At 54.9% G+C, this 115,343-nt stretch carries 105 protein-coding genes and 1 tRNA gene (2 of these 106 running past the window's edge); 45 read left to right on the top strand and 61 right to left on the bottom strand.

The window, feature by feature from the left end; genetic code table 11:
* Window positions 1-587: the final stretch of a CCA tRNA nucleotidyltransferase gene (locus TH3_RS02085; RefSeq protein ID WP_007089054.1), read on the top strand. Its footprint begins 724 nt before the window's first position; the window shows 587 of its 1,311 coding nt (coding positions 725-1,311); its start codon lies beyond the left edge, outside the window; its stop codon occupies window positions 585-587.
* A gap of 2 nt (window positions 588-589) precedes the next feature.
* The gene (locus TH3_RS02090) at window positions 590-1,234 is read left to right on the top strand and encodes a DUF459 domain-containing protein (protein ID WP_007089053.1); all 645 of its coding nucleotides are present in this window, start codon (window positions 590-592) and stop codon (window positions 1,232-1,234) included.
* A gap of 24 nt (window positions 1,235-1,258) precedes the next feature.
* Here the strand turns inward: TH3_RS02090 and TH3_RS02095 are convergent, their stop codons facing one another.
* The 4 genes from TH3_RS02095 to TH3_RS02110 form a co-directional block, all read right to left on the bottom strand.
* On the bottom strand, window positions 1,259-1,600 hold the full coding sequence (locus TH3_RS02095) for a hypothetical protein (protein WP_007089052.1): 342 nt from the start codon (window positions 1,598-1,600) through the stop codon (window positions 1,259-1,261).
* A gap of 125 nt (window positions 1,601-1,725) precedes the next feature.
* The gene (locus TH3_RS02100; protein ID WP_007089051.1) at window positions 1,726-3,570 is read right to left on the bottom strand and encodes a GGDEF domain-containing protein; all 1,845 of its coding nucleotides are present in this window, start codon (window positions 3,568-3,570) and stop codon (window positions 1,726-1,728) included.
* Window positions 3,571-3,783: 213 nt separating this feature from the next.
* Complete coding sequence (gene xerD, locus TH3_RS02105) at window positions 3,784-4,722, bottom strand: site-specific tyrosine recombinase XerD (protein ID WP_007089050.1); 939 nt, start codon at window positions 4,720-4,722, stop codon at window positions 3,784-3,786.
* A gap of 12 nt (window positions 4,723-4,734) precedes the next feature.
* Window positions 4,735-6,669 (bottom strand): hypothetical protein, encoded by a 1,935-nt coding sequence (locus TH3_RS02110; RefSeq protein ID WP_007089049.1) that lies wholly within the window; start codon window positions 6,667-6,669, stop codon window positions 4,735-4,737.
* Window positions 6,670-7,280: 611 nt separating this feature from the next.
* Between TH3_RS02110 and TH3_RS02120 the strand changes: the two genes are divergently transcribed.
* The 6 genes from TH3_RS02120 (at window position 7,281) to TH3_RS02145 (ending at window position 13,240) form a co-directional block, all read left to right on the top strand.
* Complete coding sequence (locus tag TH3_RS02120) at window positions 7,281-7,883, top strand: shikimate kinase (RefSeq protein ID WP_007089047.1); 603 nt, start codon at window positions 7,281-7,283, stop codon at window positions 7,881-7,883.
* Window positions 7,880-9,019, top strand: coding sequence for a 3-dehydroquinate synthase (aroB, locus tag TH3_RS02125; RefSeq protein ID WP_007089046.1), 1,140 nt, complete (start codon window positions 7,880-7,882; stop codon window positions 9,017-9,019). Before TH3_RS02120 ends, aroB begins: the two co-directional genes overlap by 4 nt.
* A 123-nt stretch (window positions 9,020-9,142) precedes the next feature.
* A complete protein-coding gene (locus TH3_RS02130) occupies window positions 9,143-10,417 on the top strand; it encodes an HlyC/CorC family transporter (protein ID WP_007089045.1) in 1,275 nt (424 codons plus the stop codon).
* Window positions 10,418-10,653: 236 nt separating this feature from the next.
* On the top strand, window positions 10,654-11,103 hold the full coding sequence (locus TH3_RS02135) for a CBS domain-containing protein (RefSeq protein ID WP_007089044.1): 450 nt from the start codon (window positions 10,654-10,656) through the stop codon (window positions 11,101-11,103).
* A 129-nt stretch (window positions 11,104-11,232) separates the two neighbouring features.
* Window positions 11,233-11,820, top strand: a complete 588-nt coding sequence (locus tag TH3_RS02140) for a DUF2889 domain-containing protein (RefSeq protein ID WP_007089043.1) — start codon at window positions 11,233-11,235, stop codon at window positions 11,818-11,820.
* Window positions 11,821-11,893: 73 nt separating this feature from the next.
* Window positions 11,894-13,240, top strand: coding sequence for a type 2 periplasmic-binding domain-containing protein (locus TH3_RS02145; protein WP_007089042.1), 1,347 nt, complete (start codon window positions 11,894-11,896; stop codon window positions 13,238-13,240).
* An 8-nt stretch (window positions 13,241-13,248) separates the two neighbouring features.
* Here the strand turns inward: TH3_RS02145 and TH3_RS02150 are convergent, their stop codons facing one another.
* The 3 genes from TH3_RS02150 to TH3_RS02160 all read right to left on the bottom strand — a co-directional run bounded on the left by TH3_RS02150 (window position 13,249) and on the right by TH3_RS02160 (window position 15,524).
* Complete coding sequence (locus tag TH3_RS02150) at window positions 13,249-13,830, bottom strand: c-type cytochrome (RefSeq protein WP_007089041.1); 582 nt, start codon at window positions 13,828-13,830, stop codon at window positions 13,249-13,251.
* Window positions 13,830-15,083 (bottom strand): PQQ-dependent sugar dehydrogenase, encoded by a 1,254-nt coding sequence (locus TH3_RS02155; RefSeq protein ID WP_007089040.1) that lies wholly within the window; start codon window positions 15,081-15,083, stop codon window positions 13,830-13,832. Before TH3_RS02155 ends, TH3_RS02150 begins: the two co-directional genes overlap by 1 nt.
* A gap of 150 nt (window positions 15,084-15,233) precedes the next feature.
* The gene (locus TH3_RS02160) at window positions 15,234-15,524 is read right to left on the bottom strand and encodes a BolA family protein (protein ID WP_040060428.1); all 291 of its coding nucleotides are present in this window, start codon (window positions 15,522-15,524) and stop codon (window positions 15,234-15,236) included.
* Between the two features lie 160 nt (window positions 15,525-15,684).
* Between TH3_RS02160 and TH3_RS02165 the strand changes: the two genes are divergently transcribed.
* From TH3_RS02165 to gluQRS, 4 genes are all read left to right on the top strand, one after another.
* Window positions 15,685-16,329, top strand: a complete 645-nt coding sequence (locus tag TH3_RS02165) for a J domain-containing protein (RefSeq protein ID WP_007089038.1) — start codon at window positions 15,685-15,687, stop codon at window positions 16,327-16,329.
* Between the two features lie 197 nt (window positions 16,330-16,526).
* Window positions 16,527-17,534 carry a cobaltochelatase subunit CobS gene (gene cobS, locus TH3_RS02170; protein WP_007089037.1) on the top strand — a complete coding sequence of 336 codons (1,008 nt, stop codon included), beginning with the start codon at window positions 16,527-16,529 and terminating at the stop codon, window positions 17,532-17,534.
* A 54-nt stretch (window positions 17,535-17,588) separates the two neighbouring features.
* Window positions 17,589-19,505: a cobaltochelatase subunit CobT gene (cobT, locus tag TH3_RS02175; protein WP_007089036.1), complete on the top strand. Its 1,917-nt coding sequence runs from the start codon at window positions 17,589-17,591 to the stop codon at window positions 19,503-19,505.
* Between the two features lie 20 nt (window positions 19,506-19,525).
* Window positions 19,526-20,365: a tRNA glutamyl-Q(34) synthetase GluQRS gene (gluQRS, locus tag TH3_RS02180; protein ID WP_007089035.1), complete on the top strand. Its 840-nt coding sequence runs from the start codon at window positions 19,526-19,528 to the stop codon at window positions 20,363-20,365.
* Here the strand turns inward: gluQRS and TH3_RS02185 are convergent.
* The gene (locus TH3_RS02185; protein WP_167710545.1) at window positions 20,340-21,263 is read right to left on the bottom strand and encodes a LysR family transcriptional regulator; all 924 of its coding nucleotides are present in this window, start codon (window positions 21,261-21,263) and stop codon (window positions 20,340-20,342) included. The genes gluQRS and TH3_RS02185 overlap by 26 nt on opposite strands.
* Window positions 21,264-21,388: 125 nt before the next feature.
* Between TH3_RS02185 and TH3_RS02190 the strand changes: the two genes are divergently transcribed.
* Both TH3_RS02190 and TH3_RS02195 read left to right on the top strand, forming a co-directional pair.
* Complete coding sequence (locus TH3_RS02190; protein WP_007089033.1) at window positions 21,389-21,988, top strand: short chain dehydrogenase; 600 nt, start codon at window positions 21,389-21,391, stop codon at window positions 21,986-21,988.
* A 233-nt stretch (window positions 21,989-22,221) separates the two neighbouring features.
* A complete protein-coding gene (locus tag TH3_RS02195) occupies window positions 22,222-24,255 on the top strand; it encodes a putative bifunctional diguanylate cyclase/phosphodiesterase (RefSeq protein WP_233421829.1) in 2,034 nt (677 codons plus the stop codon).
* Window positions 24,256-24,345: 90 nt separating this feature from the next.
* On the opposite strand, the gene TH3_RS02200 is transcribed toward TH3_RS02195, so the two are convergent.
* Window positions 24,346-24,537: a hypothetical protein gene (locus TH3_RS02200; protein ID WP_007089031.1), complete on the bottom strand. Its 192-nt coding sequence runs from the start codon at window positions 24,535-24,537 to the stop codon at window positions 24,346-24,348.
* A gap of 495 nt (window positions 24,538-25,032) precedes the next feature.
* On the opposite strand from TH3_RS02200, the gene rpmB reads away from it, so the two are divergent.
* Window positions 25,033-25,326 (top strand): 50S ribosomal protein L28, encoded by a 294-nt coding sequence (gene rpmB / locus TH3_RS02205; RefSeq protein ID WP_037990572.1) that lies wholly within the window; start codon window positions 25,033-25,035, stop codon window positions 25,324-25,326.
* Between the two features lie 371 nt (window positions 25,327-25,697).
* Complete coding sequence (locus TH3_RS02210) at window positions 25,698-26,264, top strand: HNH endonuclease (RefSeq protein WP_007089028.1); 567 nt, start codon at window positions 25,698-25,700, stop codon at window positions 26,262-26,264.
* Between the two features lie 91 nt (window positions 26,265-26,355).
* Here the strand turns inward: TH3_RS02210 and TH3_RS02215 are convergent, their stop codons facing one another.
* The 4 genes from TH3_RS02215 to TH3_RS02230 form a co-directional block, all read right to left on the bottom strand.
* Complete coding sequence (locus TH3_RS02215; protein ID WP_007089027.1) at window positions 26,356-28,524, bottom strand: TonB-dependent siderophore receptor; 2,169 nt, start codon at window positions 28,522-28,524, stop codon at window positions 26,356-26,358.
* Between the two features lie 109 nt (window positions 28,525-28,633).
* Window positions 28,634-29,521: a helix-turn-helix domain-containing protein gene (locus tag TH3_RS02220; RefSeq protein ID WP_007089026.1), complete on the bottom strand. Its 888-nt coding sequence runs from the start codon at window positions 29,519-29,521 to the stop codon at window positions 28,634-28,636.
* Window positions 29,522-29,785: 264 nt separating this feature from the next.
* Entirely contained in the window at window positions 29,786-30,292 is a 507-nt protein-coding gene (locus TH3_RS02225; protein ID WP_007089025.1) for a disulfide bond formation protein B, read from the bottom strand.
* A 28-nt stretch (window positions 30,293-30,320) separates the two neighbouring features.
* Window positions 30,321-30,908: a YqaA family protein gene (locus TH3_RS02230; RefSeq protein ID WP_007089024.1), complete on the bottom strand. Its 588-nt coding sequence runs from the start codon at window positions 30,906-30,908 to the stop codon at window positions 30,321-30,323.
* Between the two features lie 222 nt (window positions 30,909-31,130).
* Here TH3_RS02230 and TH3_RS02235 point away from each other — a divergent pair.
* Together TH3_RS02235 and TH3_RS02240 are read left to right on the top strand one after the other, a co-directional pair.
* A tRNA-Leu gene (locus tag TH3_RS02235) sits at window positions 31,131-31,216 on the top strand.
* Between the two features lie 203 nt (window positions 31,217-31,419).
* Window positions 31,420-32,367, top strand: coding sequence for a cyclase family protein (locus TH3_RS02240; protein WP_007089023.1), 948 nt, complete (start codon window positions 31,420-31,422; stop codon window positions 32,365-32,367).
* Between the two features lie 101 nt (window positions 32,368-32,468).
* Here TH3_RS02240 and TH3_RS02245 read toward each other — a convergent pair whose 3' ends face one another.
* The 16 genes from TH3_RS02245 to TH3_RS02320 all read right to left on the bottom strand — a co-directional run bounded on the left by TH3_RS02245 (window position 32,469) and on the right by TH3_RS02320 (window position 50,571).
* A complete protein-coding gene (locus TH3_RS02245) occupies window positions 32,469-33,623 on the bottom strand; it encodes an iron-containing alcohol dehydrogenase (protein ID WP_007089022.1) in 1,155 nt (384 codons plus the stop codon).
* Window positions 33,624-33,643: 20 nt separating this feature from the next.
* Complete coding sequence (locus TH3_RS02250) at window positions 33,644-35,119, bottom strand: NAD-dependent succinate-semialdehyde dehydrogenase (RefSeq protein WP_007089021.1); 1,476 nt, start codon at window positions 35,117-35,119, stop codon at window positions 33,644-33,646.
* A 15-nt stretch (window positions 35,120-35,134) separates the two neighbouring features.
* Window positions 35,135-36,289: an iron-containing alcohol dehydrogenase gene (locus TH3_RS02255; RefSeq protein ID WP_007089020.1), complete on the bottom strand. Its 1,155-nt coding sequence runs from the start codon at window positions 36,287-36,289 to the stop codon at window positions 35,135-35,137.
* Between the two features lie 22 nt (window positions 36,290-36,311).
* Entirely contained in the window at window positions 36,312-36,974 is a 663-nt protein-coding gene (locus TH3_RS02260; protein WP_007089019.1) for an ATP-binding cassette domain-containing protein, read from the bottom strand.
* A complete protein-coding gene (locus TH3_RS02265; RefSeq protein WP_007089018.1) occupies window positions 36,971-37,747 on the bottom strand; it encodes an ABC transporter ATP-binding protein in 777 nt (258 codons plus the stop codon). The genes TH3_RS02260 and TH3_RS02265 overlap by 4 nt, the downstream gene beginning before the upstream one ends.
* On the bottom strand, window positions 37,744-38,691 hold the full coding sequence (locus TH3_RS02270; protein ID WP_007089017.1) for a branched-chain amino acid ABC transporter permease: 948 nt from the start codon (window positions 38,689-38,691) through the stop codon (window positions 37,744-37,746). Before TH3_RS02270 ends, TH3_RS02265 begins: the two co-directional genes overlap by 4 nt.
* Window position 38,692: 1 nt before the next feature.
* Window positions 38,693-39,592 carry a branched-chain amino acid ABC transporter permease gene (locus TH3_RS02275; protein ID WP_007089016.1) on the bottom strand — a complete coding sequence of 300 codons (900 nt, stop codon included), beginning with the start codon at window positions 39,590-39,592 and terminating at the stop codon, window positions 38,693-38,695.
* 74 nt (window positions 39,593-39,666) lie between these two features.
* Complete coding sequence (locus TH3_RS02280) at window positions 39,667-40,980, bottom strand: ABC transporter substrate-binding protein (protein ID WP_007089015.1); 1,314 nt, start codon at window positions 40,978-40,980, stop codon at window positions 39,667-39,669.
* Window positions 40,981-41,003: 23 nt separating this feature from the next.
* Window positions 41,004-42,341: an ABC transporter substrate-binding protein gene (locus tag TH3_RS02285; protein ID WP_007089014.1), complete on the bottom strand. Its 1,338-nt coding sequence runs from the start codon at window positions 42,339-42,341 to the stop codon at window positions 41,004-41,006.
* A 250-nt stretch (window positions 42,342-42,591) separates the two neighbouring features.
* Window positions 42,592-43,965, bottom strand: coding sequence for a sigma-54-dependent transcriptional regulator (locus TH3_RS02290; RefSeq protein WP_040059463.1), 1,374 nt, complete (start codon window positions 43,963-43,965; stop codon window positions 42,592-42,594).
* Window positions 43,928-45,688, bottom strand: a complete 1,761-nt coding sequence (locus TH3_RS02295) for a sensor histidine kinase (protein WP_007089011.1) — start codon at window positions 45,686-45,688, stop codon at window positions 43,928-43,930. The genes TH3_RS02290 and TH3_RS02295 overlap by 38 nt, the downstream gene beginning before the upstream one ends.
* Before the next feature lie 288 nt (window positions 45,689-45,976).
* Window positions 45,977-47,020 carry an L-idonate 5-dehydrogenase gene (locus tag TH3_RS02300; protein ID WP_007089010.1) on the bottom strand — a complete coding sequence of 348 codons (1,044 nt, stop codon included), beginning with the start codon at window positions 47,018-47,020 and terminating at the stop codon, window positions 45,977-45,979.
* A 3-nt stretch (window positions 47,021-47,023) separates the two neighbouring features.
* A complete protein-coding gene (locus tag TH3_RS02305; RefSeq protein WP_007089009.1) occupies window positions 47,024-48,298 on the bottom strand; it encodes a TRAP transporter large permease in 1,275 nt (424 codons plus the stop codon).
* Window positions 48,295-48,804 carry a TRAP transporter small permease gene (locus TH3_RS02310; RefSeq protein ID WP_007089008.1) on the bottom strand — a complete coding sequence of 170 codons (510 nt, stop codon included), beginning with the start codon at window positions 48,802-48,804 and terminating at the stop codon, window positions 48,295-48,297. The genes TH3_RS02305 and TH3_RS02310 overlap by 4 nt, the downstream gene beginning before the upstream one ends.
* Window positions 48,805-48,859: 55 nt before the next feature.
* A complete protein-coding gene (locus tag TH3_RS02315) occupies window positions 48,860-49,834 on the bottom strand; it encodes a TRAP transporter substrate-binding protein (protein ID WP_007089007.1) in 975 nt (324 codons plus the stop codon).
* Between the two features lie 26 nt (window positions 49,835-49,860).
* Entirely contained in the window at window positions 49,861-50,571 is a 711-nt protein-coding gene (locus TH3_RS02320; protein ID WP_007089006.1) for a GntR family transcriptional regulator, read from the bottom strand.
* Between the two features lie 127 nt (window positions 50,572-50,698).
* On the opposite strand from TH3_RS02320, the gene uxuA reads away from it, so the two are divergent.
* The 7 genes from uxuA to TH3_RS02355 all read left to right on the top strand — a co-directional run bounded on the left by uxuA (window position 50,699) and on the right by TH3_RS02355 (window position 60,132).
* Window positions 50,699-51,922 (top strand): mannonate dehydratase, encoded by a 1,224-nt coding sequence (uxuA, locus tag TH3_RS02325; protein WP_007089005.1) that lies wholly within the window; start codon window positions 50,699-50,701, stop codon window positions 51,920-51,922.
* Window positions 51,919-53,385 (top strand): mannitol dehydrogenase family protein, encoded by a 1,467-nt coding sequence (locus TH3_RS02330; RefSeq protein WP_007089004.1) that lies wholly within the window; start codon window positions 51,919-51,921, stop codon window positions 53,383-53,385. Before uxuA ends, TH3_RS02330 begins: the two co-directional genes overlap by 4 nt.
* A gap of 227 nt (window positions 53,386-53,612) precedes the next feature.
* The gene (locus tag TH3_RS02335) at window positions 53,613-54,131 is read left to right on the top strand and encodes an RNA polymerase sigma factor (RefSeq protein WP_007089003.1); all 519 of its coding nucleotides are present in this window, start codon (window positions 53,613-53,615) and stop codon (window positions 54,129-54,131) included.
* Between the two features lie 124 nt (window positions 54,132-54,255).
* On the top strand, window positions 54,256-55,215 hold the full coding sequence (locus TH3_RS02340) for a FecR family protein (protein WP_007089002.1): 960 nt from the start codon (window positions 54,256-54,258) through the stop codon (window positions 55,213-55,215).
* A 120-nt stretch (window positions 55,216-55,335) separates the two neighbouring features.
* The gene (locus tag TH3_RS02345; protein ID WP_007089001.1) at window positions 55,336-57,771 is read left to right on the top strand and encodes a TonB-dependent receptor; all 2,436 of its coding nucleotides are present in this window, start codon (window positions 55,336-55,338) and stop codon (window positions 57,769-57,771) included.
* Window positions 57,772-57,775: 4 nt separating this feature from the next.
* Window positions 57,776-58,993 carry an MFS transporter gene (locus TH3_RS02350; protein WP_007089000.1) on the top strand — a complete coding sequence of 406 codons (1,218 nt, stop codon included), beginning with the start codon at window positions 57,776-57,778 and terminating at the stop codon, window positions 58,991-58,993.
* A 2-nt stretch (window positions 58,994-58,995) separates the two neighbouring features.
* The gene (locus TH3_RS02355; protein ID WP_007088999.1) at window positions 58,996-60,132 is read left to right on the top strand and encodes an ABC transporter substrate-binding protein; all 1,137 of its coding nucleotides are present in this window, start codon (window positions 58,996-58,998) and stop codon (window positions 60,130-60,132) included.
* Between the two features lie 50 nt (window positions 60,133-60,182).
* Here TH3_RS02355 and TH3_RS02360 read toward each other — a convergent pair whose 3' ends face one another.
* The 14 genes from TH3_RS02360 to TH3_RS02425 form a co-directional block, all read right to left on the bottom strand.
* Window positions 60,183-61,967, bottom strand: coding sequence for an adenine deaminase (locus TH3_RS02360; protein WP_007088998.1), 1,785 nt, complete (start codon window positions 61,965-61,967; stop codon window positions 60,183-60,185).
* Window positions 61,964-62,893: a nucleoside hydrolase gene (locus tag TH3_RS02365; protein ID WP_007088997.1), complete on the bottom strand. Its 930-nt coding sequence runs from the start codon at window positions 62,891-62,893 to the stop codon at window positions 61,964-61,966. Before TH3_RS02365 ends, TH3_RS02360 begins: the two co-directional genes overlap by 4 nt.
* Window positions 62,893-63,927: an ABC transporter ATP-binding protein gene (locus TH3_RS02370; RefSeq protein WP_007088996.1), complete on the bottom strand. Its 1,035-nt coding sequence runs from the start codon at window positions 63,925-63,927 to the stop codon at window positions 62,893-62,895. Before TH3_RS02370 ends, TH3_RS02365 begins: the two co-directional genes overlap by 1 nt.
* On the bottom strand, window positions 63,920-64,699 hold the full coding sequence (locus tag TH3_RS02375) for an ABC transporter permease (protein WP_007088995.1): 780 nt from the start codon (window positions 64,697-64,699) through the stop codon (window positions 63,920-63,922). The genes TH3_RS02370 and TH3_RS02375 overlap by 8 nt, the downstream gene beginning before the upstream one ends.
* On the bottom strand, window positions 64,696-65,523 hold the full coding sequence (locus TH3_RS02380; RefSeq protein ID WP_007088994.1) for an ABC transporter permease: 828 nt from the start codon (window positions 65,521-65,523) through the stop codon (window positions 64,696-64,698). The genes TH3_RS02375 and TH3_RS02380 overlap by 4 nt, the downstream gene beginning before the upstream one ends.
* A 109-nt stretch (window positions 65,524-65,632) precedes the next feature.
* Window positions 65,633-66,658 carry an ABC transporter substrate-binding protein gene (locus tag TH3_RS02385; protein ID WP_202965955.1) on the bottom strand — a complete coding sequence of 342 codons (1,026 nt, stop codon included), beginning with the start codon at window positions 66,656-66,658 and terminating at the stop codon, window positions 65,633-65,635.
* On the bottom strand, window positions 66,658-67,695 hold the full coding sequence (locus TH3_RS02390; protein WP_007088992.1) for a LacI family DNA-binding transcriptional regulator: 1,038 nt from the start codon (window positions 67,693-67,695) through the stop codon (window positions 66,658-66,660). The genes TH3_RS02385 and TH3_RS02390 overlap by 1 nt, the downstream gene beginning before the upstream one ends.
* 263 nt (window positions 67,696-67,958) lie before the next feature.
* On the bottom strand, window positions 67,959-69,203 hold the full coding sequence (locus TH3_RS02395) for a sensor histidine kinase (RefSeq protein ID WP_007088991.1): 1,245 nt from the start codon (window positions 69,201-69,203) through the stop codon (window positions 67,959-67,961).
* Between the two features lie 62 nt (window positions 69,204-69,265).
* Window positions 69,266-69,946, bottom strand: coding sequence for a response regulator transcription factor (locus tag TH3_RS02400; protein ID WP_007088990.1), 681 nt, complete (start codon window positions 69,944-69,946; stop codon window positions 69,266-69,268).
* A gap of 75 nt (window positions 69,947-70,021) precedes the next feature.
* Window positions 70,022-70,615, bottom strand: coding sequence for a nucleotidyltransferase family protein (locus tag TH3_RS02405; RefSeq protein ID WP_007088989.1), 594 nt, complete (start codon window positions 70,613-70,615; stop codon window positions 70,022-70,024).
* Window positions 70,612-71,607 (bottom strand): XdhC family protein, encoded by a 996-nt coding sequence (locus TH3_RS02410; RefSeq protein WP_007088988.1) that lies wholly within the window; start codon window positions 71,605-71,607, stop codon window positions 70,612-70,614. Before TH3_RS02410 ends, TH3_RS02405 begins: the two co-directional genes overlap by 4 nt.
* Before the next feature lie 73 nt (window positions 71,608-71,680).
* Window positions 71,681-73,852 (bottom strand): xanthine dehydrogenase family protein molybdopterin-binding subunit, encoded by a 2,172-nt coding sequence (locus TH3_RS02415; protein WP_007088987.1) that lies wholly within the window; start codon window positions 73,850-73,852, stop codon window positions 71,681-71,683.
* Window positions 73,853-73,855: 3 nt separating this feature from the next.
* Window positions 73,856-74,317: a (2Fe-2S)-binding protein gene (locus TH3_RS02420; protein ID WP_007088986.1), complete on the bottom strand. Its 462-nt coding sequence runs from the start codon at window positions 74,315-74,317 to the stop codon at window positions 73,856-73,858.
* A 96-nt stretch (window positions 74,318-74,413) separates the two neighbouring features.
* Window positions 74,414-74,884, bottom strand: coding sequence for an Lrp/AsnC family transcriptional regulator (locus TH3_RS02425; RefSeq protein ID WP_007088985.1), 471 nt, complete (start codon window positions 74,882-74,884; stop codon window positions 74,414-74,416).
* 142 nt (window positions 74,885-75,026) lie between these two features.
* Between TH3_RS02425 and hppD the strand changes: the two genes are divergently transcribed.
* A complete protein-coding gene (gene hppD, locus TH3_RS02430; RefSeq protein ID WP_007088984.1) occupies window positions 75,027-76,139 on the top strand; it encodes a 4-hydroxyphenylpyruvate dioxygenase in 1,113 nt (370 codons plus the stop codon).
* Window positions 76,140-77,608: 1,469 nt separating this feature from the next.
* Here hppD and TH3_RS02445 read toward each other — a convergent pair.
* Genes TH3_RS02445 through TH3_RS02455 form a run of 3 tightly spaced genes read right to left on the bottom strand, consistent with a single transcriptional unit; the run spans window position 77,609 to window position 80,513 of the window.
* Window positions 77,609-78,922, bottom strand: coding sequence for a TRAP transporter large permease (locus TH3_RS02445; RefSeq protein WP_007088981.1), 1,314 nt, complete (start codon window positions 78,920-78,922; stop codon window positions 77,609-77,611).
* Window positions 78,922-79,458, bottom strand: a complete 537-nt coding sequence (locus TH3_RS02450) for a TRAP transporter small permease (protein ID WP_007088980.1) — start codon at window positions 79,456-79,458, stop codon at window positions 78,922-78,924. The genes TH3_RS02445 and TH3_RS02450 overlap by 1 nt, the downstream gene beginning before the upstream one ends.
* Window positions 79,455-80,513 (bottom strand): TRAP transporter substrate-binding protein, encoded by a 1,059-nt coding sequence (locus TH3_RS02455; RefSeq protein ID WP_007088979.1) that lies wholly within the window; start codon window positions 80,511-80,513, stop codon window positions 79,455-79,457. Before TH3_RS02455 ends, TH3_RS02450 begins: the two co-directional genes overlap by 4 nt.
* A gap of 207 nt (window positions 80,514-80,720) precedes the next feature.
* Here TH3_RS02455 and TH3_RS02460 point away from each other — a divergent pair, with 207 nt between their 5' ends.
* A complete protein-coding gene (locus tag TH3_RS02460) occupies window positions 80,721-81,629 on the top strand; it encodes an IclR family transcriptional regulator (RefSeq protein ID WP_007088978.1) in 909 nt (302 codons plus the stop codon).
* Here TH3_RS02460 and TH3_RS02465 read toward each other — a convergent pair.
* A complete protein-coding gene (locus tag TH3_RS02465) occupies window positions 81,586-82,023 on the bottom strand; it encodes a MarR family winged helix-turn-helix transcriptional regulator (protein WP_007088977.1) in 438 nt (145 codons plus the stop codon). The two genes, TH3_RS02460 and TH3_RS02465, sit on opposite strands and share 44 nt — an antisense overlap.
* Before the next feature lie 79 nt (window positions 82,024-82,102).
* Here TH3_RS02465 and hmgA point away from each other — a divergent pair, with 79 nt between their 5' ends.
* From hmgA to maiA, 3 genes are read left to right on the top strand one after another with little or no spacing between them, the layout of a single operon-like run.
* Entirely contained in the window at window positions 82,103-83,482 is a 1,380-nt protein-coding gene (gene hmgA / locus TH3_RS02470; protein ID WP_007088976.1) for a homogentisate 1,2-dioxygenase, read from the top strand.
* A 56-nt stretch (window positions 83,483-83,538) separates the two neighbouring features.
* Window positions 83,539-84,558, top strand: a complete 1,020-nt coding sequence (locus tag TH3_RS02475; protein WP_007088975.1) for a fumarylacetoacetate hydrolase family protein — start codon at window positions 83,539-83,541, stop codon at window positions 84,556-84,558.
* Entirely contained in the window at window positions 84,555-85,205 is a 651-nt protein-coding gene (maiA, locus tag TH3_RS02480; protein WP_007088974.1) for a maleylacetoacetate isomerase, read from the top strand. The genes TH3_RS02475 and maiA overlap by 4 nt, the downstream gene beginning before the upstream one ends.
* Here the strand turns inward: maiA and TH3_RS02485 are convergent.
* On the bottom strand, window positions 85,202-85,456 hold the full coding sequence (locus TH3_RS02485; RefSeq protein WP_007088973.1) for a DUF1127 domain-containing protein: 255 nt from the start codon (window positions 85,454-85,456) through the stop codon (window positions 85,202-85,204). The genes maiA and TH3_RS02485 overlap by 4 nt on opposite strands.
* A gap of 212 nt (window positions 85,457-85,668) precedes the next feature.
* Between TH3_RS02485 and TH3_RS02490 the strand changes: the two genes are divergently transcribed.
* Window positions 85,669-86,106, top strand: coding sequence for an Lrp/AsnC family transcriptional regulator (locus TH3_RS02490; protein WP_007088972.1), 438 nt, complete (start codon window positions 85,669-85,671; stop codon window positions 86,104-86,106).
* Window positions 86,107-86,160: 54 nt separating this feature from the next.
* On the opposite strand, the gene TH3_RS02495 is transcribed toward TH3_RS02490, so the two are convergent.
* Both TH3_RS02495 and TH3_RS02500 read right to left on the bottom strand, forming a co-directional pair.
* Window positions 86,161-87,402 carry a saccharopine dehydrogenase family protein gene (locus TH3_RS02495; RefSeq protein ID WP_007088971.1) on the bottom strand — a complete coding sequence of 414 codons (1,242 nt, stop codon included), beginning with the start codon at window positions 87,400-87,402 and terminating at the stop codon, window positions 86,161-86,163.
* 50 nt (window positions 87,403-87,452) lie between these two features.
* Window positions 87,453-88,550: a carboxynorspermidine decarboxylase gene (locus TH3_RS02500; RefSeq protein WP_007088970.1), complete on the bottom strand. Its 1,098-nt coding sequence runs from the start codon at window positions 88,548-88,550 to the stop codon at window positions 87,453-87,455.
* A gap of 516 nt (window positions 88,551-89,066) precedes the next feature.
* Between TH3_RS02500 and TH3_RS02505 the strand changes: the two genes are divergently transcribed.
* From TH3_RS02505 to TH3_RS02515, 3 genes are all read left to right on the top strand, one after another.
* Window positions 89,067-89,540 carry a nuclear transport factor 2 family protein gene (locus TH3_RS02505; RefSeq protein ID WP_007088969.1) on the top strand — a complete coding sequence of 158 codons (474 nt, stop codon included), beginning with the start codon at window positions 89,067-89,069 and terminating at the stop codon, window positions 89,538-89,540.
* 7 nt (window positions 89,541-89,547) lie between these two features.
* On the top strand, window positions 89,548-90,123 hold the full coding sequence (locus TH3_RS02510; RefSeq protein WP_007088968.1) for a TetR/AcrR family transcriptional regulator: 576 nt from the start codon (window positions 89,548-89,550) through the stop codon (window positions 90,121-90,123).
* Between the two features lie 156 nt (window positions 90,124-90,279).
* Entirely contained in the window at window positions 90,280-90,765 is a 486-nt protein-coding gene (locus TH3_RS02515) for a VOC family protein (protein ID WP_007088967.1), read from the top strand.
* A gap of 7 nt (window positions 90,766-90,772) precedes the next feature.
* Here TH3_RS02515 and TH3_RS02520 read toward each other — a convergent pair whose 3' ends face one another.
* Window positions 90,773-91,804: a LacI family DNA-binding transcriptional regulator gene (locus tag TH3_RS02520; protein ID WP_007088966.1), complete on the bottom strand. Its 1,032-nt coding sequence runs from the start codon at window positions 91,802-91,804 to the stop codon at window positions 90,773-90,775.
* A 185-nt stretch (window positions 91,805-91,989) separates the two neighbouring features.
* Here TH3_RS02520 and TH3_RS02525 point away from each other — a divergent pair, with 185 nt between their 5' ends.
* The 5 genes from TH3_RS02525 to TH3_RS02545 all read left to right on the top strand — a co-directional run bounded on the left by TH3_RS02525 (window position 91,990) and on the right by TH3_RS02545 (window position 97,995).
* Window positions 91,990-93,543 (top strand): sugar ABC transporter ATP-binding protein, encoded by a 1,554-nt coding sequence (locus TH3_RS02525; RefSeq protein ID WP_007088965.1) that lies wholly within the window; start codon window positions 91,990-91,992, stop codon window positions 93,541-93,543.
* Complete coding sequence (locus tag TH3_RS02530; protein ID WP_007088964.1) at window positions 93,536-94,549, top strand: ABC transporter permease; 1,014 nt, start codon at window positions 93,536-93,538, stop codon at window positions 94,547-94,549. The genes TH3_RS02525 and TH3_RS02530 overlap by 8 nt, the downstream gene beginning before the upstream one ends.
* A gap of 64 nt (window positions 94,550-94,613) precedes the next feature.
* Entirely contained in the window at window positions 94,614-95,582 is a 969-nt protein-coding gene (locus TH3_RS02535) for an ABC transporter substrate-binding protein (protein WP_007088963.1), read from the top strand.
* Window positions 95,583-95,739: 157 nt separating this feature from the next.
* Window positions 95,740-96,795: a sugar phosphate isomerase/epimerase family protein gene (locus TH3_RS02540; RefSeq protein WP_007088962.1), complete on the top strand. Its 1,056-nt coding sequence runs from the start codon at window positions 95,740-95,742 to the stop codon at window positions 96,793-96,795.
* A gap of 36 nt (window positions 96,796-96,831) precedes the next feature.
* Complete coding sequence (locus TH3_RS02545) at window positions 96,832-97,995, top strand: Gfo/Idh/MocA family protein (protein WP_007088961.1); 1,164 nt, start codon at window positions 96,832-96,834, stop codon at window positions 97,993-97,995.
* Window positions 97,996-98,121: 126 nt separating this feature from the next.
* Here the strand turns inward: TH3_RS02545 and TH3_RS02550 are convergent, their stop codons facing one another.
* On the bottom strand, window positions 98,122-99,717 hold the full coding sequence (locus TH3_RS02550) for an MORN repeat-containing protein (protein WP_007088960.1): 1,596 nt from the start codon (window positions 99,715-99,717) through the stop codon (window positions 98,122-98,124).
* A gap of 423 nt (window positions 99,718-100,140) precedes the next feature.
* Between TH3_RS02550 and TH3_RS02555 the strand changes: the two genes are divergently transcribed.
* From TH3_RS02555 to TH3_RS02580, 6 genes are all read left to right on the top strand, one after another.
* Window positions 100,141-101,106 carry a 2-hydroxyacid dehydrogenase gene (locus TH3_RS02555; protein WP_007088959.1) on the top strand — a complete coding sequence of 322 codons (966 nt, stop codon included), beginning with the start codon at window positions 100,141-100,143 and terminating at the stop codon, window positions 101,104-101,106.
* Window positions 101,107-101,309: 203 nt separating this feature from the next.
* On the top strand, window positions 101,310-102,473 hold the full coding sequence (locus TH3_RS02560; protein WP_007088958.1) for a TRAP transporter substrate-binding protein: 1,164 nt from the start codon (window positions 101,310-101,312) through the stop codon (window positions 102,471-102,473).
* A 96-nt stretch (window positions 102,474-102,569) separates the two neighbouring features.
* Window positions 102,570-103,142 carry a TRAP transporter small permease subunit gene (locus TH3_RS02565; protein WP_007088957.1) on the top strand — a complete coding sequence of 191 codons (573 nt, stop codon included), beginning with the start codon at window positions 102,570-102,572 and terminating at the stop codon, window positions 103,140-103,142.
* A 44-nt stretch (window positions 103,143-103,186) separates the two neighbouring features.
* On the top strand, window positions 103,187-104,608 hold the full coding sequence (locus TH3_RS02570; protein WP_007088956.1) for a TRAP transporter large permease: 1,422 nt from the start codon (window positions 103,187-103,189) through the stop codon (window positions 104,606-104,608).
* A gap of 12 nt (window positions 104,609-104,620) precedes the next feature.
* Entirely contained in the window at window positions 104,621-105,982 is a 1,362-nt protein-coding gene (locus tag TH3_RS02575) for an amidase (RefSeq protein WP_007088955.1), read from the top strand.
* On the top strand, window positions 105,979-106,164 hold the full coding sequence (locus TH3_RS02580) for a hypothetical protein (protein WP_007088954.1): 186 nt from the start codon (window positions 105,979-105,981) through the stop codon (window positions 106,162-106,164). The genes TH3_RS02575 and TH3_RS02580 overlap by 4 nt, the downstream gene beginning before the upstream one ends.
* A gap of 67 nt (window positions 106,165-106,231) precedes the next feature.
* On the opposite strand, the gene TH3_RS02585 is transcribed toward TH3_RS02580, so the two are convergent.
* The 9 genes from TH3_RS02585 to eutC all read right to left on the bottom strand — a co-directional run.
* On the bottom strand, window positions 106,232-107,419 hold the full coding sequence (locus tag TH3_RS02585; protein ID WP_007088953.1) for a sulfotransferase family protein: 1,188 nt from the start codon (window positions 107,417-107,419) through the stop codon (window positions 106,232-106,234).
* Window positions 107,416-108,159: a hypothetical protein gene (locus TH3_RS02590; protein WP_007088952.1), complete on the bottom strand. Its 744-nt coding sequence runs from the start codon at window positions 108,157-108,159 to the stop codon at window positions 107,416-107,418. The genes TH3_RS02585 and TH3_RS02590 overlap by 4 nt, the downstream gene beginning before the upstream one ends.
* A gap of 28 nt (window positions 108,160-108,187) precedes the next feature.
* Window positions 108,188-108,466: a hypothetical protein gene (locus TH3_RS02595; protein ID WP_007088951.1), complete on the bottom strand. Its 279-nt coding sequence runs from the start codon at window positions 108,464-108,466 to the stop codon at window positions 108,188-108,190.
* The gene (locus TH3_RS02600; protein WP_007088950.1) at window positions 108,463-109,860 is read right to left on the bottom strand and encodes an arylsulfotransferase family protein; all 1,398 of its coding nucleotides are present in this window, start codon (window positions 109,858-109,860) and stop codon (window positions 108,463-108,465) included. The genes TH3_RS02595 and TH3_RS02600 overlap by 4 nt, the downstream gene beginning before the upstream one ends.
* 160 nt (window positions 109,861-110,020) lie before the next feature.
* The gene (locus tag TH3_RS02605) at window positions 110,021-111,472 is read right to left on the bottom strand and encodes an MORN repeat-containing protein (RefSeq protein WP_139328114.1); all 1,452 of its coding nucleotides are present in this window, start codon (window positions 111,470-111,472) and stop codon (window positions 110,021-110,023) included.
* A 123-nt stretch (window positions 111,473-111,595) separates the two neighbouring features.
* A complete protein-coding gene (locus TH3_RS02610; RefSeq protein WP_007088948.1) occupies window positions 111,596-112,087 on the bottom strand; it encodes an Lrp/AsnC family transcriptional regulator in 492 nt (163 codons plus the stop codon).
* A complete protein-coding gene (doeB, locus tag TH3_RS02615) occupies window positions 112,084-113,088 on the bottom strand; it encodes a N(2)-acetyl-L-2,4-diaminobutanoate deacetylase DoeB (RefSeq protein WP_007088947.1) in 1,005 nt (334 codons plus the stop codon). Before doeB ends, TH3_RS02610 begins: the two co-directional genes overlap by 4 nt.
* A 107-nt stretch (window positions 113,089-113,195) precedes the next feature.
* On the bottom strand, window positions 113,196-114,377 hold the full coding sequence (gene doeA / locus TH3_RS02620) for an ectoine hydrolase DoeA (RefSeq protein WP_007088946.1): 1,182 nt from the start codon (window positions 114,375-114,377) through the stop codon (window positions 113,196-113,198).
* A 58-nt stretch (window positions 114,378-114,435) separates the two neighbouring features.
* A protein-coding gene (gene eutC, locus TH3_RS02625; protein ID WP_007088945.1) for an ectoine utilization protein EutC crosses the window boundary here: on the bottom strand, window positions 114,436-115,343 show its 3' portion. The gene runs 85 nt beyond the window's last position; the window shows 908 of its 993 coding nt (coding positions 86-993); the start codon falls outside the window, past its right edge; its stop codon occupies window positions 114,436-114,438.

Genomic DNA, 115,343 nt, shown 5'->3' on the forward strand with positions numbered 1-115,343 from the left:
CGGATTTGGTAGATACACCGCGACTTCGCATGATGGAATGGCTTGATAGTACGGCTCTTGCCGATTCTGCAATCAAGCCCGATCCATTGCGTCGTCTGGCGGCCTTGTACCGTGCGCCGGAAAATGCGAATGATGATTTGCAGGCGGCAGCCGAATTTGGCAGGGCATTGCGATTGTCCAACGACGAAGCCGACCGTTTCGCGGCAATGATTTCCAATGCCAATCTTATCAGTGCCGATTTGTCCGAGGATACAATCCGACGTGATCTTTATCGCATCGGGCCGGATGCCTTTCGCGATGCGGTTTTGATTGCCTGGGCGGCGCGTGCGGCGATCCCGCCACGGGCCAGCAGTGCCGAAAACCGCGATTGGCAGGCTTTGTTGCAGGCGGCAACAGACTGGGTCAATGTTAAAATGCCAATTCAGGGGCGGGATCTTCTCGCAGCGGGTCTTGTGACCGCCGGGCCGACAATGGGCTGGTTGTTGGAGATGGCGGAAGAATACTGGATTGCAAATGCCTTTGCGCCCGGTCGCGAGGAACTGATGAATTATTTGGCGGCACAGAATGCCGCAAAGTTGCAGGAGTAATCATGGCCGAAGGCGTTACAGGTCATCGCATTTGCTGTTTTGGGGACAGTCTGGTCAATGGCGTGCGCGACGGGGATAAAGGCGGTTGGCCAATACGGCTAGGCCGCCGGTTGCTGGACGAGGCCAAGCGCGAAACGACGATCTATAATCTGGGCATTCGTGCCGAAACCAGCGAGGGCTTGAAAGCTCGTTGGAAGTTTGAGGCCGAACTTCGCATGGTGCCGGAATTCCCGACGGTTTTGATGTTCAGTTTTGGTGTGAATGATGCCAACCATGCCGAAGACCGTGGCGAGGAAACCACAATGCGGGTTTCCCCCGCCAAATCGGCGGCAAATGCAGCAGAGATCATAGGCGAGGCATCCAAATTGGCACCGACCTTGTGGATCGGACCGCAGGCAGTCATTGACGGCGGCAAGTCCAGTAAGGAAATCAACGAACGCCTTGAAGGGCTAAACCAGATATATGCCGAAACGGCGCGGGGTTTTGACGTGCCTTATCTTGATCTGCATGCAACGACGCTCGCCGATCAGGATTGGCAGCGCGCGCTTCGTCGTGGGGATGGCTATCACCCGGACCGGGCCGGTTATGACCGGATTGCCGAACTGATCTGGAACTGGGATGGGTGGAAACGTACCCTTGGGCTTTAAGGCCGGGTTATCGTTGCTGTCAGGTTAGACGTAGAAATCAACAAGACTGCCACGGTTGTTGGTACCGCTGGCGAAGGTGTGACTGGACTTCCCGTTGGCCCCGTAGCTGTTGGCGGCATCATCGGCCTGATTATTTTCAAGTGTCAGTGCTGTCTGGCCATCCTGAAACCGGCGTTCATTGCGTGCTGTTTCCGCCGCACGCTGAACGCGTTCGATTTCTTCGTCAGAAAGCTGGATCGAGTTTGCGACCTGCTCGACGGATTGCTTCTGTTCCTGCTGCGTCTGGGATGCACGTGGCGATACCGGACTTGCCGGGCGGACCGGAATCGGCGGCAGAATTTCAGAAGTGCTGGTAACGCTGACCATGATGGCAGGACGGCTCGCTACATTTGTTATGACGGGCGGCAAAACAGGTGTGCTGCATTTTCCGGATTTTAGCGTCAGTGATTTTAAAGAAAAGCGTTATTTGCAACGATAACGCGTATCGCCTGTTATCCGGGTTCCTGTATCATCGGCGCGATATTGTCCGGCGCGTCATAATGGCCTGCGGCAAAGCGGGTCACGCTATTTTTGGCAATCGTTTTGAGTTTCGCGGCCTCGATCGAGATATGGTCAAGCGTAATGTCTGTGCGTTCCGGCGGGATACGTACCAATGCCGCACTAACCGTCATCAAAGGAAATTCGCTGCTTTCACCGTTGCGCCCCTTGCCAATCAGGTAACCCTGATCGCGGGTTTGGGCGTCATAGAAGCTTTTGATCTGTTCATCGAACATGGATTGGGCACGTTGAACCGCACTTACGGCATCCTCGAAGTCAATTGACTGGACATAGGCAAAGAAATCATCGCCGCCTATGTGACCAACAAACCAGTCATTCTGGCTTAGCGCTTTGCCCAATATATCCTTGAAAAGCAGTATGGCGCGATCACCTTGCCGGAAACCGTAAAGGTCGTTGAAGGGTTTGAAATTGTCGAAATCAAAGTAAACGGCAAAGCGACGGCGGCGCGGTTTGGCAAGTGCGTTTGCCGCATAGCGATAAATCGCACTGTTTCCCGGAAGACGGGTCAGCGGATTTTCATCGCGTGCATTTAGCGTATTGCGTTCATTAACCGCGCGCAGCAGCGCACTTTGATCAAGCACGCCAAGGTAAACCCCCTTTTCAGTCAGGATCACACCATCAAGCGAGTTTGCCGCGACAAAGGTTTCAAGCAGTTCTGACAGACTGGTATTGATATCGGCAATCGGGCAGCGGCGCAAAAAACGGCTGATATTTGTGCGGTTGGCCGGGTTTTGCAAAAGCTCGCGACCAAATGGCGTGTATATGAAAGCCTTGAAATCTGAATCCCGGATCACGCCAAGCGGTTCGCCCTGCCTGTTGATAACCGGTGCAATGGCGATGTCGGTATTTTTCTGGAAATAGGACAGGATTTCCACCGGATTGATGTTGTTTTCGATCGGTGGCGTCTCGAGCAAATAGGACCGCAAAACATCGCCGTCGCGTTCTACCCCGCGCCGGTTTTCTATCGCAACCCCGGAAATGGCAGGGACGATATCTGTACGTTCCGGCAGGTCGACCGATGGCCGTGCAATGAAAAATCCCTGCACCAGATCGCATCCGATCCGTCGACAGCACAAAAACTCTTCGCGGGTTTCAACGCCTTCGGCCACGACCTGTGCGGCAATCATATGCGCGAAAGCCGTGATTTGGGATACAAACAGTTCCTTGCGCCGGTCGCGATCAATCCCGTCGATAAAGAACCGGTCAATCTTGATGATGTCTGGTTCGCATTCGTAAAGCGCGCGAAGCTGGGCAAAGCCGCTGCCATAGTCGTCGATCGCAACCTTGAAACCCTGACTGCGATATCGCGTCAGAATATCCTGAAGGTATTGGGCGTTGCTGATGTCGTGACGTTCTGAAATTTCAAGAAAGATGGTGTCGCGTTCAAGACCGGCTTTACGCAGCAATTCGGCGGTGCGGCCCGGCTGATAATCCGGGGTACGGACAACACGACTGTCAAAATTGTAAAACAGTTTCAATCGGCGTGCTTCGGGCAGGCGGGCAAACTTTGCAATCGCCTTTTCGCGCAACATCATGTCAACGCCGTGCAGATTGCCGGTTTCCCACGCCGTATCGAAAAGGGATTGGATCGAGTCAAAGCCGCTGTCTTCCCAGCGTCGCAAAAGCGCTTCGTAGCCAAATATGTGGCCGGTATGCGGGTTGACGATCGGTTGAAAGGCAAAGTCGACTTTTTCGACGATCTGCTTCCAGTTGCGAAGGCGGAGTGCCGAGCCGGCAGCTCTGTCCGCGGTCAGTTCATCCTCCGCATCAAATGCCAAGGCTATTCCCCGATCTTGAAAAATTTACTGAATCCTCTGAACGGCAGGAGCATCAAGGTACATGCAAAGCTCCTAACGCAGGATCGGCAACAACCTGATGACAGTACAGTTACGAATATATGACATCCGCAGAAAACCGACACTTTTCACAGCATTTGGTCGAGGTTTCTTATACAGAGAGCTAGACAAATTTTGTGATTCCGGCGGGAGACGTCAGCCACGTTGCAGTTGAGCAAGTGGATGGTGTTCCTGCACAAGGCCGCGTAAACGCGATTCGAGGACGTGGGTATAGATTTGTGTCGTTGAAATATCCGAATGGCCCAGCATCTGTTGCAGGCTGCGCAAATCAGCCCCGTTTGCCAGAAGGTGGCTGGCAAAGGAATGACGCAAGACGTGCGGGGAAACCCGTGACGGGGCAATTCCGGCTTCGGCGGCAAGGTCCTTGACCATATTGAGGAACATCTGGCGCGTCAGATGACCCGATTTGCCGCGCGACGGAAACAGATAGGGTGATTGGCCGGGCTGGTTTGCCTTGGTGACCGGAATAAACGATGCCCGGACTTCAAGATAATCCCTTAAGGCATCACGGGCAGGATCGGACAGCGGAACGAGCCGCTCCTTGTTTCCCTTGCCCCGAACGATCAGCATTTGCGGGTCACGCGCCGCAGCGGCAAAAGGCAGTTCAACCAGTTCGGAGACGCGCATGCCAGTGGCATACATCAGTTCTACCATCGCCAGAAGGCGTTTGCCCTTGATGCCGTCATGATTGGTGGCGGTGACAATCAGTCGATCAATTTCATCAATGGTCAGGAATTTTGGCAATGTATTGCCCTGCCTGGGGCTGTCGATATGGGCAGATGGATCGTCATTGCGATATCCATCGGCATAAAGGAATTTGTGGAGCTGCCGGACGGCGGAAAGCCGACGGGCCTGGGTTCGCGGGGCCAAACCGGCATCGCCAAGCGATGCCATATATTTCCGGACATGGATGTCCTGCGCACCGATCAGGTCCGATTTTTGCGTTTTCAGACTTGCAACATAATCTTCCAGATCACGGCGATACGCGTCGAGCGTATGAATGCTTGCCCCACGTTCTGCTGCCATCATTTCCAGAAAGGCCGCGACAAGATTGCTATTAAGCGGTTGTGCCACGATATCTGTCCGTTATTGGCTTCGAGCCATCAGGATTTCGACGGCAAGACGGCGTGCCTCGCGGTTAAGCCCGATATGGTTGAGTGCGGCAACCGCGTCCGAAAGATCCTTTGGATCACCGTTGGGAACCCCTGCAACCTGCTGCGCATGAATGGCAAGGGCGACGGTTTTGCCGCGCTGCATATTCATTGCTGCGGTTTCCAGATGATGGTTGACTGCCGTGCTTACGGTTTGGCGTTCATCAAGATAGGGCGCGGTCAAAAGCGCATCCCAAAGTGCAATCGGGACTTCAATGCCAAAGCCGTCAAATAGGCTAAAGATCAGTTCTGAATCACGTTTTGCCTGAATCTGATCGCCGCGGGCGGCGTCCATTTCCTGCCATTCGGTCATACGGGCGCGGTGTTTGGCCTGTGCGTCGTTCATCGGTGCAGAAGTTTTGGCTGGTGGCGTAAGAGTTACAGCACCGCCCAGTCCATAACGGACAGGCGTTGTTGCCCCATCGTCGGGCAGATTAACCGTGACACTACCATTCGACCCGTCGGCCATTTCGGTGGCGGTTGGTGTTCCGGTATCTTCAAGTCCGGCAAGTGCCAGAACCGGATAAAGAAGGATCAGACGGGATTCGATATCGTTGCCCGGATTGGAACTGTTTTTGGCGGTTTGCAGCCAACCGGACGCACGTTCCATATTGTTTGCTGCAATCGAGGATTTTAGCGCATCAATCGCAAACCACGAAAAATCACTATTCACCGGGATATCGGTCAGCAGATCGGACGTCAGGCGTGATACCTGAACGAAATCGCCATTGATGATTGCAGATTCATAAAGGGCAGCGAGGATTTCCGCACGGACTGCTGCAACGTCACTTTTGGCGGCCGCCTGATACAGTTTGGCATATTGGCGGGCCTGCACCCCTTCGGGGGCATCGTCAAGCGCATTGGTTATCGCATCTGCGTCAAAAGAGACGTCGCTATAAATCTTGCGCAACTGTGCGGCTTCGATCAGGCCAAGTTTTTCAGCTTTGCGGGCGGCTTCAAGGCGCACATCGGTCGACGTTGCACGCGCATTGATCATGCCCAGAATGGCGGCGGCATTACCGGTTTCAAGCTGATTGGTCGGAATGCTTTGCTTGGCGATTTCAAGAAGCGCAATATCGATCGGGCGCAACGTGTTCAGCGAGTTCAGAATGTCTTGCGACGGGGCCGATCCATTCCGGATGGCAGATACCAGACCAAAGAAGGTTTTGTCGGTTTCGCCTTCCATTTCGCGGACCAGATCTGTCGAAAACGATGCCGATGTCCGGTCATTGGCATGAAGTGCGCACATGACAGCGGCTTTGAGCCAGAAAATATCGTCGAAGCTGTTGCTGTAACCATCGATTGCCGCACAGGCATCATCAAGTTTTCCGGCAATCATCAAAGCATTCACTTCGGCCTGTGCCAGCAGCGAGCCCCGTGCCCCTTGTGGTGTGGCACGGACCAGATCAATCGCACCGTCCAGTTCACCCATATTGATCAGCTTGGCAGCACGCGTTTCAAGCATGCTGATTTCCTTGTGGTCATCGGGAACGGCCGCGATGCTTAACAACAGGCGACGTGCAAGGTCGCGGCCCGTATGCGTTGCGGGCATTGCCGGAATATCTGTCAGAAGACGTGCCGCCGTTTCCCGGCTTGTGCCGTTCCACATATCGGCACCAAATCCTCCACGTTCACGTCCCAGTGTGCCAACGGCCTCAGCATCAACAGCTTGCAAAGTAACCGTCTGGACCGCGTCGGGGTCGCTTGGGAATGTATCTGGTAGTGTGCCGGTACCCTGACCAAAATTGCTGTTTTGGCCCGAATTGCCGCCTGTTGCAGGGGCGGTCGCATCCGGTTGCGAATTTGCGTTCTGTTCTGCTTCCTGTTTCAAAAACAGTGGAACCGGTGCCTGCGCGTTGGCAAAAGCCATGGGCAAGGTGATTCCTGTCCCTGCCATCATTGTGACGAAACAGGATTGCATCAGCAGGCGAGAACGCAAGCGCATGTCAGTTGAACCTCGAATTCGGGATGGTTTCTTCCATCTGGGTCGTTGGCGATGGAATATCCCAAGTGACCAAAAATGTTGCGCCACCAGCGATGACGGCAATGATCAGCAATAAAATGAGACGCGAAATTATCTTCATGGTTATCCAGACTTCGGTGCGTTGGTTCTATATGCGCAAAGATCAGTATGCGGGGCCCGGTAAAAGATGCAAGACAGAGCCGAACCGCTTTGGCCCAAAGCCATGAATTCAGCCTGTGATTTCTCCAACCCCGTTCCCCGAACCTTTTCCCTGACATTCCAATTCGGCGATATAAAGGCAGTTTAGGGTCCGGGTCCTCACAGAGGGTTAACGCGATGGCCAAAAGTTTTCAGCGGGTGCGCAAATCTCGCTACGTATCGGAATTGCTCAGATCCCTTGTGTAGCGAAGGAATTTGTCGGTGAACAGCGCGGTTTGCTTGCGTTCAGGCCGCAGCTGGCCTAAAGAAATGGGTAAATTGTGTGATAACCGGATTAAAGACAGGACTGCAAACCGATCATGGAGAGCAATATTGCCGAGTCGGGTTTGCGCGATGACGTGATTGCAAATATCCGGACAGGGCTGAAAGGCCGACCGCTGGTGTTTATCGGTCTGATGGGGGCCGGGAAAAGCTGCATCGGACGTATGGTCGCCAAGGCACTTGATCTGGATTTTGTTGATGCTGATCGTGAAATCGAGGAAGCCGCAGGCTGTTCGATTGCCGACATCTTCAAGCTATACGGCGAAGAAGCATTTCGCGAAGGTGAAGAACGCGTAATCGCGCGTCTGCTGGATGGCGAGCCGCTTGTGCTTGCGACCGGTGGTGGTGCGTTTATTCGCGAAAAAACCCGGGAACTTATTCTGGAAAAATCGGTCTCGGTCTGGTTGCGTGCCGACCTTGATCTGTTGCTGCAACGTACCAGCGGGCGAACGCATCGTCCGCTGCTCAATAATGGCGATCCGCGTCAGATTCTTGGCGATCTGATCGAGGCGCGCTATCCGGTTTATGCCGGAGCAGACATCATTTTTGACTGTGACGAATCCTCCAAGGAAGAAACGCGCGACGGGGTTATTGCCCTGCTTGGCCGTTCATTTGATAAAGACGGGAATATAATCCGGTGAGCAATCAGACGTCTCCTCTTGCGGCAAATCATGACGTTTTGCGCGTCGAACTTGGTGCGCGCAGCTATGATATTCTGGTCGGAAGCAATCTTTTGGCAGATACCGCAAGCCATATCGCGCCGTTCGTCAGAAAGGCCGGTGTCGTCGTTATCAGTGACGCGACGGTGGCGGAACGCCATCTTCCGGTGGTTCTGGCATCGCTTGACGGGGCCGGTATAGCGCATCGCGAAGTGATCGTTCCTGCCGGTGAAAAATCCAAAAGCTTTGCCGTGTTCGAAGATGTTATCGAACAGATTCTGGCGATGGGGATCGAACGTTCGACCCTGATCATGGCACTTGGCGGTGGGGTGGTTGGCGATCTTGCGGGTTATGTTGCAGCGTCGCTTTTGCGTGGTCTTGATTTCGTTCAAATTCCGACAACCCTGCTTTCACAGGTCGATAGTTCGGTTGGTGGCAAAACAGGCGTCAATTCGAAATCGGGCAAAAACCTTGTCGGTGCATTCCATCAGCCGCGCCTTGTTTTGGCAGACACGGCGGTTCTTGATACATTGCCGCGCCGCGAAATGCTTGCCGGCTACGCCGAGGTTGTTAAATACGGCCTGATTGATGATCCGGAATTCTTTGACTGGCTTGAACAGAACGCCGAAGCCGTTTTGAGCAACGATGGTGCGGAGCGCCGCGAAGCCGTGATGCGCAGTTGTGCGGCCAAGGCGCGGATCGTGTCTCAGGATGAACGCGAGTCCGGGAAACGTGCTCTATTGAATTTGGGCCACACGTTTGGGCATGCGCTGGAAGCGGAAACCGGATACGGCGCAAAGCTTCTGCATGGCGAAGCCGTTGCGATGGGGATGGTCATCGCCCATGACGTTTGCGCGGCAATGGGCATGGCCCCGGCTGGCGAAAAAGAACGGATTGCAAGTCATCTGAAATCGGTTGGTTTGCCGGTATGTGCGTCCGAAGTTCCGGGCATGCATTGGGATATTGATCGTTTGATCGGCCATATGTCGCGCGATAAAAAAGTTCGTGACGGTGAAATCACGTTTGTCATGACGCGTGGTATCGGCAAGGCTTTTACATCCAAGGCGATGGACATTCAGAAAATGCGTGCTGCCATTACCCGTTCCTGCCACGGCTAAGGCAGAAGTTCGGGGCAATAGCGACTGTGAACTTGATGACTTGCCCGATCAGAGATTGACCTGATACGCCGCAACAGCACAAAGTAGATATCTGTTGCGTACACCCATTGGAGACGAACCTGAATGACAATCACGATTGTCGTGATTTTTATCCTGCTGATGCTTTCGGCTTTCTTTTCTGGCTCGGAGACTGCGCTGACAGCAGCATCAAAGCCAGTCATGCATCACAAGGAACAGGATGGAGATCAGCGGGCAGGGATCGTCAACCGGTTGCGCCAGTATCAGGAGCGGTTGATCGGTGCCATTCTGCTGGGTAACAACCTTGTCAACATTCTGGCATCTGCCTTGGCAACGTCTGTCATGATCGAGCTTTTTGGTGAACGCGGTGTCGTTTACGCGACCGCAGCCATGACGGCACTTGTGCTTATATTTTCTGAAATTCTGCCAAAGACCTATGCGCTTCAGCACGCAGACAGCATGGCGCTGCGCGTTGCCCGGCCGATGAGTATTCTGGTTGTTGTTTTTGCGCCGGTTACCCAGACCATTCAGGTGCTGGTACGTGCCACCCTGCATCTTTTTGGCAGCGGCGACGGCCCGGGAACCGACCGCGAGCGTGAATTGCGCGGTGCCATTGAATTGCATGCGGATGACGTCGTTGTTGGTGATCATCATGCCGAACGCACGATGTTGCATGGGGTTCTTGACCTTGAGGATGTCGGGGTCTGGGAAATCATGGTGCATCGTCGCAAGGTGCAGATGATTGATATCACGCGCCCGATGGAAGAAATCCTTGATACGGTATTGGCAAGCCCGCATACGCGTATTCCGATCTATGACAAGGATCCGGATAACATCGTTGGCGTTTTGCATGCGCGTGAGGCGCTGAAAGCGATCGTCCGCGGGGCAAAGCCTGAAACGGCAGAAGATGTTCGCATGCTGAGTTCCGAACCCTGGTTCATCCCCGATAGCACCACGCTTGCCGATCAGCTTAAGGCGTTCAAGGAACGTCACGAGCATTTCGCGATTGTCGTCGATGAATATGGGGCGTTCGAAGGCGTCGTGTCGCTTGAAGATATCCTTGAAGAAATCGTTGGGGATATCGCCGATGAAACCGACGTCGAGGTTGTTGGTGTTCAGCCGCAAACCGACGGATCGGTCATTGTGCGCGGTGATGTGACCATTCGTGACCTTAATCGTCGTTTTGGCTGGCGTTTGCCCGACGAAGAGGCCGCAACCGTTGCCGGGTTGTTGCTTTATGAAACCCGCCGTATTCCCGATGTCGGACAGCAGTTCCGATTCCATGGACTGGAATTCGAAGTCCTGCGTCGCATTCGAAATCAGATAACCCGCATCAAATTACGTGAAGTGCGCGAAGTCGCAACCGACGATACGAACTAGCAATGATTGCATCAAAACAAACGGGCTGCACGGGAGACCGGGCGGCCCGTTTTGTTTGCTGGGTGTAAATATGTTCTTTTAAATCTACTTATCGGTTAAAATGATCGGCAAAGGTCTTGATCGATGTGATTGCAGGGCCAATTGCAAATAAGGGCCCCGGACGCATTTGATGCGTTGTTTTCGGCAATCTGATCGGGGCAGGGCACGTGGCAACAGCAACCCGCAGAGGGAAAAACATGGATACGAAAATCGTACCTGGTGTGGTCAAAGAGCAGTCGATCGCAACCTTGAACCCAGCAGACTCGGTCATGGACGCCGTTAATATGATGACCGAACGCAAGATCGGTGCTGTGATCATTGTCGATAACAATGCCAGGCTTGCCGGCATCTTTACAGAGCGTGACCTTGTAAACCGGGTTGTCGCAAAGGGTCTTGATGCGGCTTCTACCCCCCTTAAACAGGTTATGACGGCCAATCCCGATACACTCGCACCCGGCGATACGGCGATGAATGCCCTTGAATTGATGAGTGCGCGCCGCTACCGACATCTTCCGGTGCTTGATGGGGAAAATGTCGTCGGCATGGTTTCGATCCGCGATCTGTTCAATGTCGTGAAGGCACAGCTTGAAGAAGATTTGCGCGAACGCGAGAAGTTTATTTTCGGGTCTGATTACGGCGTTGCGTAAATCAGGTTTAGTCCATGAAATGTGCTTTGGGCGGCTGATGCGGAGGTTTCGCATCAGCCGTTCTGCGTTTTTGAAGGTTGACAACGTGCCAGTTACTGTCTTTACGTTTACGTAAAGGAGATATACGCCATGCCCTTATCCAGCCCTTCGGAACGTGACCATATCCATACCCGCAACGTTACCTGCACCGGATATCGTCGCAAGGACGGTCTTTGGGATATCGAAGGCCATATCACCGATACCAAGACATACGGGTTTGAAAATAACGATCGCGGCGAAATTCCCGCCGGTGTACCGATCCATGAAATGTGGCTGCGTATTACTGTGGGGGATGACATGGTGATAAGTGCGGTTGAAGCCGTCACTGATCATGCCCCGTTCAATGCCTGTGATGAAATTGCCCCGAACTACGCAGCACTGGTCGGACTTCGGATCGGGCCGGGGTTGAAACAGCAGATTCGCGAACGGGTTGGTGGCATTCACGGATGCACGCATCTGACCGAACTGATGGGACCGGTGGCAACGACTGCGTTTCAGACAATCTTTCCGATCCGCGCCCGCGAGGCCGAAGAACGCCGAAAGCAGGCGGAAAAGGATGGCACGGTGCCAAACCCGCCGAAAAAGCGCCGATCTCCATTGGTGAATAGCTGCCACGGGTGGCGAAGTGACGGTGCGGCGGTCAAACGCATTGCGCCCGATATGTATACCGGTGACTAAGCGGTCAGTCTTGTAACGCTGTTATTACACCCAATATCACCGGTGACGGGGTTTGGTGAATGTCAGGTGTTGCATGAGACGCCATACACAGCCATCAGGACAAAATCTTTCGGGGCGATTTGCGTCGGCCTATAGCTGTATTTTGCTGCTTGGCCTGATGGCATGCGTGTTTGTGATTACGCTGAAAGGCCTTCCCGCACAGGGGCAGGAACAAGCACAGGATTCTACCGGCTCATCGGACAAGAACGCATTCCTCATTCTTCAAACCAATCTTCAGCCTCCCTATCAGCAATTGCAGAATGGCATTTTGCGAGGCTATTCCATCGCAGTATTGAATTGCGCGTTTGACCGGATCGGGGTTGGGTACGGGATCGCGATTGCACCCCGCCAGCGCAATCGGGAAATGGTGCGAAACGGGCAGGCGGACGGGTTCTTTCTGGCGCGGATCAGCTCCTTCATGGACCAATACGCCGAGCCGACCTTGCCGCTAGCACTTGAAAAATGGGTCTGGATTTCAGCTGCCGGACAACAGGGCAGTTTCGCGTCAAGCCCGACACCTGACAGTCTGCTTTCTGTTGGTGGCATCCTTGGCTCCAACGAAGCAGAATGGTTGGCAGAGCAAGGGTATCAGGAAATTGCCAAGGCACCGTCCATCAACTCCCTGATTTCGCAGGTCTTGGCCGGGCGCGTTGAATACGCCTTGGTCGACAAACAGACATTCGAGGCCGCGCGCGACAGCATGGGCCACCATGAAGCTCAGTTCAACGTCCAGTTCGAACGATATGCCCCGCTTGTTGTTTATATTGGGCGGGAATATACCCGCCTTAATCCCTGGCTGATTGCGTCACTGAATACGGCGCTGGGCGCATGCGAAACCTTACCCATGCAGCTTGAGGATTGGGAACGTGATCTGATTACTCGTCAGCAATTACCGGCGATCCGCGCCATGGCGGCGAATGCGGAACTTGTTGGGGCGGTCCGGTCTGCAATGGGTGGAGCACAAATTCAGCCTGATGCGATTGTCGAAATCGATCGCGAATGGCGTCAGGGCAGCGAAGGCGGGATTGCCAGCCCGAAGGCAACCGAAATCCTTGAAAATCCGCTTTCCGATATCTTGCGGGCCTTTCAGGAAAGCGACGCCAACAATATTGCCGAAATATTCGTATTCGATACCAAAGGCGCGGTTATCGGCATGAACCGGTTGACGACCGATTTCGATCAATCAGATGAGCAGAAATTCGAGGTCGCCATTAGCCATGACCCGGATATAAGTCAGATCGCCGACATCTATTTTGATGGATCAACCCGTGCCTTTCTGTCGCAGGTTACGGTTCCGATCATCAATCCGGAAACCGGAGATGTTATCGCGGCAATGACGGTTGGCCTTGATGTTTCAGGGGCACTGCGACCCGACAGCTGATTTTGGTTTCAGTTCGGTTTGGTCGGATCGGTGATGTTGATCGTAATCGCACTGTACCAGTCTGCTGCGGTCTGCATTCCTTTATCGTCAAGCTCGGTTGCAATTGGCGACATGATTTCATGATTGCGCTTGCCGTTTCGGAACGCTTTTAACTGTGTTTCGAGATAGATATTGGTTTCACCGGCAAGGTTGGGAACGTCCGGCATTTCCGAAATCCCGTTTGAACCATGGCAGGTGCTGCAAAGTTCCGGGGCATCATTGGGGTTTTTCCCGGCTGGCAGTGTGGCAGTCACATCAAAATGGTTATACCAGGCCGCGGCGTCGGCGATCTGCTGGTCGGTTAAACTTCTGGCAACCACGGTCATCATTTCATGTTCCCGGCTGCCATCGCGAAACGCGCGCAATTGGGTTTCAATATATGCCGCGGGTTCGCCGCCGATATGCGGTGCAATCGGGATGCGGGCAAATCCGTTCAGACCGTGACAGGTTCGGCATATGCCCGCAACTTTCCGGCCGGCATCAATGTCCTGTGCCAAGGAAGCCCCGGCGGGCAAAAGCCCGCCGAGAATCACGATAAGCAATATCCGCATTATTTCCCCTCGTACCAGATGCGGTACAGGGCACCGGCAAGGTCGTCCGATACAATCAGGGACCCGTCGCGCAGCTGGGCGACATCAACCGGGCGGCCAAGATATTCCCCGTTTTCATCGATCCAGCCTTCGGCGAAGGGCTCTATGCGGGCCGTGCCGTCACTGTCGATAAAGGTTACCATCACGCGCGCGCCGACCGGCGTGGTGCGGTTCCACGATCCGTGCTGGGCCGAGAAAATCGCATTCTTGTATTTGGCCGGGAACATCTTGCCCGTGTAGAAGGACATGCCAAGGTCGGCAGCATGTGCAATGGTTTCGACCGCGGGCATCACGACATCATAGGGAACTTCTTCACCGGCATATTCATTTGTGCGAACGTTGCCGCCGCCATACCAGGGATGGCCGAAATGCTGACCGGCTGCTGTCTGGTGATTGATTTCACCGGGCGGAATGTCATCGCCCATGCCGTCAACCTGATTGTCCGTCCACCATAGTTCGCCGGTTTCCGGATGGAAGTCATGACCGACGGAGTTCCGGACCCCGTATGTGTATACTTCACGGCCGGTTCCATCGATGTTGATGCGTATAATACCGCCTATCCCGTGTTGGCGATAAAGATCAAGCTTGTCCTTGGGGGAAACGTTAAAGGGTTGTCCAAGCGAGATATAAAGTTTGCCATCTGGGCCGATTTTGCAAACACGTGCGGTGTGATTGTAGCTTTCTTCGGACGGTGGAATCAGCTCACCCTGCTTAACGACATTGAATGCCGCGACATCGGGGCTTTCATAGAAAAATTCGGCGGCGGGGAAGGTCAGAACCCTGTTTTGCTCTGCGATATAGAGCATGCCATCGGGAGAGAAGCACGGACCGTTGGGAATGGAGAACCGCAAGGACGGGGCGAAGTCCTTGACCTCGTCGGCAACACGGTCCTTGTTGCGGTCGGTTACCGACCAGACCTTGTCCTTGCGCGTGCCGACAAATGTCACAACCCCTTGCGGACCAACGGCGATATGGCGGGCATCGGGCACAACGGCATAAAGGGCAATCTTGAAACCGTCCGGCAGAGTAATGCGTTCAAGCGTTTTCTTGATGCCGTCAGCATAGTCACCGGTTTGCTCGATTCTTGTGAATTCGCTGGTGCCTGTAGACTGGAAATTGGAGAGTTTTTCTAGATTGTCCGGGGCGGGGGCCTGTGCGTAGGCCGTTCCAGACATAAACAGGGCGACGCTTGCCCCGATAAGGCGCGTTCTCATAACCTAGTCCTCCCGTTTGTATCGGGCGCAGATTTGACCGGCGCCCGTGCCCCATATGCAGGAGACTGCGCATCGGGCTTCTGGGCTATTGTTGCGCCGAAAAATAACGGTCGTCTAAGTTGATTTCACGATGCGGAATAAACGCTTTGGTTATTTTTGGGTCGCAGCCGCTGCATATTCTGAAGGTGTCATGGTTTTCAAAGCCAGCGCGTGAACGCGATCTTTCAGAAGCTGATCAAGGGCTGCGTAAACCAGCCGCTGGCGATTGACCCGGTTTTCGCCATCAAATTTTTGGGAAACGACCAGTACGGAAAAATGCGACTCTCCGCGTGGGTCGGCGCCTGAATGACCGGCATGTTTTGACGAATCATCGATGATTTCGAGTTTCTCGGGGGCGAATTCCGCGGTCAGGATATCGCTAATCTGTTGGGCTACCTGCATGACAATGGCCTCATGTTTCGGTGTGTTTCGCATGAATTAATGCGAAAATCTGACTGTTGGCACCGTTGTGGCACGCGATGGCAGTTTTTCAAGCCTTTTATCGCATTAAAACGGCTCGTATGATATTGCGAAGCTTGATGATCAGAACATATAAACGCAGATGAACCGCGGCCAACGCAACAAACGCAAAACCCTTTACCATGAAGAACCAGACCTGCCCGTATGTGAATGGCCGGGATGTGAAGGTCATGGGGAATTTCGTGCGCCCAAGGACCGCAAGCTTCGCGAGTACTATAAGTTCTGTCTCGACCATGTCCGGGAATACAACAAGTCCTGGAACTATTACGAGGGCATGAAAGCCGAAGACATCGAAAACGATGTCCGGCGTGATACCCATTGGCAACGCCCGACATGGCGGTTCGGGCATATTCGCGGTGCCAAGAAACCGTTCAACTTCAAATTCAGCGACGGTTTCGGCTTCTTTAATGAAGATGGTGATCCGACCCATCATGGCCCAGGGGGTGACCCCGCGGGGGATCGCCGACGCAAAAGCGAAGATGCCCAGCGTCGCGCGGGGGCTATGGGCATGCCATCCGAACAGCAACAGGCCATGGCAACGCTTGATCTTCCTTGGCCGTTTTCCAAGGACGAGCTGAAGTCAAAATACAAGGCGCTTTCGAAAAAATATCATCCCGACGCCAATGGCGGCGACAAGGTTGCCGAAGAACGCTTTAAGAAAATCAGTGCAGCCTATTCGTCGCTGATGAGATACATCCGTGATCTGGAAGCACGTGTTTCCACGTAATCAGAGACTGGTATCGGGCGAAATTTGATAAAATCTCCCTTGCAATTCGTGCCGCGGACCTTTTCATTGTTCGATCCATTGGCGGCGATAGATTTTTTTTGCGCATCTTCCCTTTGTCACGCGCATCTTAGCCGCTATTAATGAGCTAGTTTTTCAAACGAGACCGCGTCACCGGTCCGACAAATGCGCGAGTACTTATGAGCCAAGGTTACGAAGCGACAGGTGCAGCCGCCGAACATCCGCTGGATGCACCAGACATCAAAATCTCCGTTCGTGAAGCGTTCGGGATTGATTCCGACATGAAGGTTCCGGCATTCAGCCAGGGCAGCGAACATGTTCCCATGATTGATCCGACCTATCGGTTTGATCGCGATACCACGTTGGCCATTCTGGCGGGCTTCGCCCATAACCGCCGCGTGATGATCCAAGGGTATCACGGTACGGGTAAGTCGACCCATATCGAACAGGTTGCTGCACGTCTGAACTGGCCTTGTGTTCGTGTAAACCTTGATAGCCACATTTCGCGTATCGACCTGATCGGCAAAGATGCCATCGTGTTGCGCGATGGCAAACAGATCACGGAATTCCGCGAAGGCATTTTGCCCTGGGCGCTTAAACGTCCGGTCGCGATGGTCTTTGATGAATATGATGCCGGTCGCCCCGACGTGATGTTCGTTATCCAGCGTGTTCTGGAAGTCGATGGCAAGCTGACCCTGCTTGATCAGAACAAGGTCATCCATCCGCATCCGAATTTCCGCCTGTTTGCGACGTCAAACACGGTCGGCCTTGGCGATACCACGGGCCTATATCACGGGACCCAGCAGATCAACCAGGCCCAGATGGACCGTTGGTCGATTGTTGCGACCCTGAACTATCTGTCGGTTGCCGATGAAACCAACATTGTGACCGCCAAGGTGCCGTCGTTCGACAATGCCGAAGGCCGCAAGAAGATCGAGGCCATGGTTGCCCTTGCCAACCTGACCCGCCAGGGATTTGTCGCAGGCGATATTTCGACTGTCATGAGCCCGCGTACCGTTATTACGCTTGCGGAAAACGCCGAGATTTTCGGGGAAATTTCCTATGCGTTTCGCGTGACGTTCCTGAACCGTTGCGACGAGGTCGAACGCCCGATCCTTGCTGAATATTATCAGCGGTGCTTTGGCGAGGAACTTCCCGAAGAAGCCATCAATGTGATGGTCCGTTAGGATCATCCATTGTTAAAGCAAATCGGCGACCTGATTCCAGAAGCGAGTAGAGCAATGAAGAATGATGAAGCGCTTTCCGGATTTTTGCGCGGCACAGCGGCGACATTTCGCGCGCTTGCCGGACGCAATGATCTTGAAGTCGGCTTTGTCAAAGGCGGCCGGGCAGGTGGCTATGGCGAACATGTGCGCCTGCCGATGCCCAAACAGGCGCTGCCGAAGGACGAGGTTGCCGATCTGCGCGGGGTTGCCGATGGCTGGGCGTTGAAACTGCGTCACCATGATGTGGCCCTTCATGCCCGCCGTATGCCCGAAGCCGCCGAGGCACAGGCTGTTTACGACGCGCTGGAAACGGCCCGTTGCGAGGCAGTCGGTTCGCGTTATTTCCCGGGGGTCCGCAAGAACCTGCGTGAACATGCCGAACAGGATTGCCGTGCCAAAAACTTCCATCGGTTGACGGCGCGCGAAGATGCCCCGTTTGCTGATGCAATCGGGATGCTGGCCCGCGAGATTTTTACCGGTGAACCCGCCCCGTCATCAGCCCGCCCGCTGATCGATCTGTGGCGTGCCCATATCGAAGAAAATGCCGGTACAGACCTGAACGATCTGCGCGATCTGATTGACGATCAGGATGCGTTTGCGCGGGGATTGCGCCGCCTGCTTGATCATTTGTCTCTTGAAGATGATATCGACGAAGCCCCGCCTGAAAATGACGGCGAGGATGAGGACGAAAAAGAAGGCGAAACCGACCCGGACGAGGAACTTGACAGTCAGGGTGGCCAGCAGGGGCAGGCTGACGAGTCCGAACCTGATGGTGATGATCAGCAGCAGGATGCCGGTACCGAAGAAGCCGAAGCCGGTGAAGGCGATATCGATGACCAGCAGCTTGAAGCCATGTCGCAGGAAGAACAACCTGCCGGACCCGGTGAACAGCCTGAATTTGACGGTCGGAACGAACCGATTGAACGCGGCTATGAACCCTTTACGCGTGAATTTGATGAAATCGTAACTGCCGACGAGCTTTGCGAAGGCCTGGAGCTTTCGCGTCTGCGCGCCATGCTCGATAAGCAGCTTGCGAATTTGCAGAATGTCGTTTCGCGCCTTGCCAACCGCTTGCAGCGCCGCCTGATGGCGCAGCAAAATCGTGGCTGGGACTTTGACCTTGAAGAAGGCATCCTTGATGCGGCGAAGCTGGCGCGTATTGTTTCAACACCTTCGACCTCGCTGTCCTTCAAACAGGAACAAGATACAGATTTCCGGGATACGGTCGTGACGCTGCTGATCGATAATTCCGGTTCCATGCGCGGGCGTCCGATTACGATTGCCGCACTATCTGCCGACATTCTGGCACGTACCCTTGAACGGTGCGGGGTGAAGGTCGAAATCCTTGGTTTTACCACCCGGCAGTGGAAAGGTGGCCAATCGCGCGAAAAATGGGTTGAAAGTGGCAAGCCGCCAAAACCGGGCCGTCTCAACGACCTGCGCCACATCATCTATAAAGCGGCCGATACCCCGTGGCGGCGCGCGCGCAAGAATCTTGGCCTGATGCTGCGCGAAGGACTGCTTAAGGAAAATATCGACGGCGAAGCTCTGCTTTGGGCGCACGAACGCCTTCTGGGCCGTTCGGAACAACGCCGGATTTTGATGGTGATTTCCGACGGCGCGCCGGTCGATGATTCGACCCTGTCGGTAAATTCCGGAAATTACCTTGAACGGCACCTGCGCGAGGTCATCGACTGGATTCAGACCCGTTCGCCAGTTGAACTGCTTGCGATCGGGATCGGACATGATGTGACCCGCTATTACCAGCGTGCGGTAACGATCAACGACCCCGAAGAGCTTGGCGGGACGATGTTGCGTGAATTGTCCGATCTGTTCGATGAACAGGGGGGCCGTCAGCCCAAACGTCCGATGCGTCATGTGCCTGCGGATACCGCCAAGGACAAGGCGACCGGTGATCGTGACCGCTGGTAGGTCATGGGGATAGGGCCGTTATGACAGCCATTACCCGCTTTGCCCCCAGTCCGACCGGGTTTCTTCATATTGGTCATGCGGCCTCGGCCCTGTTTTCCGCAAAACAGGGCGGGCCGGATGGCCGTTTCCTTTTGCGGATCGAAGATATAGATCAAACCCGCTGTCGCCCGGAATATGTTGATGCGATCTTTGAGGACCTTGCTTGGCTGGGGCTTCGATGGGAAAACCCTGTCCGTATACAGTCACAGCATTTCCTTGATTATGAGAAGGTGCTGGATCGTTTGAGCGAGGCGGGGCTGCTTTATCCGTGCTTTTGTACGCGAAAAGACATTCGGGAAGAAATCGCGCGGATTGGAAATGCGCCGCATGGGCCGGATGGTGTGCTTTACCCGGGGACCTGTCGTAATCGGAGTGCTTCCGAGCGCGCAGATCGTGTTGCGACGGGGGAAAGCTATGCGCTGCGTCTGGATATGGTGTGTGCCCTTAGACAGGTCGCCAGCCCGTTATCGTGGTATGACCGCAAGGTTGGCAAACAGGATGCAACGCCAGAAATATTTGGCGATGTTGTTCTGGCGCGCAAGGACACGCCGACAAGCTACCATCTATCGGTAACCCATGATGATCATTTGCAGGGCATCAACCTTGTCACCCGCGGTCAGGATCTGTTTTTTGCAAGCCACCTGCATCGCCTGTTACAGGAATTGCTGGGGTATGATGTTCCTGAATATCATCATCATGGCCTGCTTACGGGCCCGGATGGCAAACGGTTTGCCAAGCGCGACAAATCAAAAACACTGCGATCCATGCGTGACGAGGGTATGAGCGCCCAAGAGGTCATTGCGCTGAGCGGATATGTCTAGGCGACGTCGTTCTGGTTTCCAGAAGGTCAGGGCGTTCGACGAACCAGCTGCGAATAAAATCAATCATCAACCGGTTTTTGGCCGGCAGGTTTTCCTGATAGGGGTAAACCAGATAGATCGGTCGTAACGGCGATGAATAGCCATCCAGTGCCGTTTCAAGCAATCCGTCGAAGATTGCCGGAAGGGCAACATACCGGGGCAGCCGGGCAACGCCCAATCCGCGGATCGCGGCATTGCGCAACAGCGGATAATGATTAAGGCGCAGATTGCCCTGTGCCGGAACTGATTGTGCGCCATCATCGGAAAAGAAAACCCAGTTGCCGTCCTTGTAGTACTGAAAATTCAGCAGGCAATTGAGATTTCCCAGATCGGCGGGTGTTTCGGGCTTTGGGTGCTTTGCCCAGTAGGTAGGGCTTGCGCAGATCAGTTCGGACAATTGACCCAGCGGAATGGCAACCTGTTCTGGGTCGTCGGTCAATCCGACGCGAATGGCGATATCGATATGGGCAGATTGCAGCGCGCGGAAGGTGTTTTCCAGTTCCATTTCGATCTGTATGCGTGGATGTGCTTTTTGAAATGCGACGATGATGTCATCAAGAAACATCTCGCCGAAGGAAACGGGAACCGTAATGCGAACTGTGCCGACCGGTTCGCCGCGCAGAGCCTCGACGGCTTCGAATGCGGCGGTGGCACTTTGGGTGATGTTTTGGCAATAACCCAGAAATGTGATCCCGATTTCGGTTGGTTCTACCTTGCGGGTTGACCGGAACAGCAATTGCGCCCCCAGCTCTGATTCCAGTCTTTTGACATGCTGGCTGATCAGGCCCTTGGACACGCCAAGTGCCTTGGCGGCGTGGGTAAAGCCACCATTTTCCATGACGGCCGCAAAGCTGCGCATTTCACTCAGATAATCTTTCATTATTTAGAATATTAAACAAAATGTTTGGAAATAACCAGATTATCCTTGCAATTGTCTCATGAGACAATTCTTCCATCGAAGCACTTCCAAGGATGGAGGATCAGATGAAAGTTCTTTTGGTAGGCGCATCGGGGATTGTCGGGCGCGGGATTGATTCCGAGTTGTCCCAACGCCACGACATCATCCGTGCGTCCCGCGCAAGTGGAGACGTTAATGTTGACCTGATGGATATCGCATCAATCCGTGCGATGTTTGAAAAGGTCGGCAAAGTCGATGCGGTTGTTTCTGCGACCGGAAAGGTTCATTTCGGTGATTTCGCCGAAATGGACGATGACAAATACCGCATCGGGATCAATGACAAACTGATGGGGCAGGTCAATCTGGTGTTGGTTGGGCGTGATCACGTGGCAGACAATGCATCATTCACGCTGACCACTGGTATCCTGTCCAAAGATCCGATCCGTTACGGTAGCTCGGCCTCGATGGTGAATGGCGCAGTCGAGTCTTTTGTGCGGGCTGCTGCAATCGAAATGAAACCGGGGCTTCGCATCAACGCGGTCAGCCCCGGTGTGATCCTTGAGGCCATGGAAGGCTACGCACCGTATTTCCGCGGGCATGATCCCGTTCCGGCGGCACGTGCGGCCCTTGGCTATGCCAAATCGGTCGAGGGTCTTCAGACCGGGCAAGTCTTCGAGATATTCTGAGGGTATATTCTGACGATCTGGCATCGAAAGCCGATCGGGGCAAAACCGGGTCCTGGTCGGCTTTGGGGCTTACAAGGGGCATTGCTTCAAAAACCCGCACTTTCTATCTGGAATTATTTAGGGTGACTGCTTACCATCCAAATAGCTAATGTTGCGCATCCGATTGTTAAGCGTGTAAACGGCTATAACGGAATTTCCGGATGGGGCAGTTCACAGCCAGGATGGCTGACACCTTGAAACGGCTGCTTTTGGAACCCGGACACGGGACCGAAGCAGCGCCGAAACTGCAAAAGAAGGTTCGCGCGGACCTTCTTGATCTTGCCTATCGCAACAACTGGGCGAACGTCCTTGTCAATCTGTCGGCCGGAAGTGGTCTTGTCGGGACGCTTTGGTTTCAATCCGAACTATCATTTGGCATGACCGTCTGGATTTGCGTGATTTTTGCAACGACGGTGATCCGGCTTTTTATCGGGTATCGCTATCATGTCGAACGACGGCTGGTTTCGGCATTTGATGATGCGGAATTCCATAGATGGTTTATGCGATATGCCTGTGGTGTTTGTTCCGGCGCTATCCTTTGGGCGTTGGCGTCAATCTTTGACTTGCCAACGCAAAGTAATGAAAGCCGTTTCGTAACCCTGATCATATTGGCGGGGCTTGCCGGTGGCGCGACAGGAATTCTTGCACCTGTTTTCAGGGTCGGCCGGTTCTATCTTCTGATGTTGCTACTGCCTGCCTGTATTGTTCTGATTGTCATGCCGGAACCGAATTACGTTCTGTCGGGGCTTGGCTTCATCTTTGTAACCGTCATGATGATCACCCATCGCAATAATCACGGTATTCTGTATCGGTCGCTTGTGCTGAAGCACGAAAATGACTCTCTGGTTGACGACCTGCGCGAGAAAAACCGGATAACCGAGAACTGGAATGCGACACTTGAAGCTCGGGTGGCGAAACGAACCCGTGAACTTCGCAATCTTCTGGTGCGCGACACCCTGACAGGATTGCTGAACCGTGATGGCATCGTTTCCTGGTTTGAAGAAGCGCGCGCAAGCTGGGGCAATCGTGCCTATGCCGTTCTGTTCATTGATCTTGATCATTTCAAACAGATCAATGACGGGCTCAGTCATGCGATCGGTGATATGGTGCTTAAGGAAGTTTCGCACCGTTTACGGGAATATGTCGATGATCGTCATGCTGTCGGGCGGTGGGGTGGTGATGAATTCATCATGATTCTGACTGATCAGCCGGAAAATCTGCATCAGCTGGTAGACCAAACCATCGCCGAGGTCCGGGCGGCTGTTAACCGGCCAATTCATATCGCACGGCAGACATTGCATGTCGGTTTCAGCACTGGTGTCGCATTTGGCATGGAGGAGAACCCGCAGATTGCGGAATTGATCCATTGGGCCGATCTGGCCGCAGCCGAGGTTAAGCGGTCCGGGCGTGGCAGCGTGCAAAGTTATGACAGCAAGTTGCTTGTTGAGCAGGAACGTCGGTTGGCGATCAATCAGGCCCTGCGTCAGGCTTTGTCCGCCAATGAGCTTTTTCTTGAATATCAGCCGGTCGTCAGTGCGAAGACGGGCGACATTACCGCCTATGAGGTGTTGTTGCGCTGGGAAAGTGCAGAGCTAGGCCGTGTAGCACCAGACGAGTTTATTCCGATTGCTGAGGAATCGGCGCTGATTGTCGATATCGGCGAATGGGTGATGCGCGAAGCCTGCAAAACGATCCTGGACTGGTCCGGCTTTGCCGGTGGTCCCAAGATTGCGGTTAACGTATCGGTGCGTCAGATTGTTGTGCCGCGTTTTGCCCGTATGGTGGAAAATCTGCTGCTTGAAACGGGTCTGCCAGCCAACCGTCTGACTATTGAAGTGACAGAATCGATCTTTGATATCCGGCGCACACAACTGATTTCAGAAGTCCTGTCTGATCTGCATGATCAGGGAGTGGAAGTTCATATTGATGATTTCGGTACCGGCTATTCATCGCTTTCCCGCCTGCACCAGATCCGCGTTGATGCGGTCAAAATCGATAAATCTTTCATCCTGAAAATGGATGTCAATTCACGCGCGGTGATCGAAGGCGCCATTCTGATTGCGCATCGGTTCGGTCTTGATGTTATTGCCGAGGGTATTGAGACCGAGCAGCAACGCAGCGAACTTGCGGCGATGGGGGTTGATGCCTATCAGGGATATTTCTTTGCCCGCCCGTCGGCGGGGCCTTGTGAAAATCCCCATTGGCAACAAAGAAGTTCAGCCGTCTGATGGTGATTTTTCAGGTGAAAGCCCCCCAAACAATAAAACGGCCCGCCGAAACTGGCAGGCCGTTTTATTGTTTGCAGACAGCGCGCAGGATTAGCGACTGAAATCCAGAAGCACGAGGAAGACGACCGGGACCAGTGCGAGTGCGACGTAAATCCAGACCGATGCAATCGGCACACCGAAATGCGCAAGCACATAACCGGCCAGATACAAAACAAGGCCGATCACAGCGACCAGCAGAATGCCCAAAAGGGGCAAGGATACCTTGGAATCGGTTTTCATCATGCGCAGTGCTCCCCAAGCGTGTGCGGAATAACTATGACGGCACGCTAACACCGAATGCGCGATGATGTTTTGACAAGGATCAATCTGGGTGACCTTGGGTGTTCTGGCCTCTATCTTCTGAATCCTTATAAAGAACGTAACGTCAAAGAGCCAATATGGGCAGCGAGAAGGCCTGAACCCGACTTTATATATGTTTGTCTTTGCCGGATGCCGTCCAGAATCGGGTCGCATCATCGTGATGTAATTGCCAAACCGAACCGGGGGTATGGCTGGGTGCCCGGGAAAATCGCTTGATTCCGTGTGGTTGAGATGGGAAAAGCCGTCCTTGCGTGATGCAATATGAACGGATTGCGCAAAACAGGTGTTTTTGTCGCGTAAAAGCGTGGATGAAGGCTTGACGGCATCTGTCAGAGACGGTAATAACCCGGCTCCAAGCGCGGGCCTGCATGTCAGGCCAAGCGTCCTTTTGCGAATTATAGACCAGGAGATCAGGTCATGGCACGTCGCTGCCCGGTATCCGGCAAAGGCGTTTTGGTCGGCATGAATGTGAGCCACGCCCACAACCGCACCAAACGTCGTTTCCTTCCGAACCTTCAGCCGGCTTCGCTGCTGAGCGAAGCGCTGGGTCGTTCGGTGCGTCTGCGTCTGACCACCAATGCGATCCGCACCATTGAAAAGCGTGGTGGTCTGGATGCATATGTGCTCGGCACAGCAGCTTCCAAGCTGTCGGCAGAGCTGGTGAAAGTCAAACGCCAGATCGCCAAAGCTGTTGAAGCGAAAGCTGCCTAAGGCAGACTTTTGCTTTAAGAATTACGAAGGCTCGCGATTGCGGGCCTTTCGTTTTTCAAAGATTTCAGATCGCCCTGTTCCGGGGCCATAAAAGGGTCGTGCATCATCGATGCGCGGCCTTTTTGTTTGTCCGGGCGTTGATGTGCCTGATTGCGAGTCGTACCTGGTGCCGCCGGTTTTGCGTAAATGTTTGCGACTCGGCCTCAAGCGGGATTTGCGCTTTGCGAAAATTGGTCTATACTTTTCTCTATCAGTGATTTACGTGACCGCGTCGCATGGATTGATGAAACGTCATGATATGTTCATCACCCGCGATTCGCGAACCTGTTAAATAGTGGGTGCGACTCGGTAAACACGGTGGAGCGGATGATATGCATTTATCGCCCAATGCGTGTCCGGCACTTGTCCTTAACGCCGATTTCCGGCCGTTAAGCTATTTCCCGCTGTCCTTGTGGTCCTGGCAGGATACGCTTAAGGCAGTGTTTCTGGAACGCGTTGATGTTCTTTCGGAATATGATCGCGAAGTCCATTCCCCGTCTTTCAAAATGAAACTGCCGAGTGTCATATCGCTCAAGGAATATGTATCGCTCAAAAGCAGCCCGGCCTTTACCCGGTTCAACGTTTTCCTGCGTGACCAGTTTTCCTGCCAGTATTGCGGGGATCGTCTGCCGACCAGTGACCTGACATTCGATCACGTCATTCCGAGGTCGCGGGGCGGGCGAACGAACTGGTCCAATATTGTGACTGCCTGTTCGGACTGTAACCTTTTCAAGGGTAGCCGATCGATCAGGGAAGCCGGACTCCGGCTGCGCAGGACCCCCGAACAGCCGAGCATGCACGAACTCCAGACCATCGGACGCCGCTTCCCGCCAAACTATCTTCACGAAAGTTGGCGGGATTTTTTGTATTGGGATACCGAACTGGAATACGATTTTTAGGAACGTCCCGTTCTCTTCCCTTCTTAATAAACAAAAAGCACTGCCCAATTAAGAACAGTGCTTTTTGTGTTTCATCGCAGTCAGGTGGTAACTACCAGCGATATTTGACCGATGCCAATATCGTGCGTCCCTGACCGTAATAGCACCAGTTTGTACTATTGGAGCAGGAAGTCACATAACGTTCGTCTGTCAGGTTCGTGGCATTAAGTGCGAAACGATAAGCATCCAGATCGTAGTGAATGCCTGCATCAAACAGAGTCGTTGAAGGGACTTTGACATTGTTTGCATCAGTTGAAAATGTTGATCCCAGATAGCGTATGCCGCCATTGACTCCCAAACCAGATAACGGCCCAGAATTCAAAGTGTAGTCAGCCCATGCTGATGCAGTGTGCTTTGGAATACCGGATGGAGTATTGCCTTTTTCGGATGCGGTGTTGGTTTCGGTAATCTCGACATCTTGGTAAGTGTAGGCAAATTTTGTCGTCAGGCCTTCAATAGGTTCAAACAGGCCTTCAATCTCAAGGCCACGGGACTGCTGTTCACCTTCCTGAATGTTATCAAAAGCACCACCAGAAGGATCATTTGTCAGAACATTTTCACGAGTGATATCGAACAGAGCCACGGTGAACAAGCCATCAAAACCTTCTGGTTCGTACTTGGCACCAACTTCATACTGAACACCTTCTTCAGGATCGAAGCTGTTGCCAAAGCGATCTGAACCGGAAACCGGATTAAATGATTCAGAATAACTGACATAGGGAGTCAGACCAAATTCGGTTTTATAGGCAAGCCCGGTACGTCCTGTAAAAGCACTATCGTTTCGACTGCTTTCCATTCCATTTTGCCGGTTCAGTGTCGATTCATCCGCCCAGTCATGACGTCCACCGAGGGTCAGAACCCAGTGTTCATCAAACTCGATCTGATCCTGTATATAAACACCAACCTGTTCTGCTGTGAGCTTTTCATCGGTTGGGGTGAAATAACTGGTCGGACGGCTTCCATAGGAAGGATTGTAAACGTTGATGGAATCAATCGTTCCGTAGCGCAGGAAACGATCAAAAACATATCGCTGATAATCCAGTCCACCCAACATGGTGTGACGGATGCCGGAAGTCTCGAACTTTGCCTGCAGTTGGTTGTCGATGGCAAAGGACTCACCGTCCTGATCAGTCTCCTGAACACCGCGGTTTAGTGTGCCTGCGGCTTCGTCTGCCCAGCCATTTCCGTAAAGGCTGTCATAATCAACCTCAACATAGCTATAGCGAGCATTCTGACGGAACATCAGGGAATCAGTGAAGTTATGGCTGAATTCATAGCCGATAGCATACTGAGTACGATCATAGTGATCGTAACCCGGTTCACCTGTGAAGAAATCTGTCGGAATGGCACCGTTGATAGCGTCGCGGAATGTGCCGTTTGCAGGAAGCCAACTATTGGCGCCGCCGGTGTTATCTTCTTGATAATAAGATAATAGAGTTAAACTGGTATCTTCCCCTTCCCATGTTAGGGAAGGGGCGAAATAAACTCGGTCATCTTCGACGTAGTTAACCTGCGTGTCAGAGTCTCGGAGAAGCCCAGTTGCACGGAAAAGAACCGAACCATCCTCGACAATTTTTCCACCAATATCAAATGAGCCTTGCTTGCGATTATGGCTGCCGGTCTGGAGTTCAATTTCGTTTTCCATGTCGGCTCTTGGCCGTTTGGATACTGTATTGATCAGGCCACCAGGAGCATTTTGCCCATAAAGGACTGAAGTTGGGCCACGCATCAGTTCAATGCGTTCCAATCCGTATGTTTCCTGTTGCCAAGAAACAAAACTATAGGAGCGTTGCTGGAGGCCGTCCCGATAAAGACCGTTCTGGGTTTCATCAAACCCACGAATGTTGAACCAGTCCAAACGCTTATCATAGCCAAATTTGTCAGGTTGAATACCAGCCGTGTAGTTCAGTGTTTCTGACACGGACTGAGCTTGGCGAGCTTCAATTTCCGTAGTCCCGATCACTGAAATGGACTGCGGGGTTTCTGCAATTGGGGTATCGGTTTTGGTCGCTGTAGCACTTTGTCCGGCAACATATCCCTTGACCGGTGATGTTGCTGTTTCTTGGCGTTCTGCCTCGATTAAAAGAGGATCGACAACAATTTCCTTGGTGGTTTCATCCGTGGCTTGCTGCGCGCGAAGCTGTATGGGCAAGCTGGTGCACAGAATTGCAGCGCTGCCAAGAAGGGCTGTTTTGAAGCGCGTTCGGGTCAAGAACGTCATTTGAGGGTTTTCCTGCATCGGTTGTCATGTGTGACAGTCCGATAGCACGATTAGGAAAATCGGATATTGAACTCTATTTGCCCGTATTGAACGGATTTTGGTTTAATTTTCAGGCGGTTTGTTCGCGCCGCCATACGCCCGGTGTGGTGCCGGTGAGGCGGCGGAATACGCGGGTCAGATGGGCCTGATCGGCAAAGCCGACATGTGCCGCGACACTGGCGAGCGGTGTTGTATTGTCGCGCAGCATGGATTTGGCGCGTTCAATGCGTGCCTTCATTTGCCATTGATGGGGCGGCATGCCGGTTGTTTCGCGAAATGCCGAGCAGAAATAGGATTGTGACAAGCCGGTCAGTTCCGCCAGTTCATCAAGCCGGATAACGCGAGCGTAATTCTGTTCAATAAATTCGACTGATTTGCGCAAGTGGTGTGGGGCAAGTTTGCCGCGTTTGCGTGATGTTTCGCTTTCGGGAAGTGGTGTCAGCAACGCACTGGTAAGAGCCGTTACCAGACTCTCTCCGTACAGGTCGGGCGAGGCGATATCGCTGGCGAGGTCGTCTGCGATCATGTGCACAAGTGATCTGATCCGGGGATCGCAAAAACCGATCCGGGGCGTTTCAAGGATTGCGCGATCAATCTCGTGATCAAGATGCTTTTCAAGGCTGTTGATATCGAGATGGATATCAAGGTGACGCAACCGGCATTTTTCCCGAATTTCTGCGGAAATTTCCATTCCGGCCGGAATATATGAAAGGCATCCCTGTTCGCGACGGGAAGACTCAAAGGGGGAGTCGGGCGTTTTGACGCGGAAGTTCGATTGTCCGCTGCAATCAAGAATAGCTACCAGTCTTGGTGCACAGGAAACGTAGGTTCCCCCAGCCTTTTTTTGGCACTCGACGTTCCACAGATCGGTAATCGCAGTGTTCCAGCGGCGAAAACGCAGATCGTCCAGAAGCGAGATGCCCTCGATCCTGCTGGTCATTTGGGGATGGAATGTCATGTCCGGCATTCCGGGGATCGTCCTTGTTGTGTCCTGGCAGAGGCCGGTTGCCATCAATGCACCCGATCGTGCCTGATCAATGAATGGATAGATCGGTGGACACTATAAGAAGAATTTCATGCAAACAAGAACAATTCGCATTATCAGTCTGCAGAGAGACGGAAATGGAGCAAATTTAATCGTGCCGGATATTAATCAGCTTAGGTATTGCTCCACAAACCCGCCGGATTATTTCCTGCGGGTTTGTGGAGCAAATTAAGAGTATTACCGCTTCATCCATCGCGAAGGAGCGATAAAGCAAAGAATGGCGAGAATGGCCGAGAAGAAGACATTGACTGTCGGCATAGTGATGCCAAACAGGGCCCAGTCGATCTTGTCACAGCGGATAATCGGCTGGGCCATCAGTTGCGCTTTCAGGTCGGCGACCGATGCCGCGCCGCTGGTAAGGCCGCCACACATGGCCGGACCTTCCCACCAGAGTTCCTGAACGCCGACATGATAGATCGCAATTCCGGTACCAATGGCAAAGGCAACACCGCATAGATAAACAAGAACCCGCGAAGCACCCGGTATGCGCAGCAGCAAAAGGGCAAGAATGGCAAGGCCAGCGGCAACATAAAAAGGTACGCGTTGATAAAGGCATAACACACAGGGCAAAAGCTTCTGCACATACTGCGCATAGAAGGCAAAGCCGAGGCTTCCGGCAGAAATCAGGAAAATGGCAACAGGTGGCAGGGCTGGGGCATAATGTGCGCGGAGCAATTTGATCATCGGGTTGTTCCGTTATCGTTTTTCGGTGTTAACCGTGCGGGATCAGTTTGATGGCGGCAAATCCACCGACAAGAACCACGACAAATATGGTAAAAACGAGGCCAAGCCGCCTTTCGATAAAGTCGCGAATGACCGGGCCAAACTTCCAGATCAGGGCTGCAATAATGAAGAAGCGCAAACCACGCGCCAGAACCGATGCGACCATGAATATTGCCGGATCAAGTGCTGTCACACCCGACAGGATGGTAATGACCTTGTAGGGGAACGGGCTTATCCCGGCGATGAACACTGCCCAGGCACCCCATTCGTTATAATAATCGCGGAATATATCGAACTTGGCGCTATAGCCATAAAGCTGCAATACCGGTTGGCCGATGCTTTCAAAAAGGAAGTAGCCGATGCCATAACCGGCAATGCCGCCAAGAACAGACCCGACAAGGCAGATTAACGCATAGCGCCATGCGCGTGTTGGCGCGGCAATGATCATCGGGATCAGAAGAACGTCCGGCGGGATTGGAAAAACCGAACTTTCCACAAAGGCGATAATGAAAAGTGCAATGGCAGCGTGGCGATGGGCGGCCAGGCCAAGGGTCCAGTCATAAAGGCTGCGCAGCACGGAAACGCCCTTTGCATTTAAGACGATAAAAACAATACGGCACTATGGCCCAGGAACGGCTGATGTAACCGCATTTGGGGCCGTCTCGCAATGCCGTTTTCCCGAGAAAAGTCCGCTGCTGCCAAAGATGTAATTTTTGCGCAAAGCCCCATTGACCGGACGAAAATTACAGCTATTATCCGCCCCCACGATGGCGGGTGCGCAACGCACCCATATGTGCCTGCCCCTGTGGCGGAATTGGTAGACGCGGCAGACTCAAAATCTGTTTCTCTTTGAGAGTGGGAGTTCGATTCTCCCCGGGGGCACCATCGATTTCTCAAAATCAATCTCCAAGAAATACTCGTGGTATGCCGTGTCGTGTTTGCGGGCTGTTGCGCGCTAACCGATCATTCTAAGTTTTGAGTTGATCGGTATCCGCTCCCTTTTTCGGTGGAAATGCTGATTTGCGTCACCTTTTTGTTGGCACGACAATTGCCACTCTCTGAGTGCTTATCAACTTAGGGAGGAATAAATGCAAAAAGCAAAAATCCTGATTTCTGCATCAATAATATTGGGTGTCATCGGAGCTGCCGGCAGTGCATCGGCAGATGACAGGTTCATCTCGCGGTTTGGTCCGGATGATCAGATCGGAGCCGCAAACTATCTTTCATCAGATGTAACCCTTGCGGCAAGCAAGCTGATTTCCAAGGGAAAAGTCTACTCACTGGGTATGGAAATTTCGCGTGATACGCCTGCATTCGCACCGCGTGGTGTGGCTGTAACGGTTTTCTCGCCCGGGCAAAGTGGCAACAAGACCATCGGCAGCAATGCCGGAACCTATAATGACGACATGTTTACCGGTTGGCTCGGCGTGGGAACCCAGATTGATGGCCTTGGTCATCTTGGCGATCACCACACTTACTATAACAATAATCACGCCGAAGACATGGTCGCTGCCACCGGATTGACCAAGCTGGGTATTGAAAATGTTCCGCCAATGGCAACCCGTGGTGTGCTGCTGAACGTTGCCGCCATAAAGGGAGCCGCCCGGTTGGATGGTGGATATGTCATTACCCTGGATGATATCATGGCCGCCCAAAAGGCGGCTGGGACTGAAATCCGCAAAGGTGACGTTGTTCTGATCCATACCGGCTGGCTTGATCTGGTGGGTAAGGATAATGCGCTTTATGGCAAGACGGAACCCGGTATCGGGCTGGAAGCAGCGGAATGGCTGGCTACGCGGGGTGTGGTCGCGGTTGGCGGAGATACATGGGGCCTCGAAGCGGTTCCTCACGAGGACCCGAATGCCTTCTTCCCGGTTCATGTGAAGCTTCTGGCAGAAAACGGCGTTTATATCCTTGAAAACATCGTCACCAAGGATTTGGCAGCAGACCGCGCCCACGAGTTTCTTTTTGTTCTGGGGCAGGCAAAGTTAAAAGGCGCAGTCCAGATGATCATCAACCCGGTTGCCATTCGGTAATCCGGGATCGCCTCAATTGATTTTAAGAACCGGCGGCCAAGCGACCAAACAGGCCGCCGGTTCTTTGCCACTGTATAAATCGGAGTTCACAAGCGGCTAAATCAGAAAACGCTGCGGTAAATGGCTTCAATATCGTTTGTCATCATATCGCGCGGATTGCTCTCGATCAGGCGATGGATTTTGGTAAAAACCTCCTCGGCCATTTCAGGCAGAGAGTCTTCGGTGATCCCCAGTTCATGCAATCGTGTTTCAAGGCCGCTGGCAAGGACCATTGCCTCAATCCGGCGAACAAAGGCCTCTGCGGCATCTTCATCGGATGAGAAATCGGCATCTTCGATCAGACAGGGCGCAAGTTCGGCATAGAGTTTACTTGCGGCGGGCAGGTTGAAACGCAAAACTTGCGCCATTACCAGTGCATTGGCGTGTCCGTGCGGAATATGGAACCGTGCACCCAACGGATAAGCCAGCCCATGGACGGCTGCGACTGACGCATTGGCAAAGGCCATCCCGGCAATCAGTGAGCCCTGAAGCATTGCAGATCGGGCTTCCTTGTCGCCGGGGTTCTCGATCACCTTCATCAGGTTCTTGCCGAGCAGAGAAAGCGCGGTGATTGCCATGCCATCAGCAATCGGGTTTTTGCGTGTGCGGCTGGTATAGCCTTCGATGGCATGAACCATCGCATCAAGTCCGGTTGCAGCGGTGACTTTCTGTGGTAAGCCATAGGTCAGTTCCGCATCCAGAAGCGCGATATCGGGCATCAGTTGCGGGGTATAAACAACCTGTTTCAGATTATTGTTATCGGTGATGACCGACACCCAGGTGACTTCCGATCCGGTGCCAGCGGTTGTCGGGATCTGGATCAGGGGCAAACGGTCGCCGGTTGCCTTGTCGATCCCGTAAATACCTTCAATTGTCTGATCACTATTGGCAAGCAGCGCGACAAGTTTGGCACTATCAAGAGAACTGCCACCCCCAAGACCAACCACACCATCAGCCTGCCACTCCTTGGCACCATCAATGGCCTGCTGAACGATATTCTGGGGGGGATCAGCTTCAACATCGGAGAATATCTGAACGGCAATACCTGCCGCTTCCAACGATTTTTGCACCTGATCGGCAAAGCCAAGTGTGACAATGCCCGGATCGCAAACAACAGTGACGCGGGTTGCGCCAAGTTCTTTCATCAGGGTGCCGGTTCTGGCAATGCCGCCCGCCTCGCATACGATGCGCGGGACACTACGAAACATGAAACTCATGGTGGGCTCCTTGTTGCCGGTCAGTTGGCTTTCCCGGCAAGACCGCCGAGACACATATATTTGATTTCGACAAAATCATCGATGCCGTATTTCGATCCTTCGCGGCCGATACCGGATTCTTTCACACCGCCAAACGGGGCTGATTCTGTGGAAATGATCCCTTCATTGATGCCGACAATGCCGTATTCCAGTGCTTCGCCAACCCGCCAGATACGACCGATATCACGGGCATAGAAATAGGCCGCCAGTCCAAAGGGCGTATCATTGGCCATACGAATGGCGTCTGCCTCGTCGCGGAACCTGAACAGGGGGGCAACCGGGCCAAAAATTTCCTCGGAGAAAATCCGCATGTCGGCGGTAACACCGGTCAGGATGGTCGGGCTGAAGAAATTGCTACCCGGTTTGGCGCGTGCGCCACCCAATACTGCTTTTGCGCCACAACTGATCGCGTCATTGATAAGGGTTTCGACCTTCTCAATGGCCTTGGTATTGATCAGCGGCCCCTGGGTTACACCCTCCTCGGTGCCGGGACCGACACGCAGCCTGGCAACGGCGGCGGCAAGTTTTTCGGCGAAGGCGTCATAGACACCTTCCTGCACCAGAATGCGGTTGGCACAAACGCAAGTCTGTCCGGCATTGCGGTATTTCGATGCGATGGCACCGGCAACGGCCTCGTCAAGATCGGCATCATCAAAGACAATAAATGGCGCATTCCCACCAAGTTCCAGACTGACCTTTTTGACGGTGTCGGCGCATTGCCGCATCAGAAGCTTGCCGACCTGGGTTGAACCGGTAAAGGACAGTTTGCGCACAATCGGGTTTCCGGTCAGTTCATTGCCGATATCCGCCCCATGCGATGCGGTCACCACATTGATCACGCCATCGGGGAAACCCGCACGCTTGGCCAGTTCGGCAAGGGCAAGGGCGGTCAAAGGCGTATCTTCGGCAGGTTTGATGACAACCGTACAGCCCGCGGCAAGTGCCGGGGCACATTTGCGGGTGATCATGGCCATCGGGAAATTCCAAGGCGTGATCGCAGCAACAACGCCAATCGGTTGTTTGACCGTGATGATGCGTTTATCCGCACCGTGCGAGGGAATGACATCGCCATAAATGCGTTTACCTTCTTCGGCAAACCATTCAAGGAATGACGCGCCATAGGCCACTTCGCCACGGGCCTCGGCAAGGGGTTTTCCCTGTTCGCGAGTCATCAGCAAGGCAAGGTCTTCCTGTGCGGCCATGCACATGTCAAACCATTTGCGAAGGATGTTTGCCCGTTCCTTGGCAGTCTTTGTCCGCCATGCCGGAAGGGCGGCATTGGCGGCATCAATCGCCAGCCGGGTTTCGGATGCCCCCATATCGGGAACATCGGCAAGATGTGCGCCGGTTGCAGGATCTGTCACTGAAAAGGTTATACCATTTTCAGCCGACACCCATTTGCCATTGATATGACCAAGGGTTTGCCAAAGACCGGTATCATTGAGTTCAATCGTCATGGGGCTATCCTGCGGTTAAAGCACGGAGGCATAAATGTTGCGGGCGGCTTCAAAGGTCATCTCGCGCGGATTATTGATCAAAAGACGTTCGACCTTCATCGCGTCCGTCGCCAACATGTCGAGATCGGACTCAGACACGCCGACATCGCGCAACTGTCGGGTAAACGGCATGCGTTCGACCATGTCGGTCATGTAGCTGATAAAGCGATCACAGGCGGCATTATCATCGGCAAACCGTTCACCCGGCAGAACAGCACGGGCCAGTTCCGCATATTGCGCGTGGGCGGCATCGCGGTTGAATTTAAGAACCTCGATCAGGACAAGCGCATTACTATGACCATGCGGTACATGAAAATGCCCACCCAGCGGATAGGCCAGCGCATGAACTGCGGCGACCGGGGCATTGGCGAATGCCATGCCAGCCATCATTGATCCTTGCAACATGGCTTCGCGGGATTCGCGTGATGGTGTTGCCGATACCGCATCATCAATATGGGCGGTCATAAGCTGCATCGCGCGAATGGCCAAACCATCAGACAGCGCGTTTTTCTTGTGCTTGGTTGTATAGGCCTCTATTGCATGAACCATCGCATCAATACCGGTCATTGCCGTAATCGATGCAGGAAGACCCATCGTCAGTTTGGCATCAAGCAATGCGACATCCGGATAAAGAAGCGACGATACAACGCCCTTTTTCTCCTGGGTCGGAGTGGTAACGATGGAAATGGGAGTGACTTCAGAACCGGTGCCTGCGGTGGTTGGAACCTGAATAAGCGGTAGTCTCGGTCCTTTTGCCAGACCGATCCCATAGATCGCGTCAAGTTGCTGCGGGTTGCCACACAGCAAGGCCACCAGCTTGGCGGTATCCATTGATGATCCACCACCCAGGCCGATAATGATATCGGCCGCGAAATCCATCGCGCCCTTTATGGCATCAAGGATGGTGCTTTCAGGCGGGTCGGCTTCAACACGTGTCCACAGAAGAGTATTGATCCCGTCATCAATAAGGGCCTGATAGGGGGCATCAATCAATCCGGCTTTCTGCAGGCCGGGATCGGTGATGAGGATGGCGCGTTTTGCGCCGAACTCGTTACACAGGCTGCCCAACTGAAGTGCGCCATCAAACTCGCAGATGACGCGGGGCGTGGTTTCAAATGTAAAATCTGACATGGGGGTCCTCGCGTTGGCCGGTTCAGGCGAACTGGGTTGCTGATGGGGAAACTGTGCCGCGTTCGATGCGGTAGCTGCCTGTCACCAGATCGGCGGAATGGGTGTCATCTGACTCGGAAATCAGGACGCACAAACCGCTGCTGCCAAGGTTGGAAATGACTTCGGACAGGCGGCGTGACAGAACCGGGGCAACACCTTCGAACGGTTCATCAAGCAGCAACAACTTCCGGCCCGGCATAAGGGCGCGGCCAAGTGCGACCAGCTTTTGCTGTCCCCCTGAAAGCTGTAAGGCGCGGCGCGCCCGGAACTGCGCAATTTCCGGAAGCAGGTCATAAACCCATTCCAGACGTTCCCTGGCATCGGCAATGCCGTTGGCCCATGCAGGCAGAAGAATATTTTCCTCAACCGTAAGTGACGGGATCAGGCGGCGGTCTTCGGGCATGTAACTGATACCGCCTTTTGCCCGACCAAAATCAGCCGTTTTGCGCAGATCCTTGCCATCAAAGGTAATGGAACCATCGTCGGCCTCAAGCAATCCCATGATGGCACGCATCAATGTGGTTTTGCCTGCACCATTATGACCGATCAGACCAAACATCTGCCCGGACGGAACGGTCAGAGAAACATCACGCAGGATCGGAATGTTGCCGATTGAAACATTCAGGTTCTTGATTTCAAGCGTCATGATGCGCCATTCCCCTTTTTGTGAGTGGGACGATGGCCGGTCACGAGATCACGCACGCGTTCTTCGGCAAGAACCGCCGACGGGTTGCCGTCGGCGATGATTTCACCGCTATAGAAGGCCAGAACACGCGAAACGTAACGTTCGACCACATCCATGTCATGTTCAACAAACAGCACTGTCACACCATGCTGGCGGACGGCATTCATCACGGTGTCCATCAGGGCGGTTTTCTCATCCATGCTGACGCCACTGGTCGGTTCATCCAGCAAAAGCATCTGCGGATTGCCAATCAGGGCCATGGCGATATCCACCAGTTTGCGTGCACCTTGCGGAACTGCCGTCACCAATGAATCACGATAATTTTCGACACCGAATTCACGCAGGATGTCTTCGGCCCGTGCGATGCGTTTGTCGCTGCGAAGCGGGCTCAGGAAGCTTGGGCGTGGACTTTCGGCAGCGGCAAGGGCAACGATCAGATTGTCGATTACCGTCATTTCAGGAAATAGTTGTGCAACCTGAAATGAACGTGCCATGCCAGCACGGGTGATGGCACGTGGCGAACGGCCAAGAATAGACTTGCCGTTAAACTGTATTTCACCACGGGTCGGCTTAAGATAACCGGTCACCATATTGATGAAGGTTGTCTTGCCCGCGCCGTTGGACCCGATGACGCCAACGATTTCACCTTTGGAAATCCGGACATCAAGGTCCTTTGCGGCGATGACCGCCCCAAATTCCTTGTTTAGCGATCTGGTTTCAAGAATGACAGTCATGCACGTTCTCCTGACTTTTTCCGCGATACTAGGCTCCAGAGCCCTTTAGGCAGGAAGACGATGACACCCAAAAGGGTAAATCCGAGGATCATCTGCCAGGTATGGGGAACCAGTTCGATTGCATAGGTCCGCACGACCGAGAAAACCACGGCAGCAATGAACGGAGCGGCGACATGACCCAACCCGCCGAGAAGAGCGATAAAGATAAATTCGCCCGATGTGGTCCAATAGGCCATTTCAGGGTCGACATGCCCGGTGGCCAGGGCAGTCAATCCACCGCCAAGTGAGGAAACTGCAGCGGCACAGACATAGTTGCCGTACAGCAGCCAGCGCGGCGAGAGACCAAGATATTCAACGCGGACTTCGTTTTCGCGAACGGCTTCGCAGATCACGCCGATCCCGGCCTTGGTATAACGGTGGATCAGAACGGCAATGACCAGACCTGCCAGAACGGTCAGGGTGAAGACAGTAAGCTGACTGCCTTCGCCGCCTTCTGGTGCCCAGCCAAAGACGGTCCAGTTATGCACGTTAAATCCGTCCGTACTGCCCAGTTCAGGGCTTTTGACAAGGATGCCGAACAGGATCATCGAAAATGCCAGCGACAGCATCGCAAAGAAGATGTCCCGATATCGGGTCAGCAACAGCCCCAGCAACATGGCAACCGCAATTGCCACCAGCATGCCAAGGGCCAGGGCAGCAATTGCATCATGGATGCCAAAGAACTGGCCACCCATGCCGACGGTATATCCACCAATGCAGTAAAATAGGCCCTGGCCAAACGATACCAGGCCGGAGCGCATCTGCATGACAACGCCTTGCACAACGAGGGCTTTGGCAAAGGCGATGGTCAAAAGGAAGATCAGCCAGCCGGGCGATACAAACCCGAACAGCACGCAGGCAATCGCAATTGCAGCAAGCGAGATCTCAGTTTTATCGAAGCGCATGTCAGATTTTCCTCGCCAAAGTACGGCCAAAAAGGCCTTCGGGGCGGAACGCCAGAACCAGCGACATCACGCCGTAAATGACGAAAAGTTCGAATTCAGGGGCATAATGAACGGCAGCGGCGCGGCTCAATCCAACCAGAAGGGCACCAACCGCGGCACCGCCGATGCTGCCAAGTCCACCAATCACGACCACGGCAAAGGCCAGAACGATGACTTCAATCCCGATACCCGGCACAACCGAGATGGCAGGTGCGGTCAGCGCACCGGCAAGTGCACCAAGGATGGTACCGATGACAAAGGTGATGGTGAACATGAGGCGGACATTAACGCCCATCGCCACCGCGATCTCGCGGTCATGGATCACCGCGCGCAATACCTTGCCGGTATTGGTGCGTTCGAGCAGTCCCCACAAAACAAGGCCAATGACGGCCGAAACCCCGACCAGTGACAGGTCGTAATTCGAAACCTTAAGCAGTCCAAAAGACGTTCGGCCGAGTTCGGAATAGGGCTGATAGGCGAAATACGGATTGACCCCCCAGACGATTTTCATCGTGTCTTCAAGGATAAGCAAAAGCGCATAGGTAATGATCACCATCAGGATTTCGTCGCGGCCGTACATCAGGCGCAGCAATCCGCGTTCAAGGATCACGCCGACAATCAGTCCGGCAACCAGTGCCGCACCAATCAGCAAAAGATAACTGATCCAGGCCGGGCCGATACCGTTGTTGAAATACCAGCCAACAAGGGATGCTGCCGAATAGGCGCCAATGGCATAGAAGCTGCCGTGCGCCATGTTCAGGATGCGCATCACCCCATAAATCACGGTCAGGCCAGCGGCCACGAGAAACAGCCACGATGCATAGATCGAGCCATCAATCAGGACGGCAAGAAGACTTGTCATCACAAATATCCAGTGTGCAGGGAAAAGGGCGGGCATCCCGCAAAAGAGATGCCCGCATCGCAGGAAGATTGCGTTTAGTTACACTGAGCGCCCGGGAAGCCCTGGGCAATCCAGTCTGCGGCAGAAACGCCTTCTGGCGGAGTTACGCATTCGCCTGAGAATGAAACGGTATTGACGATGGACGCCTTGCCGTCTTCATAGTGGTATTCGCCATAGGTGATGCCCTGCATCGCCTGATGACCATTGCCGCGCGCCATTTCGACAGTACCCGAAACGGATTCAAAGGTTGCCCCCTTGAGGCCCGTCGCAAGCTGATCTGCGGTCGGGATTTCCTTGTCGGCAAGGCCTGCATTTTCAGCGGCAAATTTCAGGCCGAGGATCGCTTGTGCCATCTTGGTTGCCGGGTAAACCGGATCAAGATCATAGGCGGCGTTATAAGCACCCTTGAACCAGGTGTTCAGGGCGTTGTCCGGCGCAAATGCACCGAACGGACCGCGCGCACCAATGATCATGCCATTTGGTGCCTGATCTTTATAGGTGGCAAGGCTCGCTTCACCGCAGGTTAGCAAACCGGTGGCGTCTTCAAGAAGGCCACGGGCATTTGCCTGAAGAACCAGGGCTTCCATGTCGCCACCCCAGAAGGAGCTGTGGACGATTTCCGGACGTTTGACCGACAGGGCAGAGATTTCTGCGCCATACTGGCCCTGATAGATTTTTGGGAACTGTTCTTCGACGATTTCTGATTCCGGCAGCAGTTTTGCCGCTGCAGCCGTAAAGTCAGCCCAGCTGTCCTGACCCCAGGAATAGTTCTGCTGAATACCTGACAGACGGGTTACGTCCGGACGGGTTGCTTTGAGATAGCGAACGGCACCGATATTGTCGACCGATGCATCAAGGCCGGTACGGAACATATATTGTGCATCGGGGTTATCCGCAAACAGGCGGGGAGTGCCGCAATCATACGCAATAGTGAAGGTTTTCAGTTCTTCTGCTACAGGAGCAACTGCGAGGCAATCACCCGAAGACACATAGCCGATCACGGCATCAACTTTTTGGCGCTGGACAAGGTTGCGGTATTCTTCAACCTGCTTGGTTGCACCACCAGCCTCATCAATAATAACTGCTTCGATTTCCGCCCCATTGATGCCAAGCTTGTTATAAGGTGCCGGTACCTCTCCCTTGTTAAGCGCTTCGACAAGAATTTTGGCGGCATTCGCAGAAGGAACGCCAAACGGACCAGCAGCCGGGCCAGACAGGAAGGTGACGATGCCGACGCGGAATTTGCCGTTTTCGGCAGCCGATGCAGCTGATGCAAGGCCGACCGTCAAGGCAAGGGCAGCGACGCCCGAAACCAGATAATTGCTGAAAGTTGTTTTATTATTCTTCACTTTTTTCCTCCCTTGGGAAAGGTCTATGGAGATGGCGGTGGAACAGCCTCAGACCCACCGGCCACGGCATCGCGGCGGCGTTTGACCATCTCTTTTGACGGTTTGAGGTCTTCGGCGTCATAGATCGCCCAATTTCCCACCATCAGTTTCGATGGCGGAAAATCTTCGTTATGGACGACCGTGCCCACGGCTTGCGCCTGGACAATCTGGTGGGTGTCGGGATCGATATAGGATGCAAAGCCCGGCGGGTCTTCGGGCAGGGCCAGTTGCAACCCTTCGAGTGCGGTGATCAGTGCCCTGTCATCGTCTGAGCCGCCCGCCTTTTCGATGGCACGCGCAATTGCAATAATGCCGGTATAGGCACCCTCGGCGGCATAAGTCGGATAACGACCGGTCAGGTGATGGAATTGCGCGACAAATCGTTTGTTACGTCCGGTTTCTGGCCAATTATTGTGATGACGAGCCGAAAGGATCAGGCCGGGATAGGGCTGATTACCCAGCGCCATCATCACATCGTAATTGGCACCGGTATCAAAATTGGCCAGACGGGTGGTTTCAAAGAAACGGGTCGTTGATGCCTGTTTGATGAAGGCAATGAAATCTCCACCCCAAAGTGCGGTGACAACGACGTCCGGCTTCGCCGATTGCAGGGCATTGATATAGATCGAATAGTCCGGCTCATAGAGCTTGGGCCATAATGCGCTGACGGTTTCATATTCAACACCAAGGCCATCGAGTGCCAGTTGCAAGTCCGTCCAGGAAACATGCCCATAATCATAGTCGGGCCCCACAAAGGCCAGCCGTTTCCAGCCAGTTTCCTTTTGAATGTCGCGCAGATAGCGCGCCCCTGCGGCCATGCTGGTCCAGCTGTCATTTGTGACCCGGAAATAATAATCATGACCGGCTTCGATGCTGAGCCGAGAAGATGCATGATCGGTTCCGATCATGATGACTTTTTCCTGACGGGCAAGGTCGCTTACTGCGTGGGCAACGCCTGATGATACGATCCCGCAGAAAAACCGGGCTTTATCCTTGGCGATGAAGTCCTGTGCCAAACGCACGGCATAAGAAGCCTTTGATCGCGGATCATCGGCAATGATGCGAAGTTTTGGTGGGGTTAGTCCTGCCTTGGTTTCAGCGGCAAGGTCATCAAGTGCGATTTGAATGCCGACGATGCTGTCTCGACCATAGGTCGCTGATCGACCGGTCATGGGGTACAAACAGCCGATCACCGCATCCGCTTCTTTGGCTGATGCACCCAGCTCAAAACGTTCGGCTTGTGCGCTATTGGCGACAAGCATTGTGAACGTGGCAATAATTATGGTGATGCACCCGGAAACCGGGCGTTTGAGCATCTCCATGATGTATCCTCCCTACGAATGGTTGTTCCATTCGTGTTTGTACCTTTGTCCCACTGATTGGCAAAGGCTGTGCCAACTGATCACTAAAAGGAAAAAGGCAGGGAGATTGCGGTTTTGTGCGATGGATGTGCGGGCGCTCACAAACAATGCGCGCGGTTATGAGCGGTTGGCGCTCCGAACGGAAGAAGCCATTGAGCGGTTTTCGCTCAATGGCTTTTGATTTCGTGAATGGCCGGAACCGCCCTTTTTGTTATTGCAGTCCCAGTCTTTGCAACCTTCGCTTTAAGGCGTGTCGCGAAATGCCAAGGATTTCTGCCGCCCGGCCCTTGTGCCCGTTTGCCCGATCAAGCGCGTCCCGCACCAGAGTGCGTTCCGTGGTATCAAGGCGATCCTGCAATTGCGGCGCGTTAGAGCTTGCGGGCTGATGGGGTTCCCGTTCGTCATGCAACTCGTCTTCATGAAATTCGGCAGGCAGGAGTTCCGGGTAAATCATCTTTGCCGGATACAAAATGGTCAGCCGTTCGATCAGGTTCTTGAGTTCGCGTACATTCCCGCGCCAGCGATGTGCAAGCAAAATATCAACCGTTTCCAGTGCAAACTTGATCGGTTGGCATCCCTCGGCCTTTGCCTGTTTATCGGCAAAATGTTCGACCAGTTTGATGATGTCGTCACCCCGTTCCCGAAGGGCCGGGATATCAATGGTAATGACATTCAACCGATAGAACAGGTCTTCGCGGAAATTGCCTAGACGGACTTCTTCGGCAAGGTCGCGGTTGGTTGCCGCAATCACACGCACATCGGCCGATGCCGAATGCTCGCTGCCAACCGGGCGATAAGCACCATTTTCCAGAAAGTGCAGGAATTTCGCCTGCAGAGCCAGCGGAAGTTCGCCGATCTCGTCGAGAAACAGGCTGCCACCATCTGCGAGCTTTACCAGACCGGTACGTTTCTGATGGGCACCTGTATAGGAGCCTTTTTCCGCGCCAAAGAGTTCGGACTCAATCAGTTGCTCGGGCAATGCTGCGCAGTTCACCTCGATGAAGGCCCGCGATGATCGTGGGCTTTCGCCATGGATTGCACGTGCGACCAATGCCTTGCCAGTGCCGGACTCTCCCAGCAAAAGAATACGGCTGGCACTACTTTTGGCGACGCGTTCAATAGTGGTGCGCAGGTTGCTCATGACTGTGCAATCGCCGATCAGGCCGTTGGCCGGAACATCGCGTTTACGATGATATTCCAGTTCCAGCGCCGTCTGATTTTGATCCAGAACCGTATTGATCGTGTGGATCAGCTCATCAAGTTCGAACGGCTTGCTAAGATAGTCTGCGGCCCCAAGCTTGACGGCCTTGACTGCCGCACGGGTATCGCCATGCGCCGAGATCATGATCGCAGGTATATCAATGTCAAGATTACGGATACTGTTCAGGACCTCCATGCCATCGGCGCCGGGCAGGCGCAGATCAAGCAGGATAATGTCGAACTGGTTCTTCCGAACTTCGAGAAAGGCATCTTCGCCGGAATGAACGCCCGTGACGTCCATACCTTCTGTTCTCAGTGCAAAACTCAAAGAACGAACGAACGATTCCTCATCGTCGACGATCAGTATTCTGATCTTCTGGGACATTTTCGGGATATTCCTCCTCGGAAGTTCCTGCTTTTGCGGCGAGGAACTTCAATGTAATTGTCGTGCCCTCTTGCGGGGCGCTTTCAATATGAATGGTACCTTGATTGGCCTCGACGAGCTGCTGGCTGATCGTCAGGCCAAGACCGGTCCCTTTGCTTTTCATGGTAAAAAATGGTTGTACCACGTCAAGCAAATGCTGTTTGGGGATGCCCGCGCCATCGTCTGTGACGCGGATTTCTACCCACTCTTCGTTCTGTTCTGCCCGCAAACCTACGGTGCCGCCGACCTTACAGGCCTGAATGGCATTGATGCCAAGATTAAGCAGAACCTGCAAAACCTGATCCGGGTCGATATGAAGCTTCAGCCCGGAATCGCCGCTGGTGTAAAACCGGACATTCGCTTCTTTGGCAATCGGTTCAAGAACGCGGGAAGACTGACGAAACAGCTCGCGAACTTCGGCATTTTGCAGATTGGCCTCTCCCGGGCGTCCATAAGCCAGAAGATCGTTCACCACGCGTGAAAGGCGATCAATCTGATGGCCCATGTCGTCAAGCAAGACCTTGCGTTCACCATCCTGTTCCTTGCGGGTGAGGGCCTGAACGGTGGTTTTCATCGTGGCCAATGGATTGCGAACTTCGTGGGCAACGCCCGTTGCAAACTGTCCAAGTACTGCAAGTTTTTCGGCGCGAACGGTTCGGTCAATCAGGTCTTTAAGCTGCCATGCCATGGTGTTGAATGCTTTGGCAACCGTGCTGATTTCATCACGGCGGCGGCCTTCGGGCAGACGGTAATATAGATCGCCCGATGCAATGCTGTGCGCGCCCTGAACCAGTGTATCAACCCTTCGCCGCAGGCTGCGCGATAGGGCAAAAAAGATTGCCAGAATGACCAGGATTATAAGGGTCGCTGTGACATAAAGCCAAAACCGGGTCTGATCAATCGGTTGCAAAATGGTGCCTGGATGAACACTCATGACGATATTCCAGCCCGGAAGAATGCTGGGGCCTTCAATCAGTTCACCGGTGACTTCGGCCGGACGGCCCGTTGGGTCCAGAACAACACCACCTGGCGTTCGCAAAAGCGGTTCAATCACCCCGGCAACACCAGCACTGACAAGGAGTTCGGTCAGGGATGCAAGACGCATATGAAGCGCAACAGACGTATTCTGGCCGAGCCCGTTATCGCGAATATGCTGACGCATCAAAATCCAGCCGGAATTCCCATTTTCGGGCAGTTGCGGCCCGATGAATTCGATACCTTCATGTTCGACGCGGGGAAGACCCCGGATATCCCAACCGGTTTTGGACCAATATGGCGGGCCGGACGCGGCTTGCCCGGCAACCAGTCTGTCCAGATTATCATTCCAGTCAAAAAATAGCACGCCATACAAATCAGGTGAATCCGCCTCGACCCGCAGCAATGCAAGCGCCTCTTCTGCCTGCGGTGAATTTGGCGCATCAATGAAGGCCGGTAACGCCGGGTGGTTTGACAGGGTCACCAATTGATAAATGCGGGCGTCCAGAAATGCGGAAAGTTTGTTTGATGTTGCTGCAACCTGCGCGCTCAGGCGCTCACCCGTCAGGCGGTCAATCAGTTCATTGGAAAAACGCTGATAAAAGAAGCTCAGTGCGACAAGCGCACATATGACAACGCCGACCGATAAAAGCGTGTATCGGCCAACCAAACTCATACGCTGATTGCGCGACCAATGGAAACCGGACACTTAGCGCCTCCCATGCGCTGGTTTTACCAACGCGCATTGTTCATTTGCTTAGTTCTGTCGGAATTGTCTTCATCCGGCAAGTCAAACGTCTCTTTTGCCCAAGGACGACAATTTAACAAGTCGTCCTAGAATGTGACGCACATCAATCTTCAGCCGCGTGCCGGTGTTTGACAAGATGGCTAACCTGCCAGACGTTTCATCACGGCCTAACTAGGGGGCCTCATGAAGAAGGCTGTGACATGAATAATGCCACAGCCTTCTTGGTATTCGGATAAACAGGAAGCAAATTCAATTGGCGAAAGACAATTGAACTTTAACCGATTTGCTTCGATCTCGTGCGACTTCAAACGCTTCTTGTGCGGTTTCAATCGGATAGGTTTGGGTGATGATTGGGGTGACATTTATGTCGCCACTGTCAATCAGGCGCACAGCATCGGCAAATTCCGCGTGGAATCTGAAGGTTCCGGTGATCGTGATTTCCTTGGCGACCAGCGGGTTGAAGGGGACAGGGATTTCACCTGCAACCCCGACCTGAACCAGAATACCCTGCGGCCGCAAAACACTGATTGCAGACCGCAATGCCGCCGGGGCTGCCGAACATTCCAGACAAACGTCAAACTGACCTTTGTCCTGTTCATAGGCTTTCAGGTCGTCCGCGGCATTGGCGATATTGATGGTGCGGGTTGCACCCATTTGCTGCGCAACATTCAGCGCGAAATCCTGCAAATCGGTAACAACAATTTCACTGGCCCCGGCACGTTTGGCCGCGGCGGCACAAAGGCTTCCAATCGGGCCAGCCCCGGTAATCAGAACCTTTTTCCCCGAAAGGTCGCCAGCACGCGCCACGGCATGCAGACAGACTGCCAGTGGTTCTGCACAGGCGGCATGGCCGATATCTGTTTGATTGCTGATCGCAAAGCACTGGTCTTGCCGGACATTGACCAGATCACGGAATGCTCCCTGAATATGGGGCATTGGCATTGCAGAGCCGAAGAACTTCATGTTCAGGCAATGCTGCTGCAGGTTTTTCTTGCAATAGCAGCAAGTGCCGCATGGGTGACTTGGATTGATCGCGACCTTTTGTCCGATGGCAAACCCGGTAACATCGGAGCCAAGTGCAACAATCGTCCCAGCAGCTTCGTGGCCCAGAATGATCGGTTCGCGCACGCGGATCTGGCCGATACCGCCTTCGAAATAATAATGCATATCCGAACCACACACACCGCCGGCCCCGACGCGGATAAGAACTTCGTCATGGGCGGAAGCAGGGGCGTTTTCAGTTTCGATCCGCAGATCGTCTTGGCCATACAGACGGCAAACACGTGTTTGCATAGATTACTCCATCAGGGACGGCAGCCAGGTTGACAGCGCCGGGATATAGGAAACAAGAAACAGGATCAGGATGTTCGTCAGAAGGAACGGCATCAGGGCTCGGATCACCGTGGTGACCGGTGCCTTGGCAATGTTTGCGCAGATAAACATGCAAATCCCGACCGGCGGAGTTGTCAGACCGATCATCAGGTTGAGAACGGCAAAAACCGCAAAATGGATCGGATCAACGCCGACATTGGTCGCCAGTGTCAGAAGCGGCACAAACAGGATGATCAGGGCTGCGATGGTTTCCATGAACATGCCGACAACAAGCAGCACCAAATTGATCAGTAGAATGACGACATATTTATTGTCGGTCACGGACAAGACCGCATTCGAGATCATCTGGGGAATGCGTTCAGAAACCAAAATCCAGCCAAACACGTTGGCCAAACCTACAAGGGCCAGAATGGCCGCCGCAGTGACGGCACTATCGACAATGATTTTTGGAACCTTGCGCAGTGGCAGTTCACGATAAATGAAGCAGCCAACAATCAGGGCATAGAGGCTTGCGATGACGGCGGTTTCTGTAGGCGTGACTATGCCGCTTAGCAGACCGCCAACGATTAGTGCCGTCATGGCAAGAGCCCAGAAGGCCCCTATGAAGGAGCGAAGCAGTTCGCCAAAGCCCTGCCATGGCTGATGGGGGAATTTGCGACGAACAGCGATGATGTAGCAGGTAATCATCATGGCAATGCCCATCAGGATGCCCGGGATGGCTCCGGCGATGAACATTTTGCCAACAGAGATACCCGAAAGTGCGCCGACGATGATCATTGGCATACTTGGCGGGATGATCGGGCCAACCGTAGATGAGGCCGCGGTCACCGCAGCAGAAAAGGCAGGGGTATAACCGGCGCGCACCATGCCGGGAATCATCATGCCACCGATGGAAGCAGCATCGGCAACCGCAGTACCAGAAATGCCACCAAACAGCATGGAGCCGGTAACGTTGGTAAGGCCCAGCCCACCGCGCATCCAGCCCACCATTGCATTGGCGAACCGGACGATGCGCGGCGTGATGCCACCCCCATTCATCAGGTTCCCGGCAAGGATGAAGCCAGGGATGCAAAGCAGAACAAAGACGTCCATCCCAGCGAACATTTTTTGCGGGATGACGACGAGCGGAATGCCTTCAATGAGCAGATAACAAAGCGAAGACAGGCCCAAAGTAACGGCAACGGGAAGCCCGATAACAAGGCCGAGGGCGAAAACGCCAAGTAAGATTGCAAGGCTCATGGAAAGTCCTTTGTCGTGTCTTCGGGTTTTCCGTCAGATACACCGGCGATAACACGGATCATACGCAAGGTTGCGAAAAGGCTAAGCAGCACGAGAAGGATGAATACCGTCGCGTGGATAAAGTCCATTCGGACCCCGAGTGCAGGCGAGGTTTGCATGACACCGATGGAAACGAACCTCCATGCGGGGGATACCAGAATCAGGCAGAAGCCAGTGGTTAGTGCGGCTGAAACGAACATGAGCGCTCGCTGTATGCGCAGGGGTAGCATTTCGCATACGATATCAACATTGACCAATTCACCATTGCGGAACGAGAGACCAACGCCGAAAGCGGCGAGAAATAGCAGGGCATAGCGCGTTAGTTCTTCTGTCCAGACCGGAGAGCTGGGCATGAAGGTGCGCGAAAAGACCTGTATCAGAACCGTGCACATCAGGATGCTGAAGGCAGCCCCCGTTGCGATGCGACACAGTGCGATAATGAACGCGTATAATCTGGCAAAAAACACGTTGCTTCCCCGTCGGAAAGAGATCGGTCACGCGAAGTGACCGATCCCGCACATTTTATTTTGTGAAGAGTTCTTCGACGAACGGACGAATTTCGTCGGAAACATTGGCGAGAACTGCATCTTTAGCTTTTGCAGCAAAGGCCTTTTTGTCGACTTCAACAAAGGTCATGCCTTTTTCCTGAAGTTCTTTGGTCAGGCGTTCTTCGTCCGCGGCGAACAGGTCGCGTTCGTAAGCTTGTGCGCGTTTTGCGGCCTCGGTCACTGCAGCCTTGTCTTCGTCAGACAGGTTGTTCCAGGTGATTTCCGAAATGGTCAGGTAGATCCATGAACGAACATGCTCGGTTTTGTTCACGAATTTCTGAACTTCATCGAAGCTGGCGGAATCGATGAGCGCAAGCGGGTTTTCCTGCGCGTCAATCGTGCCAGCCTGAAGCGAGGTAAAGACTTCGGAGAAGGCCATCGGTGTCGGCTGTGCACCAAGCGCCTTCCAGACATCGAGGAACAGCGGCACGTTCGGAACGCGCATTTTCAGACCATTGAGATCATCCGGGCTTTTGATTTCACGGTTCGAGGTCAGGTTACGCGGACCACGTGCAAAATAGGCGATCGGACGAATCTGTGCCTTTTCGACGATCTGATCTTCGATTTTTGAACCGATTTCGCCGCTGGCAACCGCATCCATGTCTTCTAGCGTGGGATAGGCGTAAGGCACAGCCAGAAGGGCCGCCATCGGAGCCCAGTTCTGAAGGCTTTCACCGGTAATGGTCATGTCGACCGAACCAAGCTGCATGCCGTTGATCAGGTCGATTTCCTTGCCGAGCGTTTCGTTCGGGAAGACCTGAACATCAATGCGGCCGTCGGTAAGGCTTGAGAGTTCTTCGCCGAATTTGACCGCAGCCTTGTGCCAGGAATTCTGTTCATTGGCGAGATGGCCAAGTTTGAGGGTCATTTCAGCCGCAATCGCAGAACTGCTCATCATCATGGCTGCGACACCAGCGATCATAAGTTTTTTGGTCGTTTTTTTAAGCATATTTTCCTCCCAGTTCGGTTGACGTCTCAGGATGACAACGCAGAATTGGCGTCATCAAAAAGCTCCGTTTTGGAGCGGGCAATATCAGGCAGCGTATGCAGGATTTCACGGAGGTGTTCACGCATGGCTGCGCTGGCTGTTTCGGGATCACGGGCTGTGATCGCCGCAACAATTCGGACATGCTGTTCGATGATTTCGTCCATCGGAAACTGGAAGTAGCTCAGATACCGTACCCGGTCGAGCTGGGCGCGGACATCTTCAACGACCTTCCACGCATATGTTCTTCCTGCGGCCTCCGCCAGGCAGTGATGAAAATCATGATCCAGTTTCAGAAACGACCGTGCATCGCCTTTCATTGCTTTGCGCTGATCGGAAATCAGTTGTTCGAGACGGGCAAGAAACGCGTCGTCAGGTTCTTTTGCAACAAAGCGTGCAATGTCGGCTTCAATGGCTTCGCGGACAAATCGTGCGTCAAGAACAGCGGCAACAGAAATTTTCCGCACATAGGTTCCGCGCTGCGGACGAACTTCCAAAAGACCCTCGTCGGCAAGCTTGATGAAAGCTTCGCGGACCGGTTGGCGGCTGACATTAAAATGTTTTGCAAGTTCTGCTTCGGACAGGCGCACACCGGGAAGCAGGTCCGTACACACGATCCGTTCGCGTATGATGCGATGGATCTGTGGGCCGACAGCCTGATCGTGCGTGATTTCCCAGTCGTTTTGTTCGGGATCGCCCATCAATCTCTCTTTGCTTTTCTGAGTCATGATGCATACTACCATACTAGTCAACAAAATTATGTCGTGATACTGTTCACAACCGTTATAGTCGGTGTTGAAGACACCACGCCAATACAGAGAGAAACACATGAAACAAACCTGGAGATGGTTCGGCCCGAGTGACCTGGTCAGCATTGACGATATTTGTCAGGCCGGTGCACATGGTGTGGTTTCCGCCCTTCATCATGTGCCGAGTGGCGCTGTCTGGACTTCCGATGAAATTGCCAGGCGTCATGCCGAAATCGCGACCATGAAAGATGGTGCGCCGTCGGGACTGACCTGGGATGTTGTTGAAAGTCTCCCGGTTTCCGAATCGATCAAACGTCAGGTTGGTCCGTGGCGTGATCACATCGAAGCTTACAAGCAAAGCCTTCGCAACCTTGCCGATTCCGGCATCCGTATTGTCTGTTACAACTTCATGCCGGTTCTTGACTGGACACGCACGCATCTGAATTGGCGACTAGCCAACGGTGCGACCTGCATGCGTTTTGACCTGACCGATTTCGTCGCGTTTGACCTGTTCATCCTGAACCGTGCCGGTGCGGAAAATGACTATCCCGCCGGAATCGTTGCCGAAGCCAAAAACCGTTTTGCCGAAATGACGGACAAACGCCGTGCCGAGCTGGAACGAACGGTTGCCTTTGGTTTGCCGGGGTCGGTTGAAAACCTCTCTCTGGATGATCTGCGTGCCCTGCTTGAAACCTACGCCGCTATCGACGCCGATACGCTGCGGGCCAATCTGGTCGCGTTTCTCGAAGAAGTTGTTCCGGTCGCGCGCGAGGTTGGTATTCGTATGTGTTGCCATCCCGATGATCCCCCCTTCGCGCTTCTGGGGTTGCCGCGGATCATGTCGACCGAAGACGATTACGCCTTTATCATGCGTGCTATCGATATCGCGGAGAACGGTATTACGTTGTGTTCCGGCTCGCTTGGTGTCCGTCCTGAAAATGACCTGCCGGGGATGATGAGGCGCTGGGGGGATCGCGTGCATTTCATCCATTTGCGCAATACCAAACGCGAAAGCGAAGGCTTGCCGTGCAGTTTCCACGAGGCAGAGCACTTGGACGGTGACACCAATATGGTCGATCTGATCGAGGAAATCCTGCGAGAGGAAGCACGCCGGAAGGCTGCGGGACGTGCGGACTGGAACATCCCCATGCGTCCGGATCACGGGCAGGATATTCTTGATGACCTGAACCGGAAGGGACAGCCGGGTTATCCGGCGATCGGGCGTCTCAAGGGCCTTGCCGAGTTGCGGGGGGTAATGATGGCACTTTCTGCAAGGTTTGATTTGCTTGGGGCCCAAAAATGACACCTTCGGATAATTCCGCTGCTGCCCTCCATGCAGATATGGCAACGGCCGGTATCGTACATATCGGTATTGGTGCTTTTCACCGCGCCCATCAGGCTGTTTATACCGACGTGGCGATGCAGGCCAAAGGCGGGAACTGGCGCATCATCGGTGTCAGTCTGCGCAGCACTGATATTGTCGACGCCCTGAATGCCCAGGACTGCGCCTTTACGGTGATTGAACGTCATCCGGATGGCCCCAAGGCCCGCAGGATCACCAGCCTGTCAAAGGCAATAGCGGCTTCGCGTGATGTTGCACCGGTTTTGGATGCGCTTGCCGATCCGGAAATCCGGATTGTTACCATCACGGTCACCGAAAAGGCATATGGCATTGATCGGGTGTCGGGGACGGTTCAGGCGGAACATCCGGCTGTAAAACATGATCTGGCATATCCCGCCAAGCCAACCGGGCTTCTCGGGATATTGGTTGCCGGGCTGAAGCGCCGCAAACAGGCTGGCATTCGTCCATTTACAATCGTTTCTTGTGACAACCTGCCATCGAACGGGGTGTTGTTGCGCAACGGTGTGATTGACTTTGCCAAGCGGAGCAACCCGGACCTTGCAGGCTGGATCAAGGATAATGTGTCCTTCCCTTCGACGATGGTTGACCGGATTACCCCGGCTGCGACAGCGACAACGCTTTCGGATGCCAGGCGTTTAACCGGGATGGACGACCCGGCGGCAATTGAAACCGAACCCTTTTCACAATGGGTTATCGAGGATGATTTCCCCGATGGCAGGCCCGCCTGGGAAGAAGCAGGTGCAATTCTGGTTCACGATGTAGAGCCATACGAGCTTATGAAGCTTCGTATGCTTAACGGCAGCCATTCCCTGATCGCCTATTTGGGGCAAGTCGGTGATTACCGCTATGTCCGCGACGCCATGGCGAACGAGGCTTTCTCGCAACTTGTTGCGCAGCATATGGAAAATGCTGCTGCAACGATGGCACCGCTTGCCGGGATTGATTTTTCGGATTACGGGGCCGAACTGGTCGCGCGTTTCCGTAACCCGGAAATCGCACATGAAACCCGCCAGATCGCCATGGATGGCACCGAAAAACTCCCGCAGCGGATTTTTGCCCCGGCCTGCGACCTGCCACAGGACAGCAAGAAGATCGGCACATTTGCCCTTTGTTTTGCAGCCTGGATGGCTGTGATGCGCCAGCGAGTCAACACTGCGCCAGACGCAGCTGCCGAACTTCTAAATGACCCGCGTGCGGACGAAATAATAGAAGCATTGGCCGGTTATCAGGATGCAGCAGATATATATGAAAATCTTGCGAAGCTTCCCGGCTGGATGCCCAGACAGTTGCAGGATAGTCCGTTCTGGCGTGAAGCCGTAATTGAACGTTTGGCCATGTTATTGTCGGACGGCGCCGATGCTGCCATTACCCACGAGATCAATGCGTGGCTTTGCCCTTGTTAATCGTGGTCGGTGAATGGGCGATCGAAAGGGCATCTGATCAGCTAAGGCATCGCCACTTATCGATGCTTCGCATGTTTTGATTGGTATGGTTACAAAAAGCATCAACAATATTGAAAATGATTATCATTACTGATACTTTCCGCTCGTCACCGTTGTGGGGGCTGTCTGTCCGGGCGCGCGAAACGGGCCATAGGGCGGAGTTTCATAGGTAATGATAGAACATACGCATGAGTTTCTGGCGGAACACACTTGCAAAGCTGTTCGAAGACCATCGGCGTCAGCTTGTCGCGATGGTTGTTCGGCGGATACGTGATCGTGAAGTTGCGGCCGAACTTGTGCAGGATGTCTATGCGCGTCTGATGCAGTCCGGTGATTGCGGCGAGCCGGAAGCCAATACCAAGATGCTTTATGCGTCAGTACGCAATGCCGTCATTGATCATCACCGCAGCACCTTTGGCCGCGCGAAGGCCATGAACGGGGTCCTTCCGGATCAGATATGGCAGTGTGAAACGACGTCTCCTTACGATCATGCCGAAGCCCGTCAGGCGCTTTCCGCGCTTGACCGTGCCTTGCTGGAACTTTCGCCAAAGGCGCGCGAGATGTTCATCCTTCATCGTGTCGATGGCATATCCAACGCAAAATTGGCGAAAAAGTATGGCATTTCCGTCAGTGCGGTGGAAAAACAACTGGCCCGGACCATGCGCCATTGCCAGGAACGGCTGGCAGCCTATCGCGACGACGTCTGATAAATCCCATACGTGCTATGAGGATATTTTATCGTCATCCGTTATTGTTTATAGAAAGGGAATTTGGCGGATCACATCATTTACTGATATGAACGCCAGATCATGACGGGCGAAACGGGAACCTATGCAAGGCGCTTTTGAACCGACTGAACAGCAAAAGGACGAAGCTGCACTCTGGCACGCAAGACGGGCAGGTGGTTCGCTGTCGGCTGAGCAGGAATACGAGTTCGAACAATGGCTGAATGCAGACCGCAATAACCGGCTGGCCTTCGATCAGATGCGCGTGCTTTGGGCCCGGATCGAGGAGCCGGCAAGACGTCTTTCTGAAATCCAAAGGAAGCCAGCACTTTCCGGTTTCCTCTCATGGTTCCGCCCGCGGCGCTCTTTTGCCGCCCTTGCGGGAATGGTATTTGTCGCGGGCGCGGTCTTTTTCCTTCATCCCGATTTCATCGATAACATCCAGGCCGATATCGTTACCGGGCAGTCAAATGTCACTGCAATTGCATTGCCCGATGGTTCGGTTGTGCGGCTTGCGGCCAACAGTGCGTTATCGACCGACTTCGATGAAGGCCACCGGGAAATACAATTATTGCGGGGACAGGCATTTTTTGAAGTTGTCCACCGTAATGGCGATCCGTTCCGGGTGCGGACCGGCGATGCCACGGTACAGGTCGTTGGCACCCGATTCAATGTGGATCGACTTTCACAACAGACTGTTGTGGTTGTCGAGGATGGGGCTGTTCGCGTATCAAGCGGGCTGAATGAAAACGGTGTCCTGCTGGGACCGGGGCAGCAGGTTGTTGTCAATGACGGAACCCTCTCGCCATCTGAAATCGGCGATGTCGGACTCGCACTATCCTGGATGAAGGGGCGGCTTAGTGTGCACAACATGTCCGTTTCAGAGCTGACCGCCCGGTTGGAAAACTTTGATGAAGGCCGCATCGTTGTGATTGGCGATGTAGGAACACGCAGCATTTCCGGTAGTTTCCCGACGACCGATATTCCCGGATCGCTTGAAACTGTTGCCGATGCGATTGGCGCAAAGGTCGTCAGAACCTCGCCCTGGTTGACTGTTGTTTACTGAGATTGCGAGAAATTCGCAAAAAATCATTCTCCGATGTGAGGACTCTTATTTCCCGTTCGTTTGTCCTTTTAGATGCAGGGGGGACCTGCCTGAAAGAAAAGACGTTTATGGAGCGGGAAGTTGGAATTCAAACAAGCAAGAACAAGAACATACTCTCTGATTTCGGCATTGCTGGTTTCAACGGCAATGGTCGTTCCAGCGACATCGGGGGCGCTGGCGGCAAATGTGCAGACCGAAATTGCACAGGCGACCTATTCATTTGATATTTCGGTTTCCTCCCTTGCCGAAGGGATTGCTGAAATTGGCGCCGCTTCGGGATGGCGGATTGCCTATACGATTGATCTGCCGTCTATCGATGGTGCGCGCGCAATCCGCGGGGATATGACGGTTCCCGCCGCAATTGATACATTGCTGCGCGGTACCGGGCTTTCCTATCGTGAAACTGGCGAAAATTCCCTGATCCTGATCGACCCTGCGGCGGAAGCAGGGCAAAGCGGGGCGGCGGTTGTTGATCCGATCCGGGTTGAAGCCAACAGCACGCAATCCGATCTGCCACCTGCCTATGCCGGTGGCCAGATCGCGACCGGTGGCCGTCTTGGCATGCTGGGCAATACGGACATCATGGATGCACCCGTCAGCATCACCAGTTACACCAGCGAAAAGATTGCCGATCAGCAGGCTCAGACGATTGCCGATGTCTTAAAGCATGATCCATCCGTTCGGTCACCAAACAGTAGTGGCGGGATGCTTGATACCTATCAAATCCGTGGTTTCAACATGAATACCGGTAACTCTGGCGAAGTTTCCTTCAATGGGGTTTACGGTGTTGCACCAACATATCGTGCGCAGACTGGTTATGCCGAGCGCATCGAAGTTCTTAAAGGCCCCGCTGCGCTTCTGGGGGGAATGGCACCTAATAGTGGTGTTGGTGGTGTGATCAATATCGTTCCCAAACGTGCCGGAGACGAAGACCTGAACCGGGTCAGTACCGATTACGGACTTGGCGAGCAGGTAGGGGGTAACGTTGATTTCGGTCGTCGCTTTGGCGACGAGAATCAGGTGGGCGTCCGCTTCAATGGTGGCTACCACAACGGCGATACATACCTTGATCATCAGGAACGAGAAGCATCGTTAGGGGCGCTTGCCCTTGATTATCGTGGTGATGATTTCAGAGCAACACTTGACCTGATTGATCAACGTGAAAACCTGAATGCGCCATTCCGGGAATTTCTGGTGGATGGAGCTGTTACCTCGATGCCAAATGCGCCAGATGGGAATAGAAACGTTGCTAATGAGTGGGAATGGTCCGAGGTAACCGATCAGTCAGCTCTTCTTGGGGCCGAATATGACCTTACCGAAAAAATGACTTTGTTCGGTAGTTTCGGTGCCGGGAAAACCCAGGTAGAGCGCCTGTTCGGTTATCCTGAAATCCAGAACACTGCCGGGGATACAACCGATACCGTTTCGTATGCCAAGTTTCAAACCAAACGCTGGACCGCGGATGCGGGAGTTCGTGGGGAGTTTGAAACAGGTTTCGTCGGACATCAGGCAACTTTGCAAGTCAGCCGTTATTCCGATGAATTTAGCCGGGGATTGCGGAACGGCGATGATACTCTGAATTCCAACATATATTCACCTATTGCCAATCCGATGGATGCTGTCGTGGTTCCGGCGGGCCGCCCAAAACTCTCAGAAACCGATCTGAGCGGGATTGCCATCGCAGATACTCTGTCGATGTGGGATGATTTCCTGCAAGTGACAGTGGGCGCTCGTCATCAGCGTATTGATACGGACAACTTCAATGCCACGACCGGGGCGATAACTTCAAGTTATGACGATAGCGTCGTGACCCCGATGGTTGGTGTTGTCGTGAAACCAAACAATTCGCTGTCGGTTTATGCCAACTATCTTGAAGGGCTCAGCCGCGGCAGCATTGCACCAAATACAGCGACCAATGCCGGCGAAGCAATGGCACCATACGTTGCCAAGCAGATCGAGACAGGTGTGAAGCTTGATTACGGTAACTTCGGTGCTACGGCGGCGATATTCCAGATCACGAAACCATCGGGACAGTTGGTAAATAACGTTTATAACTCCGATGCAGAGCAGCGAAATCGTGGTATTGAGCTTGGTGTTTTCGGTGAAGTTATGCCCAATGTGCGATTGCTTGGCGGCGTCATGTTCCTGGATGCGGAACTGACAAAAACCAATAGTGCGACAACAAAGGGAAATCAGGCTGTTGGTGCACCGGAAATGTCAATCAACCTGACGGCCGAATGGGATACACCATTTGCGCAGGGGCTGACGCTAAGTGGCACGGTCAACCACGTTTCCGAGCAATATGTCAACACAACGAATACGTTGGATATCCCGGATTCTACGACGCTGGACTTGGGCCTCCGTTACAAAACAATCTTCGCAGAAACACCAGTTACCTTCCGGGCGACGATCCAGAATGTAACGGACGAGGACTATTGGGCGGGTGTCAACGAATTCAGCATGGTCTCTGTCGGAGCACCTCGTACGGCTCTGCTGTCTGTAACGGCTGATTTCTAGTCGGATGTCCGTTCGCTGGCAGATACATCTTCTGTTTATCATTCAGCTGGTTTCGATGGGCGCAATGGAGATGAGCGGGCCGTTCTGGCCCGTTCATTTGCATTCATTAAGCCATTCGGACGACCTGTTCACATTTGCCAGTATTGCGGTCTATGTCGGGCCGATGCTGGGCATCATGCTAACCAGCACGTTCTGGGGGCGGCTTGGGGATCGGTTCGGTCATAAGGCCATGATGATGCGAGCCCTTTTCGGGCTTGCGATTACCCAGCTTGCGCTCGCCTATGCCAATGACGTTTGGCTGATCCTGATGTTGCGGTTTTTGCAAGGGGCTTGTGCTGGGTATATTGCACCGGCACAGGCTTACGGTGTCAGTATCGAAAGTCCAGCAAGACGGGCAAAGCTGTTTGCCTATCTTCAGGTCTCAACCAATGTCGGCTCGCTTGGCGGTGCGTTGATTGGCGGTGTGATCCTTGATCATGCGGCTTTCTTCTGGATCAACTTTTCCGCGGCCATTCTTTGCACGATCTGTTTGATCTCGGTTTGGGTATTGCTGCCGGTTGTAAAGCCAAAAGGTACAAACCGTGATGCTGCCCCGGATGCAACGCCCGTCGCAAAGATCAGTATTTTGCGATCACCACAGATCATCTCCATTCTGACCATTCTCGGCATTTTGCTACTCGGCAGAATGGTAACCCAATCACCGTTTTCGATTTATGTGCTGAACATCTTTGATGTCGGGAACTGGGTCGTCGGTTTTTGCTATGGCCTGCTGGCACTTGGTTTTGTTGTTTCGGCATCCCTTTGGGCGCGCTATTTCGAAGGGCGTGCTGCGCGCGATATTCTGGGCGGCATGTGTCTGGTGATTGCCGGATGCGTGGTGGTGACGGGGCTTGCCGGTGCCACCCGGTCGATCTTTGTTTTTACCGCGATGTATTTTATCTGGGGTGTGTTGCTTGGTGCGACGACGCCGGTACTGACCGCCCTTGTGTCGCGGGCGGCGGGCGACCACCGCCAGGGTCACGTCCTTGGTCTTGCGCAAAGTACGGCGCAATTTGCCTCGATCGCGGGTATCGCTCTTGGTGGCTTGTTCAGTCAGGCCGCCGGACTTTCAAATATCTATTTCCTTGTCGGATTTGTTTACGCCATCGGGTTTGTCCTGACCGTTTTTGCGCGCGCGCGTGCAGACACGATTGCCCGACCATCAGAAATTCCCGGAGAATAATAATGATCGTAAAAACGATATCACGCCTGATCACAGCCGCCGCTTTAAGCCTGCTTTTTATTCAGACGGCCTTGGCCGAAATGATCACCGTCACCGACATTGCCGGACGCAAGGTCGAGGTCAATGCGCCGATCCAAAGGGCAGTCTTGGGTGAAGGGCGGCAGATTTATATCATCGCTGCTCTGGATCGTGAAAATCCGGCAAAACGGATTGTTGGCTGGCGCAAGGATCTGATCGAGGCCGACCCGGCTACTTATCAGGCCTATCTGGCGAAGTTCCCGGCATTTGGCGATATTCCGGCTTTTGCCGGGCTGGAACAAAGCCTGATTGATATCGAAACCACGATTGCGCAAAAGCCTGATGTCGTGTTCCTGAACCTTGAAACACAACAGGCCGTTGAAGAGGCGAACTATGTTGAGAAGCTTGGTGCGCTTGGCATTCCGGTGATCTATGTCGATTTCCGGCATGATCCGGAACACAATACCGAGCCATCAATCAGGCTGTTTGGCAAACTGTTCGATCAGGAAGCCCGCGCAGAAGAGTTCATCACATTCCGCGCCGCCGAAATTGCCCGCGTGACCGATAAACTGGCGGAAACCAATCCGGCGCGCCCCAAGGTCTTCATCGACCGGGCTGCCGGTTTTTACGAGGATTGCTGCCATTCGTTTGGCGACGGCAATTTCGGTGCGATGGTCGAAATGGCGGGGGGCGACAATATCGCGAAGGACCTGATCCCGGGAACATTCGGGCAAATCAATGCCGAACAGGTTCTGGTTTCAAGTCCCGATCATGTGATTGTCACCAGTGCCGAGTGGGATGCCTATGTCCCGGGCGGGAAATGGGTGCCGGTCGGGCCGGGGGCGGATGCGCAACTGGTTGAGAAGAAGCTGGAATATTATCCGGCACGTTCGGCCTATCTTGGAATTGCGGCGCAAAAAACGCATGCATTCCATGCTGTCTGGCACCAATTTTATAATAGCCCCTATCAGTTCGTCGCGATCCAGCAGATGGCAAAATGGTTCCATCCGGATCTGTTTGCCGATCTTGATCCCGATGAAACGTTCCGCCAACTGCATGACCGCTTCCTGCCAATCGATTATCAGCCGGGTTATTTTGCGTCACTGGACGCGGCGAAGTAATAGGCGATTCCCCGCGATAACATGATGGATATCGCGGGGTATTTGGCGATCTATAAGCCTTCGAGAACCGGCGTGGTCAGAAGTTGACCGGTGGTAACATCGCCGATCCCGCGGTCGGTTTGGTGCGGGCCGGGATTGCAGGCCAACGTTGCGCCGAACAGGGCCTTGAAAACCAGATAGGGCGGTTGCCAGTCGACAATCGCATCCGTGGCGGTTCGGATATCGGCAAATTGCTGCGCAACATGATCCATCGGTGCGTCCGAAACCAGCCCGCAAAGCGGCAGGGGAAGAAGCGCATCAAGCTTACCGTTTGATGCCACGGCCATACCGCCACCGGCACGGATGACGGCATTGGCCGCCACCATCATGTCGCGCGGGTTGCCACCAAACACCGTAACGTTGTGGCTGTCATGCGAGACGGTGGTGCAAACAGCACCTTTCCAGTCACCCCATCCGGTCAGGAAGCCGACGCGTGGTTTGCTGTCCGCCTTTCCGTTGCGATGGGCAACCGCGATCATGGTCGTGCCCGAAGGTGGCACAACATAGCCGTCTTTTACATCGGTGTCAGCCGTCGCCCAGCGGGTAAAGCGCGGTCGGTCGATGATGGCAATCCGGACGCGATCCCCGGACGCAGGCACGCGAAAATCATCAATGCTCAGGACATCCATCTTCATTGTGTCCGAAAGGGGGGCGGGATCAATCGAAACGGCTTTCGCCGTCATTTCACCGGCCTCGGAAACAGTCTCGCCATTTGCGATGACATGGCGCGCCTGAAAATCGGTCAGGTCGTCAAAGACGACAATATCGGCACGCCGCCCGGCCGCAATAAGACCAAGATCGGAACGGCCAAGGCGCATCGCAGCATTCAGGGTTGCCGCCCGCAACGCCCATTCCGGTTTCATGCCATAACGGACCAGGCGACGCACCACATCATCAAGCCCGCCAGCATTGAACAGGTCGTCGGGGAAGACGTCATCGGTACAAAGCGTGACGGTTTGTGGCAGGAAACCCAATTCATTAAGCGTTTCGACAAAACCCGGCAGCAGATGGTCGTGCGATCCGCGCATTTCAATCGCAAGACCGGCACGCAGTTTTGCCATCAGATCATCGTTTGAAACCAGTTCATGATCAGAACTGACCCCGGCCGTCATAAAGGCGGCAAGATCAGGTCCTTCAAGGCCGCGTGCATGACCGCAGACAAGTTTCCCCGATGCAAGCCCAGCCTGCATGATATTGGTCATGCGCGGATCGCGATCAATCACACCGCGCATATTCATGACTTCGGCAACCCCGGCGATTTCGGGCCAGGACAGCATTTCAGCCATGGCATCACCGTCAAAATCAGCACCGGACATTTCAAGGCCGGGGGCGGCGGGAACGCAGGACGGTGCCAGAACAAGTACGCGCAATGGCAGGTCACGTGTTGCATCAATCGCCCAGCGGACACCATCAAGCCCCCGCACATTGCCAAATTCATGCGGATCCCAGACGATTGTGGTGACGCCGCGGGCAACGACCGTTTCGGCATAGATCGCCGGTGTGACCATCGAGCTTTCGATATGCATGTGTGTATCGATCAGGCCGGGGCTGACATAACCGCCCCGGGCGCTGATGATTTTGCGGGCGTCGCTTCTGGTTGCCGGTTCATGGACGCTTGCGATCATTGGCCCTATCAGGCCAATATCGGCCTTGCGAATTTCACCGGTCACCATATCGACGAGCTTGCCACCGGTAATCAGGATATCGAACGGTTCATCGCCGCGTGCGGCGGCGATGGCACGTGTGCGCAATTTATGGCAGGTCAGATCACCGGGTTCTGTCGTGCGGTTATTCATTTCGCTGCTTCCGCCTTGAGGGCTGAAAAGATCAGGTCGCGCGCGCGTTTTGTGTCAACAGAAACGGCATATTGCGCGTTTTTGATCGCGGTCGGGTGTGGGTCAACAATGGTTTGCCCACGCGAAGGGCCGTGGCTGGTATCAATTTCGATATGTGCATCGGCAAAGCTGATCGCATCCTGATCAATTACCGCGACCGACGCGCAAGGATCGAAAATCGCCATCGCATCGCGCCCGCGTGATAGGGCAATATTGATATATCCTTCGGTCAGGTCCGCTAGAAGACCGGCATTTTTTCCGCCAGCATTGCGGATGGGTGTCACATCATTCGGGATGGCCTGTACCTGCCGACAGAGACCAAGATCAACCATGCGCAGGGGCACCTGATGGGACAGGGTAATGGCAACAGCTTCGGGGTCGGCAAAGGCATTATATTCGGCGAGTGCGGTGTGATTGCCGCGCGTTACGGCACCCCCCATCCATGTCACACGGTCGATTTTGCGCGCCAGATCAGGCCGGGCCAGAACCAGGGATGCAATATTGCCAAGCGGGCCAAGGGCCAGAATATGGCGTTCATCATCCGGTCCGGATTTGCCTTCAAGCCAGTTGCAAAGACCGTCGAACGCGCTGCTTTCGGCAATCGGACGGCAATCGGGCAGGTGTGCGCCGCTTGATTGCATGCCAAGGGGGCCAAGAATCCGTTCGGCGGTTTCAAGTCCGCCCATAACCGCCGTTTCCCGACCGGTATAGATTTTGAAACCCCAGCCAAACTGGCGTGCGGCACTGGCTGCATTGATCCGCACGCGTTCAAGCGGGGAATTCCCGGCAATCAGGGACATTCCGTCGATCCGCTTTCCGGCATGGATGACAACCAGCACCGCGGCCAGATCGTCAAAGCCCATATCGGTGTCGATCCAAAGTCCCATCAAAGGCTCCCGACGCGCGATAGGGGTGCGGCCTGCGATACAGGCAGATCGAATTTCAGGACAGAACCGAATTCATGGGTCGGAAGGCTGGCATCGCATTCCGCCTTGATCGTGCCAAGCGGGGTATCAAGCAGGTATTCCCGTGTGCCTCCGGCAAATGACGTACCGCGTATGGTGCCCTCGAACGGTCCGCTGCCAAGGGAGACCATCGACGGTCGCCAGGCAAGGCCTTTGGTATCAAGCGGGGGCGTGCCCGAAAGTTCGACAGTTCCGGTTGCGGTTTTGAGTTTGCCGTCTTCAAGCGCGAAGACATTTTCAAACCCGACAAAGTCCGCAACAAAATCGGAAACCGGGCGGTTATAGATATCTTCGGGCGTGCCGATCTGTTCGATATGACCATCAAGCATCACGATAATCCGGTCGGCCATGGCAAGGGCTTCGACCTGATCGTGAGTAACAAAGATCATCGTGACACCGCTTTCCTTTTGTACGCGCTGCAATTCGGTGCGCATTTCAAGGCGGAGCCGTGCATCAAGGTTTGAGAGCGGTTCGTCAAGCAACAGCACCTTGGGTTCCATCACCATCGAACGCGCCAGCGAGACGCGCTGCTGCTGACCGCCGGAGAGCTCGGCCGGTTTGCGGGTGGCGAATTTGGACAGGCCGACAGTTCGAAGGCCTTCCTGCACCTTGTCGTCCAGTTCCTTGCCGCGAACACCCATCAGTTTCAGGCCGAAGGCCACGTTTTCATAGACATTAAGGTGCGGGAACAGGGCATAGGATTGGAACACCAGCCCGACCGGCCGTTTGTTGGCGGGGGTTCGGGTGATATCGATATTATCAAGGATGATCTTGCCCGATGACGGCTCCATCAACCCGGCAATTGCGCGCATGGTTGTGGTTTTGCCACAACCCGACGGGCCAAGCAGGGCAACCAGTTCACCCTTGCCGATATCTAGATCCATTTCCGGCACGGCAACGTTTTTGCCGTAGGACAGGGTCAGTTTTTCAAGGCAGAGAAAGCGGGCATCAGACATAGCGGGAAAATCCTAGGAAACGTTCGGCCAGAAAGACAATGCCCAGCGACATGAAGGCCAGCAGCGCGGACAGGGCTGCGACCGACGGGTCATAGGTGATTTCCATATAGGCGAGCATGTCGATGGGAAGGGTTCGGACACCGGGGCCCGACAAAAACAGGGAAACCGGAACCTGATTGAAGCTGGTGACAAAGCCCAGAATGAAGGCAGCAAGAATACCGCCACGGATATTGGGCATCACCACGCGGAAAAAGGCGCCAATCCGCGATGACCCCAAAAGCACGGCGGCTTCTTCGATGTCAGATCGCAAATTGTTCAGGCTGGCCGACACCACGCGCACCGCATAGGGCAGGATCAGTGCGGTATGCGCCAGAAACAGCGCAAACAGAATGCCGAAATTGAAAGGTACAACGAAATAACGCAGCAGTGCCAAACCGACGATGATACCCGGCACAATGATCGGCGACGATACGATGGTCCGGATGGTTTCCGCACCGGGGACCTTGTAGCGCGACAGCGCATAACTTGCCGGAATGCCAAGGATCAGGGCGGCAAGCGTGCCGCCGATGGCAAGAAACATGGAAATACCGAAACTCGCACGGAAGCTTTCGACTTCGAATACTTTCAGCACCCAGCGCAGGGACAGCCCCTGCGGCGGGAAGGCAAGCGTTTCGCCCGCCGACAGCGATGCCGCGATAATGATCAGGAACGGACCAATCAGAAAGGCCAGCACCAGCAAAAGAATGATCGGGGAAAACGGCTTGTTGGTCATCGCTTGTTCCTCGCGGTGGCAAGGCGTTTGAGCAGAAGGTTGGCTGCAAATGCCATAACGATCAGGATCAGGGCGATCACACTGGCCGATACGAAATCATTGGCCACGGTCACGCGCTGATACAGCAGGGTTTCAAGCATCAGGACCTTGGACCCGCCGAGAATGGCCGGGGTGATATAGGCGGTCATGGATCCGGTAAAGACCAGTGTGCCACCGATCACAAGGCCTTCTTTGGTTAGTGGCAGGATGACTTTGGTGAAAACCTGTAACCAGTTGGCACCAAGAACACGAGCAGCCGGCACCGCATCGCGCGGCATGTTTTCAAGCGCACTGATCAGTGAAATGATCATGAGTGGCAGGAACAGTTGCAGCAAGCCGATGAAAACGGCGGTTTCGGTGAACAGGAAGCGGATCGGTTCATCCGATAGCCCGACGGCAACCAGTGCCTTGTTCACAAATCCGGTCCGGCCAAGGATCACCAGCCACGCATAGGTCCGCGCCACCGGTGAAATCATCAGCGGCAAGACAACAAGTCCGGTGATCCGGCCCTTGCCCTTTGGCGGCAGGTTCACGATTGCAAAGGCCGCAGCATAGCCGATGACGGCCGAGGCGGCCGTGACCATCGCTGCCAGTTTAAGCGTGCGCAAAAAGACAGTCTGATTAAGCGACTGGGAAAAGAAATCGATATAGGCCTGTATCGTCCAGCTATCGCCCGACCGAAAACCTTCGGACAGAAGAATCAGAACCGGGGCCAGAAAGACCACAGCGGCAAAGATCGCGGCAGGGAGGACCAGCGCAAAGGCTTCGGCCCGGTTCTGAAACATCTCGGCAACCTTGTCTTCGGTTAAAGTCAATAAGTGATGGCGCGAGCAAGGCTCGCCGGATCGGGGCAAATGGCGACCTGCCCCGATCCGATAATGATCATGGTGGCGATTACTGGCCGACCTTGTTGTTCCATTCCGACAACCAGGTTTCCTGATTGTCGATGGCAACCTGTGACGGGATCAGATGCAGATTGGCAACGGTATCGGCCCCATAGGTCAGGTTCTCGGCAATCTCGTCGGAAACCTTGACATCCCTGTTGGCCGGGCTGTCGACAAGGTTTTCTGCCAATGCCGTCTGGATTTCGGTCGAAAGCCAGAAATCCATGAATTCAAGCGCAAGGTCGCGGTTCTTGCTGCCTTTGGTCAGGACCATGACATTCATGCCACCGGACTGGCCTTCCTTCGGGGTTGCCCATTTGATCGGCAAATCCATTTTCGAAAAACCGGACCATGCAAAACGCCCGATGGGTGCGGCCCAGATTTCTTCCTGCTGCATCAACTGCACCAGTTGGGAAGAACGTACATAGAAGGTGACGATCTCGTCCTTCTTTTCGCCAACGGCGGCAATCGGGGTTTTGAGCGACGGGTCTTCATCGCCAAGGGCCTTGCCCAGCATATAGAGCGTCAGCGGGCCCTGTGTGGTCGTGACGTTCGGAAGGGCAACATGATCGACCACGTCATCGGCCAGAAGGTCCGCCCAGCTTTCGACTGTCATCTTGTCAGAACGATAGGCAATCGAGCTGGCATAGAAGGTGTAACCAACACTCATGCCATCACCATTCGGGTCTTTGGCAATGTCGTAAAGCTTGTCAAAATTCGACAGTTTGGACATATCCACCTTGTCGGTCAGGCCATCCTTGGCAGCCGCCAGTGCATCACGCATGGAAATAGCCGCAAGGTCAATGACCGGTTCGGCTTTGTTGGCTTCGATTTTGGCAAGACGTTCGACCGAGTTGCCGGTTTCAACAACCAGTTCGCAACCGCATTTTTCTTCGAACGGGTCATACAGGATTTTCTTGAATTCATCCTGTGCAAAACCATAGACCGAAATGGTCAGGGTCTTTTCCTGAGCCTTTGCCGCACTTACGGACAGCAAAAGGGCAGCAGAAGCCATAAGCAGTTTTTTCATCGGCATCACAGCGTTTCTCCGGTTGGGAAGGGTGCGTCAGGGGAAACCGCCGGTCCGCTTGACGCGCGGACCATCAGTTCCATCGAAACCTTGGATATGTCGGCAGTGACGGTACGTTTTAACGTCTTGCCGGTTGGGGCAGTGGATTTGGCCTGCTCGATTTCGCACACAAGGGCGGCAATCGCCAATTCGGCAATTCGGGCCATATCCATATGCAACGTGGTCAACGAAGGGGTCACCACGGGCGAGAAAATAAGGTCGTCAAAGCCGGTCACGCTGACCTGTTGCGGGACCTTGATCCCGGCAGTCTGCAATTCGGTCAGAACGCGAAGGGCGTGTAAATCCGAAACGGCTGCAATTGCTGTGACCCCGTTTTGAACGTGGTCAATCAGGCCAAGCGATGCCCGTTCGCCACGTTCGCGCATCAATGTTTCAAGCCAGATCGTCGTATGACGGATATTGCGGCCAAGTGCCGATTTCATGCCGCCGATGCGGTCATTTTGCACGTTCGATGCGGGGTCATGCCCGATCAGAAGAAAATTTTTGTGACCCAGATCGACCAGATGGCGCGCGACCTTGGCCCCGCCTTCCCAATGGTCTGCCGAAACGGTGTTGCCCGGTGTTGAAGGGGTATCGACCATTGCAACAGGGCATCCAACATCGCCGATCCGTGTGCCACGACGCGGAATGACGACCAGACCATCAACACCACGTTCGATCAGGCGGCTGATGGCTTGTGTCTGGGTGGTGACATTGCCACGCGAGTCCGCAATCAGAACCCCGTAACCGGCATTTGATGCCGCCGTTTCCATCGCCTGCGCGATTTGCGGGAACAGCGGGTTGGAAATATCGGGAAGGACAAGGCCCAGTACATTTGATCGACCGGTGCGCAGTGCCCGGCCCGCATTGCTGGGAACATAACCAAGTTCGTCGGCTTTTTTGCGGATTTTATCGACCAGATCGGCCGATACCCGGCCCTTTCCCGACAGCGCGTTCGATACGGTTGCCGAAGACACCCCAAGGGCGTCGGCAATCATGCTCATATTCGGTCCGGAACGCGGTGAAGCCACTTAATACCCCCGTCAAACACCCAAAAGATGTGATCTGGCAACACTGATTAGCTGGTTAATCGATTAATCAAACGATATCGGAGTCTTTTTGAAGAGTCGAGGGTAAATTTATACAATATCCTGTTCACAGCGTTCTGCGCGGATTTGTCGTTCTTTGATTCTTGAAATTGTTCCGGAAGTAGCTGCTCTATAATGGCATTTCTTTTCCATACCGGGTCCTGGCGTGCCGTGGGGCCTCAGGTGTGGTTGCTGACTGTGAAGATTGCGCGCATGCCGCCCGCGGCAAGGAAGGTTGTATCGCAATGCCAGTTGCAGCGTTCGCAAATCCGGCGCACCAGATGCAGGCCGATGCCTTCGCCCTGATCGCGGACATAATCGCCGGCACAGGTCATCAGGTTGTTTTCGACAATCAGTCTGTTGGCTTCAAGCCGGACAGTCACCTGCCCCTTGGGGGTGTGTTCGAACGCATTGCGGATCAGGTTGGATACGACAATCATCAACGCGGCAGGCGATGCAATGATCTCGCCGCTTTCATCGTCGGCACTGAATTCGCATGTCAGGTTCTTGCCGTCGGTCAGATAGGCAAGATCGACGATGGCTTCGCGCACGAAGGCCGGATAGTCGATCTTTTCCTGAATACCGTTCGGTGTTGCTTCGCGCCCCAGCCAAAGCAGGGTTTCAATCAATTGCTGCATGTTGCGGTTGGCGCGTTTGATGCGCGCGGCCAGCCGGACCTGAATTTCGTTTAACGGTGTTTTATCGAGCAATTCGACATTGCCGCTGACAATCGTTACCGGGGTTCGCAATTCATGGCTGGCCTGACGCAGGAATTCGCGTTCACGTGTCACGAACTTGTCGACCCTTACCAGTGACTGATGCAGTTCCTTGGCCACATCATTCAGTTCGGTAAAGCCGAAATCGGGGACCGGTTGATCAAGATTTTCCGTCGACAGGGTTTTCGCCCAGCTTTGCAGGTTCTCCGATGGCTGCGTCATGCGTTTGCCGATCAGCCAAAGCACATAGGCAAATATCGCAACAACACCAAGCGCAAACGGAATGGAAAGAAGAGCCAGTTTGTGCAATCGCGAAAAATAGACGCTGTCCTCATCCCCCGCGTGATAGGTTTGCAGCAGCATGATTTGCGTGCCGTCGGCAAGAATATGGGGAAACACCAGAAAGACCGGGTTATCGGGGTCTTTTTGCGCGGCATATTTATCGGTGTTCAGGTAGTAAAGCTCGCCCGGGTCGATATCGTTGGGCTTGTAGCGGTCGCGCAGGCGTTCCGGTAACGTATCATAATCCGTGAAGGTCTGGATGTTAAAGCCGTTGGGAAGCGGTGTCGTTGGGTCTTTGGCGCGCATTTCATCATATTGTTCCGCGATGGTCTGCAACTGGAAACTCGCAACCATCCACTTGCCATACAGCATGTAGAAATTAACCACACCGGTATAGATCACCAGCGTAATGACAAGTGCCAGCAAAACGTAATTCCGTACAAAACGGGAAAAGGTTTTCTGGATTGGTGCACAGGAATGCATTGATTCTACTCGCGAAGGGCCACGCCTTGGCCGGCGACGGTATGGATTAAATTCTGATCAAACGGTTTGTCGATGCGCATCCGTAATTTGTAAAGATGTGTCTTGAGCGCATTGGTATCTGGCGGGTCTCCCTGCCACAGCGCCATCGACAGTCGTGATCGTGTCACAACATGCGGGCTGTTTTGCGCGAGAACTTCCAGAATGGTCCAGCTTGTTGGCGAAAGACTGATTGCCTGCCCGGACCGTGCGACATGTCTGTTTTCGAAATCAACAATCAGATCGCCAAGTGAAAACCGCCGGATTTCACCACTGCGGCGTCGCGACAGAACCCTTGTGCGCATCAGCAGTTCTTCAAGCGCAAAGGGTTTGACGAGATAGTCGTCTGCCCCGGCGCCGAAACCTTCAAGTTTGTCGGCAAGCGTGTCGCGTGCCGTCAGCATCAGAACCGGCGTGTCGATCCCTTCGTTGCGCAATGCATTGCAGATGCTGATGCCATCGCGAAACGGCAGCATGATATCAAGTAATATCACATCATATTCGCCGGTCAGTGCGCGCTGAAAACCCGTTTCACCGTCAAAGGCATGATCGCATTCGATGCCTTCTATCGTCAGGTAGTCGCTGATTGTTCCGGCAATATCCATGTTGTCCTCGACCAGAAGGACCATGATGTTGGCGGTTGATTTCATAAATGCGCGGTTCCGGTTGCGGCGTTTTTCGCCAGATGCTGAAGATATCCAGATTGCCTTAAAATCGGTTGCAGGTCAGCTTGCTTCGAAAAGCTGGCTGGAAAACAGTTTCAGATCTTCCGGGGTATCGATATCGAATTCTGCATTCGGGATTGCAATCGCACTGATATTGTAACTGCTGTTATTAAGCACCTGTTGTGCACCGCGCGCGCCACCCATCATGGAAAGTTCCGGAAAATAGGCGGCCGGAAACAGTGCAGGAACGCCGTTCATTTCCTTATAGCGCGATGCAATGATGTGGCTTCCGTCAAAGGCATTCAGAAGTTTCTGATAGTCGCTGCCGGTTAAGCCGACCTGATCACCAAGGGCGATCAGAACACCGTCATACGTACCAGCCGCACAAATTCCGGCAATCCCGGCTGCAATCGACGATCCCATGCCGGATTGCCAGTTATCGTTGGTGATGGTTTTGGCACGATTGCCGATCACCGAGAGGATTTCATCGCGATAGGCACCCAGCACGACATAAAGATCATCTTCGAAGATCGGGCGAAGCTGATCAATTGCGTGTTCAAGCATCGGCTTGCCATCAATATCGGCAAGCTGTTTGCGTCCGCCAAATCGCGTGCTTTCACCTGCGGCAAGGATAAGAGCGGCGATTTTCTTCATTCCGCGGCCTGTGCCAGTGCGGGGGCGGCGCAATGTTTGTAAAGTGCCGCGTGAATGCCCGATAACATCGAAAGTGCTATGCTTTCGGGCAGTTGTCCGCCGATATCAATCCCGGCCGGGCTTGCCACCGGGAAGGGAAGGGCAGGTTCGGCAAGGTCCGCACGTTCAAGAACGTCGGCGAAACGATGGCGTGGACCCAGCATGGAAACATGACGCAGCTGGCTGGATTTCAGAATTTGAAGCGCCTTGGCATCGATATCAATGCTATGTGACATCAGGATTGCGGCATCAACACGATGTTGCGCAACATAATCAACAAGGCTCGCGTCCATCTGACGCAGGATCGCGTCTGCCTTGGCGAAATGTTCCGGGCGGGCATTTGCGGGGCGCGGATCAACCAATGTGGTTTTCCAACCCATTTCATGCGCGATGGAGACTACAGGCCGGGCATCCAGTCCGCCCCCGACAATCAGGGTATGCGGTTCGGGCACAATTGGTGTGACAAGCCAGTCACCATCAATGCGGTCCTCGATATAGGCGGTGCGCTGACCGGTGTGGTCGGCGCGTTTGAAATATCCGCGTGTGTCGCCGATTTTCTGGAAATACAGACCGCTTTGGCGCACTGCCAAAGCATCGCAAAGGTCGGAAAGCCCAAGGTCGTTTGCGCGGTCAAGCGGTTGCAGCATGATAAATACCTTGCCGCCGCAGCCGACACCAAGCCGGAAGGACAGATCGTCTTCGTCATTGCCGTCATAAACCAGCATGACTGTTTTGCCGGTTACCATGGCACGTCGGGCATTGCGGATGATGTCGGCTTCAAGGCAGCCGCCGCTAAGCAGCCCGAATTGTTGCCCGTGCCCGTTGATCAGCATCATTGCCCCGGCCTTGCGATAGGCCGAACCCTCGGTGCGATAAACCGTACCCAGAACCCATTCGGTATCTGTTTTGCCTTCCTGCCAGGCGCGTAGCATGGCCGATAACTGGTTACTCATGATCTGCTCCCGCAAAAGGGACTGCCCGGGGAATGGGTGGGGGACCCGAAAGTGATCCCCCGGGCAGCATGCCTTACACGAAGTCGAAACCGGCTTTGGTCATCGGAAGATCCGTGATCCGTTTTCCGGTTTTGGCAAAAATGGCGTTGGCAACGGCCGGGGCGGTCGGGGGTACGCCCGGTTCACCAACGCCCGTAGGGGCATTGTTCGATTGAACAATCGCCACTTCGATAGCAGGCATTTCGGCATTTCGAAGCAGTTCATAGTCCGGGAAGTTGGACTGGTCGACTTCACCATCGGTCAGGGTGATTTCGTTGCGGAAGGCAGCACATAATGCATAGCCCGCACCACCTTCCATCTGTGCCCGGATGACATCGGGGTTAACAGCTACCCCGCATTCAACCGCCATGAACAGTTTGTTCACATGCACACTGGTGTCTTCGACCGTGACGTCGGCAACAACCGCAACGCAGGTATTGAACGAAATATGTGCGGCAAAACCGCGTGTGTCGCCCTTTTCCCATCCGGATATTTCGCGGACAAGCTTGATGGCGTCGATCATGCGGGCCTGATTGGCACCGGCCGGATCAAGCATCGCAAGGCGCATTTCAATCGGATCCTGCCCGGTTTCGGTGGCAAGCATATCCATCAGTGTTTCCATGACATATCCGGTGTGGGTATGTCCCACCGAACGCCACCACAATATGGGGGTCGGGGTCTGGAAATCGCTTAATCCGATGCCATGATTAGGGATGGTATAAAGACTTTCGGTGACACCTTCGACCGAGGTCGGATCAATGCCATCTTGTACCATGCCTTCCATCGGGCCGCCCTTCATGATGGATTTGACGGCCAGCCGGTGATCCCAGCCAACAATCTTGCCATCACTATCCAGACCGATTTTTGCCCGGTGTGCCGCCATCGGGCGGTAATAGCCACCGCGAATATCGTCTTCGCGGCTCCAGACCAGTTTGACCGGGACTTTGCGACCTGAAACGGCAAAGGCCATTGCGGCTTCGACATTATAGTCGGAGGCGCCGTTGGCACGACGACCGAACGAACCACCGGCATAAAGCGTTCTGATCTCGACCTGTGATGGTTCCAGCCCAAGGGCGGCTGCGACCATCGGCCGGGTCAGGGTCGGGAACTGGCAGCCATCATGGACGCGAACGCCATTTTCGGTCGGCTCGATGATGCAGTTTTCCGGTTCCAGCGGGGCGTGAGCCAGGAAGGGGAAGGTGAATTCTGCATCGATGGTTTTGCTGGCATTGGCCAGAAGCGGTTCAACGGATGCCAGCGGTACTTCATGGTTGGCGTCAAACTGCGGCGCATCAAGCAGTGCCTTGTGATCGGCAATCATGGCATCCGTGCTGCGTGTTTCGGCCTGGCTGAAATCCCATTCGACAGACAGGGCATCACGCGCCTGAAAGGCCGACCAGGTGTTTTTGCCAAAGGCTACAACCCCCGCCTTGTTTGGCAGAACCTGTGCGGCAATAAAACCTGCAACGTCTTTGGCACCGCTGTCATCAAACGAAACGACGGTGCCGCCGAATTTTGGACTGCGCATGATCGCGGCATAGATCATGCCCGGCAGATTGACATCCATGGCAAACATTGCCGTACCGTTGATTTTGCCGGAATTGTCCTTGCGGTGGAGTTTTTCGCTGCCGATCAGTTTGAACTGATCCGGTGTTTTGATGGTTGGCTTTTCCACGGCTTCAAGGGTTGATGCAATCGTAACAAATTCCCCGAAATGGCCGGAATTGCCACCGGATTTCAGCACGCCGTTTTCAACGGTGATGCTGCTGGCATCGACACTCCAGCTTTGAGCAGCCGCACGGACCATAAGATCGCGCGCAGCAGCACCAGCTTCGCGATATTGCATGAAGGAATTGGCGATGGAGGTTGAGCCGCCGGTTCCCTGCGCATGGAAAAACAAATTGGCATAACGTTCATTATCGGCAGGGGCGAATGCCGTCTGAACCGTGTCCCAGTCAGCGTCGAGTTCCTCGGCCACCAGAGTGGTCAGGCCGGTTGTTGTGCCCTGGCCCATTTCGAAATGTTTGATGATGACGGTTACCGTGCCATCGGCATCGATTTTGACAAACGGGTTAAGGTCGGTTGTTGCCGCTGCTGCGCCGCTGTCTGCGGCAAGAACGCCTTTGGCATTCAGGCCGACCAGAAGGGCGGCGGTACCGGTGGCTGATCCGATCATGAAGCCGCGACGTGATACATTGATTGTCATGACTTATGCCTCCAGCTTTTCAGACGCCAGTTTGATGGCTTCGTTGATGCGTACATAGGTCACACAACGGCACGCATTGCCGTACATGTATTCCTTGATTTCGTCGTCGGTCGGTTTCGGGTTTTCGGTCAGCAGGCCGATGGCCGACATGATCTGGCCGGATTGGCACCAGCCACATTGCACAACGTCCTTTTCCTGCCATGCGGCCTGAACGGCTTGGGCGATTTTATCGGTTGCGCCTTCGATGGTGGTGATTTCGCTGTCGACAGCGTCTTCAATGAAAGTCTGGCAGGAACGGGTCGGGTACCCATCGATATGAACGGTGCACGCGCCGCAATAGGCAACGCCACATCCGAATTTGGTGCCGGTAAGTTCCAGACCGTCACGCAGAACCCATAATAGCGGGGTGCCGGGTTCTGCTTCGACGGTGCGGGATTCTCCGTTTATTTTCAGCTGATACTGCATGGCCGCCTCATCTCTCTCGATAAACTGTGATTTATCTTCGGATGAGTTGGGGTAACCGATGGGTAAACGCCCCTGAGGAGCGGCCTGCCATCGGGCTTATTGCGGATTGACGGCCAGTCCCTCAAAGTCCTTGAGCACGTTTAGCACAATCGAGGTTTTGACATGCTGCACGGAATCGTGGGGCAAAAGAACCTCGTTTACGAAATGGGAAAGGGCGGCAAGGTCTTTGGTCACGACCTTCAGGTGATAATCCATTTCCCCGGTCAGGGAATAGGCTTCCAGTACTTCGGGAAGGTTAGCCAGCAATTCGGCAAACCGTTTGGCATTGTCGCGATTATGCGTCGCCAAAGTGACGGAAATCACCACCATCAGGCCAAGACCCATTTTTTGCCGGTCGATATCGGCGCGGTATCCGCGAATGAAACCTTCGGCCTCCAGCCGGGCGCGGCGGCGCGAACATTGCGATGGCGATAGGGCGATCCGTTCTGACAGATCATTGTTGGTCAGGCGTCCGTCGCGCTGCAATTCGGCAAGCAGTTTCAGATCAAGTTTATCAAGTTGCGTCATTCATGCACCATTTCGATGATTGATGCATGATATGTGTATGAAATGGCGAAAATCAACCGGGAATGCACGCACATTGCGGGCGATCTGGCGCAAGATAGGTTCATAACAAGAACCTTTCTAATTCCAGATCAAGGAGCCTTCGATGGGACCGTTTCCACATGATGCCCCCCGCGCAACGATCACGGCCGATAACCCGGCCGGAACCGATGGCTTTGAATTTGTCGAGTTCGCCCATGAAGAGGCCGAGAAGCTTGAAACCCTGTTTGCGCGCATGGGCTATATGCCGGTTGCCAGACACAAATCAAAAAACATCACCGTCTGGCGTCAGGGTGACATCAACTACATCCTGAATGCAGAACCCGGTTCGCATGGCATGAAGTTTGTCGAGATGCATGGCCCCTGTGCGCCGTCGATGGCGTGGCGGGTGGTTGATGCCAAACACGCGTTTGATCATGCGGTTTCCAAGGGGGCGGAGCCGTATACGGGCGATGACAAAACCCTTGATGTCCCGGCGATTGTCGGCATTGGCGGATCGATTTTGTATTTCATCGATGCTTATGGTGAAACCGGTTCGGCCTATGACGCGGAATTTGACTGGCTGGGCGAACGCGATCCGAAACCCGAAGGGGTCGGTTTCTATTATCTCGACCATCTGACGCATAATGTCTATCGCGGCAATATGGATAAATGGTGGGATTTCTATCGGGAGCTGTTCAATTTCAAACAGATCCACTTCTTTGACATTGCTGGTAAAATCACCGGTCTGGTCAGCCGCGCGATTACATCGCCGTGCGGCAAAATCCGTATTCCGCTAAACGAATCAACCGATGACAAAAGCCAGATCGAGGAATACCTCAAAAAATACAACGGCGAAGGTATTCAGCATATCGCGGTCGGGACGGATGGCATTTATGACGCCACCGACAGGCTTGCGGCCAATGACCTTAAATTCATGCCCGGTCCGCCCGATACCTATTACGAACAATCCCATGATCGCGTGCAGGGCCATGACGAGCCGATTGAGCGTATGAAAAAACACGGCATCCTGATCGATGGCGAGGGTGTTGTGGATGGTGGCATGACCAAAATCCTGTTGCAGATTTTCTCGAAAACCGTGATCGGCCCGATCTTCTTTGAATTCATCCAGCGCAAAGGCGATGAAGGCTTTGGCGAGGGCAATTTCCGCGCCCTGTTTGAAAGCATCGAAGAAGACCAGATCCGTCGCGGTGTCCTGAAAGTCGATGCGGCGGAATAGGGCGGCGGAGCGGGGCGGGCGAATTACAGTACGCCTGCCCAAACTATTGAAAAATATAACTTTATCGTCGCATTGAGCTTTTCCCGGGAACTTTTTCCGGATTTTCTAGAAAAAGTTCTTGATTTGTTCTTTTCGTTGTGGCATAAAGATAAAGTCAACAGGACAAATGGGTCCGGAGACAAAACCCGCAAAGCGTGATTCGCTTTTGCGGGTTTTTGCGTTTCGGGCGGCAAAAACAGGAATGGGATGATGATGGGACAGCGATCTGACGGGATGACATGGCGGGGACGGCGTCGCCAAAAGCACGTTCATGGCGCATGGAAAAGTCATTACGGTGGTGGTGCGTCCGGGCCGTAAGGCCGCGGGAAATTTGCGAAAAACTGTGGTTTATCATGACGGGAGAAATGTGCCCTTGGGGCAAGGGTGTTTGTTCGGAGCAGGGATAGCCGGGGCGAGGTGAAGTTCGTCCGGTCCGTTTAGTCCAGTCCGGTCGGTGAAGCGTGACAATGCCGAGAATCAGCGGGCCCGAATTGCGCCCGGATTGGATCGGCACGGGATCGGCTGGCCGGGGTGCCGGGGTGCCGGGGTGGCAGGCAGGGTCGGTTGCCAGCGGGCCGATGGTGCGTTCGGAGGTGCCGAAAGGTTGGTCATCGATGGCGGGATTTGTGTGCCTGCCATGCGGCAACGCTGTGGCCTTTGGGGTGAGATGCGTTTGCGGCGTCAACCGAGGGCGGCGGGTGTTTGCTCGGGGCGTGGTTTATCCGGTCGGTGAAGCGTGACAATGCCGAGGAGCAGCGGGCCCGAATTGCGCCCGAATTGGGTCGGCACGGGATCGGCTGGCCGGGGTGCCGGGGTGCCGGGGTGGCAGGCAGGGTCGGTTGCCAGCGGGCCGATGGACCGTTCGAAGATGCCGAAAGGCTGGTGATCGATGGCGGGATTTGTGCCAGCCATGCGACAACGCGGTTGCCCTTTGGGGGGAGATGCGTTTTCGGTGTTCATCGAGAGCCAGAGGTGTTTGTTTGGGGCAGCGGGGACTGGTGGAGGCCGGTCTGGTGCAGCCCGGTTCAGTTCATCCCCGTCTCGTCCTCTCCGCTTCCGTCTAGCCCGCCCGGTCGGTAGCGTTTGGCAATGCCGGGGGCAGCGGGCTTGGATTGGGGTGGTGTTGGATCGGCTTGGCTTGGTTGACGGGGGATTGCCAGTGGTGCCGGTGGAGCGTTTGGACATGCCGAGGGGACGATGGAGCGTTTCCGGCGTCAGTCGAAGGCGAACAGGGTTTGCTTGGGGCAGCGGGGACTGAGCGCGGCCAGACTGGTCCCGTTCAGTTCCGTCCGGTTCGCCGGTCGGTGGTGATTGGCGATGCCGAGGGGCATCGGACTTGGTTGGCGGCAGGCCGATGATGCTGTTGCCCTTGTCCGGGGTTGGGGCGGGTTTCCGGCGTGGGTCGAAAGCGGTTAAGCTGGGCCTGATCGCTAGTAGGCACCAAACCCCAGAAGATGCGGCAGCCACAAAACCAGACCGGGGATGGCGACCATCAGGATCACGCGGATGAAATCGGCGGCGAGGAAGGGCAGGATGCCGCGTGACAGGGTGGTGATGGTCATGTCCGATGACACGCCCTGAATGATGAAGAGGTTCATGCCAATCGGGGGCGTGATCAGGCCGATTTCAACGACCGATACCAGAACAACCCCGAACCAGATCGGATCATAACCAACCCCGGTAATCACACCGTAGGCAGGCACCACGGTGAGGAGGATCATGGAAAGGCTGTCCATGAAGCATCCGAGCACGACGTAAAACACCAGAAGCGCGATCAGCACGACAAGCGGTGAATAGCCTTGCGTGGTGATCCAGTCCACCAGTGTCTGGGTCAGGCCGCTGGTTTCGATGAAGAAGTTGAAAAGTGCTGCCCCGATCAGGATCAGGAAAATCATCCCGGTCATGCCGGCGGTTTCGCGGATGCCGGTGCGTAAAACCGTCCAGTTCAGCCGTTTGCGCAAAAAGGCAAACAGCAGGGCACCACCGGCACCAACAGCCGCGGCTTCTGTGGGGGAGAACAGGCCGGCATAAATGCCGCCGATCACCAGAACGATCAAGACGATGGCATCCCACATGCGCAGCAAGGCGCCCCAACGTTGCGGCCAGGGAACATAGTTACTGACCGGGGCCAGTGAAGGGTTTCGCATGACCTGAATGCGGATCGAGACGATGTAAAGTACTGTCGCCAGAAGACCCGGGATCATCGCACCGGCAAACAGGGCACCGATGGATTGTTCGGTCATGAGCGCGTAAATCACGAGCAGGATCGAGGGCGGGATCAGAACGCCAAGGGTGCCGCCCGCCGCAATCGATGCCCCGGCAAGGCTTCTGGCATAGCCGCGTTCGCGCATTTCAGGAAGGGCGACGCGGCCCATGGTCGCACAGGTCGCAAGGGACGATCCGCAAATAGCGCCAAATACCGCGCTGGCCCCGATGCTGGATGCGGCCAGGCCGCCCGGACGATGGCCGGAAAATGCGGTGATGCCGCGAAACAGATTGTTTGATAGCCCGGAATGGGAGGCAAACACGCCCATGAAAATGAAGAGCGGCACCACCGAAAGGCCATAGGGGAAAATGGCCTCGAACGGGAGGCTTGCCATGACGTAGCTTGCCGACATCCAGTCGGTCAGAAGCAGGGTGCCGATGATGCCGACAAGTGCCATTGCGACCGCGACCGGTACGCGCAAAAGGGCCAGTGCGAGAGCCGCCACAAACCCGATCAATCCCGCCCATTCCGTCGCCATCAGTTCTTCTCGTCCGTTAAAAGCAGTTTTAGAAATTGCACAAGACACACCAGTGTCGAGATCGCCATGCCGGTCAGAAGGAAGGCCCAGAACAGGATCATCGGGATCGCAAGGTTTTGCGACACATCCCCATAGGTCCATTGTTCCATCGCGCGCCCCCATGACAGATACAGCAGGAAGGCCATCAGCCCGGCGCATAAAAGCGGGATCAATCGATCAATGGTTTTAAACAGGATGCGAAGACGGTTCTTGCCGATCAGATCAACGGTGACATGGGCATGTGCGCTAAAGGCATAGGGGATGGCCCATGAGGCGGCGGCCATGACGCAGAACTGGGTCAGGTCAACCGCGCCGACCAGCGATTGCCCGCCAATGCGCCGCCAGATGATATCGACAACCACAATGGCAATCGCCCCGATCAGGGCCGCCATGCCGACAAAGGCCAGAATGTCGGTCAGTCGGTTCATCAGGTGATCAATGTGGTGAACCGCAGCATAAAGCCGCGATCCACCGGATTTTTCAGCACGTTGCGTCATTTGTCGCCAGCGTGATATTTGGCATCAAATTCCGCGATCAGTTCTTGCGCGCGCTGATAGATGGCGTCGGGGTCGGAGACGCCCTTTTCCTTCAGCCCGGCCAGATATTCCTGGATCATCGGCTGGGATGCTTCCTGCCATTTGGCACGGGTGGCGTCATCAATCGTGATGATTTCATTGCCGTGTTTTTCCGCATCGGCCTTGCCGACGGCTTCCCATTTGTTCCACCAGTCACCAAATTTGCCGACAAGGACATCGCCCGAAATTTCGTCAATCGCGGCACGGACATCATCGGGCAGGCTGTCATATTTTTTCTGGTTCATCACGAAATAGAACCCGGCAGTATAGGCCGCCGCATCGGTGTGATATTTCAGAAGTTCGTTGGCCTTGACCGCGTTGACCAGATCCCAGGTGGCAACCAGACCTTCGATATTGCCCTTTTGCAGGTTTTCATAAATCGCTGCTGGCGGCAGGCCGACCGGGGATGCGCCAAAGGATTCCAGCATGGCCGAAATCGCCGGGCTTGGTGTTCTGAGTCGCAGGCCCTTGAGATCGTCAAGGGTCCGAACCGGGTTATCAAGGGTGTGGATCAGGCCGCCCGGGTGGGTGAACAGGCCGAGCACCTTGAAATCATTATAATCGGTGCCAAGCAGGCCTTCCTTGTAAAGCGTCCAAAGGGTTTCAGACCCGGAATCGGCATATTTCACCAGAAACGGCAGTTCAATGATCGAAGCCGCCGGATAGCGGTCACGCGGAATGCCGTTCAGGCCGACGGCCATATCCATCACACCTGCGCGGACCTGATCGGCCTGACGGTCGATTTTGCCAAAGGCGGATGTCGCGTCATAGATTTTGACGTCGACCTTGCCGTTGGTTTTTTCCGACAGTTCCTTGCCCCAGCTTTCGAGGAAGTCTTTCTGGAAGCCGTGGCTTGGCGGCAGATAGTGGCTGACCTTTAGCGTGATGTCGGCGGCATGGGCCATGCCCGCGCTGGCAAGGATCGTTGCCCCGGCCAGAAGCCCCAGCAATGTGTTGCGAAGTTTCATCGGTTTCATGTTCCTCTCCCTGTTTTTTTGATCGTGTGTTTGGTCGGGCTTTTGATCGGGCGGGTGCCAAGGGCGCATCGGTTGCTGATGGGTTTTCCGCGTCCTGATCATCGGTATCTGATCTGTTGTGGTCTGTATGGAATGCTGTTTTTTCTTTGAATTGGAATTATGATATATATAATCAATTACGCAATATGAAATTTATGCAGGTAAATTTTGACCAAAGCCCCATCGAAAAACATCCCGGTTGCCGATAGCGACATCGATATTTCGGACGCGGTTGATGCGGCGGATACGCGCAAGGGCATTCAGTCGGTCGAGGTCAGCGGCGTGATCATTGCCGCATTGTGCGATTTCAAATTCCCGGTGCCGTTAAAGGATCTGGCCGCGGCGGTGGATATGCCACCGGCCAAGGTTCATCGCTATCTGGCCAGCCTGGTTCGGATCGGTCTTGCCTGGCAGGATGATCTGACCGGGCTTTACGGACTTGGGCCGATGGCGTTGCGGATGGGGATTTCGGCGATTGAACGCAATGACGTGGTCATGCGGGCTGGGCGGCTTTTGCGCAATCTGGCGATTGATTTGCGGTCGTCCGGGCATCTGGCGATCTGGGGCGAACGGGGGCCGGTCCTGATCCGGACCGAGCATGGCGGGCCGCCGATCATATCGACCATGGGGCTTGGCACGGTGATGCCGTTATTGCGATCCGCCACCGGGCAGGCGTTTTTATCGACCATGCCACGTGGGGCGATTGAGCATGTCATTCGCGCCGAGCAGGATATCCTGCATTGGGATGATGCGACGGTGGATCGGCTGATTGTCGAAACACGCGAACGCGGTGCGGCGGTGATCGAGGGCGATATCGTGCCGGGTTTATCGGCGATCAGTGCGCCGGTCTATAATCTGGACGGGGCGGTGGCCTGTTGCGTGACCCTGATGAACCCGAAGGCCAATTATTTCCAGCCGGGACAACCGGCCTTTGACGTGTTTTTGCGCGCGATTGCCGATTTCACCCAGAGCTGGGGCGGGAAGCCGCGTGATGAGACCGACGACATTCAAACATCACATGTCACAGGAACCATCAAAGATCGTTCAGCTTTGTCAGGAGGTCGGAAAGGCGTTTGAAATCCGCATCGCCCAGAAAATCGCGGACCTTTTTGTCATAGGCCACGCCCGCCTCGCACAGCGACTGAAAGGCCGATTGGCCCTGCGAGGTCAGTTCAAGGCGATGAATGCGCCGATCATTTTCGTTCTGGACGCGTCGGAGCCAGCGGCGTTGTTCGATGGAGAAAACGGCACGCGATACCTTGGTTTTGTGAAGGCCCGTATGGGTGACGATTTCGGTCGCGGTAAGCGCGCCATATTGCCCAAGGGTTGCCAGAACCCGCCATTCGGATCGCGTCATCCGGTATCGGTCGCGATAGATATCGCGGAAGCCAAGACTGACCTTTTCGCTGGCGTGATGCATCAGGAACGGCAGAAAGCGGTGCAGATCGAATTCGGATTTCTCGGATTTCATGGCTTCAAAAGGCTGTTTGATAGTTACAAAAATTACAGTTACGGATGTAACTATATCGAAGATTGGTAGGAAAAAGGCAATGACGGATCACAACGTTACCAATGGAACCGCCGGAAGTGCTGAAAACGGCGTTGCGAACGATCTGCGTTACATGCCCGGTTTTGGCAATGATTTCGAAACCGAAAGTCTGCCCGGTGCCTTGCCGCAGGGGCAAAACAGCCCGCAGAAATGCGCCTATGGCCTTTATGCCGAACAGCTTTCGGGGTCGCCCTTTACCGCGCCGCGCGGCACCAATGAACGGTCGTGGCTGTATCGGATGCGGCCCAGTGTGCGCCATAACGGGCGGTTCAAATCCTTTGCCCTGCCGGAATGGAAAACCGCCCCGTGTGTGAATGACCATAGTCTTGCACTGGGTCAGTTGCGCTGGGACCCGGTGCCGATGCCAACCAAACCCACCGATTTCATTTCCGGCATGCGCACGATCACGACGGCGGGGGACGCCATGACCCAGACCGGCATGGCAAGCCACGTTTATGTGTGCAACACCGATATGGTCGATGACTATTTTTTCAATGCGGATGGCGAATTGCTGGTGGTGCCCGAAAGCGGCACGCTTCGGATTTTTACCGAACTTGGCATCATGGATGTCGAGCCGCTTGAAATCGCGCTGATCCCGCGTGGCATGATGTTCAAGGTGTCGATCCTGACGCCGGGGATTGATGGTGGTGCGCGGGGCTATGTCTGCGAAAACTATGGTGCGAAATTCACCCTGCCGGAACGTGGGCCGATCGGGGCCAACTGCCTTGCCAATCCGCGTGATTTCAAAACACCCGTGGCGGCCTATGAGGATAAGGAAACGCCGTGCCGTATCCTGATTAAATGGTGCGGGCAGTTTCATGAAACCGGGATCGGGCATTCGCCGCTTGATGTCGTGGCGTGGCATGGCAACTATACGCCGTTCAAATATGATCTTCGGACATTTTCGCCGGTCGGCGCGATCCTGTTTGATCATCCTGATCCGTCGATCTTTACCGTGCTGACCGCGCCATCGGGCGAGGCAGGAACGGCGAATATCGATTTTGTCATCTTCCCGCCGCGCTGGATGGTGGCGGAGCATACCTTCCGCCCGCCGTGGTATCATCGCAATATCATGTCGGAATTCATGGGGCTGATTTGCGGGCAGTATGATGCCAAGGAAAAGGGATTTGTCCCCGGTGGCATGAGCCTGCATAACATGATGCTGCCGCACGGTCCCGATACGTTCGGATTTGAAAAGGCATCGAACGGGGAGCTTGGGCCGCAGAAGCTGGATGGCACGATGGCCTTCATGTTTGAAACCCGTTTTCCGCAGCAATTGACGAAATTTGCCGCCGAGCTTGAAACGCTTCAGGATGATTATCTTGAATGCTGGGACGGGCTGGAGCGCAAATTTGATGGCACGCCGGAAGGCCGCCCCTAATCGATAAAAAGAACATCACAGGACTTAACGACAGGAATGCCGGAGGCATAAAACCGATGAAACTCGCAACCCTTAAAAACGGCACCCGTGACGGCCAGCTTGTTCTGGTGACCAAAGACCTTGGCGAATATGTCGATGCCAGTGCGATTGCGCCGACATTGCAGGCAGCGCTTGATAACTGGGACGATGTTGCGCCGCGCTTGCGCGAACTGGCCGATGAAATCGCCGCTGGGTCGACGATTGCCAAACGTTTCGCGCTTGATGAAGCCAAGCTGCATTCGCCGTTGCCACGCGCGTTTCAGTGGGCGGATGGGTCGGCCTATGTCAACCATGTCGAACTGGTGCGCAAGGCGCGCGGTGCGGAAATGCCCGAAACTTTCTGGACCGATCCGCTGATGTATCAGGGTGGCTCGGATAGCTTCCTGGGGCCGCGTGATGACATCCGCATGGCCGATACGGCATGGGGCATTGATATGGAAGGCGAGATTGCCGTCATCACGGGTGACGTGCCGATGGGCGCATCGATTGATCAGGCGCGCGATGCGATCCGTTTGATCATGCTGGTTAATGATGTGTCGTTGCGGGGGCTGATCCCCGGTGAGCTTGCCAAGGGGTTTGGTTTCTTCCAGTCCAAGCCGTCCTCGGCCTTTTCGCCGGTTGCGGTGACGCCCGATGAACTTGGTGATGCGTGGGATGGTGGCAAGGTTCACCTGCCGCTTTGCGTTGATCTGAATGGCAAGCCGTTTGGCCGGGCCAATGCCGGGGTCGATATGACCTTTGATTTTGCCCAACTGATTGCGCATGCCGCGAAAACCCGCCCGCTTTGTGCGGGATCGATCATCGGGTCGGGCACGGTTTCGAACAAGCTTGACGGCGGGCCGGGCAAGCCGGTGGCGCAGGGCGGGGCGGGATATTCCTGCATTGCCGAAATCCGCATGATCGAAACCATTGAAAATGGCAAACCGGAAACGCCGTTCATGCAGTTTGGCGACCGGGTGCGGATCGAGATGCTTGATGCCAATGGCCAATCAATCTTTGGCGCGATTGACCAGAGCGTTGTGAAGTACGAAGCATGAGCGACGTTATCCTGTATGATTATTGGCGGTCTTCGGCCAGCTATCGGGTCAGGATTGCGCTTTCGCTGATGGATATGGCGTATCAGACCGTTGCGGTTGACCTTGTGGCGGGGGCGCATAAATCGCCTGATTTCCGCAAGCGTAATCCGCAGGGGTTGGTGCCGGCCCTTGAGATCGACGGGTTGGTGCTGACCCAGTCACTTGCAATCATCGAATATCTTGATGAAACCCGAAAGGATGCGGGGTTCCTGCCGAAGGATGCGGTCGGGCGGCAACGGGTGCGCACACTTTCGCATGCGATTGCGATGGATATTCACCCGGTCTGTAATCTGGGCGTTGTCGGCAATGTCATGAAGCAGGCCGAAGTGCACGGCGAGGACCCGGCGAAGGTGCGGCTGGCATGGATGGGGAAATATATCGGCGCGGGGCTTGAAGCGTTTGAGCGGCTTCTGGACCATCCGGGCACAGGCAGCTTTTGCCATGGGGATCGGCCATCAATGGCCGATATCTGTCTGATCCCGCAGATTTATAATGCGCGGCGGTGGGAAGTTGATTTAAGCCACCTTCCGATGGTCAACCAGATTGCCGAGCGGTGCCTTGCGATGGACGCGTTTGCGCGCGCCCATCCTGATCTTTGTCCGCGTTAATTGCTGCTGCCCGGTTTGCCGGTCTGGCAGGCCTGTTCAATAGTGCTGCGGTCAAGTCCGATATCGCGCAGCATGAAATCGGGATAGTCGCGCAGCAATGCGGCATCGCGGGCGATCCTGCGGCGGTGTGCAACCGTCTGAACGGAAAGGACGAGCCAGCGCCAGACAAATGTGCCGAACGACGCGTGCGCGGTCGGCCCGGCATGGGGGGCGGTGGCGACGAGGGAGTTTGTCGTGATCTGTGCTGGCATGATGCTGGCTCGCTAGTTTGCTTTGCTAATGAGTTCGAGATCGGTTTCGAACACAGGTAAAAATTAGCCTGCCTTGCGCGAGTTCGGTGCGCAAAGATCGCAAAAGCGTGCGAAATTTCCGCAAATTTTACGTAAAAACGATTTTTCTTATCGGCCCGGTTCGGTCATTGTTTCGGGCGTATTGAAGACCATGGGTTTTGGGCAGGGGCATTTTGACCGAACTTGATAAATTCGACTATCGCCTGCTGGAACTGTTGCAGCAGAACAGTCGCCTGACGGGAAATGAATTGTCGGCACAGGTGGGATTGTCATCGGCGGCGTGTCTTCGCCGGGTGCAGCGTCTGCGCGAAAGCGGCGTGATCGAACGCGACGTTGCGATTGTGTCGCCCAAGGTGTTTGGCAAGCGGATGATGATCATCGTTCTGCTGACCATGGATCGTGATCGGCCGGATCGCTATATGCTGATGCGCGAGGAATTCGGCAAAATGCCCGAAGTCGTGCAATGCCATCATGTGACCGGGGCGCATGATTTTGTCCTGCGCATTCAGGTGGCCGATATGGATGAATATAGCGCGTTCGTGGATCGGGTTTTTCATCAACCCTATATCAAGCGCTATGAGAGCCTCGCGGTTCTGGGGTCGCTTAAATAAAAACGGCGGGCATCAAAGCCCGCCGTTCGCATTTTGGATCATCAGGATTATGGCTTAGGCGAAATCAAGCGCACGGTCGCCATTGGCGTCCTTGATGCGGGTCGGAAGACCCATGCCGTTCAGAAGGTTCAGGAACGGTTTGGATGGCAGTTCTTCGACATTTGCCATCTTTTTCACATCCCATTCGCCGGTTGCGATCAGCATGGCGGCTGCGACCGGCGGAACGCCAGCGGTATAGGAAATGCCCTGGCTTCCGACTTCCTCGTACGCGTCCTTGTGGTCGGCGACATTATAGATCAGGACTTCGGTTTCCTTGCCATCCTTGCTGCCCTTGACCAGATCGCCGATGCAGGTTTTGCCGGTATAGTCCGGTGCCAGCGAGCTTGGATCGGGCAGGCAGGCCTTGACGACCTTGAGCGGCACGACTTCGAGGCCCTCGGCAGTCGTCACCGGTTTTTCCGAGAGCAGGCCGATATTGTTCAGGACCGTGAAGACATTGACGTAATGATCGCCAAAGCCCATCCAGAAACGGACATTGGGGACGTCCAGATTCTGTGACAGGGAATGGACCTCGTCATGGCCGGTCATGAAGGTCTGGCTTTCGCCGACAACCGGCATGTCCCAGATTTTCTTGACCTCGAACATCCTGTTTTCCTGCCAGGCGTTGTTCTGCCAGGAATAGACCGTGCCGGTGAATTCGCGGAAATTGATTTCCGGGTCGAAATTGGTGGCAAAATATTTGCCGTGGCTGCCGGCATTGATGTCGATGATGTCAATCGAGTCAATCTTGTCGAAGTAATCTTCGACCGCCAGTTTGGCATAGGCATTGACCACGCCCGGATCAAAACCGACGCCCAAAATCGCGGTGACACCGGCCTTTTCGCATTCTTCACGGCGTTTCCACTCGTAATTTGCGTACCAGGGCGGGGTTTCGCAGATCTTGTCCTGTTCTTCATGGATGGCGGTGTCGAGATAGGCAACGCCCGCCTTGATGCAGGCAGACATGACCGGCATGTTGATGAAGGCAGAGCCGACATTGATGACGATTTCGCAGCCGGTTTTTTTGATCAGTGCGACGGTGGCATCGATATCGGTTGCGTCAAGCGCATGCCCTTCGAGCGTGCCGGCATTCTTCAGGTTTTTCTTTTCATGAATGCTGTCGATGATTTTCTGGCATTTTTCCGCCGTGCGCGACGCAATATGGATATCGCCAAGCACATCATTATGCTGTGCACATTTGTGCGCGACGACCTGTGCGACGCCACCTGCGCCGATAATCAGAACATTCTTCTTCATTTCGGGCCAAAAACTCCCTTTTTCGAATAGATGAAACCCAAAGCGCCTTTTTACGAAAGGCTCGAAACATAATCATCGAAGGTGAATTCGCGTATAACGCGTTCGCTGCCGTCAAGTTCCTTGATCACGATGGACGGCATGCCGACACCGTTGAACCAGTTCTTTTTGACCATGGTGTAACCGGCGGCATCCTGAATGGAAATGCGGTCGCCGACCCTGATCTCGTTTGCGAAATTGAATTCGCCAAAAACGTCACCGGCAAGGCAGGATTTGCCGCAAATCATATAGGTATGATCGCCCGTGTTCGGCTCGATCTTGGCAGTTTCGCGATAGATCAGAAGATCGAGCATGTGGGCTTCGATGGAGCTATCGACAATCGCAAGGTTTTTGCCATTGAACAGCGTATCAAGCACGGTGACCTCAAGGGTGGTGCTTTTGGTGATCGAGGCCTCGCCGGGTTCAAGATAAACCTGAACGCCGTATTTTTCCGAGAAGGCCTTAAGCCGGGCGCAGAATTTATCGAGCGGGTAATTGTCCCCGGTGAAGTGAATGCCGCCGCCGAGACTGACCCATTCGACGCGCGACAGAAGCGAGCCGAACTTGGTTTCGATATCGCCCAGCATTTTGTCGAACAGATCGAAATCGGCGTTTTCGCAGTTATTGTGGATCATGAAGCCGGAAATGCGGTCCATGACGGCCTCGACCTTGGTGACGTCCCATTCGCCAAGGCGCGAAAACGGGCGGGCCGGATCGGCCAGATCGAAGCTGGAACTTGAAACCTGCGGGTTCAGGCGAAGGCCGCGCACGATGCCGGACGCAGCATCGGCAAAGCGGTTAAGCTGGCTGATCGAATTGAAGATGATCTTGTCGGCATTTTCGATGACTTCATCGATTTCGGAATCGGCATAGGCCACGCTATAGGCATGGGTTTCCTTGCCGAATTTCTTGCGGCCCAGTTTGACTTCGTGCAGCGACGATGACGTCGTGCCATCCATATAGTCCGACATGAAATCGAAGACCGACCAGGTTGCAAAGCATTTCAATGCCAGCAAGGCCTTTGCGCCGGAATGTTCGCGCACATAGGCGATCTTTTCCATGTTGCGCAGCAGTTTCGATTTATCGATCAGATAATAAGGCGTATGCGGCATCGTATTCTGGTTCCTCGACCGAAGGCCCTGTTTTCAGGGACCGAAAAGACAACACGGAAAACGTCCGTCGACCGGCAAACATTCCCCGCAAGGTTCGGCATTCAAGCCCGGTTTGCGCCAACGAATTTCATACCATCGATGCGAAGGCGTTCTGTGCCTGTATCGCATGCGCCGCGACCCAATAGCAGCGGCGCGCACATGGGTCAACAGTATGACCGCATTGTATGATCGCATGGCCTGTTGATCGGCGCGGTTGGCGGGGCGTTTAAAGCAGGGTTTGCGGCATTAACCATCTGATTTCATAGGGAAACAGGCAGCGATCACATGCAGGTTTCCGTTTCGTGAAACTTGGCGCGGTCCGGCGGGGCTTTGCGCATGTCCGATTTCCGACAATATCACCAAATCGCGGATTTTGCATGGTAGGGGGGCAAAAAGCCCGAACGGGATTTTGGCGATTGCTTTTTTGTACCGATTGGAACATAGTTTACCAATTGGTACAAAATGAAGGAGAAAATCATGTCCGAACTACGTCAACCCCTGCCGCCCTTTACGCGGGAAACTGCAACCCAGAAAGTCCGCATGGCCGAAGATGGCTGGAACAGTTGTGATCCGGCGCGGGTGTCGCTGGCCTATACGGCCGATACGATCTGGCGGAACCGTGCGGAATTTGCCAATGGCCGCGAGGAGGTCATTGCCTTTCTGACCCGCAAATGGAACAAGGAGCTTGAATATCGATTGATCAAAGAGTTGTGGGCGCATGACGGCAACCGGATCGCGGTGCGTTTTGCCTATGAGTATCGCGATGATTCGGGGAACTGGTATCGGGCCTATGGCAACGAGAATTGGGAATTTGCCGACAATGGCCAGATGCATCGCCGGTTTGCCTGCATCAATGACATGCCGATCCGCGAAGAAGATCGCAAATTCTTCTGGGATCGTTCGGGGCCGCGCCCGGCGGATCATCCGGGCCTGTCCGATCTGGGATTATAAGTAAGCCATGCCAAAGATTATCGCGGAGCGTTCCGATGTTATTCCCGTCCTTGCGGAGATTTTCCGCGAGTATGGCTATGAAGGGGCGAGCCTTTCACTGATCGGGAGCCGGACGGGTCTGGGAAAGGGCAGCCTTTATCATTTCTTTCCCGGCGGCAAAGAGCAGATGGCATCAGAAGTGCTTCGCGAGATCGATGGCTGGTTCGAGGACGCGGTTTATAAACCGCTGCGTGACGGGGATGACCCACGGGCGGCGATTTTGGAAATGTGCCGGTCGGTTGCGACCTATTTCCGGTCGGGAAAGCGGGTTTGCCTGATCGGGGCGTTTGCACTTGATAATGTGCGTGACCGTTTTTCCGACGCAATCCGCGATTATTTTGCGGTCTGGCAACGGTCGCTTCAGCAGGCGCTTGTGCGGATCGGCCATGATGCGGACCGGGCATCGGACATTGCCGAAGATGCGATTTTATCGATCCAGGGGGCGCTAGTTTTGTCGCGTGCGCTTGACGATACGGCGGTGTTTGAGCGCGCCATGGCGCGGGTTGAAGCCGGGTTGCTGGCCGGGCCCGGTCAGGGGGCCTGAGGCACAGCGCCAAATGGCGGCCGATACCATTGAGGGTGTCGAAAATGACAGGTTGCCAGACGTTTGACCCTTGATCATCGGGATCGGATGACTAAGTTTTATAATGATTTAGGGGCCTGAGCCCCAATCACCCAAGCGACAAATGAGGAGGCGTCCATGCCTGCACCCGTCAGTGTCGATCACTTGGCCTTTCCCACCCGCGATCTTGCGGCGACGGATGATTTTTATTCCCGTGTTCTGAAGGCCCGGCTGGTTCATGCCGAAAGCGGTTACAGTCCGTCGTGGAAAAGCGATTATCTGCTGATTACCTTTGCGCTTTCTGATGGGACGCGGCTGTCATTCTTTGACTGGCCAGCCGATACCGGGCCGTATCCCGATGATCCCGATATGCCAGATGACGTGTTTCATATCGGGTTGCGCTGCGATGCGCCGCGCGATGTGATTGCCTGGCAGAACCATTTGTTCCAGCACAAGGTGGTTTACCATAACGAGGATGACGGGAAATCGCGGCGGTTGTTCATTCGTGATCCGAACGGCATCCGGTTTGAAATCTTTGCCGCCGATCAGCCGAAATACAGCAACGATCACGAAGATCGGGCGCGGGCCGTTTACGAGGAATGGCAGAAGATCGCCAATCGCTGATCGCTGATTAATTTGGGCAGGGGCCGGTGCTTTGGCGGATGATCAGTTCGGTCGGGACAATGACCGGATTTTCCGCCGGTTCGGGAATGGTTCCGGTTTTATCGAGCCGGGCGAGGAGCAGCGAAATCGCCTGTTCGCCCAGACGTCGGCGCGGTTGACGCACGGTTGTCAGGGGCGGGTCGTAATTGGCGGCGAGATGGATATCATCGAACCCGACGACGGAAACATCGTGGGGCACGCGAAGCCCAAGTTCCTTGGCCGCGACAATGACGCCGATTGCCATGCCGTCCGACGCGCAGAAAAACGCCGTCGGGCGGTTTTTGATGTCTTTGAGCAGGGCACGCGCCGCCGAAATGCCGGATTCAATCGAAAAATCGCCGCTATAGATCAGCGACGGGTTGGCTTCGATGCCGCTGCTTGATAGTGCGCGGCGATATCCGGCGACGCGATCCGTCGTCAGGATGTTGCTGGCGGGGCCGGCGATATGGGCGATGCGGCTGTGGCCGAGGTCGAGCAGATGTTTGGTCGCGCTAAAGGCGGCCTTTTCATTGTCGATGATCACGGTCGGCAGGTTGCAGCCCGGAATGCGTTCGCAGGCAATGACCACGGGCGGGATGATCCCGCGCGGGGTGTTGGCCAGCGGTGCGGGCAGGCGACCATTGAGCAGGATCATCGCATCGGCCTGATTGCTGCGCAGATAGGCGGCGTAGGTTGCTTCGCGTTCGGGTTCGTTCTGGGTGTCGCCGATCAGGACGTTATAGCCCGCCTTGCTGGCCCCTTGCTCGATCCCCGATAGAATTTCCGAAAAGAAAGGGTTTCCGATATCGGGTACGAGCAAAAGGATCATGCCAGAGCGATTGAGCCGCAGGTTGCGCGCCATGACATTGGCGGTATAACCGGTCGCGGCGATGGCGGTTTGCACCTTTTCGCGCGTGCTTTCGGAAACCACATGGGGTTTGTGCAAGGCGCGGCTGACGGTGGCAATGGATACCCCGGCATGTTCGGCAACATCTTCAATCGTCGCGATTTTTTCGATCATGCTTCTTCCTACTCTGCCGCTGATACGCTGTCCAGCGGCATTGATGCCCGTGCGAAGGCCGGATTTCCGACGTGATTTTCATCACAATGCGGTAAATGTAAAGGTTTACATAAATAATGAAAACGTTTACACAAGAGGAAATCAAAAGTTGATCGCATCAATGCGACGCTAGGGAGGTTACATAGATGACGGATGCGGCTGTTCATGCCGTTAATCCCGGCACGGAGGGCAAAATACGCCTGTCCGGTCGGAAGATTTGCAAATCATTTGGCCCGGCCCAGGTGCTTTTCGATGTTTCCGTCGATCTGTATGCGGGGGAAGTGCATGCGCTTTTGGGCGAAAACGGTGCAGGCAAATCAACACTGGTTAAAATCCTGTCGGGCTATCACGAACCGACCGAGGGCGGGCTTGTCCTTGACGGGGCGGAGGTCAGCTTTGCCGATAGCGAGGCGGGCGAGGGGCATGGGGTTATCCTGATCCATCAGGAGCTTAACCTTGCCGAGCAGCTTAGCGTTGAAGAAAACATCTTTCTGGGGCGCGAAATCAAGCGCGGATGGTTCCTTGATAAAACCGCGATGCGGGCCGAAGCCAAGCGGCTTCTGGATCAGCTTCAATGCGATGTCGATCCGCGTACCCGTATTCGTGATCTTTCGGTTTCTGATCGCCAGATGGTCGAAATTGCCAAGGCGCTAAGCAAAAAGGCCGATATCCTGATCCTGGACGAACCGACCGCTGTTCTGACAGGGCGTGAGGTTGAAATCCTGTTTGATCAGATCCGGCGTCTGCGCGAACAGGGTGTTGCGATCCTTTATATTTCCCACAAGCTTGATGAAATCAAAGCCATTGCCGACCGCGTTACCGTGCTGCGCGATGGCCGCCACATCGTGACCGAGCCGGTGGTTGACCTGAGCAAGGATGATATGGCGCGCCTGATGGTCGGGCGCGACATCAAACAGATGTTCCCGCATCGGGTATCGGATACCAGCGCGCCGATTGTTTTATCGGTGCGCGATCTTTCGGTGCCCGGACAGGTGCGTGATGCGAGTTTCGACCTGCATAAGGGCGAGGTTCTTGGTTTTGCCGGGATCGTCGGGGCGGGGCGGACCGCCCTGATGGAGGCGATTATCGGCCTTCGCGAAAGATCATCGGGGACGATTGAACGCGATGGCAAGCCGGTGCGGATCGCAAGTTTGCAGGATGCCAAAAACAGCGGCATCGCCTATCTGACCAAGGACCGGAAAGGCAGCGGGTTGCTGCTGAATATGGATATGCGACCCAACCTGACATTGCTGGCGCTGGAAAAATTCGGAAGCGTGATTGTTGATCGCAAGGCGGAAGAAGCCGCCCTTGAAAAGGCGATTGAGGCGTTTGATATCCGGGCCGCCGACCGCAAGGCAAAGGTCGGTGATTTTTCCGGTGGCAATCAGCAGAAGCTTTTGCTGGCGAAGGTTATGGAAACCGATCCGGATATCGTGATTATCGACGAGCCGACACGCGGCATCGATATCGGCACCAAAAGCCAGATTTACCATTTTATCGGCGATCTGACCGATCGCGGAAAATCCGTCATTCTCCTGTCGTCGGAAATGCCCGAAATGCTTGGCCTGTCGGACCGCATCGCGGTCATGGCGGCCGGACGCATTACCGGCATTCTTGAAGGAAACGACCGCAACGAGCATGAAATCATGCGGCACGCGACAGGAATATCAGGCCAGGAGGGAGTGTCTGTTCATGAGTAGCCTTGAGCGCCGCGAGGCAAATGCCTCGCCCCGTTTTTCCATCGATTTCAAGGCACTTGGCCCGTTTATGGCCCTTGTGGTGCTGTTTGTTCTGGGAACGGCGATCAATGACGCCTTCCTGAGTGGCGGCAACCTTTCGAATATTTTCACCCGTGCGGCCTTTATCGGCATTATCGCGGTTGGTGCGACCTTTGTGATCACGGCGGGCGGGATCGACCTTTCGGTCGGGTCGATGGCGGCGTTCATATCCGGTGCGATGATTGTCGTGATGAATACGCTGGTCGAGACACTCGGACCGGGGCTTGAAACCGTTCTGATCGGGATCGTGTTAAGCATCATTCTTGGCATCGGGGCCGGTGCGGTCAACGGGCTGGTCAGTACCAAGGGCAAGATCGAGGCCTTTATCGTGACCCTTGGCACGATGGGGATTTACAGATCGCTTGTGACCTATATGGCCGATGGCGGCACGCTTTCGCTGGATTTCGAGGTGCGCGGGACCTATCGCCCGGTTTATTACGGCGAATTGCTGGGTATTCCGGTGCCGGTTCTGGTGTTCCTTGCAGTGGCGATTGCCGGTTATGTCCTGCTGAATATGACGCCGTTCGGGCGGAAATGTTTTGCCATCGGCTCGAACGAGCAGGTGGCGCGTTATTCCGCGATCCATGTCGACCGGGTCAAGACGATGACCTATGTCATTCAGGGGCTTTGCGTGTCGATTGCGACCATCATTTATGTGCCCCGCCTTGGTTCCGCATCCAGTTCGACCGGTGTTCTTTGGGAACTTGAAGCGATTGCAGCCGTGATCATCGGTGGCACGATGCTCAAGGGCGGTTATGGCCGCATCTGGGGCACGGTGGTTGGTGCGATCATGCTGACCACGATTGGCAATATCCTTAACCTTACCGATGCGATCAGCAATTACCTGAACGGGGCTGTTCAGGGCTTGATCATTATCGTTGCCGTGTTCCTGCAGCGCGGGGACTGGCGACGCAAGAAAAGCAAATAACCGGCGATCAACGTCCGGCTCAAGATGACGTACAGAATCATTTTTTGATCAGGAGGAAGCTTGAATGAAAACGATTACAAAGTTTCTCGGGGCGGCCTGCGTTGTGGGTCTTGGTCTTGCATCGACCTTGGCAGCGACCACGGCACTGGCACAGGAAAAGGTAAAGATCGGGGTTTCGATCCCGGCGGCGACCCATGGCTGGGCCGGTGGTCTGAACTATCACGCAGAACAGGCCGAAAAGCGCCTTGAGGCGACCTATCCGAACCTGGATATCATTGTTGTTACTGCCAATGGTGCGGGTGAACAGGCCAACGATCTTGAAGATCTGGTATCGGTTCAGAATATCGATGCACTGGTGGTTCTGCCGTTTGAATCCGATCCGCTGACCGTGCCGGTCCAGCAGGTCAAGGAAGCGGGCAAGTTTGTGACCGTGGTTGACCGTGGTCTTTCGCTGCCGGGGATCGAGGATGTTTATGTTGCGGGTAACAACCCGGAACTCGGCCGTGTATCGGGCGAATACATCAAGGAACGTCTGGATGGCAAAGGCAAGATCGTCATCCTGCGTGGCATCCCGACCGTGATTGACGAAGAACGCGTCGAAGGTTTCATGACCGCAATCGAAGGATCGGATATCGAGGTCCTTGATATGAAGCACGCCAACTGGAACCGTGATGACGGGTATGAAGTCATGCAGGACTTCCTGTCGCGCTTCCCGGAAATCGATGCTGTCTGGGCGCAGGATGATGACATCGCGCTTGGCGTGATCGAAGCCGTCAAGCAGGCCGACCGGACCGATGAACTGTTCATCGTTGGCGGGGCTGGCATGAAGGACATTATCAAACGCGTGATGGATGGCGATGAACTGACCCCGATTGACGTTCTGTATCCGCCATCGATGATCGCAACCGCGATGGACATCACCGCGATGAAGTTCGTTTCCAATGCGGCGGTTGAAGGCCGTTACATCCTGGGCGCGACCGTCGTGACCCAGGAAAATGCCGAGAACTTCTATTTCCCGGATAGCCCGTTCTGATCCGGCTGTTCTGATGCGAATTGGCGTTGTTGAATAAACGCGAGCAAGCAGAAGGAACCCCGCCCTGTCACGACAGGCCGGGCGGGGTTCGAATTTTACATCACTTTCGTCACCAGATGACATCCGGGCCACCCGGAAGAAAACACACGAGGTCAGTATGAAAACGCTTAAGGGACCGGCGATTTTCCTTGCCCAGTTTGCCGGGGACGAGGCCCCGTTTGACAGCCTTTCCAATATCGGACGCTGGGCAGCGTCGCTTGGCTATAAGGGGGTGCAGATCCCGAGCTGGGACAAGCGCCTGTTCGATGTCGAAAAGGCTGCCCAAAGCAAGGATTACTGTGATGAGGCCAAGGGTATTCTGGCCGAACATGGTGTCGAGATTACCGAGCTTTCGACCCATCTGCAGGGGCAGCTTGTGGCGGTTCATCCGGCCTATGACGAGATGTTTGACGGTTTTGCCGCCCCCGAAGTGCGCGGCAACCCGAAGGCGCGCCAGGAATGGGCGGTCAATCAGGTCAAGGCCGCGATCCGGGCGTCACGCCATCTGGGCATTGGCGATCATGCGACATTTTCAGGTGCGCTTGCGTGGCCCTATGTCTATCCGTGGCCGCAGCGCCCGGCCGGGCTGATTGAAACCGCGTTTGACGAACTGGCGAAACGCTGGTTGCCGATCCTTGATGTGGCCGAGGAAAATGGCGTCAATGTCTGCTATGAAATCCATCCGGGCGAGGACCTGTTTGATGGTGTGACGTTCGAGATGTTCCTTGAGCGGGTCAGGAACCACGCGCGGTGCAACATCCTTTATGATCCGAGCCACTTTGTCCTGCAGCAGCTGGACTACCTTGATTTCATCGATATCTATGCCGACCGGATCAAGATGTTCCACGTCAAGGATGCGGAGTTCAATCCGACCGGGCGGCAGGGCGTTTATTCCGGGTATCAAAGCTGGGTCGGGCGTGCGGGGCGGTTCCGGTCGCTTGGCGACGGGCAGGTTGATTTTGGCGCGATCTTTTCGAAGCTTGCGGCGATTGATTTTGATGGCTGGGCCGTGCTGGAATGGGAATGCGCGTTGAAACATCCCGAAGATGGTGCCCGCGAAGGGGCCGATTTCATTCGCAACCACATTATCCGCGTGACCGAAAAGGCGTTTGACGATTTCGCCGATGGCGGCACGGACGAGGCCACCAATCGGCGTCTGCTGGGGCTTGATTAAGGCGACGCCAGAAAACCATTCAGGACGGAGATTGATATGACTGAGACGAAAAATCCGGCGCGGCGCATCCGCCTTGGCATGGTTGGCGGCGGGCAGGGGGCGTTTATCGGTGCGGTGCATCGCATTGCGGCGCGTCTGGATGACCGTTATGAACTTGTCGCCGGGGCGTTGTCGTCCAAACCCGATATTGCACGCGCATCGGCGGCGGAACTGTTTATTGCACCCGACCGGTCCTATGACAGTTTTGCCGACATGGCCAAACAGGAAGCCGCGCGCGAGGATGGCATTGATGCCTGCGCGATTGTCACGCCAAACCACCTGCATTTCCCGGCCGCCATGGCGATGCTGGATGCCGGTATTCATGTGATTTGTGACAAGCCGCTTTGCCTGAATGTCGAGGAAGCCGAATTGCTGGCGGCCAAGGTGCGTGAAACCGGGCTTCTGTTCGCATTGACGCATAATTACACCGCCTATCCGATGGTGCGCGAAGCGCGTCAGATGGTGCGTGATGGCAAGCTTGGCGATATCCGGTTAGTACAGGTTGAATATCCGCAGGGCTGGATGGCAACGCGCGTCGAGGATACCGATAACAAACAGGCGCACTGGCGCGCCGATCCGGCCAAGGCCGGGATGGGCGGGGCGTTGGGCGATATCGGAACGCATGCCCATAACCTTGCCGATTTTGTCACCGGGCTTGAGATTTCGGAGCTGTGCGCGGATATCGATGCCATCGTGCCGGGACGCAAGCTTGACGATAATGTCCAGATCCTGCTGCGTTACGACAATGGCGCGCGCGGGATGCTGTGGGCAAGCCAGGTGGCGATTGGCCATGAAAACGGCCTCAGGCTTCGGGTGTATGGCGACAAGGGCGGCATTGAATGGGCGCAGGAACATCCCAACCATCTGCATTACCGCCCGCTTGATGGTCGCCCGGAACTGATGACCCGCGGCGGGGCGGGGATTGGATCGGCCGGATTGCGCGGTGTGCGCGTGCCGCCGGGCCACCCGGAAGGTTATCTTGAAGGCTTTGCCAATCTTTATACCGATTTCGCCGATCAGTTGATCGCGCGGATTACCAATGGCAAGGCCGATCCGGCATCGATGCTGATCCCGGGGATCGATGAAGGTGTCAAAGGCATGAAATTTGTCGAGGCGGTGGTACGTTCTGCAAAGAGCGGCGCGGTCTGGACCAAGATTTAAACGTTTATTCCCCGGGTATTATCCGGGAAAATAAACCAGACATCCTGTTCCCGTTTTTGGGTTCTTCCCGTCTGATCCCGTGTCAGGCTATCGGGCCGCCGCCAGCATGGTAGCGGCCCGTATTTTTCAGTTCCGCACAAATTCCTTGCCATCAATGGTCAGGATTCGGCCATTGAAGCTGCATCGTGCACTGCCTCCGGGGATCGAGGTGCGTTGCAGGACTGCGCCACTTGATGCATCGCGATATATGCCCTCATCATATTGGAAGGTGATGCTGTCCGGGGTCGTATCAAATTGAAAATCGATATCAAATTGATACTGTGCCCCGCCGCCATAGGTGAATTGCCGGAAATGCCCGCTGCCGCTGCCTGATCCGTTCATGGTGTAGGTGGTCAGGTTGCCATCGGCGCTAAAGGTGCCGGTGGCGGTGGTGCAGTCATCAGCCTTTTTCGGCATGGCGGCTTCGCGCGCGGCCTGTTCGGTGGCGGCTTTTCGTTGTGCTTCTGCTGCCGCAGCGGCGGCGGCCATTTGAGCCTTGCGCTGTTCTTCGCGTTTCTGGCGTTCAATTTCGGCAAGGCGTTTGTCTTCGGCAATCTTTGCGTTGAGTTCGGCTTCTGATGCCAGTTCCTTGCCCTTGTAATACGGACAGGTTCCATCAGGCTGCGAGACCGAACCACAGGGCCGCAATCCGATGAAGTTTTCTTTCATTTCATAATTGTCGTATTCAACCCAGTGACCATCGGGGGCGGTCATGCGGCCCTTGCCCGTCGGGTTGCCCTTGGCGATCTCGCCTTCCCAGACCGAGCCGCTTCGGCGGGTAAGTTTTCCTGATTTGGGCACAACAACATCAAATGTGCCTTCGAAGGTTTCCCCATTCTTCCATTTTACGATGGGGCTGGGGTCCAGCCTGAATTCTGACTGGTCAAAGCGTCCGTCAAACCTGCCGCCATCGGACAGTTCGAACGTGCCCGTGATGCTTTCGGGGGTAATTTTCGCCTCGAAAATGCGGGCTTCTTCATTGCCATCATTCGATATCCGAACGGTGCCGGGTCCGTCGACTTCACCATTGAGTTGCGGGCCGAAAAACTCGAACTTCCATTGCCCGCTCCAGGCAACGACGACAGGCAGAAAGATGTCTTCGGCCCTGTTGAGTACAGTGGCCAACAGGAGCTGATTTTCGTTGTAAAACGGAAAGCGTTCGGATTTTACGGAGTTGGAGAAATAGCCGTATTCTCCGGTCAAGCGCAGCGTTTCTCCGGCCGAAATCGTAACGACCCTGTCGAATTTATCGACCGTATTATGTCGGACGATGACACGATAATCGCCGGGCCATAGTTGAACGCTATGCGTATTTGCAACGGTCAGCATTGGCCCGTTGACGCCAACAAAATTTTGGGTGCTGGCGGTGGGATAGACAAAAAGATACCAATCGTCCCCGATTGGCCCACCCCCGCCAACGAGGAGGGACAGCAATCCCCATTTGTATGGCGACTTTTTTATCGTGCTTTCAGGCGTTGCAGACGCGGTATTTGCTTCAGCGGAGGCGGCCTGCTTTGTTGCAGGCGCAGTGCCTGAAGTTTCGCTCGCATTGGTGAGCGTACTGAAAAAGTCGCTGGTCGCGGTGGTGATGTCGGTCGTCTGGCACCCGACAAGGGCAATGAGTGCGACAAGCAGGGTGCCTGCATGTGATAGGCGGCGTGCTTTGAAAACAGCTTTCTGCATAGATCCCCCCAATGCAGATCGAACATATCAATATTTGTGCATAGAAGCGTGAATTGGGAAAGAGGCAAAGGCAAACGCAGCGGCATGAAATTTGTCGCGGTGGTGGTTCACGTTGGTCCGAGTGGTACCCCATGCGGGGCCGCGGCCATCTTTGCGAAACGGAACCACCACGCAAATCGGAACATCCGGGGATAAACAGATGGCGATCATACTGATCGGCCGCCTGTTTTTTATCTGCGTTGTGATGCCGTTACGGAAAGGGCGATTCGGGCGGCTTTGGCGTGAAGCGTATCACTATCTGGTATTCCATCTGGTGGAAAAAACACCCCGATGAGTTGATCGTCTATTGCCCTGTTTGTCGCAAAGGTGTTTCATTGCATTATAAATAAAACTGCAATCCATGCAGGAAACAGGGAGTAGACGATGGCGGGAAAGCCGGTGCTACTGATCACCCGGCGTTTGACCGATGCGGTACAGGCGCGTGCGGCGCGTGATTATCAGGTCATTCTGAACGACGCGGATCATGTGTTTTCACGTGAGGAGCTGCTTGCGCGCTGTCAGGATGTTGACGCCGTTCTTCCCTGTCATTCCGAACATTTCAGCGCCGATGTCATTGCCGATCTTGGTGATCGGTTGCGGATCATTGCCAATCATTCGGTCGGTGTTGACCATGTTGATCTGGAGGCGGCGAAAAAGGCCGGTATCGTGGTCACCAACACCCCCGATGTGCTTTCCGATGCCACGGCCGAAATCGCCATCTTGTGCATGCTGGGTGCGGCCCGGCGTGGGGCCGAGGGCGATGCGATGGTGCGGGCCGGGAAATGGGATTTCTGGTCACCGGCCTTCATGGTCGGGCGGCAGGTAACCGGCAAGCGGTTTGGTGTTCTTGGCATGGGCCGTGTCGGGCAGGTTGCCGCCGAACGCGCGCGCGGTTTTGGCATGGAAGTGCATTATCACAACCGGACCCGTTTGCCCGACCCCCTTGAAAAGGGGGCCGTTTTCCACGACACGGTCGAGGGGCTTCTGGCGGTATCGGATGTTTTGTCGCTGCATTGTCCGGCAACCCCGGAAACCACCGGCATCATCAATGAGAAAACCATCGCAATGCTGCCCGATCGGGCGATCCTGATCAATACGGCGCGCGGCAATCTTGTTGACGAGGCCGCACTGGTCAAGGCGCTTCAAAGTGGCAAACTGTTTGCCGCGGGGCTGGATGTTTTTCGCAATGAACCGGGGGGAAACCCGGATCTGGCCGCCCTTAGAAACGTGTTCCTGTTACCGCATATCGGCTCCGCGACCGAAGAGACGCGTGATGCCATGGGGTTTCGGGCACTTGATAATCTTGATGCCTTCTTTTCCGGTGGGCAACCACGGGATCGCGTTGCCTGATCGCGGCGCCAAAAACAAAAACATGCTGCATCCCGGAATTCATCAGGGTCCGGGAAATAACAATCGAAGAAAGTTTTCCACATGGTGGAAGGCCAAATATTCGATGTTCCTTGTGTCGGGTCTGTCCCTATGTAAGGCTTAAAATCATCGCCAGTTTTCCGCCAATTAGTTGTCGGTCGCGGCGATAATTCTGGGAGGAAGTAATGAAAAAGATACCTACGCCTGAAGACGTGAAGTCCAAGCAAGTGTCCCGCCGTTCGTTCCTTACCAAGGGTGCGACCGGTGTTGTTGCCGGTGGTGCTGCTGCTTCGGGGCTGTTTGCCGCCCCGGCAGTTCATGCACAACCGGCACCTTTGGTCGTCAAAATGCAGACGTCCTGGCCGTCATCCGATATCTGGATGACGTTTGCCAAGCAATATGCCGATCGTGTCGAAGCCATGTCGGGTGGTCGCCTGAAGGTCGATCTTTTACCGGCTGGTGCTGTTATCGGCGCATTCCAGGTTCTCGATGGCGTCAATGATGGTGTGATCGATATCGCCCATTCCGTGCCGGTTTACTGGTACGGCAAGAACAAGGCGGCGTCGCTGTTTGGTACCGGTCCGGTGTTTGGTGGTTCTGCCACCACCATGCTGAGCTGGTTCTATGCCGGTGGCGGGGAGGAATTCTATCGCGAGCTGACCCAGGACGTTATGGGGCTGAACGTGATTGGTCTTCTTGGCTTCCCGATGCCGGCCCAGCCGTTCGGCTGGTTCAAGGGAGAGGTCAATTCTGTCGCCGACATTCAGGGCTTCAAATATCGTACCGTTGGTCTGGCGGCTGATCTTCTGCAATCGATGGGCATGTCGGTTGCACAGTTGCCGGGCGGCGAGATCGTCCCGGCGATGGAACGCGGTGTGATTGACGCGTTCGAATTCAACAATCCGTCTTCGGATATGCGTTTCGGTGCGCAGGATGTGGCGAAGAACTACTATCTGTCGTCCTATCATCAGGCGTCCGAAAGCTTCGAGTTCATCTTCAACCGTGATTTCTATGAAGATCTCGAACCTGATCTACAGGCGATCCTGCGCTATGGCGTAGAGGCTGCTTCGACGTCGAACACGGCACTGGCGATGGATAACTATTCGTCCGATCTTCAGAAACTTGCGGATGAAGGCGTTACCATCCATCGTACATCGAAGGAAATTCTGGCCGCACAGCTTGAAGCCTGGGACAAGCTGATCCCGCAGCTTGAAGAAGATCCGTTCATGAAAAAGGTTCTTGATAGCCAGCGTGCCTGGGTTGAGCGCGTGACCTATTATGAACTGATGAACTCGCCAGATTATCAGCTGGCCTATGATCACTACTTCCCGGGCAAACTGAAACTGTAATGAAACCGGCCGGTTTCATACGGTTTGTCTGACCCAAAGGCTGCCCCGGGGACCAGTGGTTTCCGGGGCGGTTGCGACGGTAACGGAAAAGACTTCATGATCAGTTTTATTGAATTCGCGGACAAGCTTTCGGCCTGGTTTGGCAAGGCTTTCGGGTGGCTCATCATCCTGATGACGTTGGGAATGAGTTACGAAGTGATGGCGCGTTATGTTTTCAACGCACCGACGACATGGTCACTTGACGTGTCCTTCATCATGTATGGTTCGTTATTCATGATGGGCGGGGCCTATACGCTTTCACGCGGCGGCCATGTGCGGGGTGATTTCCTTTATCGTCTCTGGAAGCCAAGGACACAGGCGAGTGTCGATCTTGTGCTTTACATCTTCTTTTTCTTTCCCGGTATCACCGCCCTGATCCTGTCGGGCTGGAAATATTCGTCACGGTCGTGGGGATACGGGGAAGTCAGCGTGAACAGCCCGGCGGGTGTTCCGATTTTCCAGTTCAAGTCGATCATGGTGGCCGCAGGCATTCTTCTGTTCATTCAGGGGATCGCACAGGTCATGCGCTGCATCATGTGTATCCGTGAAGGATACTGGCGGGGTGCTGATGACGATGTCCAAGAAACCGAAGAATTGCTGATGAAGCAGCATGTCGCAAAAGACAATTAACCAAATCGAATTCCGCGATAACCGGTCCGAACGGAGCTGCAAACGTGATTGACGCACATGTCGCCCTGATGATGCTTGGCATCTTCATTATGCTTGTTTTCCTTGGCTTTCCCGTTGCGTTTACGCTGATGGCGCTGGGGATCGGTTTTGGTTACTACGCCTATTTTGACGCAGGACGCATGTGGCGTGCCTTTAACCGTCTGGCCGAGGACAGCGATAGTCTGACATCGGCGATCACCTGGGTCGAAGGGGCGGTGAATAACCGGATATTCGATCTGTTCATCAACCAGACATATACGGTGATGTCCAACGAGGTCCTGACCGCGGTTCCGCTGTTCCTGTTCATGGGCTACATCGTTGAACGCGCCAATATCGTCAATCGGTTGTTTTCGACACTTAATATTGCGGCCAAAAATGTGCCCGGTTCGTTGGGGGTTGCGGCCCTTGTGACCTGTGCGCTGTTTGCCACCGCGACCGGGATTGTCGGTGCGGTGGTGACCCTGATGGGGATGCTGGCACTGCCCGCGATGCTGAAAGCACGTTATGACAAAAGCTTTGCCACCGGCATCATCTGTGCTGGCGGGACGCTGGGTATTCTGATCCCGCCATCGATCATGCTGATTGTTTATGCCGCGGCGTCGGGGGTATCGATCGTGCGGCTTTATGCCGGTGCATTGTTGCCGGGACTGACACTTGTCGGGTTGTATCTGGTTTATGTCATGGGGCGTGCCCTGTTGCAGCCCAAAGCCGCGCCGCGTCCGACATCGGATGAAATTCCCGATGTTCCCCTGCTCAAGGTTCTCTGGTTGCTGGCGACATCGTTCTTCCCGCTGGCATTCCTTATTCTGGCGGTTCTGGGATCGATCCTGTTTGGTCTGGCAACCCCGACCGAGGCGGCATCCATCGGGGCGCTGGGCGGGATGGTTCTGGCGCTGGCGTATCGTGCGCTGACCTTTGACCGGTTGCGGGAATCTGTTTATCTGACGGTGCGGACATCGGCGATGGTGTGCTGGCTGTTTGTCGGGTCTTATACTTTCTCGTCGGTGTTCTCGTATCTGGGGGGCGAGCATGTCATTGCCGAATTCGTTGGCGGACTTGATCTGACGCCGCTTCAGTTTCTGCTGCTGGCGCAGTTGATCATCTTCCTGCTGGGCTGGCCGCTGGAATGGTCGGAGATCATCATCATCTTCGTGCCGATCTTCCTGCCGCTGCTGCCGCTGTTTGATATTGATCCGCTGTTCTTTGGCATTCTGGTTGCGCTGAACCTTCAGACATCCTTCCTGACGCCGCCAATGGCAATGTCGGCCTATTACCTCAAGGGGGTTTCGCCTCCGGGTGTTTTGCTGACGGATATTTTCAAGGGAATCATGCCATTCCTGTTCATGGTGATTGTCAGCATGGTGCTGATGTATACCTTCCCCCAGATCGTGTTCCATCTGCCTGATCTGTTCTATGGTGCACGATAGGAGGATGTGGTCATGACCCTTAATCCGTTGCTTAATCTTGATGTTGTTGAATTGCGCGACCGTCTGGCAAGTGGGGCGGTGCGCGCCGTGGAATATGCCGAAGCCTGCCTTGAGCGGATTGCGGCCCTTGAACCTGAAATTCAGGCATGGGCCTATCTGGATGGTGATTACGTGATGGCGCAGGCCCGTGCACTTGATGCGCGCCGCCAGTCTGGCATGCCCATCGGGCCGTTGCATGGGCTGCCGGTCGGGTTGAAGGATGTGATTGATACCGCCCGGATGCCGACCGAAAACGGTACCCCGCTTGATGCCGGGCGGGTGCCGACCGAGGATGCGGTGCTTGTCGAACGGCTGCGTGCGGCGGGTGCGATTATCATGGGGAAAACCGTTTCGACCGAAATGGCCTTCATGTGCCCGTCGAAAACCCGAAATCCGCACAACACATCCCATACACCGGGGGGATCATCGGCCGGATCGGCGGCGGCGGTGGCCGCGGCGATGGTGCCGCTTGCCGTGGGGACGCAAACCGGCGGGTCGGTGATCCGACCAGCATCCTTTTGCGGGGTGGTCGGGTTAAAGCCGACCTTTGGCGCGATTGCCCGCACGGGGGTTCTGACCCAGTCGCCGACACTTGATACCATTGGTGTTTTTGCCCGGTCGGTTGAAGGGGCGGCATTGATTGCCGAAATCCTGTTTGGTCATGATGCCCGTGACCCCGCGACCATGCCGCAGCCGGTGCCAAGGTTGCTTCAAACGGCCCGGACCGAGCCGCTGGTGACGCCGACACTGGCTTTTGTTCGTCCGCCGCAATTTGACACCGTGGCCGACGACGATACCGTGATGGCGTTTCGCGAATTGACCAGTGCGCTTGGCGAACAGTGTTTCGAAGCCCCGTTGCCCAAGGCATTTGATGATGCGGCGGATTTGCGCGCCAAGATCAATTTTGCCGAAATGGCGAAATGTTATTACAGCTATGAAAAGCGCGGGCGCGATCAATTGTCCCCGCAGATGACAGAGGCGCTTGATGCCGGGAACAGGGTAACGGCGCGGGATTATCTTGCGGCACTTGATTGGCGCGATCTTTACAATGTTGCGCTTGATGAAGTGTTCCAGCGTTGCGATGCGATCATTACCCCGGCAGCGCCGGGGCCAGCGCCCGGAAACCTTGATACGACGGGAAATGCCATTTTCAACGGTCTTTGGACGTTGTGCGGCACGCCTGCGATTACGCTGCCGTTGCTTTGGGCGGAAAACGGATTGCCGATGGGCGTGCAGCTTGTCGGGCGGCGCGGCGATGATGCGCGGTTGCTTCGAACGGCGCGCTGGCTTGTTGAATTTTTGTCGAATTCTGAAAATGAAGGAGCATCGTCATGACCACGTCACGTCTTGATCAGGCAATGGCGATCCTGGCCTTTATCGTGTTTGCCGGTTTTCTTGGCATTCTGTTTGGCTATGTCACGCGCTGGGACCTTGGCATTATGGTCGGGATTACGCTGGCGCTTTGTGGCTGGGATTTCTGGCATATGGGCACAGGGCGCAAAAGCGACCATCACTGATCGCTTTTGCCAGATATCGGATATCGGATATCGATTGATTCAGGACGCGCCGGGGATTTGAAAATCCCTAGGCGCGTTTTGTTTTTGCGACACCTGCACCGTCCTGCTGTGTGCCGTCATAGCCGAAACGGGCCGCGGCAATTGCGGTGACATCGCGGATCAGATCAATTTCATCATCGCTGAATTTCGGGCGGTAATAGGTCGGCGCGTGAATGGTCGGGGCGACTTCATTGATGATCGGTTCGGCGTCGGGCAGATCAACATGGTCAAACAGGCGGCGCAACTGATTTGCCGGGTCGGCGACGAAATCCTCGTACCGGACCACCAGTGTTGCATCTTTAAGGGCCTTGTTCACGGTCATGCGATCGGCAATGTAATGGTGCAGGTCGGTCCAGTAATGGGCCCAGCCGGCAACTTCTTCGCCGTCTTTCCAGTGTTTCATGATCTGTCGGGTGGCATGCAGATCGCCGGTATTGATCGGACGACGATCAAGGCCGAACTCGTAATGGCCGACACGCTGCATATGGGCAATCGCACGCGGGTTATCCTGTTCGCCCTTGCAGAACAGGTCGTGCTGCTTGGCAAGGGATGCGATATGCCATAACGGGTCACGCACCGGCAGAACGAACCGGGCATCGGGGAAGATCGAGAGCAGATATTCCATCCGGGTGACCAGATAATTCGCCTTGGAGATATAACGTTTGCCACCGCGAATATGGATCAGTTTGCGGATGTGATCGCGATAGAATTTCTCGAACGCCGGGTTGCTGATCTGACCGTCAAGGACGTTGCTTTCATTGACGTCATGCAGGTGGCGGAAAAACGCCATCCAGATCATTTCCTCGAACGCTTCGGGGCTTTCGGGCGTGATGTTGATGCCGTCCGCATGGGTGCGTTCAACCGCGACTTCCTTGCCCTTGGGGGCAAGATCGACAAACTTGTTCCAAAGATAGGGCGTGAAAACCGGCGGATAGTCGCGGTAACGATGGGTTGCGGCATCCTGATGGCGGGCGAGCGTTTCCAGAAGGATCGTGCTGCCGGATCGGGCGAGCCCTGCGACAAAGACCGGCTTTTCTATTTGGACATCTTCAATCGCATCACTGGCAAGTTTCGTTTCGAAATTGCCAAGTCTGATCCATTGCATCGGATGGCGGGCAATCAGGCCGCTTAGCCAGTTATCCCAGCCCGATACATGGAAGGCTGCGCCATTAGACGCGGGTGTGGTTGATTTTTCGGATGTCGTTTGGCCCGTCATTCGATGCGAAATCCTTTTTTGATCGCCAGCGACCCCAATATGAGGGCAAGGAAGAAAGTCAGTTCCCAGCCACGCGCCCAGTCGGGGCCGGCGCTGATGATGTGTTGGGTTGGCAATTCGAAACGAAGCTGTGTTACCGGGCTGTCGTCGGGCAGATAGCCCGCCGGGTTGCCGATGATGAAATTCCACCACTGTTTTTGATGGATCACGGGAATGGCGGCGGCCGGTGCCACCAGATAGGTTTCGCCGTCATTGGCACCGGGCACCTGAACGACGGGGCAGGCACCGTCTTCCAATCCGGTCGGATTGATGCCGACCTGTTCGATGGTGGCATTTTCCGGCTGGGTGGTGATCGAAACCTGCTGTCCGGGGGGCGGGCAGCTATACCCATATTGCCCGTCCAGCCAGACAATCAGGGCAAGGGCCGGCAGGGATGCGACAACCGCCGGGCCGATGACAAAACCGACCAGTTTGAGGGATTGGGCCAACTGCGCCTTGGCCAGCTTCATGCCTTCGGCAAAGTCTTCGCCGTCGTCTTCGGCCATGGCCTGACGGGCTTCTTTCAGCCGTTCCTTGATCGCCTTGATGCGGGTTTGCGGTGACAGCCATTTATAGAGCAGCATCGATATCACGGCACAGATCAACGCCCAGATCAGGACGCGACCAAACGGCCCGACGGCATTTGCCATCAGGGTATCAAGCGCACCAAAGGCGGGGGCGGGCCAATCGAGTATTCCCATGCTTTATTCTTTCCGTCGCTGTTCCCGATCAGGCTTTGGGCTGATGGGATGCACTGGAAGATGCCGAATGCGTGGTGCTGGCGGTGTTTTGCTGCGCGCGTTTGCGTTTGCGCATCATCTTGCGGATCGGCCACAGCAGGACAAAGCCGACCGCGACAAATACGGCGGCCAGAACAGCCCACAAGGCGGACAGCAAGCTAAGCCCGGCACCCGGCCCGACATAGGCCTGTGCGGGAAGGGCGGTCAGAAGGGTGGCCGCGGCAATCGTGGCGGTGCCGATCGAAAGCAGTTTCATGTTCTGTTTCATTGGATGTCTCCATTCGTGGAGGTCGGGGTGAAGTCGGTATCGCGATAAAGGGTCGCGCGTTCATCGCTGATGCGCTCAGACTGCGACACGACGGGGATCAGTTTTTGGCCGGGGTTATCGGGATCATCGCGGCGGATCGGGTTGTGGTATTCCCAGACGATCTCGCCTTCCGGGGTGACTTCGAGCAGTCGTCCGCCGCTTGATTCGGTAATCAGGGTATTGCCATTGGCAAGGCGTTGCTGATCAGCGCGGATGTTGCTGTCGAATTTCTGTTCGGCTGTGCCCTTGTATTCCCAGGTGATGCCGTTGGTTTCCGGATCGATTTGCAGGATGCGCGATTGTCCGGCTTCCGGATCGGCAAGCTGTCCCTGATTGTCAAACAGCAGGATATCGCCGTTTGGCAGGACATCCGGGTCATGCTGCCCAAGCCACGGGCCGCGTGTTGCCCAGACGACTTTTTCCGCATCCATATCAAGCACGGCAATGATGCCAAGATCACGGAAGGACAGAACAACATCGCCCGCCTTGCCCTTGGCAAAGTTTTGCGCGGTTTCTTCGGTAATCAACTGGATCGTGTTGGTGTGCAGCACATCCTCGTTCGAGAAATAGGGCGCGAAATCGACCATGTTGGCGTAGCTTGAATTGATCAGCGCATCGAGGATCGAGACACGTTTGATTTCCTTGCCTTCGGGTGACAGGATCACCGCGAAATCGTCCAGACGTGGCGGGGTGAGCTGTTTGCGGTTGGCATATGTGTTAAAGCGGAATTCCTGTGTCAGGGCATAAATCCGGCCATCGGGCGCAATCGAAAAATCGTGATGCGCGGTCCCCAGATATTTCCAGACCGGTTTGGAGTTGCGGTCGATCTTGGCCATGCCATAGCCATAGGGCGTATCGCCCGCCGCGGTATATTGCACGATCAGGTCGCCATCAGGTGCCATTTTGGCCGTGTGCCAATGCATGAAATCGTCTTTTTGCGGGTTGGGGATCGGCGATGTTTCATCGTGGATTTCGCTAAACGGCATGCGCCATTCATGGACGATGTTACCACCCATATCGATCAGAACGGCATGCGGCCCGTCCCCCGATGAATACAGGGTCAGACCTTTCTGGGTCTTGTCGGCTTTATTGATCGTGACACCGGTTTCTTCGGTGCGGGCCGGGGACCAGAAATCAAGCCGTTCGACGCTGCTGTATTTGGTGCGCTGTTCCCATAATGCCGTGCCCGCGCGCCAGGCATTTTTCATCGACTGATAGGGCGGGACTTCGGCCAGTATGACAAACGCACCGATGCCAAAGCTGATCGCGGCGATGCCGGTCATGAAAGCAGCAAAAAAGATTTTATCGCCGCGGTTGTTTTCCGCAGACTCACTGGTTTTTTCAGGTGCAGACACGCAACAATCTCCTTGTCATCTGACAAAAATGTTACGTGTGCCTGTGGGCAAATTTGCGGCCAATATCAAGGGGATTGGGGCGGTTTGGCCGCTTTTCGCCTTTGTTTCGCCCAAGAGTTTAATTGCAGGTAGGGATGTTTTCGGCGGTTTGTTCGTTTGATTACTGCCGGTATTCGACCCCGTCCATCACCAGAAGATTACCGTCAAACCGGCATGGTACGGTGCCCGACGGTACACTCATGCGTTGCAGGACCTGCCCGGTTGCCGCATCGCTATAGGTGCCGTTGCCATAGGTGACCGAAATGCTGTCGGGCGTGGTGACATAGGTGAAACCGATCTCGAACCGGTATTTTTGCGCACTGCCATAGGTGTAACTGACGAAATTACCACTCCCTTGGCCTGGGGAGTCGAGTTGAAGGGTGGAATTGCCGGTATTGTCGCGGAATGTGCCGCTGGCATTGCGGCAGCCGCCTTGGGCCGCGACCTGCTGTTGGGTGGCTTCGGTTGCGGCTTTTTGTGCGGCGGCTTCGGCGGCTTTTGCGGCAAGTTGGCGATCACGTTCGATCAGGGTGGCCAGTTCGTCCGGCCCCGAAAGTTTTTCGCCGCCATAATAATAGCATTCACCGGCCGGGACGGTTTCCCCGCCGCAGACGAATTCGCCGGTCTGGTTTGGAAATGCCAATCCTTCGGGCAGTTCCATCCAGCCGCCTTCCCACCAGGTCAGGCGCCCCTGACCAGAAGGCTTGCGTTCGCGCACCGGTCCCTGCCAGACATTGCCGTCCGCCATGCGCAATTCACCTTCAAGCGGGTCAAACACGCGATAGGTACCGGTAAAGCTTGTGCCATCGGGCCATTTGGTCGTGCTGCCCGGTTCGATCTGGTGGCTGTCGCTTAGATAGTCGCCGTCCACCACGCGGCCATCGGCATATTCGATGTCGCCGGTGATTTTGTCGCCGGTAATGTCGGCATTGTCGATTTCGGCAAAGGGCTGCCCGTTGCGGGTGATTTCGACCGTGCCGGTGCCGACCGGATTGCCGTTATTTTTCGGGCCGGTATATTCCGCCTGGTATCCGTCATCGGTAAAAAGGGTTTCCGGGCCATAGGTGGTGCTGATCGGTATGCGCCATATCGTGGTGTCGATATTCGGATCAATCCGGGCGGGATCGGGTTCGCGGCTGATTTTGACGTCTTCGGAAAACAGACCGTAATCGGCATAAACCACCGTCACTTCGCCGGGGAGTACATCGACCCAGCTTTCCGATTTCAGTTCACCCAGCCGATAGACCCTGACCTGATAGCTGTCGGGCCACAGGGTGTATTCCTTCATCTGTCCGGCGGAAAGCTGTTCGGTGGTGAAGGGTTTGAAACCCTTGTTGCGCGCCGCCTTTACGATCTGCATCTGCCAGCCGTAATAGGCCCCGTTGCCCGACGGGTTGATCCGAAAGGCGATGCTGCCGGGATCGGAAACATTGGCCGGGGCAAGGGGTGTTTGCGACGGGACGGGCGAGGGTGCCGGGGCGGATGGGGATGGGGTGACCGTCTGGCAGGCGGCAAGGCCGATAGCCAAAATGCCGACGGTCATGGTCCTGATCATCGTAACGCCCGGTTTCATCACCCATCCCCCATAGGCCATCTGATAAAACCGATTTCGCCACAAGTTTGGCAGGTTGGGAAGCGTTTAAATTCAGGGGATAGGGTGTTTCGCCCGTCAATGTTGGGTATTGGGTGTTAGGTGTTATTTTCGCCCCCCGGGATCCAGAAGGGCGTCAATTGGCGGGACCGGTGTTACCTTGACCTTTTTGGTGACGATATAGGTGAAATAACGGTCAATGCCGATCCCCGCGATCAGAAGCCCGTCGATCAGACGCTGATAGGCATCGACATCACGACACAGCACCTTGAGCATGTAATCCACCCCGCCGCCAAGGGCGTAGCATTCGACGATTTCCGGGATATCCTGAACCGCCTTTTCGAAAATCGCGAAATCCTCGTGCTGGTGATGGCGCAATGTTACCTCGGTCATCACAAGGGTCGGCTTGACCAGCATTTCAAGATTGATATGGGCGTGATAGCCCGAAATCACGCCAAGGTCTTCGAGGCGTTTGAGCCGTTCCCAGCACGGGCTTGGCGAGAGGTTCACCGCCTCGGCCAGTTTGACCTTGGTGATGCGCCCCTCGCGTTGCAGCGTGAGCAGGATTTTCAGATCCTGATCATCCAGCCTGATCATTTCCCGACCACCTCGGCAATGACAGCAAGACAATCCCCGGTCTTGATCAGGCCGGGGAAATGGCGACAGGCGACGATGCCGTCGCGCGGTGCCTTGTATTCGGTTGGCACCCCGCCGGTCCGGTTGGCATCGTAAACGCGCGCAATCAGATCACCGCGCAAAACCGTTTCACCCAGATCGACGCAGGGTTCGAACAGGCCGCCTGAAACCGACGCGACAAAGCAATTGCCGTCCGGCATATCAAGCATGACGCTGCCCTCGTCGGGGACGTCCGGTTCACCGGTCAGAATACCGGCATGGATCAGAAGGTTGCGCACCCCGCGATCCGCAATCGCCACCCGTTCGGCGGTGGTCGAGCCGCCGCCGCCCAGTTCGGTGGTGACGAATGTTTTGCCGGCTTCCTCGACCACGGTGTCAAACATGCCGACCGAATCAAGTTCGAGCATCATCATCGAATAGGGGGCAGCAAAGGCCTTCATCGCGCTTATGCAGCGGGCTTCCTGTTCCTTGTCTTCAAGGACGTGGACGGCAGCAAAGGGAATGAAATCAAGCGTCTTGCCGCCGGAATGCAGATCAAGGACGATGTCGGCTTCGGGCACCAGATGGCGCAGAACATAATCGGCGATTTTCTGTGTTACCGTACCGTCGGCCTTGCCGGGGAAGCTGCGGTTAAGGTTGCCCTTGTCAATCGGGGATGTCCGCGACGCATTGAGGAATGCCGGGAAGTTCATGGCAGGCAGGATGATCACGCGCCCGCGGATTTCGGCGGGCGAGAGTTTCCCGGCCAGTTTGAACAGCGATACCAGTCCTTCGTATTCATCGCCGTGATTGCCGCCGGTCAGAAGGGCGGTCGGCCCATCGCCGTTGCGAATGACCGTAATCGGGATCATCACAGCCCCCCACGCGGAATCGTCACGCGAATAGGGCAGCTTTAAAAAGCCGTGATGAACGCCATCCTGATCGAACGGGATGGTTGGCGTAATCGGGGATTTCTTTGTCATGGCCGTTTCCTTGCATATAGGCAGGATACCGCGACCGTCGGTATCCTGCGTGGCAGTCTTGCACCGGCATTTTATCTGCGGTGCGATTTTGATCGGCGTTGTTTGCGTCAGTTTTTGACGAATAACTGCCTTGGATAACTGGTCAGTGTCTTGCTGCCGGTTTCCGTGATCATCATGCTTTCGGTGATCTCGATCCCCCAGTCATCAAACCAGAGTCCGGGCATGAAATGGAATGTCATGCCGGGTTCAAGGACTGTGCGGTCACCGGGGCGCAGGCTCATGGTGCGTTCGCCCCAGTCTGGCGGGTAGGAAAGCCCGATGGGATAGCCACACCGGCTGTCTTTGTGGATGCCGTATTTTTGCAAGACGCCAAAGAAGGCATTGGCGATGTCTTCGCAGACATTGCCGGGTTTGGCGGCTTCAAGGCCAGCCTGAAGGCCTTCGATCAGGGCACTTTCGGCATCAAGGAAACGCTGTTCAGGTTGGCCCAGATAGACCGTGCGCGACAGCGGCGCATGATAGCGTTTATAGCAACCGGCAATCTCGAAAAATGTTCCGGCATCGCCCGGTATCGGTTTGTCATCCCAGGTCAGATGCGGCGCACCGGCATCGGCACCCGACGGCAGCAGCGGCACAATCGCCGGGTAATCCCCGCCGATCCCGTCAATGCCGACAATCCCCGAACGGTAGATTTCGGCGACCAGTTCGTTTTTCTTCATGCCCGGTTCGACGACTTCGAAAATGCGTTCATGCATGTTTTCGACGATGCGGGCCGCCTGGCGCATATAGAAAATCTCGGTCTCGGACTTTACGGCACGCTGCCAGTTCACCAGTGCCGTGGCATCATGGAACTTTGCATTGGGCAGATGGGCCTGCAATTGGGCGTAACATCTGGCGGAGAAATAGTAGTTATCCATTTCAACACCGATATTGCGCGTGCCCCAGCCGCGATGTTCGATCACCTCGGACAGGTAATCCATCGGGTGATGGGTGGTCGATTGCACATAGTAATCGGCATAGGGGATGATGCGGTCATGGGTCATATAGACCGTGCGCTTTGCCCCGTTTGCATCCTGTGATCGCCCGAACCAGATCGGGTCGTCCTCTATCGGGACAAGCACGCATTGGTGAACATAAAACGACCAGCCGTCATAGCCGGTCAGCCAGGCCATGTTTGATGGGTCGGTCACGATCAGAAGATCGAGCCCCTTTTCCACCATGGCTTTTTTTGTTTTTTCCAGACGCTCGGCATATTCCTCGCGCGTGAAATTCAGTTCAACCTGGCTCATTGCAGGCCTCCAAAAAAGGCGGGGTTTCAGTTTTTCCTGACCCTGTTTCCTTTTGTTATTACGACGTGATCTCGGTCCCGGCCTTGGCTGCATCGCAGCGGGCGCGGGCGAGGGTGGCGATTGCGGTGTCCTGGACACCCGTACCGGTCAGATCGGCAACCGTGATCGCATCGTCGGAAGCACGTCCCGACGCCGATCCGGCAATAATCTGACCCAGTTCTGGAAATGTGTGGTCGGCCTTGATGATCCGGGCATCAATGGCGTGATGCAGTTCACCCAGAATCCGGCATTGCGAAAGGCTGTCGCACACATAAAGGTCTGCCCGGCCGATCAATGCCGGGTCGATTTCGTTTTTATGTTCCGCATCCGACCCCATGGCGGTGATATGGGTGCCGGGTTTGACCCAGTCCGATAAAAGGACGGGTTCACGTGCGGGGGTGGTGGTGACGATGATATCAGCATCCTGTGCCGCGGCCCGGCCATCGGGCGTTGCGGTTACGGACAGGCCAAGTTCGCTGGCGCAGGCGGCGGCACAGATTTCGGCCTTGGCCATATCGCGTGCCCAGATGGTGGCCGATGTGATGCCACGCACCAGTTTAAGCGCCTGAAGCTGCAATTTCGCCTGCACACCGGCCCCGAAGATCGCGGCATGTTTTGCATCCTTGCGCGCCAGATGTTTGGCGGCAACGCCCCCGGCGGCAGCGGTGCGGATATCGGTCAGATAACCATTATCGAGCATCACGGCTTCGAGCAGGCCGGTTTTGGCTGAAAACAGGTTCATCAACCCGTTGACCGACGGCAGGCCAAGCTTGGGATTGTCAAAGAAGCCGGGGCTGATTTTGATGGCGAAACTGTCCAGTCCGGGGACATAGGCGGTTTTGACATCGACCTCGCCATTGTGATCGTCGATATCAAGCCGAAGGATCGGCGGCATCCGGACATCCTTGGTCGCCAGTGCCAGAAAGG

The organism is Thalassospira xiamenensis M-5 = DSM 17429 (genome assembly GCF_000300235.2).
GTDB classification, from domain to species: Bacteria; Pseudomonadota; Alphaproteobacteria; order Rhodospirillales; family Thalassospiraceae; genus Thalassospira; species Thalassospira xiamenensis.

Bases quoted from the DNA above. Each gene is read 5' to 3' on its own strand.
- TH3_RS02500 (WP_007088970.1), bottom strand. From the start codon at position 88,550: ATGCCGCATACGCCTTATTATCTGATCGATAAATCGAAACTGCTGCGC.
- TH3_RS02375 (WP_007088995.1), bottom strand. From the start codon at position 64,699: ATGACCAACAAGCCGTTTTCCCCGATCATTCTTTTGCTGGTGCTGGCC.
- TH3_RS02605 (WP_139328114.1), bottom strand. From the start codon at position 111,472: ATGAAACCGGGCGTTACGATGATCAGGACCATGACCGTCGGCATTTTG.
- TH3_RS02405 (WP_007088989.1), bottom strand. From the start codon at position 70,615: ATGAAGAAAATCGCCGCTCTTATCCTTGCCGCAGGTGAAAGCACGCGA.
- TH3_RS02135 (WP_007089044.1), top strand. From the start codon at position 10,654: ATGGATACGAAAATCGTACCTGGTGTGGTCAAAGAGCAGTCGATCGCA.
- TH3_RS02365 (WP_007088997.1), bottom strand. From the start codon at position 62,893: ATGGGACTTTGGATCGACACCGATATGGGCTTTGACGATCTGGCCGCG.
- TH3_RS02120 (WP_007089047.1), top strand. From the start codon at position 7,281: ATGGAGAGCAATATTGCCGAGTCGGGTTTGCGCGATGACGTGATTGCA.
- TH3_RS02595 (WP_007088951.1), bottom strand. From the start codon at position 108,466: ATGAAACAGAACATGAAACTGCTTTCGATCGGCACCGCCACGATTGCC.
- TH3_RS02145 (WP_007089042.1), top strand. From the start codon at position 11,894: ATGAGACGCCATACACAGCCATCAGGACAAAATCTTTCGGGGCGATTT.
- TH3_RS02520 (WP_007088966.1), bottom strand. From the start codon at position 91,804: ATGATCGAAAAAATCGCGACGATTGAAGATGTTGCCGAACATGCCGGG.
- TH3_RS02385 (WP_202965955.1), bottom strand. From the start codon at position 66,658: ATGCCGATGAAAAAACTGCTTATGGCTTCTGCTGCCCTTTTGCTGTCC.
- TH3_RS02290 (WP_040059463.1), bottom strand. From the start codon at position 43,965: ATGTCCCAGAAGATCAGAATACTGATCGTCGACGATGAGGAATCGTTC.
- TH3_RS02510 (WP_007088968.1), top strand. From the start codon at position 89,548: ATGCCAAAGATTATCGCGGAGCGTTCCGATGTTATTCCCGTCCTTGCG.
- cobT (WP_007089036.1), top strand. From the start codon at position 17,589: ATGAAGAATGATGAAGCGCTTTCCGGATTTTTGCGCGGCACAGCGGCG.
- TH3_RS02240 (WP_007089023.1), top strand. From the start codon at position 31,420: ATGCAAAAAGCAAAAATCCTGATTTCTGCATCAATAATATTGGGTGTC.
- TH3_RS02425 (WP_007088985.1), bottom strand. From the start codon at position 74,884: ATGACGCAACTTGATAAACTTGATCTGAAACTGCTTGCCGAATTGCAG.
- TH3_RS02515 (WP_007088967.1), top strand. From the start codon at position 90,280: ATGCCTGCACCCGTCAGTGTCGATCACTTGGCCTTTCCCACCCGCGAT.
- TH3_RS02495 (WP_007088971.1), bottom strand. From the start codon at position 87,402: ATGAAGAAGAATGTTCTGATTATCGGCGCAGGTGGCGTCGCACAGGTC.
- TH3_RS02565 (WP_007088957.1), top strand. From the start codon at position 102,570: ATGATCAGTTTTATTGAATTCGCGGACAAGCTTTCGGCCTGGTTTGGC.
- TH3_RS02160 (WP_040060428.1), bottom strand. From the start codon at position 15,524: ATGCAGGTAGCCCAACAGATTAGCGATATCCTGACCGCGGAATTCGCC.
- TH3_RS02535 (WP_007088963.1), top strand. From the start codon at position 94,614: ATGAAAACGATTACAAAGTTTCTCGGGGCGGCCTGCGTTGTGGGTCTT.
- TH3_RS02530 (WP_007088964.1), top strand. From the start codon at position 93,536: ATGAGTAGCCTTGAGCGCCGCGAGGCAAATGCCTCGCCCCGTTTTTCC.
- TH3_RS02465 (WP_007088977.1), bottom strand. From the start codon at position 82,023: ATGAAATCCGAGAAATCCGAATTCGATCTGCACCGCTTTCTGCCGTTC.
- TH3_RS02220 (WP_007089026.1), bottom strand. From the start codon at position 29,521: ATGACATTCCATCCCCAAATGACCAGCAGGATCGAGGGCATCTCGCTT.
- TH3_RS02390 (WP_007088992.1), bottom strand. From the start codon at position 67,695: ATGAGCATGATTGCCGACGCCCTTGGGGTGTCTTCGGCAACCGTATCG.
- TH3_RS02110 (WP_007089049.1), bottom strand. From the start codon at position 6,669: ATGGCTTTTGCCAACGCGCAGGCACCGGTTCCACTGTTTTTGAAACAG.
- TH3_RS02505 (WP_007088969.1), top strand. From the start codon at position 89,067: ATGTCCGAACTACGTCAACCCCTGCCGCCCTTTACGCGGGAAACTGCA.
- TH3_RS02450 (WP_007088980.1), bottom strand. From the start codon at position 79,458: ATGACGCAACGTGCTGAAAAATCCGGTGGATCGCGGCTTTATGCTGCG.
- TH3_RS02355 (WP_007088999.1), top strand. From the start codon at position 58,996: ATGATCGTAAAAACGATATCACGCCTGATCACAGCCGCCGCTTTAAGC.
- TH3_RS02270 (WP_007089017.1), bottom strand. From the start codon at position 38,691: ATGCGCTTCGATAAAACTGAGATCTCGCTTGCTGCAATTGCGATTGCC.
- TH3_RS02475 (WP_007088975.1), top strand. From the start codon at position 83,539: ATGAAACTCGCAACCCTTAAAAACGGCACCCGTGACGGCCAGCTTGTT.
- gluQRS (WP_007089035.1), top strand. From the start codon at position 19,526: ATGACAGCCATTACCCGCTTTGCCCCCAGTCCGACCGGGTTTCTTCAT.
- hmgA (WP_007088976.1), top strand. From the start codon at position 82,103: ATGACGGATCACAACGTTACCAATGGAACCGCCGGAAGTGCTGAAAAC.
- TH3_RS02090 (WP_007089053.1), top strand. From the start codon at position 590: ATGGCCGAAGGCGTTACAGGTCATCGCATTTGCTGTTTTGGGGACAGT.
- TH3_RS02185 (WP_167710545.1), bottom strand. From the start codon at position 21,263: ATGCGCAGCTTTGCGGCCGTCATGGAAAATGGTGGCTTTACCCACGCC.
- doeB (WP_007088947.1), bottom strand. From the start codon at position 113,088: ATGACAAAGAAATCCCCGATTACGCCAACCATCCCGTTCGATCAGGAT.
- TH3_RS02245 (WP_007089022.1), bottom strand. From the start codon at position 33,623: ATGAGTTTCATGTTTCGTAGTGTCCCGCGCATCGTATGCGAGGCGGGC.
- TH3_RS02330 (WP_007089004.1), top strand. From the start codon at position 51,919: ATGACACCTTCGGATAATTCCGCTGCTGCCCTCCATGCAGATATGGCA.
- TH3_RS02255 (WP_007089020.1), bottom strand. From the start codon at position 36,289: ATGTCAGATTTTACATTTGAAACCACGCCCCGCGTCATCTGCGAGTTT.
- rpmB (WP_037990572.1), top strand. From the start codon at position 25,033: ATGGCACGTCGCTGCCCGGTATCCGGCAAAGGCGTTTTGGTCGGCATG.
- TH3_RS02545 (WP_007088961.1), top strand. From the start codon at position 96,832: ATGACTGAGACGAAAAATCCGGCGCGGCGCATCCGCCTTGGCATGGTT.
- TH3_RS02540 (WP_007088962.1), top strand. From the start codon at position 95,740: ATGAAAACGCTTAAGGGACCGGCGATTTTCCTTGCCCAGTTTGCCGGG.
- TH3_RS02370 (WP_007088996.1), bottom strand. From the start codon at position 63,927: ATGTCTGATGCCCGCTTTCTCTGCCTTGAAAAACTGACCCTGTCCTAC.
- TH3_RS02200 (WP_007089031.1), bottom strand. From the start codon at position 24,537: ATGATGAAAACCGATTCCAAGGTATCCTTGCCCCTTTTGGGCATTCTG.
- TH3_RS02305 (WP_007089009.1), bottom strand. From the start codon at position 48,298: ATGAGCCTTGCAATCTTACTTGGCGTTTTCGCCCTCGGCCTTGTTATC.
- TH3_RS02485 (WP_007088973.1), bottom strand. From the start codon at position 85,456: ATGCCAGCACAGATCACGACAAACTCCCTCGTCGCCACCGCCCCCCAT.
- TH3_RS02130 (WP_007089045.1), top strand. From the start codon at position 9,143: ATGACAATCACGATTGTCGTGATTTTTATCCTGCTGATGCTTTCGGCT.
- TH3_RS02315 (WP_007089007.1), bottom strand. From the start codon at position 49,834: ATGCTTAAAAAAACGACCAAAAAACTTATGATCGCTGGTGTCGCAGCC.
- TH3_RS02445 (WP_007088981.1), bottom strand. From the start codon at position 78,922: ATGGCGACGGAATGGGCGGGATTGATCGGGTTTGTGGCGGCTCTCGCA.
- TH3_RS02250 (WP_007089021.1), bottom strand. From the start codon at position 35,119: ATGACGATTGAACTCAATGATACCGGTCTTTGGCAAACCCTTGGTCAT.
- cobS (WP_007089037.1), top strand. From the start codon at position 16,527: ATGAGCCAAGGTTACGAAGCGACAGGTGCAGCCGCCGAACATCCGCTG.
- TH3_RS02260 (WP_007089019.1), bottom strand. From the start codon at position 36,974: ATGACGCTTGAAATCAAGAACCTGAATGTTTCAATCGGCAACATTCCG.
- TH3_RS02210 (WP_007089028.1), top strand. From the start codon at position 25,698: ATGCATTTATCGCCCAATGCGTGTCCGGCACTTGTCCTTAACGCCGAT.
- TH3_RS02610 (WP_007088948.1), bottom strand. From the start codon at position 112,087: ATGATCAGGCTGGATGATCAGGATCTGAAAATCCTGCTCACGCTGCAA.
- TH3_RS02360 (WP_007088998.1), bottom strand. From the start codon at position 61,967: ATGAATAACCGCACGACAGAACCCGGTGATCTGACCTGCCATAAATTG.
- TH3_RS02420 (WP_007088986.1), bottom strand. From the start codon at position 74,317: ATGCAGTATCAGCTGAAAATAAACGGAGAATCCCGCACCGTCGAAGCA.
- TH3_RS02165 (WP_007089038.1), top strand. From the start codon at position 15,685: ATGAACCGCGGCCAACGCAACAAACGCAAAACCCTTTACCATGAAGAA.
- TH3_RS02095 (WP_007089052.1), bottom strand. From the start codon at position 1,600: ATGGTCAGCGTTACCAGCACTTCTGAAATTCTGCCGCCGATTCCGGTC.
- hppD (WP_007088984.1), top strand. From the start codon at position 75,027: ATGGGACCGTTTCCACATGATGCCCCCCGCGCAACGATCACGGCCGAT.
- TH3_RS02550 (WP_007088960.1), bottom strand. From the start codon at position 99,717: ATGCAGAAAGCTGTTTTCAAAGCACGCCGCCTATCACATGCAGGCACC.
- TH3_RS02350 (WP_007089000.1), top strand. From the start codon at position 57,776: ATGTCCGTTCGCTGGCAGATACATCTTCTGTTTATCATTCAGCTGGTT.
- TH3_RS02155 (WP_007089040.1), bottom strand. From the start codon at position 15,083: ATGAGAACGCGCCTTATCGGGGCAAGCGTCGCCCTGTTTATGTCTGGA.
- TH3_RS02285 (WP_007089014.1), bottom strand. From the start codon at position 42,341: ATGGAGATGCTCAAACGCCCGGTTTCCGGGTGCATCACCATAATTATT.
- TH3_RS02400 (WP_007088990.1), bottom strand. From the start codon at position 69,946: ATGAAATCAACCGCCAACATCATGGTCCTTCTGGTCGAGGACAACATG.
- TH3_RS02140 (WP_007089043.1), top strand. From the start codon at position 11,233: ATGCCCTTATCCAGCCCTTCGGAACGTGACCATATCCATACCCGCAAC.
- TH3_RS02215 (WP_007089027.1), bottom strand. From the start codon at position 28,524: ATGACGTTCTTGACCCGAACGCGCTTCAAAACAGCCCTTCTTGGCAGC.
- TH3_RS02580 (WP_007088954.1), top strand. From the start codon at position 105,979: ATGACCACGTCACGTCTTGATCAGGCAATGGCGATCCTGGCCTTTATC.
- TH3_RS02335 (WP_007089003.1), top strand. From the start codon at position 53,613: ATGAGTTTCTGGCGGAACACACTTGCAAAGCTGTTCGAAGACCATCGG.
- maiA (WP_007088974.1), top strand. From the start codon at position 84,555: ATGAGCGACGTTATCCTGTATGATTATTGGCGGTCTTCGGCCAGCTAT.
- TH3_RS02585 (WP_007088953.1), bottom strand. From the start codon at position 107,419: ATGACGGGCCAAACGACATCCGAAAAATCAACCACACCCGCGTCTAAT.
- TH3_RS02265 (WP_007089018.1), bottom strand. From the start codon at position 37,747: ATGACTGTCATTCTTGAAACCAGATCGCTAAACAAGGAATTTGGGGCG.
- TH3_RS02415 (WP_007088987.1), bottom strand. From the start codon at position 73,852: ATGACAATCAATGTATCACGTCGCGGCTTCATGATCGGATCAGCCACC.
- TH3_RS02555 (WP_007088959.1), top strand. From the start codon at position 100,141: ATGGCGGGAAAGCCGGTGCTACTGATCACCCGGCGTTTGACCGATGCG.
- TH3_RS02410 (WP_007088988.1), bottom strand. From the start codon at position 71,607: ATGAGTAACCAGTTATCGGCCATGCTACGCGCCTGGCAGGAAGGCAAA.
- TH3_RS02300 (WP_007089010.1), bottom strand. From the start codon at position 47,020: ATGCAAACACGTGTTTGCCGTCTGTATGGCCAAGACGATCTGCGGATC.
- TH3_RS02225 (WP_007089025.1), bottom strand. From the start codon at position 30,292: ATGATCAAATTGCTCCGCGCACATTATGCCCCAGCCCTGCCACCTGTT.
- TH3_RS02340 (WP_007089002.1), top strand. From the start codon at position 54,256: ATGCAAGGCGCTTTTGAACCGACTGAACAGCAAAAGGACGAAGCTGCA.
- TH3_RS02320 (WP_007089006.1), bottom strand. From the start codon at position 50,571: ATGGGCGATCCCGAACAAAACGACTGGGAAATCACGCACGATCAGGCT.
- TH3_RS02275 (WP_007089016.1), bottom strand. From the start codon at position 39,592: ATGACAAGTCTTCTTGCCGTCCTGATTGATGGCTCGATCTATGCATCG.
- TH3_RS02525 (WP_007088965.1), top strand. From the start codon at position 91,990: ATGACGGATGCGGCTGTTCATGCCGTTAATCCCGGCACGGAGGGCAAA.
- uxuA (WP_007089005.1), top strand. From the start codon at position 50,699: ATGAAACAAACCTGGAGATGGTTCGGCCCGAGTGACCTGGTCAGCATT.
- TH3_RS02590 (WP_007088952.1), bottom strand. From the start codon at position 108,159: ATGGGAATACTCGATTGGCCCGCCCCCGCCTTTGGTGCGCTTGATACC.
- TH3_RS02455 (WP_007088979.1), bottom strand. From the start codon at position 80,513: ATGAAACCGATGAAACTTCGCAACACATTGCTGGGGCTTCTGGCCGGG.
- TH3_RS02560 (WP_007088958.1), top strand. From the start codon at position 101,310: ATGAAAAAGATACCTACGCCTGAAGACGTGAAGTCCAAGCAAGTGTCC.
- doeA (WP_007088946.1), bottom strand. From the start codon at position 114,377: ATGAGCCAGGTTGAACTGAATTTCACGCGCGAGGAATATGCCGAGCGT.
- TH3_RS02150 (WP_007089041.1), bottom strand. From the start codon at position 13,830: ATGCGGATATTGCTTATCGTGATTCTCGGCGGGCTTTTGCCCGCCGGG.
- TH3_RS02190 (WP_007089033.1), top strand. From the start codon at position 21,389: ATGAAAGTTCTTTTGGTAGGCGCATCGGGGATTGTCGGGCGCGGGATT.
- TH3_RS02380 (WP_007088994.1), bottom strand. From the start codon at position 65,523: ATGTTTCAGAACCGGGCCGAAGCCTTTGCGCTGGTCCTCCCTGCCGCG.
- TH3_RS02575 (WP_007088955.1), top strand. From the start codon at position 104,621: ATGACCCTTAATCCGTTGCTTAATCTTGATGTTGTTGAATTGCGCGAC.